Annotated in this window: 93 protein-coding genes (1 of these 93 only partly in view); 49 read left to right on the top strand and 44 right to left on the bottom strand. The window is 69.3% G+C overall.

Annotated elements, in window-relative coordinates:
- Positions 1-653 precede the first annotated feature (653 nt).
- Positions 654-1,802: a hypothetical protein gene (locus tag ACFVBH_RS40015; RefSeq protein WP_379012089.1), complete on the top strand. Its 1,149-nt coding sequence runs from the start codon at positions 654-656 to the stop codon at positions 1,800-1,802.
- Between the two features lie 15 nt (positions 1,803-1,817).
- On the opposite strand, the gene ACFVBH_RS40010 is transcribed toward ACFVBH_RS40015, so the two are convergent.
- Positions 1,818-2,099, bottom strand: coding sequence for a hypothetical protein (locus tag ACFVBH_RS40010; protein ID WP_379012085.1), 282 nt, complete (start codon positions 2,097-2,099; stop codon positions 1,818-1,820).
- Between the two features lie 134 nt (positions 2,100-2,233).
- Between ACFVBH_RS40010 and ACFVBH_RS40005 the strand changes: the two genes are divergently transcribed.
- Complete coding sequence (locus ACFVBH_RS40005; RefSeq protein ID WP_379012082.1) at positions 2,234-2,437, top strand: hypothetical protein; 204 nt, start codon at positions 2,234-2,236, stop codon at positions 2,435-2,437.
- Between the two features lie 514 nt (positions 2,438-2,951).
- Positions 2,952-4,247, top strand: a complete 1,296-nt coding sequence (locus ACFVBH_RS40000; RefSeq protein WP_379012080.1) for an acyltransferase family protein — start codon at positions 2,952-2,954, stop codon at positions 4,245-4,247.
- Positions 4,248-4,318: 71 nt separating this feature from the next.
- Here ACFVBH_RS40000 and ACFVBH_RS39995 read toward each other — a convergent pair whose 3' ends face one another.
- The 7 genes from ACFVBH_RS39995 to ACFVBH_RS39965 all read right to left on the bottom strand — a co-directional run bounded on the left by ACFVBH_RS39995 (position 4,319) and on the right by ACFVBH_RS39965 (position 13,870).
- A complete protein-coding gene (locus tag ACFVBH_RS39995) occupies positions 4,319-5,284 on the bottom strand; it encodes an LLM class flavin-dependent oxidoreductase (RefSeq protein WP_379012076.1) in 966 nt (321 codons plus the stop codon).
- A gap of 361 nt (positions 5,285-5,645) precedes the next feature.
- A complete protein-coding gene (locus ACFVBH_RS39990; RefSeq protein WP_379012073.1) occupies positions 5,646-6,446 on the bottom strand; it encodes an LLM class flavin-dependent oxidoreductase in 801 nt (266 codons plus the stop codon).
- Positions 6,447-6,707: 261 nt separating this feature from the next.
- Positions 6,708-9,512 (bottom strand): DUF5682 family protein, encoded by a 2,805-nt coding sequence (locus ACFVBH_RS39985; protein ID WP_379012070.1) that lies wholly within the window; start codon positions 9,510-9,512, stop codon positions 6,708-6,710.
- Positions 9,509-10,627 carry an AAA family ATPase gene (locus tag ACFVBH_RS39980; RefSeq protein WP_354987967.1) on the bottom strand — a complete coding sequence of 373 codons (1,119 nt, stop codon included), beginning with the start codon at positions 10,625-10,627 and terminating at the stop codon, positions 9,509-9,511. Before ACFVBH_RS39980 ends, ACFVBH_RS39985 begins: the two co-directional genes overlap by 4 nt.
- Positions 10,628-10,638: 11 nt before the next feature.
- On the bottom strand, positions 10,639-12,045 hold the full coding sequence (locus ACFVBH_RS39975; protein ID WP_379012064.1) for a VWA domain-containing protein: 1,407 nt from the start codon (positions 12,043-12,045) through the stop codon (positions 10,639-10,641).
- Entirely contained in the window at positions 12,042-13,418 is a 1,377-nt protein-coding gene (locus tag ACFVBH_RS39970; RefSeq protein ID WP_379012059.1) for a hypothetical protein, read from the bottom strand. Before ACFVBH_RS39970 ends, ACFVBH_RS39975 begins: the two co-directional genes overlap by 4 nt.
- Positions 13,418-13,870 (bottom strand): hypothetical protein, encoded by a 453-nt coding sequence (locus tag ACFVBH_RS39965; protein WP_354987964.1) that lies wholly within the window; start codon positions 13,868-13,870, stop codon positions 13,418-13,420. Before ACFVBH_RS39965 ends, ACFVBH_RS39970 begins: the two co-directional genes overlap by 1 nt.
- A gap of 730 nt (positions 13,871-14,600) precedes the next feature.
- Between ACFVBH_RS39965 and ACFVBH_RS39960 the strand changes: the two genes are divergently transcribed.
- On the top strand, positions 14,601-16,391 hold the full coding sequence (locus ACFVBH_RS39960) for a hypothetical protein (protein ID WP_354987963.1): 1,791 nt from the start codon (positions 14,601-14,603) through the stop codon (positions 16,389-16,391).
- Entirely contained in the window at positions 16,375-16,983 is a 609-nt protein-coding gene (locus ACFVBH_RS39955; RefSeq protein ID WP_379012046.1) for a class F sortase, read from the top strand. The genes ACFVBH_RS39960 and ACFVBH_RS39955 overlap by 17 nt, the downstream gene beginning before the upstream one ends.
- A gap of 102 nt (positions 16,984-17,085) precedes the next feature.
- Here ACFVBH_RS39955 and ACFVBH_RS39950 read toward each other — a convergent pair whose 3' ends face one another.
- Positions 17,086-17,913, bottom strand: a complete 828-nt coding sequence (locus ACFVBH_RS39950; RefSeq protein WP_379012040.1) for an NADPH-dependent oxidoreductase — start codon at positions 17,911-17,913, stop codon at positions 17,086-17,088.
- A 191-nt stretch (positions 17,914-18,104) separates the two neighbouring features.
- Positions 18,105-20,315: an RNA polymerase recycling motor ATPase HelR gene (gene helR / locus ACFVBH_RS39945; protein WP_379012034.1), complete on the bottom strand. Its 2,211-nt coding sequence runs from the start codon at positions 20,313-20,315 to the stop codon at positions 18,105-18,107.
- Between the two features lie 313 nt (positions 20,316-20,628).
- Here helR and dapA point away from each other — a divergent pair, with 313 nt between their 5' ends.
- Together dapA and ACFVBH_RS39935 are read left to right on the top strand one after the other, a co-directional pair.
- Positions 20,629-21,537, top strand: a complete 909-nt coding sequence (dapA, locus tag ACFVBH_RS39940; protein ID WP_354987959.1) for a 4-hydroxy-tetrahydrodipicolinate synthase — start codon at positions 20,629-20,631, stop codon at positions 21,535-21,537.
- Positions 21,538-21,678: 141 nt separating this feature from the next.
- The gene (locus ACFVBH_RS39935) at positions 21,679-22,059 is read left to right on the top strand and encodes a DUF1801 domain-containing protein (protein WP_354987958.1); all 381 of its coding nucleotides are present in this window, start codon (positions 21,679-21,681) and stop codon (positions 22,057-22,059) included.
- A gap of 24 nt (positions 22,060-22,083) precedes the next feature.
- On the opposite strand, the gene ACFVBH_RS39930 is transcribed toward ACFVBH_RS39935, so the two are convergent.
- Both ACFVBH_RS39930 and ACFVBH_RS39925 read right to left on the bottom strand, forming a co-directional pair.
- Positions 22,084-22,791: a respiratory nitrate reductase subunit gamma gene (locus ACFVBH_RS39930; RefSeq protein WP_379012021.1), complete on the bottom strand. Its 708-nt coding sequence runs from the start codon at positions 22,789-22,791 to the stop codon at positions 22,084-22,086.
- Positions 22,792-22,931: 140 nt separating this feature from the next.
- Complete coding sequence (locus tag ACFVBH_RS39925) at positions 22,932-23,639, bottom strand: hypothetical protein (RefSeq protein ID WP_354987956.1); 708 nt, start codon at positions 23,637-23,639, stop codon at positions 22,932-22,934.
- Positions 23,640-23,884: 245 nt separating this feature from the next.
- Here ACFVBH_RS39925 and ACFVBH_RS39920 point away from each other — a divergent pair, with 245 nt between their 5' ends.
- From ACFVBH_RS39920 to ACFVBH_RS39885, 8 genes are all read left to right on the top strand, one after another.
- Complete coding sequence (locus ACFVBH_RS39920; protein ID WP_379012008.1) at positions 23,885-24,898, top strand: FecCD family ABC transporter permease; 1,014 nt, start codon at positions 23,885-23,887, stop codon at positions 24,896-24,898.
- A complete protein-coding gene (locus tag ACFVBH_RS39915; protein WP_379012001.1) occupies positions 24,895-25,944 on the top strand; it encodes a FecCD family ABC transporter permease in 1,050 nt (349 codons plus the stop codon). Before ACFVBH_RS39920 ends, ACFVBH_RS39915 begins: the two co-directional genes overlap by 4 nt.
- A 12-nt stretch (positions 25,945-25,956) precedes the next feature.
- Positions 25,957-26,793, top strand: a complete 837-nt coding sequence (locus ACFVBH_RS39910; RefSeq protein ID WP_379011996.1) for an ABC transporter ATP-binding protein — start codon at positions 25,957-25,959, stop codon at positions 26,791-26,793.
- A 140-nt stretch (positions 26,794-26,933) separates the two neighbouring features.
- Positions 26,934-34,799: an amino acid adenylation domain-containing protein gene (locus ACFVBH_RS39905; RefSeq protein WP_379011986.1), complete on the top strand. Its 7,866-nt coding sequence runs from the start codon at positions 26,934-26,936 to the stop codon at positions 34,797-34,799.
- 48 nt (positions 34,800-34,847) lie between these two features.
- Positions 34,848-35,843, top strand: coding sequence for an ABC transporter substrate-binding protein (locus ACFVBH_RS39900; RefSeq protein ID WP_379011977.1), 996 nt, complete (start codon positions 34,848-34,850; stop codon positions 35,841-35,843).
- Positions 35,840-37,069, top strand: coding sequence for an enterobactin transporter EntS (gene entS, locus ACFVBH_RS39895; protein ID WP_379011968.1), 1,230 nt, complete (start codon positions 35,840-35,842; stop codon positions 37,067-37,069). The genes ACFVBH_RS39900 and entS overlap by 4 nt, the downstream gene beginning before the upstream one ends.
- Complete coding sequence (locus ACFVBH_RS39890) at positions 37,069-37,905, top strand: siderophore-interacting protein (protein WP_379011959.1); 837 nt, start codon at positions 37,069-37,071, stop codon at positions 37,903-37,905. The genes entS and ACFVBH_RS39890 overlap by 1 nt, the downstream gene beginning before the upstream one ends.
- 2 nt (positions 37,906-37,907) lie before the next feature.
- Positions 37,908-38,141: a phosphopantetheine-binding protein gene (locus ACFVBH_RS39885; protein ID WP_354987948.1), complete on the top strand. Its 234-nt coding sequence runs from the start codon at positions 37,908-37,910 to the stop codon at positions 38,139-38,141.
- A gap of 59 nt (positions 38,142-38,200) precedes the next feature.
- Here the strand turns inward: ACFVBH_RS39885 and ACFVBH_RS39880 are convergent, their stop codons facing one another.
- Positions 38,201-39,847, bottom strand: a complete 1,647-nt coding sequence (locus tag ACFVBH_RS39880) for a (2,3-dihydroxybenzoyl)adenylate synthase (RefSeq protein ID WP_379011951.1) — start codon at positions 39,845-39,847, stop codon at positions 38,201-38,203.
- Between the two features lie 101 nt (positions 39,848-39,948).
- Here ACFVBH_RS39880 and ACFVBH_RS39875 point away from each other — a divergent pair, with 101 nt between their 5' ends.
- From ACFVBH_RS39875 to ACFVBH_RS39860, 4 genes are all read left to right on the top strand, one after another.
- Positions 39,949-40,797 (top strand): SDR family oxidoreductase, encoded by an 849-nt coding sequence (locus ACFVBH_RS39875; protein ID WP_379011947.1) that lies wholly within the window; start codon positions 39,949-39,951, stop codon positions 40,795-40,797.
- A gap of 9 nt (positions 40,798-40,806) precedes the next feature.
- Positions 40,807-41,946 carry an isochorismate synthase MenF gene (locus tag ACFVBH_RS39870; protein ID WP_379011943.1) on the top strand — a complete coding sequence of 380 codons (1,140 nt, stop codon included), beginning with the start codon at positions 40,807-40,809 and terminating at the stop codon, positions 41,944-41,946.
- Positions 41,947-41,998: 52 nt separating this feature from the next.
- Positions 41,999-42,694 carry an isochorismatase family protein gene (locus ACFVBH_RS39865; protein WP_379011938.1) on the top strand — a complete coding sequence of 232 codons (696 nt, stop codon included), beginning with the start codon at positions 41,999-42,001 and terminating at the stop codon, positions 42,692-42,694.
- Between the two features lie 179 nt (positions 42,695-42,873).
- The gene (locus ACFVBH_RS39860) at positions 42,874-43,221 is read left to right on the top strand and encodes a hypothetical protein (protein WP_379011932.1); all 348 of its coding nucleotides are present in this window, start codon (positions 42,874-42,876) and stop codon (positions 43,219-43,221) included.
- Positions 43,222-43,254: 33 nt separating this feature from the next.
- On the opposite strand, the gene ACFVBH_RS39855 is transcribed toward ACFVBH_RS39860, so the two are convergent.
- Positions 43,255-43,884 (bottom strand): TetR/AcrR family transcriptional regulator, encoded by a 630-nt coding sequence (locus ACFVBH_RS39855; protein ID WP_379011926.1) that lies wholly within the window; start codon positions 43,882-43,884, stop codon positions 43,255-43,257.
- A gap of 67 nt (positions 43,885-43,951) precedes the next feature.
- Here ACFVBH_RS39855 and ACFVBH_RS39850 point away from each other — a divergent pair, with 67 nt between their 5' ends.
- Positions 43,952-44,809 carry an SDR family NAD(P)-dependent oxidoreductase gene (locus ACFVBH_RS39850; protein ID WP_379011922.1) on the top strand — a complete coding sequence of 286 codons (858 nt, stop codon included), beginning with the start codon at positions 43,952-43,954 and terminating at the stop codon, positions 44,807-44,809.
- A gap of 16 nt (positions 44,810-44,825) precedes the next feature.
- Here ACFVBH_RS39850 and ACFVBH_RS39845 read toward each other — a convergent pair whose 3' ends face one another.
- From ACFVBH_RS39845 to ACFVBH_RS39805, 9 genes are all read right to left on the bottom strand, one after another.
- Positions 44,826-46,511: a tetratricopeptide repeat protein gene (locus ACFVBH_RS39845; RefSeq protein WP_379011915.1), complete on the bottom strand. Its 1,686-nt coding sequence runs from the start codon at positions 46,509-46,511 to the stop codon at positions 44,826-44,828.
- Positions 46,512-46,864: 353 nt separating this feature from the next.
- Positions 46,865-48,085, bottom strand: coding sequence for a cytochrome P450 (locus ACFVBH_RS39840; RefSeq protein WP_354987939.1), 1,221 nt, complete (start codon positions 48,083-48,085; stop codon positions 46,865-46,867).
- Between the two features lie 12 nt (positions 48,086-48,097).
- Positions 48,098-49,324, bottom strand: coding sequence for a cytochrome P450 (locus ACFVBH_RS39835; RefSeq protein ID WP_379011906.1), 1,227 nt, complete (start codon positions 49,322-49,324; stop codon positions 48,098-48,100).
- Positions 49,321-49,875: an ATP/GTP-binding protein gene (locus ACFVBH_RS39830; protein ID WP_354987978.1), complete on the bottom strand. Its 555-nt coding sequence runs from the start codon at positions 49,873-49,875 to the stop codon at positions 49,321-49,323. Before ACFVBH_RS39830 ends, ACFVBH_RS39835 begins: the two co-directional genes overlap by 4 nt.
- A gap of 46 nt (positions 49,876-49,921) precedes the next feature.
- Positions 49,922-50,266, bottom strand: a complete 345-nt coding sequence (locus ACFVBH_RS39825; protein WP_354987937.1) for a DUF742 domain-containing protein — start codon at positions 50,264-50,266, stop codon at positions 49,922-49,924.
- Positions 50,263-50,712, bottom strand: a complete 450-nt coding sequence (locus ACFVBH_RS39820; RefSeq protein ID WP_354987936.1) for a roadblock/LC7 domain-containing protein — start codon at positions 50,710-50,712, stop codon at positions 50,263-50,265. The genes ACFVBH_RS39825 and ACFVBH_RS39820 overlap by 4 nt, the downstream gene beginning before the upstream one ends.
- Positions 50,709-52,082: a sensor histidine kinase gene (locus ACFVBH_RS39815; RefSeq protein WP_379011892.1), complete on the bottom strand. Its 1,374-nt coding sequence runs from the start codon at positions 52,080-52,082 to the stop codon at positions 50,709-50,711. Before ACFVBH_RS39815 ends, ACFVBH_RS39820 begins: the two co-directional genes overlap by 4 nt.
- Positions 52,083-53,009: 927 nt before the next feature.
- Positions 53,010-54,491 carry a DUF222 domain-containing protein gene (locus ACFVBH_RS39810; protein WP_379011886.1) on the bottom strand — a complete coding sequence of 494 codons (1,482 nt, stop codon included), beginning with the start codon at positions 54,489-54,491 and terminating at the stop codon, positions 53,010-53,012.
- A gap of 128 nt (positions 54,492-54,619) precedes the next feature.
- On the bottom strand, positions 54,620-55,042 hold the full coding sequence (locus tag ACFVBH_RS39805; protein ID WP_354987933.1) for a hypothetical protein: 423 nt from the start codon (positions 55,040-55,042) through the stop codon (positions 54,620-54,622).
- 146 nt (positions 55,043-55,188) lie between these two features.
- On the opposite strand from ACFVBH_RS39805, the gene ACFVBH_RS39800 reads away from it, so the two are divergent.
- A complete protein-coding gene (locus ACFVBH_RS39800; protein WP_379011879.1) occupies positions 55,189-57,237 on the top strand; it encodes a M3 family metallopeptidase in 2,049 nt (682 codons plus the stop codon).
- Positions 57,238-57,276: 39 nt separating this feature from the next.
- Here the strand turns inward: ACFVBH_RS39800 and ACFVBH_RS39795 are convergent, their stop codons facing one another.
- Positions 57,277-58,434, bottom strand: coding sequence for a hypothetical protein (locus ACFVBH_RS39795; RefSeq protein ID WP_379011873.1), 1,158 nt, complete (start codon positions 58,432-58,434; stop codon positions 57,277-57,279).
- Positions 58,434-59,375 (bottom strand): metal-dependent hydrolase, encoded by a 942-nt coding sequence (locus ACFVBH_RS39790; protein ID WP_354987930.1) that lies wholly within the window; start codon positions 59,373-59,375, stop codon positions 58,434-58,436. Before ACFVBH_RS39790 ends, ACFVBH_RS39795 begins: the two co-directional genes overlap by 1 nt.
- A gap of 169 nt (positions 59,376-59,544) precedes the next feature.
- On the opposite strand from ACFVBH_RS39790, the gene ACFVBH_RS39785 reads away from it, so the two are divergent.
- Positions 59,545-60,153 carry a TetR/AcrR family transcriptional regulator gene (locus ACFVBH_RS39785; RefSeq protein ID WP_379011866.1) on the top strand — a complete coding sequence of 203 codons (609 nt, stop codon included), beginning with the start codon at positions 59,545-59,547 and terminating at the stop codon, positions 60,151-60,153.
- Positions 60,154-60,277: 124 nt separating this feature from the next.
- Positions 60,278-61,225 carry an alpha/beta hydrolase gene (locus tag ACFVBH_RS39780; protein ID WP_379012155.1) on the top strand — a complete coding sequence of 316 codons (948 nt, stop codon included), beginning with the start codon at positions 60,278-60,280 and terminating at the stop codon, positions 61,223-61,225.
- A gap of 80 nt (positions 61,226-61,305) precedes the next feature.
- Here the strand turns inward: ACFVBH_RS39780 and ACFVBH_RS39775 are convergent, their stop codons facing one another.
- Positions 61,306-61,752 (bottom strand): VOC family protein, encoded by a 447-nt coding sequence (locus ACFVBH_RS39775; protein ID WP_379011861.1) that lies wholly within the window; start codon positions 61,750-61,752, stop codon positions 61,306-61,308.
- A 91-nt stretch (positions 61,753-61,843) separates the two neighbouring features.
- Here ACFVBH_RS39775 and ACFVBH_RS39770 point away from each other — a divergent pair, with 91 nt between their 5' ends.
- Positions 61,844-62,440 carry a TetR/AcrR family transcriptional regulator gene (locus ACFVBH_RS39770; RefSeq protein WP_379011854.1) on the top strand — a complete coding sequence of 199 codons (597 nt, stop codon included), beginning with the start codon at positions 61,844-61,846 and terminating at the stop codon, positions 62,438-62,440.
- A gap of 1 nt (position 62,441) precedes the next feature.
- On the opposite strand, the gene ACFVBH_RS39765 is transcribed toward ACFVBH_RS39770, so the two are convergent.
- On the bottom strand, positions 62,442-62,621 hold the full coding sequence (locus ACFVBH_RS39765; protein WP_354987925.1) for a hypothetical protein: 180 nt from the start codon (positions 62,619-62,621) through the stop codon (positions 62,442-62,444).
- 279 nt (positions 62,622-62,900) lie between these two features.
- Here ACFVBH_RS39765 and ACFVBH_RS39760 point away from each other — a divergent pair, with 279 nt between their 5' ends.
- Positions 62,901-63,257, top strand: a complete 357-nt coding sequence (locus ACFVBH_RS39760; protein ID WP_379011843.1) for a hypothetical protein — start codon at positions 62,901-62,903, stop codon at positions 63,255-63,257.
- A 163-nt stretch (positions 63,258-63,420) separates the two neighbouring features.
- Positions 63,421-64,581 carry an alpha/beta hydrolase gene (locus tag ACFVBH_RS39755; protein ID WP_379011836.1) on the top strand — a complete coding sequence of 387 codons (1,161 nt, stop codon included), beginning with the start codon at positions 63,421-63,423 and terminating at the stop codon, positions 64,579-64,581.
- A 214-nt stretch (positions 64,582-64,795) separates the two neighbouring features.
- Here the strand turns inward: ACFVBH_RS39755 and ACFVBH_RS39750 are convergent, their stop codons facing one another.
- The 3 genes from ACFVBH_RS39750 to ACFVBH_RS39740 form a co-directional block, all read right to left on the bottom strand.
- A complete protein-coding gene (locus tag ACFVBH_RS39750; RefSeq protein ID WP_379012150.1) occupies positions 64,796-68,416 on the bottom strand; it encodes an arabinosyltransferase domain-containing protein in 3,621 nt (1,206 codons plus the stop codon).
- A gap of 301 nt (positions 68,417-68,717) precedes the next feature.
- Positions 68,718-69,710 (bottom strand): hypothetical protein, encoded by a 993-nt coding sequence (locus tag ACFVBH_RS39745; RefSeq protein ID WP_354991715.1) that lies wholly within the window; start codon positions 69,708-69,710, stop codon positions 68,718-68,720.
- 118 nt (positions 69,711-69,828) lie between these two features.
- Complete coding sequence (locus tag ACFVBH_RS39740; RefSeq protein WP_379011821.1) at positions 69,829-70,632, bottom strand: transglutaminase family protein; 804 nt, start codon at positions 70,630-70,632, stop codon at positions 69,829-69,831.
- A 70-nt stretch (positions 70,633-70,702) separates the two neighbouring features.
- Between ACFVBH_RS39740 and ACFVBH_RS39735 the strand changes: the two genes are divergently transcribed.
- On the top strand, positions 70,703-71,245 hold the full coding sequence (locus tag ACFVBH_RS39735) for a YaeQ family protein (protein ID WP_354991713.1): 543 nt from the start codon (positions 70,703-70,705) through the stop codon (positions 71,243-71,245).
- Between the two features lie 9 nt (positions 71,246-71,254).
- On the opposite strand, the gene ACFVBH_RS39730 is transcribed toward ACFVBH_RS39735, so the two are convergent.
- The 3 genes from ACFVBH_RS39730 to ACFVBH_RS39720 form a co-directional block, all read right to left on the bottom strand.
- Complete coding sequence (locus tag ACFVBH_RS39730) at positions 71,255-71,713, bottom strand: hypothetical protein (RefSeq protein ID WP_379011808.1); 459 nt, start codon at positions 71,711-71,713, stop codon at positions 71,255-71,257.
- Between the two features lie 95 nt (positions 71,714-71,808).
- Positions 71,809-72,255, bottom strand: coding sequence for a MarR family winged helix-turn-helix transcriptional regulator (locus ACFVBH_RS39725; protein ID WP_379011803.1), 447 nt, complete (start codon positions 72,253-72,255; stop codon positions 71,809-71,811).
- A 294-nt stretch (positions 72,256-72,549) separates the two neighbouring features.
- Positions 72,550-74,172, bottom strand: a complete 1,623-nt coding sequence (locus ACFVBH_RS39720) for a DEAD/DEAH box helicase (protein WP_379011794.1) — start codon at positions 74,170-74,172, stop codon at positions 72,550-72,552.
- A gap of 720 nt (positions 74,173-74,892) precedes the next feature.
- Between ACFVBH_RS39720 and ACFVBH_RS39715 the strand changes: the two genes are divergently transcribed.
- Entirely contained in the window at positions 74,893-75,468 is a 576-nt protein-coding gene (locus tag ACFVBH_RS39715) for a TetR family transcriptional regulator (protein ID WP_354991839.1), read from the top strand.
- 55 nt (positions 75,469-75,523) lie between these two features.
- Here ACFVBH_RS39715 and ACFVBH_RS39710 read toward each other — a convergent pair whose 3' ends face one another.
- From ACFVBH_RS39710 to ACFVBH_RS39700, 3 genes are all read right to left on the bottom strand, one after another.
- On the bottom strand, positions 75,524-76,018 hold the full coding sequence (locus ACFVBH_RS39710) for a hypothetical protein (RefSeq protein WP_379011780.1): 495 nt from the start codon (positions 76,016-76,018) through the stop codon (positions 75,524-75,526).
- A gap of 73 nt (positions 76,019-76,091) precedes the next feature.
- Positions 76,092-77,138, bottom strand: a complete 1,047-nt coding sequence (locus ACFVBH_RS39705) for a DUF6745 domain-containing protein (RefSeq protein ID WP_379011772.1) — start codon at positions 77,136-77,138, stop codon at positions 76,092-76,094.
- Positions 77,139-77,179: 41 nt separating this feature from the next.
- Positions 77,180-77,497, bottom strand: a complete 318-nt coding sequence (locus ACFVBH_RS39700) for a hypothetical protein (protein WP_379011768.1) — start codon at positions 77,495-77,497, stop codon at positions 77,180-77,182.
- A gap of 198 nt (positions 77,498-77,695) precedes the next feature.
- Between ACFVBH_RS39700 and ACFVBH_RS39695 the strand changes: the two genes are divergently transcribed.
- From ACFVBH_RS39695 to ACFVBH_RS39670, 6 genes are read left to right on the top strand one after another with little or no spacing between them, the layout of a single operon-like run.
- Positions 77,696-78,646, top strand: coding sequence for an STM4015 family protein (locus ACFVBH_RS39695; RefSeq protein WP_379011762.1), 951 nt, complete (start codon positions 77,696-77,698; stop codon positions 78,644-78,646).
- Positions 78,643-79,764 (top strand): STM4014 family protein, encoded by a 1,122-nt coding sequence (locus ACFVBH_RS39690; RefSeq protein ID WP_379011757.1) that lies wholly within the window; start codon positions 78,643-78,645, stop codon positions 79,762-79,764. The genes ACFVBH_RS39695 and ACFVBH_RS39690 overlap by 4 nt, the downstream gene beginning before the upstream one ends.
- Positions 79,751-80,593 carry an STM4013/SEN3800 family hydrolase gene (locus ACFVBH_RS39685; RefSeq protein ID WP_379011752.1) on the top strand — a complete coding sequence of 281 codons (843 nt, stop codon included), beginning with the start codon at positions 79,751-79,753 and terminating at the stop codon, positions 80,591-80,593. Before ACFVBH_RS39690 ends, ACFVBH_RS39685 begins: the two co-directional genes overlap by 14 nt.
- On the top strand, positions 80,590-81,921 hold the full coding sequence (locus tag ACFVBH_RS39680) for an STM4012 family radical SAM protein (RefSeq protein ID WP_379011746.1): 1,332 nt from the start codon (positions 80,590-80,592) through the stop codon (positions 81,919-81,921). Before ACFVBH_RS39685 ends, ACFVBH_RS39680 begins: the two co-directional genes overlap by 4 nt.
- Before the next feature lie 4 nt (positions 81,922-81,925).
- Positions 81,926-82,777, top strand: a complete 852-nt coding sequence (locus ACFVBH_RS39675; protein ID WP_379011739.1) for an STM4011 family radical SAM protein — start codon at positions 81,926-81,928, stop codon at positions 82,775-82,777.
- 11 nt (positions 82,778-82,788) lie between these two features.
- Positions 82,789-84,204, top strand: coding sequence for a DUF6882 domain-containing protein (locus tag ACFVBH_RS39670; RefSeq protein ID WP_379011734.1), 1,416 nt, complete (start codon positions 82,789-82,791; stop codon positions 84,202-84,204).
- A 91-nt stretch (positions 84,205-84,295) separates the two neighbouring features.
- On the opposite strand, the gene ACFVBH_RS39665 is transcribed toward ACFVBH_RS39670, so the two are convergent.
- A complete protein-coding gene (locus ACFVBH_RS39665; RefSeq protein WP_379011729.1) occupies positions 84,296-85,081 on the bottom strand; it encodes a hypothetical protein in 786 nt (261 codons plus the stop codon).
- Positions 85,082-85,204: 123 nt separating this feature from the next.
- Positions 85,205-85,747, bottom strand: a complete 543-nt coding sequence (locus ACFVBH_RS39660) for a lipoprotein LpqH (protein ID WP_354985963.1) — start codon at positions 85,745-85,747, stop codon at positions 85,205-85,207.
- A 147-nt stretch (positions 85,748-85,894) separates the two neighbouring features.
- On the opposite strand from ACFVBH_RS39660, the gene ACFVBH_RS39655 reads away from it, so the two are divergent.
- From ACFVBH_RS39655 to ACFVBH_RS39635, 5 genes are all read left to right on the top strand, one after another.
- Positions 85,895-87,361, top strand: coding sequence for a hypothetical protein (locus ACFVBH_RS39655; RefSeq protein WP_379012145.1), 1,467 nt, complete (start codon positions 85,895-85,897; stop codon positions 87,359-87,361).
- Positions 87,358-88,392 carry a hypothetical protein gene (locus tag ACFVBH_RS39650; protein WP_379011716.1) on the top strand — a complete coding sequence of 345 codons (1,035 nt, stop codon included), beginning with the start codon at positions 87,358-87,360 and terminating at the stop codon, positions 88,390-88,392. The genes ACFVBH_RS39655 and ACFVBH_RS39650 overlap by 4 nt, the downstream gene beginning before the upstream one ends.
- Before the next feature lie 7 nt (positions 88,393-88,399).
- Positions 88,400-89,914 carry a tetratricopeptide repeat protein gene (locus ACFVBH_RS39645; RefSeq protein ID WP_379012142.1) on the top strand — a complete coding sequence of 505 codons (1,515 nt, stop codon included), beginning with the start codon at positions 88,400-88,402 and terminating at the stop codon, positions 89,912-89,914.
- Complete coding sequence (locus tag ACFVBH_RS39640; protein ID WP_379011711.1) at positions 89,911-91,182, top strand: CHAT domain-containing protein; 1,272 nt, start codon at positions 89,911-89,913, stop codon at positions 91,180-91,182. The genes ACFVBH_RS39645 and ACFVBH_RS39640 overlap by 4 nt, the downstream gene beginning before the upstream one ends.
- Positions 91,183-91,382: 200 nt before the next feature.
- The gene (locus tag ACFVBH_RS39635; protein WP_379011704.1) at positions 91,383-92,810 is read left to right on the top strand and encodes a DUF1254 domain-containing protein; all 1,428 of its coding nucleotides are present in this window, start codon (positions 91,383-91,385) and stop codon (positions 92,808-92,810) included.
- 121 nt (positions 92,811-92,931) lie between these two features.
- On the opposite strand, the gene ACFVBH_RS39630 is transcribed toward ACFVBH_RS39635, so the two are convergent.
- Complete coding sequence (locus tag ACFVBH_RS39630) at positions 92,932-95,967, bottom strand: LuxR C-terminal-related transcriptional regulator (RefSeq protein WP_379011699.1); 3,036 nt, start codon at positions 95,965-95,967, stop codon at positions 92,932-92,934.
- A gap of 518 nt (positions 95,968-96,485) precedes the next feature.
- On the opposite strand from ACFVBH_RS39630, the gene ACFVBH_RS39625 reads away from it, so the two are divergent.
- Positions 96,486-97,808, top strand: a complete 1,323-nt coding sequence (locus ACFVBH_RS39625; RefSeq protein WP_379011695.1) for a serine hydrolase domain-containing protein — start codon at positions 96,486-96,488, stop codon at positions 97,806-97,808.
- A 5-nt stretch (positions 97,809-97,813) separates the two neighbouring features.
- Here ACFVBH_RS39625 and ACFVBH_RS39620 read toward each other — a convergent pair whose 3' ends face one another.
- Entirely contained in the window at positions 97,814-99,241 is a 1,428-nt protein-coding gene (locus tag ACFVBH_RS39620) for a DUF1254 domain-containing protein (RefSeq protein ID WP_379011689.1), read from the bottom strand.
- Positions 99,242-99,471: 230 nt separating this feature from the next.
- Between ACFVBH_RS39620 and ACFVBH_RS39615 the strand changes: the two genes are divergently transcribed.
- Positions 99,472-100,146, top strand: a complete 675-nt coding sequence (locus ACFVBH_RS39615; RefSeq protein ID WP_379011684.1) for a DUF3159 domain-containing protein — start codon at positions 99,472-99,474, stop codon at positions 100,144-100,146.
- 24 nt (positions 100,147-100,170) lie between these two features.
- Here ACFVBH_RS39615 and ACFVBH_RS39610 read toward each other — a convergent pair whose 3' ends face one another.
- Both ACFVBH_RS39610 and ACFVBH_RS39605 read right to left on the bottom strand, forming a co-directional pair.
- A complete protein-coding gene (locus ACFVBH_RS39610; protein WP_354985970.1) occupies positions 100,171-100,755 on the bottom strand; it encodes a QsdR family transcriptional regulator in 585 nt (194 codons plus the stop codon).
- Complete coding sequence (locus ACFVBH_RS39605; protein WP_379011675.1) at positions 100,752-101,717, bottom strand: patatin family protein; 966 nt, start codon at positions 101,715-101,717, stop codon at positions 100,752-100,754. The genes ACFVBH_RS39610 and ACFVBH_RS39605 overlap by 4 nt, the downstream gene beginning before the upstream one ends.
- Before the next feature lie 125 nt (positions 101,718-101,842).
- Between ACFVBH_RS39605 and ACFVBH_RS39600 the strand changes: the two genes are divergently transcribed.
- The 3 genes from ACFVBH_RS39600 to ACFVBH_RS39590 all read left to right on the top strand — a co-directional run bounded on the left by ACFVBH_RS39600 (position 101,843) and on the right by ACFVBH_RS39590 (position 105,937).
- The gene (locus ACFVBH_RS39600; protein WP_379011671.1) at positions 101,843-103,006 is read left to right on the top strand and encodes an acyl-CoA dehydrogenase family protein; all 1,164 of its coding nucleotides are present in this window, start codon (positions 101,843-101,845) and stop codon (positions 103,004-103,006) included.
- A gap of 9 nt (positions 103,007-103,015) precedes the next feature.
- Positions 103,016-104,146, top strand: coding sequence for an acyl-CoA dehydrogenase family protein (locus ACFVBH_RS39595; protein WP_354985973.1), 1,131 nt, complete (start codon positions 103,016-103,018; stop codon positions 104,144-104,146).
- A 321-nt stretch (positions 104,147-104,467) separates the two neighbouring features.
- Positions 104,468-105,937, top strand: a complete 1,470-nt coding sequence (locus ACFVBH_RS39590; RefSeq protein WP_379011662.1) for an NAD-dependent succinate-semialdehyde dehydrogenase — start codon at positions 104,468-104,470, stop codon at positions 105,935-105,937.
- A gap of 51 nt (positions 105,938-105,988) precedes the next feature.
- On the opposite strand, the gene ACFVBH_RS39585 is transcribed toward ACFVBH_RS39590, so the two are convergent.
- Positions 105,989-106,594, bottom strand: coding sequence for a TetR/AcrR family transcriptional regulator (locus tag ACFVBH_RS39585; RefSeq protein ID WP_379011656.1), 606 nt, complete (start codon positions 106,592-106,594; stop codon positions 105,989-105,991).
- A 500-nt stretch (positions 106,595-107,094) separates the two neighbouring features.
- Here ACFVBH_RS39585 and ACFVBH_RS39580 point away from each other — a divergent pair, with 500 nt between their 5' ends.
- Both ACFVBH_RS39580 and ACFVBH_RS39575 read left to right on the top strand, forming a co-directional pair.
- Entirely contained in the window at positions 107,095-108,936 is a 1,842-nt protein-coding gene (locus tag ACFVBH_RS39580) for an alkyl/aryl-sulfatase (protein WP_379012137.1), read from the top strand.
- A 69-nt stretch (positions 108,937-109,005) separates the two neighbouring features.
- The gene (locus tag ACFVBH_RS39575) at positions 109,006-110,910 is read left to right on the top strand and encodes an alkyl/aryl-sulfatase (RefSeq protein ID WP_379011652.1); all 1,905 of its coding nucleotides are present in this window, start codon (positions 109,006-109,008) and stop codon (positions 110,908-110,910) included.
- A gap of 111 nt (positions 110,911-111,021) precedes the next feature.
- Here ACFVBH_RS39575 and ACFVBH_RS39570 read toward each other — a convergent pair whose 3' ends face one another.
- On the bottom strand, positions 111,022-111,399 hold the full coding sequence (locus tag ACFVBH_RS39570; RefSeq protein ID WP_354985978.1) for a hypothetical protein: 378 nt from the start codon (positions 111,397-111,399) through the stop codon (positions 111,022-111,024).
- Between the two features lie 239 nt (positions 111,400-111,638).
- Here ACFVBH_RS39570 and ACFVBH_RS39565 point away from each other — a divergent pair, with 239 nt between their 5' ends.
- The 3 genes from ACFVBH_RS39565 to ACFVBH_RS39555 form a co-directional block, all read left to right on the top strand.
- Entirely contained in the window at positions 111,639-112,778 is a 1,140-nt protein-coding gene (locus tag ACFVBH_RS39565) for an LLM class flavin-dependent oxidoreductase (protein ID WP_354985979.1), read from the top strand.
- On the top strand, positions 112,775-113,389 hold the full coding sequence (locus ACFVBH_RS39560) for an FMN reductase (RefSeq protein ID WP_379011638.1): 615 nt from the start codon (positions 112,775-112,777) through the stop codon (positions 113,387-113,389). The genes ACFVBH_RS39565 and ACFVBH_RS39560 overlap by 4 nt, the downstream gene beginning before the upstream one ends.
- An 85-nt stretch (positions 113,390-113,474) precedes the next feature.
- Positions 113,475-114,101: the 5' portion of a DUF5996 family protein gene (locus ACFVBH_RS39555; protein ID WP_354985981.1), read on the top strand. The gene runs 369 nt beyond the window's last position; the window shows 627 of its 996 coding nt (coding positions 1-627); the start codon lies at positions 113,475-113,477; its stop codon lies off the right edge, out of view.

Below are 114,101 nucleotides of genomic sequence, written 5' to 3'. Positions count from 1 at the left end.
CCGTACCCGACCTCGGCTCCCCGGTTGGGAGCCTGTTCATCCTTCCAGCCTGGCTGGATGGCCGTGGGAACCTTCTCGAGACCTACAGACAAAGATCCGCCATCGCTGAATGCTGGTACCGCCTCAGAGGGTGATTGTGGTGAGCGGTAATCCATTCGTCGGTTGCTCGTACCCCCGCCGGTAGTGGATCCCGTTTATCGGCCCGGTAGGGCTGGTACCGCCGTCGAGGCTCCGAACCGGTCCCCGCTGGTATTCCGTTGTCCAGGCTGCTTTGCCCCGGGAGGGCTGGAACCGCAGCCTCAATCCCGAACGTGACAACGCTGGTTCTCGTTATCCAGGCTGCTCTCCCCGAGGGCGCTGGAACCGCAGCTCGCCCCTCCCAACCCCACCCGCTGGTTCTCGTTATCCAGGCGTACATAAACCCAGCCGGCCACTCAACGCACCGATACCTCGAGAGCCCGCCCGACCGGAAGCAACGAAGAAGCGCGCCTTCGGTATCTCACCGAACGCCTGCCGTGACCTCGGCCAGAGTCGGTCCGCCGCACCCGCGCCGAAAACGTCCACCCTTCTGATTTGCTGGCTGTTCCCGGCGCCTGTTACAACCGGTGCCGAGAACCCCTCGGTCAGTGAAGGGTTCGAACCGGGGAGGGTTCATGAGCAAGTACTGGAAGCACGACCTGCGCGAGGCCCGAGCACAGGAAGCCTTCGACATCAGCGACTTCGATCCATCGCAATTCACCGTCACTCGTACGTCTTTCGAAGACGGGCGGACGGTTGTCGAGACCATGTCGATGGAGGACCTGTTCGCGTCCTACGGGGATAGCCCGATGGCGGAGACCGCGGAGGTGCGCAATGAGTTGTGGGAGTGGTTCGAGGAAGCCCTCGCCTACACCCTGTTCACCTTGCCCGCGAATGGCCGGTTGATGTTCGGGAATCTCGTTGGCGAGGAGACCGAACGATTCGTGCTGTTCACCAGGTTCGATCAGTTTCTGATGTGCGAGACCGCGTTGACCGATGACAGTGAGCAGCGGGAGCCGAGGCTGCGGCGGGGGACCGTCGACATGTGGGATTTCGGCGAGTGGCAGGAGCCGCAGCCGGAGCAGGGGATGGACAGCTGGTTCAGGATTGTCGAGTGGCCCGCCGAGTACTCGGAGTTCGAGGATGTCGCGGAAGCCGCGGTGGAAGCATTTCGATTCGTGAGTGCGGCGGAGTGGCCGCACGAAATCGTCTCCGTGGCAGTCGATGTGGAGTCGGACGCCGAGATCGAGAACACGCTGTTCAACTACGATCCGATCACCGCTGAGACGATGTCGCAATTGCCCGTGGATCAGTTGCGCAGCCTGCTCGGCGTCCACCGGGAGATGCTCGAGGTGATTCTGGCTGCCGACGCTGCCGGGCAAGAGGTCCGGATAGTCTTCGCGCGAACACATGCCGAGACCCGGAATGCGCAAGTGCTCGTGAGTGGTGAGAGCGGCCGCTGGCCCGCCGCGCGCGAGCGCACGCTGGATGTGATCGCGCAGACCGGGCCGACGAGCCTGCTGGCCATCGATGTTCTCCTGGATGTGCCCGCCGGCACGGATGTGACCGACTACCTGACACTGCGGGAGTTCGGCGACGACAGCGCCTATCAGGGCACGCGCGAGTACCTGCTCGGAATGCTCACTGCTGAACCGGCTTTCGCCGCGGCTGTCGAAGTGAGGCCCGAGCTGGCGGCGGCGGTGCGAGCCGGGACCGTGGGGCTCGAATACCACCTTCTCGCCGTCACCGGCGACGGCGATACGACGGTCTATCGCTACCTGTGATCCCGGCTCGGCGGCTCAGTTCATCTTCCCCTGCATAGGGATATAGATCTCCGCCGCCTCCACGAAACCACCACCAATTCGCGCGGCCAAAGCCAGCGCCTCATCGGTCTTGCGCATCGCGTTGCGCAGGTAGTCATCGTCATCGTCGCCCACCGCGAGCAGTTCATCGGTATTGCGCGCCAGCCAATGCCGGGTCAGCTTCACCGCGGCGGGGCTGACGTAGCCGCCGATCTCGTAGTTGGCCGGAATCGTGTAGTTGGCTTGCCATTCCAGCTGCGGGAATTCCGACTGCAGCATGCCGAGCAGTGCCGAGTTGTCGACCAGGCCCGAGTGGCCGTCCAATTCGGCGGTGCGCTCGAGCAGGGTCGGCCAGGCTTTTCCGCGCTGAATCCAGCCGGCAGGATGTAGGAGAGGAAGTCGACGAGCACGAATTGCAGGTTCCCGGTGAGGAGTTCGGCCGGGTCCGCACGCTCGCCGTCCGGCTTCACGAAGGGCTGACCCGCGCGCAGTGCTCGAACCACGTTGCGCAGCAACACGACATGGCCGGAGATCTCTTCGGCGAGATCCCGGTCTCCGGGCAGTGTGCCCTCCATGTCCGGCTGTACCCGACCGGGCAGTCGCCGATCCAGCAGTGACAGCTGATGCGTCGCGAGTCCATCCACCTGATCCGGCGTGCACCGGTTGTACTGCAGCACCGTCTCGGCGACATCCTCCGCCGACTGCGCGGTAATGAAATAGGGGCGACCCCACACGTACAGGTGCGGATCGAAATTGTCATCGTGCCCGAGCGCCTGCATCGCGCCCAGTCCCCACCCGTTCGCGCGGAATCTGACCTTGGCCTGCTCCACCCCGAATCTGATCAGATCATCGAGATCTCGTTCATCCCCGTACCCCGCGATGTACGGAAGTACTCGACTCTCGACCATCCGCATGTCAATCGCATGAAAACTAACGTCGTACCCCATAATTGCCAGACATTACCCGGCGCGGATTGGAACAGGTTCATCCAGTCGTGCGCCGGGCGCACCGGGGTCGCGGATCCGCGCTCCGGATTGGTGCAACAGCGTTCACCGTGCTACTAATCTCAGCTGTGCGCCGCCTTCTCTTCAGCTCGTCGAATTTGTCTGTGAATTCGGGCGGCTTTCCCTCATGACCGTCGACAGTCCTGCGGCGCCCCCGGCCGTCCCGGTGGAACAGGCACCGCGCGGTCGCGGTGGCCGATTCGAGTTTCTCGACGCGCTGCGCGGCCTGGCGGCCCTGGCGGTGGTGGTGCAGCACTGTTCGGAGCGGCTGTGGCCCGAGTATTTCCGCTTCTCGCAGGCGTACTTCGGTCTCGGTGAGTTCGGCGTCTTCGTCTTCTTCATCGTCAGTGGATTCATCATTCCGGCCTCGCTCGAGCGCGGGCGGTCGCTGGGCGCGTTCTGGGCCGGTCGGTTCTTCCGGCTGTTCCCGCTGTTCTGGGCCTGCCTGGTCGCGGCGATGCTGCTGCATTCGTTCGGCCGCTATGAGCTGCCCGAGCCCTTCTGGGATCAGCCGGTGCTGAACTTCCTGGCCAATCTGACGATGATGCAATTCTTCATCGGCGGCTGGGACATCCAGATCATCGGCGCTTCGTGGTCGCTGTCCTACGAGCTGGTGTTCTATCTGATTCTGTCGCTGCTGCTGATCGCCCGGCTCAATCGTCGTTCGGTGCCGCTGGCGGTGGGCGCGCTGGTGCTGATCGTTCCCGGGGCGATCCTGCCGCCCGCGCTGCTCAATGGCGGTGACGCGAATTCCGTCACGCGGTCGATCGTCGCGGTCGCGACCATTCTGGCGGCGACGGTCTTCGCCTGCGTCGCAGAGAATCGCCGCGCTGCCCTGGCCGCGATCCTGATCTCGGCGATCGCGGTGCCGCTGTTCCTGAATCAACCCGGCGCTTCGGTCCTGACCTTCGGCTACCTGGCCACCATGTTCCTGGGCACGGTGCTCTACCGGATGACCTCCGGCGAGATCGCCGCTCCGTGCGCCTGGCTGGTTTTCGCGTTCGCCATGTGCCTGATCTTCGGCGTGAGCACGTTCGTCGCGCCCGTCCTGGATCCGATCACCGGGGTCTGGGTCACCTGGATCAAGCAGCCCCTCACGATTCTGCCCGCGTACCTGCTGTTTGCCGGTTTCCTGCTGCTACGCCGCTACTCCTTCCCGCGTCCCCTGCTCTACCTGGGCCGAATCAGCTACTCCCTCTACCTGGTTCACGCCCTGCTCCTGGACGCGATTCCCCGCTGGTCCACGTCCGTCCTCGGCGTCCCCGCCCAGTGGCTGACCCTGCTGACCTGGGTCGGTTCCGCTCTCCTGATCTCCGCGGTCACCTACCGATTCATCGAGAAGCCCTGCCACAATCTCGGCCATCGCGTGATCGCCAGGATCGACTCCCGCAAGATCGAACCGCCCGCGACCGCGGTCGCGTAGCCGGATTCGCGGGGAGCTGTCGGCCCGATCCGGTGCCGCGCGGAGTATTGCCGATCACGCGGACTCGGTGGTCAGATTCGGCTCGGATCACCCCAGGGTGCGATGACCTCGTCGGCGAACATCCGCAGGCTCGTCCGTACCGCGGCGGGGGAGGGGCCGGCCGGCTGCACGTTGCACAGCAACTCCGTGGCCCCCGGCAGTCCCGGATCTCGCCGAATCGACGCCGCCACCGCCGTTCCCGTCCCCAGGTATCCGTGCCCGGTATCCACGTAGTCCAGTGCGCTGAATCCCACCGGAAACCGTCCGGCCGCAATGGAAGTGGACACCCATCGTTCGATGCCGGGCCGCATGTGCTCGAACGCCACCGCCGCACTCTCGGCGCACAGCACCGATCTGGACAGTCCCACCCTCGGCTCCCGGCCCGCGGCGGCCTGCGCGGCCCGGTACTTCGCCACCCGCTCGGCGGCGATCTCATCCCGCGGTCCCTGCGGCGATGACGTGCGTCCGGTCAACACCCCGAGATCCAGCTGTGCCGCCAGCTCGAATCCGGATTCGGATGCGGTCCCGAGCCACAGCCGATCGCGTAGTCCGTTCCCCGCCGGCACCAGGTCGCTGTCCGGCTCGATCAGTGCGCACAACTCACGCAGGTTCTCGGCGAACTGCTCGTGCCGCGCTTCGTGTTCCCGCCCGAATCGCTCGGCGCTGCCGATATCGGCTCCCGCTCCCAGCCCCAGCTCCAACCGCCCGCCGCTGAGGGCGTCCACCGTGGTCGCGTCCTCGGCCAGCCGTATCGGGTGCTCCAGCGACCCGACCACCACCGCCGTTCCCAGCCGAATCCGCTCTGTTCGTTGCGCGATGGCCGCGAGTACCACCAGCGGCGCGGGACAGTGCGCTCGTTGCGCGCCGAAGTGATGCTGCGCCACCCAGAACGAATCGAATCCGCATTCCTCGGCCACCACGGCGAGTTCGACCACCTCCCGCAGCGCCGCCGCGGAATCGCCATCGCTCACCACATGCGAGATGAACCCGAATCTCATACGCAACCCATCCCCTCGCCGCCGCCTCGGTCGCGTCCACCGTAGACCGCGCCGCGACCGGGCCTGACGGGGAGCGGCCCCGGCCCCGTCACCGCGGCGGATGGGGCAGGTGCACCGGATCGGATTTCGTCACCGCCGACGCGGCTACGCACCGGGATCGTGTGCCTGTGGGCCGGGCTCGAACGGCGCTGCGCCGGTACCCTGGTCGGCTGGTTCGACCGCGGAGGTCGGGGTGAGCCGGACCGCGTCGCAATCTCCCGGATCCTGGGCGGACAGCCGCGTCGCCTACCCGGCTGCGCGCCTCGAACATGCGGGTTCCCGCGCCGTGTTGAGCTCGCCAGGCTCGGATCGGACGGCATTCCTACTGTGCGGCGCGCAGGGCGGCGGCGTACGCGTAGTCGGTCCGCCCGTCTTCGGCGGTGGGGGACAGGATCACGCGGGTCACGCCTGCGGACTCGTAGGCGGCCAGGTGGTCGGCGGCCGCGCGCGGGTCGGCGGGAAGGGTGGGGGCCACGATGGTGATCGTGGGGGTGGGGCGGTTGTGCTGGGCCGCTCGAGTTTTCAGGTCGGTGAGCAGGGCGGGCAGGTCGGCCGGGGCCGGATCGATGGGCATCCAGGCGTCGCCGTGGGCGGCGGCCCGAGCCCGGGCGCGGGAGCTGTTTCCCGCGATGAGAATCGGGGGAACCGGGGACGGCGGGGACAGGACGGGGTGCAGATCGTCGGCAAGGGGTGCGGGATCGCCCGAGATGAGGGCCGGCAGGTGGGTGAGAGCACGGTCGGTGCGGAGGCCGCGTTCGGCGAAGGGCACTCCCGCCGCGCGCCAGCCGATATCGCCGTGGGCCGGATTGCCGGTGCCGATGCCCAACAGCACTCGATTGCCCGAAAGCTGTTGCAGGGTAGCGACCTGTTTCGCCGCCCAGGCGACGGGCCGCAGTGCCACCAGCATCGCGCCGAAGCCGATGTTGATCCGGTCGGTGACCGCGGCGGCCGTGGTGAGGGCGACGGTGCTGTCCAGCATCGGCTGGCTCGCGATCAGATGGTCGGTGGCCCATAGGGATTCGAGTCCGGCGTCCTCGGCGGCGCGGGCGGCGGCGCGAATCTCGGCGCCACCGATGTGGTGCGGTCCCGAGGTGGGCAGGAAAACGCCGATGGAAACAGGCACCGGATGACCTCCGAAGTCGTAGCTGCTGGTGTGCCACCCACGCTAGGGCGGGCGATCGAAGGTTCCAATGTGCGATCCACTCTGGCTCATGCCCGGAACGCGCACCGCGTCCTGCCGTGTTCGCAAGCTGGGTGGCGGGTGCGGTGCACGCGGGCCCGGACCGCGCTGCCCCAGAATTGGCACCCTCGAAACCTCAGCGCGGCAGGACGGCCGAGAGCCCGTGCCCGGCAAGACGCCGGGCACGGGCTGGTTCGAGCCTCGTCAGCGAGCGGCAGCGCCGAGCTGTTCGGCCAGCGCGGTCGCGGCGGCCGGGAACCGGTCCAGTAGCGCGGTCAGTTCGTGATCGCCGGGCGGCCCGAAATCCTGCCAGGTTCCTTCGATTCCGAGCAGCGACGCGAGTGCGTCGCAGCCGGCCCGATGCCGGGACAGCAGTTCCGAGCCGGGGCCCTGGGACGGGGCGGTCGGCGTCGGTGTCGCCGCCGTCGTGAACTCCGCCGACCACGGCGGTACGAAGGCGTCCACCGCCGGGAGGGCGCCCGGGAAGGTGCGGGCGGCCTCGCGGACCAGGCCGGGGATCAGGTCGGCTGTCTGCTCCTTCAGGGTTGTGATCAGTTTCGGGAGCCAGGGGAGCAGGACCCGGTCGGGGAGGGACCCGAACGCCTTCGACAGCAGTTCCACCACAAAGGGTTTCAGGGCGGGCGCCGGGTCGATCGCCTGGACGAAACCGCTGATGTACTGCGGAACCGTCGGCAGGACCAGGGGGTTGGCCAGCATCGCGTCGCTGCGCTCACGCAGGTCCGCCATGGTCAGCATGCCCAGTTGGAAGCGGGCCGCCCACAGCAGTGCGATCTTGGCGGGCGCTTCCGGATGTGATTGCAGGACGGCCAATTCCAGCTGCGTGTGATCGCAGCCCAGGGACAGGGCCAGGTTCTCCATCCCGAACAGGAAGCCGAGCATGGCCGCGACCTGTGGTGGGCCGGTCTCCTCCGCGGTGAACGCGGTCGGCAACAGGGTGCAGTAGTGCGAGTAGCCCGCGGTGACGAAGCGTTCGCACCAGGGCGGCAGCCCGTCCTCGGTCGATCGGAAATAGTTGAGCAGCAGCCGAATACGACGGAGCACGACCGGCGCGTCGTCCACCGTGCGCTCGGCGGCCAGCAACTCGACCGCGCGATTGCCGAGCTCGGCCGCCAGCCGCACCGAACCCAGATAGACCAGCGCGTCCTCGACCGCTCCCAGCGCCACGGCAGCGGTCGCGTCCGGTGCGGTGACCGCACGGCGCAGTCGCTGCTCGAGCACCTGCTCCACCGACACGCCCTCGTACCCGAGCTCCACGAGCGAACGCTGATACTTGCCCAGCCCGATGTCCCAGCTCTCCTGAATGGAGGTCTCGCCGAGCCCGCGCGAACCCATGATGGGCCGCAACGCATCCTGCGGCAGCAGCCGGCGCAACAGCCACAGCAGGTCCGAGCACGGCCGCAGTTCGGGCGTCGCCTTCACATCCAGCAGGGCGCGCTGGAGCGTGCGCTTGGACAGGTCCAGGCCCAGCGGGGCCAACCGGTCCAGCACGTCGCGGGCCAGCGGCGGCAGCGCCGCGTAGCCGACCTGGCCGATACGGTCACCGCCCAGCAGGATCTCGCACAGCCTGCGCACATCGCGCCTGCCCGGTACCCGATCCTTCTCGATGCAGGTGACCGCCGCGTCCTGGAAGTCGTACGGGGTCGGTCGCGCTCGATTACGCAGGCCCGCCAGCAGAATCGAGGTCTCGAAGATCGCGATGGCGTCGGCGGTGCTGGCCAGGTAGCCGTTGCGCCGGGCCAGCCGGACGATGTCCACCGACCACTCCAGCAGCTCGGCCTCATCGAGCGGATCCAGCACCGGCGGCCGTGACAGGAAGCCCGAAAGCTGATCCCGCACTTCGGCGTCGCTCTCTCCCGCGAGGACGGGCAGCTTGGCCGCCCGCGGCTTCGCACCCGGCTGCCCCGCCAGTTGGAACGGTTGCAACTTCCCGCGCCGCAACCCCTTCGACCACGTCGCCGCCGCGATCGACACCGCGCCGCCCGCCAGCCCGAACTGCGCCTCGATCGCCGAATGGCTCGAGGGGATCAGCCCGTAGTGCCAGGCGGTGGCCGAGCGCGGGGAGATCTCGAACGGCGCGTCCGAGTCCACGCCGAACTGCGCCACCGGACTCGCCGCGTGCGCCGCGCCGCAGATGTACAGCGCCCGCGCCGGGTCGATCGCGGTGGCGGACAGGTGTTCCCGCATCCGGGTCCACATGTACCGTTCGCGGTCCTCGTCCTCCACCGTGCTGCCGCGTCGCAGCCGCCGGAACAGACTGCCGATCATCACCATGACCTGGCGGTACGTGTCGTAGTCCGCGTCCGCGAGCGGCTGTTCCACGTACTGGTCCCACCACTCGGACCAGTGCCGGACCTTGCCGTGGTGCAGCAGATGCTCTTCCAGTTCGACGAAACGCGGTCGCAGATCGCCGATCTCGATGCCCACGGCCGCGCCGTGCAGGCCGTCCTCATCGGGCTGCTCGCTCTCGGCGGGCAGCCCGGGCTCCTCGGATTCCTTCGGCGCCCACTGGAAGACGTGATCGGTGGACCGATCCACCAGCACCAGTTCGACATTCGGCGTCTCGAGCGCATACGCGATGGCCTGGTACTCGGCGGACGCCTCGGTGATCGGCGCGACCACCGACAGCGGCGCCCACTCCGCCGGGAATCCCGACGTGTCGGTGGCGAACGCCTGCAGCGCCACCGGCAGGCGGCAGTTGCGGAGTTCGTCCAGCAGCGGCCGCATATCCTCGCACAGCTCCAGATAGATGACCGCGGGCTGCTTTTCGCGCAACCGCCGCACCATGGCGAGGCCGGACGCGGGGGAGTGGTGGCAGACCGGGAAGATCTCCAGCCGCTCGGACAGCGCCCGGTCCACATCGTCGACGATGCCCGCGAGGATGTCCCCCGCCGCGCCCGGCGCGCCGGCAAACGCGACCGCCGCGTCCGCCAGCTGATCCCGCAGCGCGGCGAAGGTGTTCGGCGCGCGCCGAGCCTCGGAGACGGTCACGAGAGCCTCGCGATCGCGGCCCGGCCGCCCTCGAGGAATTCGCCCCAGGGCGCCTTACCCTTCTTGTCCTTGGTGCGCGGCTCGACCACCCCGTGCAGGTACTTGTTCAGAATCGCCAGGTCCTCGGGGGCGCGCCGGGCCAGCGAGCCCACCAGCGAACCCGCGAGATCCTGGGCGTTCAGCTCTCGCGCACCGAAGAACTGACTGTGCAGGATGGCGTCCTCGAGCACGCCGATCTGCTCGGCGGTGGACAGCGCCGACTCGAGTTTGTCGTCGTCACTGGTGGCCGCGGCCGCGGCGGCCCGCAGATCGGCGAAGCTCTCCAGCAGGATGTCCAGCAGCGTGGGCGGCAGCTCCAGTTCGATGGAGTGCCTGCGCAGCAACTCCGCGGTGCGGAAGCGCACGATCTCCGCCTCGCTCTTCTTGTTGGACACCACCGGGATTCGCACGAAGTTGAAACGCCGCTTGAGCGCCGAGGACAGATCGTTCACGCCCCGGTCGCGGCTGTTGGCCGTGGCGATGATCGAGAAACCGGGCTGGGCGAAAACCACGTTGTCGTCGTCGAGTTCGGGAATCGAGACGTACTTCTCGGACAGGATGGAGATCAGCGCGTCCTGCACGTCGCTGGTGGAGCGGGTGAGCTCCTCGAAGCGCCCGATCACGCCCTGCTCCATGGCGGTCATGATCGGCGACGGAATCATCGACTCCCGCGACTGCCCCTTGGCGATGACCATGGAGATGTTCCACGAGTACTTGATGTGATCCTCGGTGGTGCCCGCGGTGCCCTGCACCACCAGCGTCGAGTTGCGGCTGATGGCCGCCGAGAGCAGCTCGGCCAGCCAGCTCTTGCCGGTGCCCGGATCGCCGATCAGCAGCAGGCCGCGATCCGAGGCCAGGGTGACGATGCTGCGCTCGACGAAACTGCGGTCGCCGAACCACTTCTGGTCGACCTCGCGATCGAGCCCGTCGGCACGCTCGGAGCCGAGTATGAACAGTCGCACCATCTTCGGGCTCAACCGCCACGCGAAGGGCTTGGGGCCGTCGTCGATCGACTCCAGCCAGTCCAGTTCCTCGGCGTACTTGACCTCGGCGGGGGCGCGCAAAACGTCGTTCATGGGAGTGTCTCCTAGTCGAGAAAGTTCTTGAGCTCGTGCACGAGCTTCTGGATGCGCCCGGAAAGCACCGGGGTGCCGAGCGCCTTGAAGCGCTCACGGAACCACGGATTGACGCTCTGGTGGCCGGAGCTGTTCACCGAGCCGACGGGGATGAGCTTGACCCCCGACCGGTGCACGGCCTCCATGGATTCGAACAGCGGTTGCGAGCGATCGAACTCGTAGAAGTCCGAAATCCACACCAGCACGGTGTTCTTCGGGTCGGTGATCTTGGGCTGCGCCATGGCCATGGCGATCGGCCCGTCGTTGCCGCCGCCGAGATTGGTGCGCAGCAGCACCTCGAACGGATCGTGCACCCACGGCGTCAGATCCAGCGCGCGGGTGTCGTAGGCGATCAGGTGCACGTCCACCTTCGGCAGCCCCGCGAAGATCGAGGCCAGGATGGTGCAGTTCACCATGGAATCGACCATGGAACCGGATTGGTCCACCACCACGATCATCCGCGCGGGCACGGTGCGCTTGGCGGTCTGCCGGTAGTAGAGCCGGTCCACGTACAGCCGCTCGTCGTTCGGATTCCAGTTCGGCAGGTTCTTCCAAATGGTGCGGTCCACATCGAGATTGCGCAGAATGCGCTTGGGCGGAACCGAGCGGTCGACGGTGCCGACGCTGGTCTGCTGCACCTGGGTGCGCAGCACCTCGGCCACCTCGTCGATGTAGCGGCGAATGAGGCGTTTGGCATTGGCCAGCGCCACCCCGGACAGATTGTGCTTGTCCCGCAACAGCTGTTCGATGAGCGACATGCTCGGGGTGAGCTGGGCGGCCAGGTGCGGATCGGCCAGCACTTCCCGCAATCGCATGCGGGAGACCAGTTCTCCTTCGAGTCCGGTCAGCACCCCGTGCACGCTGCCCGCCTCCTCGCCGAGGCAGCGTCGCAGCCAATTGGCGTCGGACTGCCAGCCGGACAGCTGCGTGGCGCTGACCTGTCCGGAACCGGTCGCGAACACATTGAGCAGCAGCTTGGAAACCAATGCGGCGGTGCGGACATCGGCCGCGCCGATGCCGTCGAGCACCGCGGGATTCTCGTCCGCGCCGGCGTCGGCGGCTACGACCGTGGCATCGGCATCGGCATCGGTCTGGACTTCCGTGTCCCCGGCCTTCGCCTCCGTGTCCCCGGCTTCCGCGGCCTCCGCGCTCTCGGTGAAGTCCAGCCCGTCGAACTCGGACCGCATGTCCGGATACCGCTGCACCACATTGTCGATCGAGATCCCCGGATCCAGCACCGCCAGCGGCAGTCCCAGATCGTCGACGATTCCCGCGCTCGCCTGCTCCAGCGTCGGCTGGTTGTCGCCGGCGAAGACACCGGCCAGCAGCCGCCAGTACAGCACCTGGCGGCGCGCCTCATGGTTGGGCTCAGTGGTCATTTGCGCAGCAACCGTCCCGCGCGCTCGCGCAATACCGCCACGGCGTCGCCCGACTTCGCCTGTGCCTTGGCGACTTTCGGATCGGTCGGCCCGAGCGCCCAGTCGCCGTTGTGCAGGGCGGTGAGCACGGTCTTGACCTTGCGCTGCACGGCCAGCGGGCGCACCGACCAGCCGTTCGCGTCCCAGCGCAGCAGACCGATCAGCAGGCTGGAGCCGTTGACCCCGGCCGCGGTGAGCGGTCCCGCGGCGGGCAGCGCGTCCAGGTCCAGCGCGATGCGCTGGTCGCCCGATTCCAGTGCGCCCTCGCGGATCCGGTAGCCCTCGAAGAACACCGGCACGGCGATGTGCACCGGATCGCGATCCAGCGGCGCCACCGCCGCTGCCCGCGCCTGCGGCAATTGCACGGTGGCGGTGACGAACGGGTCGGCCTCGGCGCTCGCCTTGGCTCGATCGTCGTCCCACAGCAGGTCGCCGGTGACGGTCACCGGCATGTCGGTCAGTTCCAGCGCGCGGTGCTCGGCCAGCGCGGTGAGCAACTGCCGATGCGCGCCGAGCAGCTGCCACACGGCCGGCCCCACGATGGTGTCCACCTTGGCGGCGGCCACCGAGACCCGCACCAGGCGGGCCGGTGCGTCCGTGGTTTCCAGGACGCCGTGCACCTGAACCTGCACCGCGGTCCCGTGCTCGTGCACGTCGACCCCCAGCGGCAGTAGACGCCCCGAAACGGATTCGGTGGCAGCGGATTCCGCACCGCGCCAGGACAGCAGCAGGGCGCGCGCCCACAGATCGGCCCAGCGCCGCGCGGGCACCCGGTCCATGGTCGCGACGGGGGCGCAGGCGCTCAGTTCCGCGGTGAAGCCGTCCAGCAGTACGGCCAGGCGGCGCAGCGCCGGCTCGCCCAGCAACGCCTCCACGGTGCGATCCGCGGCCGACACCAGATCGTGGTCCACGCCCCGCCAGCCCGCGATGGCGAGTTCGCCCAGCCAGGCGCGCGAACCCGCGGCCAGCGGATTGGGCGTTCCCGCAACGGCTTCGGCGGTCCACTCGAATCGACTGCGGCCCAGCGCCGCATCGGCCTGCTCGACCAGTGCGTCGTGCACCGCGCCCAGCAGTGCGGCCCGGGCGGCGGCCAGCGCCGACAGTTCGTCGGTACCGATCGCGCCGGCGCTCACCTTGGCGACAGCGCTCGAAACAGGCTCGGCCAGAGGCGATCCCGCGACGGCGCCCGCCAGCGCGGTGAGCGCCGCGTGCTGGGGTTCGGACACCCGGGCGAGTCCATTGACCAGCGCGGCGTCGAAACCGCGCACCGTGTCCAGCGCCGCGGCGACCCCGGCCGGCGCGTCCGCGAGGGTGGACAGTTGTACGGCCTGCATCAGCGACCCACCCCCGCCGGGAACCAGTGCAGCTCCGGAATCGGCGCCGCGCTACCCGGCAGTTCCAGGTAGGTCAGATGCCGCAGAAAGCGGCTGAACACCGCGGCGGCCGGCGCCGGATCACGAGTTCCCTTGATGCAGTTGGCAAGCCGCGCGCCCTCGGGTACCTCGACGCGCAGGAATCGGGCCACCCGATCCTGCCCGTACTGGAGTTCCGCCTCGCTGATGAGCGCATCCAGGTGCTTGCAGGCCCACCCCTGATTCAGCCCGCCGCAGGGTCGGTTGTTGTTGGTGCTGCAGCTGAGCCCGTGCGTCCCCGCGGTCACCGAGGCCACGTACACCCGGGCGATGTCCGAGCCGCTGGACACCACGCCCTGGAGCCTGCCCTCGGCCAGTTCCACGAACGGCACCTTGTTCAGTTTGCGCGGTGCGACAGCGGGCAGAACCCGCACTACAGAAGCATTTTCCCAAGCCGGTTCCTCCGGCGTGGCACTCGTATTCGAGGCCATCGTTCTCCCTCCCGGTCGATCACGATGCGCCCAAGGTATGTGACCCCACCGACAACCCGCGAAGCGGCCGGGAAGTGCGGCGAGACGGTCGATTCCGGGTTCGCGCACGGTCCCGCCCGGTGGGGTGTACAGCTCGGCCGGATGGGGTGCGCGGGCCCGCGCAACCGCGCTCCGCAACCGATGGGCCACTCCGGTTCTCTTTGCTCGCAGGACAATTGTGTGATGCCGGGCCGGTCGTCGCGTCGCGGTCCAACGAGTCCGTGGGATGGGTGTTATCGAGACGCCTATCGAGTTCGGCGATTAGGGGATGTTCGCGAGCGGAGGTTAGGGGCAATAGGGGGATTAGGGGTTCGCTGAACGCCGCGGAAATCATGGTCAACTGACCATCTGAAACGTTTGAAAGTCGGCATTTTCAATATCATATGCGCAGATCAGAGCAATATTATGGGCGCGGAACCCGGGTGATCCGACCGCGACTATCCCGCATTGCGGGAAATCTCCGACACCGTCCGTAACAATTCTTTGCGGAACGACGACACCCATTCAGGCACTTGACGAGTCGCCCGCACGGCGCCGTTGGAACCGTTGTCCACTGTCGATTCTTTGCGTCGGCATCGGGCGGCATTGCTTCCCGCGGTGGCGGAAGCTTATGAACGAGAAGGGTCGATATCTGATGTCGGAGTGTTCAATCGCCAACTCTCGGCGATCTCGACTAACCGCCGCCGGGGCCGTGCTGGCCCTGGCCCTCGCGGTGAGCGGTCCCATCGCGGTCACGGCTTCGGCCGACCCGGCGCCGACGACCTCGGCCGCGCCGGACGTGAATCTGAACGTACCGGTGCCGCCGATCACGGTGCCCTCCGTCGCCGTGCCCGCGGTACCCACCAAGGCCCCCGAGGTCGTGGTGCCGCCGGTCAAGGCGCCCGAGGTGACGGTGCAGGCGCAGGTCCCCGAGGTTTCGGCGCCGACGGTAGCGGCGCCGAACGTACAACTCCCCGTCGTCGACGCGCAGGTGCCCCCGGTTCAGGTCCCGCAGGTTCAGGTCCCCCAGGTGCAGGCGCCGCAGGTGCAGGTCCCGCAGGTGCAGGCGCCCGAAGTGCGTCTGGACGGCGCGGCGCAGGCCGCGGGCAATGCCGCCGCGGGTGTGCAGGCCGACGTGACCGCCTCGCTGTCCCAGGCCGATATCAACGCCCGGACCCAGGCCGAGGTCACCACCAAGGCGACCGCCGATGCCGTGGTGAGCGCCCAGCGCGATCACGACGCCGCCGTCGCGGCCGCCGCGCAGTCCTCCAATGACGCGGCCGCGCAGGCCACCGTCGCCGCGTCGCAGGCGAAAGTCGATGCGGCACAGGCCAGTGCGGCCTCCGCCCAGGCCGATCAGAACCTCGTCGTCGCCGCGCAGACGGTGACCAAACTCCAGGCCGACGCCACCGCGGCGCACGCGGCCGCCGCGGCCGCCAAGACCGCCGCCGCCGATGCCGCCGCGGCCGCCCGCGCCGCCGCCGACAAGGCCACGGCGCTGGAGGCGAAGGCAGCGGCCGCCACCGGCGCGGAGGCCTCGGTGCAGCTCCAGCTCGCCACCCAGGCCCGGCTGGACGCCCAGGCCCTCGCCGATGCCGCCGCCAAGGCGCAGCTGGCCGCGGATGCCGCTGCCCAGTTGGCCAGTGCCACACAGGTTTCCCTCGACGCCGCGCTGGCGCAGAAGCTGGCCTTGGAGAAGGGCGCGGCACAGGCCGCCGCGGCGGCGAACCTCGCGTTGACGACCAAACTGGCCGCCGACGTCACCGCCGCGCAGACCCTCACCTCCACGCTCACCGCGAAGTTGAACGATGCCAAGGCCGGCGCGCAGACGGCCCTGGACGCCGCGCTCGCGGCCCGGCTGGCGGCCGGGGTCCAGGCGGGCGTCGACCTGTCCACCGTGGTCGCCGCGGACGCCCGGATGCAGGCGCTGCTGGACGCGGCCCTGCAGGCCAAGCTCGCCGCCGACGCCGCCGCGGGCGTCGTGACCGGCCTGCAGCTGCAACTGGACACCGCCAATGCGGGCCTCGCCGCCGCATTGGGTGCTCAGGCGGCGTTGACGGCGGCGGCCGCGGCGGCGCTCGCCGCCGGTCTGGCCCTGGTCGTCGGGCTGAACCTGGGTGGCCAGCTGTTCGAGGCCGTCGGCATCACCAAGATCGACTCGACGACCGCGGTCGTCACCGACACCGGCGTCAAGCTGGTCGGAATCTTCGATGACGCGGGTACTTTCACGGTCGTCGACTACTACAGGACCGGCCCGGACGGCGTGGAGACGCTCGCCGGTGGCCTGCCGCCGGTGGAGCTGGCGCTGGGTGACGGTCCCGCGGATGACTCGGGTGTGCCGTTCGCACTGCTGGGCGCGGGGGCGCTCGGTGTGATCGCGGCGGCCGGCGCGGGCGCGCTGGTGATACGGCGCCGGCGCGGCGCGACCGATGACGTCGTTGCCTAGGGCACGGCACTGGCTGGTGGGCGCGGCCGCGATCGCGCTCATCGCCGGCTGCTCGAGTGAACCGGAGGCGCTGCCGCCGCCGGACCGGTCAGCGGTGCCGTCGCATATCGACGCCGTCGCCTCGGACCCGGCCGTCGCGCCCGCCGAGCCGACCGCCATCGAACTGCGCTCCCCGGCCGGGGAGACCTACCTGAGCAGTCCGCTGAACCCGGAGAAGCTCATGCGGGTGGGGCAGCGGCTGAATCCGGTCAACGAACTGCCCGTGTGGTGGGGGGAGAGCGGTCTGCCCGGCACCGACACCAAGGAGACGGTGCTGGTCGCGGGCCACAACTACAGTAGGCGGGTCGCGCCCTTCCGGGCGTTGCGTGTGGTCCAGCCGGGTGACGCGGTGCTGCTGCGCACCCCGAACGGGGTGCTGCGGTACACCGTCGAGCGCACGACCCCGCTGCCCAAGGGCTCGCTGTTGAGTCAGAACGAGTTGCGCGACCACGTGCCGGGCCGGCTGATCCTGGCCAATTGCGATGTCGTGGACGGTGAACCGACGGACAACAACTACCTGGTGATCGCCCAGCTGGATCGGCCCGCGAACTGATCCGGAGCGGCGCGACCACCGGCGCCGCGGGCACCCGGTTTCCTCGTTACGCCGGGTGCCCGCGGCGGTGTTGTGCCGCGGCGGTTTTCGGTGCCGCGGTGTTCAGCGCAGCGGGAAGCCCTGCGCCTCCAGCTGTTCGCGCAGCCGATGGCGGCCGTTGAGGGCGGCGGCGGACCGCAGGCGGCCCAGGACCCGCTCGGTCCAGGAGTGCGCGAGGTTCTGCTCGGCGTAGAACTCCGCGATGCGGGTCTCGTACTCGGCGATGTGGCCGAGTTGACCTGCGGCGTCGTAGGTTTCGGCGTGCAATACCGCGCCCCGGGGCAGGCGCGGCTTGACGCGGGCGTCCTCGGCCGGATCGGGCACGCCGACGACCAGGCCCACGACCGCGAAAACGCCCGGGGGCAGGCCCAATTCGACGGCGACCTGTTCCGGATTGTTGCGGATCGCGCCGATGTACACCGTGCCCAGCCCCAGCGACTCCGCCGCCACCAGCGCGTTCTGGGCGGCCAGCGCCGCGTCCAGGAAGGCGACGTAGCTGGTCTCGAGGTAGTCCGCGCCGGTCAGTTCGGCATCGCGGTCGGCGGCCAACCCGCGCAGGCGAGCCACGTCCGCGGTCCACACCAGCAGGACCGGGGCCTGGCGGATGTGTTCCTGATCCCCGGCCAGCGCGGCCAGCCGCGCCTTGCGCTCGGGATCGCGGACCGCGACCACGCTCCACACCTGCAGGTTCGAGGAGGTCGGTGCGGACTGCGCCGCCGAAATCAGCAGTGCGAGAACATCATCGGATACCGGATCGGGCAGGTACCGGCGCACGGATCGATGCTCGTGCAGGACCTGCAGGACGGGGTTCCACGCCGCCGGGGTGGACGGCGCGGGGTCGCGGTAGCGCTGAGCCACGACCTGATCGGGGGCGGAAACGGTCTGCGTCATGCTCGACATCGTCGCCGTCCCGCCCCGCCGCGTCAGGTATTGCCCGCAGCTCGAGCCGAATCCCGAGCTCCGTCACACTCGCTCTCGGCCCGTAACGGCGGTGTTCCCCGGCGGTGCCGAGGACCAGCCGGCCCATCCGCTCGGACCCGGGCCGCCCGGTAGCGGCGGGCAGCCGCGTCGATTCCGCCGGGTTACCGCACCGATTCCGCCGGGGCGGGTGCCGGCGCCGGGTGCGAAGCGACCGGGGTGAGCCCGGCCAGGACGCGCGGCAGCGGCGCGGTGTGCAGCACGCCGAGGCGCTGAGTGGCGCGGGTCAGCGCGACGTAGAGCTCGGCCGCGCCGCGCGGGCCGTCGGCCAGGATCCGCTCCGGGTTCACCACGAGCACCGCGTCGTATTCGAGGCCCTTGGTCTCCGAGGCCGGGACGGTCCCCGGCACCCCGGGCGGCCCGATCACGATGCTGGTGCCCGGCCTGCCGGCCTCGTCGGCCACGAATTCGGCTATGGCGCCCGGGATCTCGGCATCATCGAGCCGCCGGGACCAGGGCTCTACGCCGCACGAGCGCACCGATTCCGGGGCCCGCACCTCGGGGGCGAACTCGGCCAGCACCGCCGCCGCGACCGCCATGATCTCCGCCGGGGTGCGGTAGTTGACGGTGAGCGAGCGGTAGACCCAGCGGCCGGGCACGTACGGCTCCAGCATCTCACCCCACGCTCTCGCACCCGCCGCCGAACGGCGCTGGGCGAGATCGCCGACGATGGTGAAGGAACGACCGGGGCAGCGGCGCATGAGAACTCGCCAATCCATCGCCGAGAGTTCCTGCGCCTCATCGACCACGATGTGCCGGTACGTCCATTCCCGGTCCGCGGCCGCACGTTCGGCCAGCTCTCGGGTATCGCGTTCGAGGAAGCGATCCGCCAGATCCTCGCCGTAGAGCATGTCCGTGGCGAACAGATGGTCCTCGTCGTCCATCATGTCTTCGCGGCTGACCATGTTCTCCAGCACGGCGGCCGCGTATTCGGCCTCGGCCCGGCGTTCGCGTTCGGCGCTGTCGTCCTTGGGCTTGTCCGGGCCGAGCAGGTCGACCAGCTCGTCGAGCAGGGGGACGTCCGACACCGTCCAGGGCGCGTCCGCGGGCCGTGCCAACGCGGGATCCGCGTCCGCGGCCGCCAGGCGGTCCGGCGACGAATACAGCTGGGACAGCAGTGTTTCCGGCGTCAGCACCGGCCAGAGCTCGTCCACCGCGGCGAGGAACCGCTTGTGTTCGGCGAGTTCGGCGAGCAGATCGGTGCGCATCTGCTCCCAGGCTTCTCGATCGGATCGGGTCAGCCAGCCCTTGCCGATGCGCGCGATGGCCCGCTCGGTCAGTGCCCAGGTGAGGATCTCGAGGAAGACCGCCCGCGCCTCGTTGTGCGGGCGTCCGCTCTCGCGCGCCTCCTGCCGTGCCCACCCGGCGATCTCGGCGTCGATGCGCACGGTGACGTCGGACAGGTCGATGGGCATCGGATCCAGCGGAACCCGCTGCCGGTCCGCGATGGCCGCCGCGAGCACCTCGAGCATGCGCGGGGAACCCTTGTGCCGCGCCGCTTCCGGAGCGTCCTCGGCCGTGGCGCGCAGGCCCGGGAGCAGATCCGCGGTGGTGGTGAACACGACGTTGGTCTCGCCCAGCGACGGCAGCACGCGGCTGATGTGCTGCAGGAACGCCGGATTGGGACCGACCACCAGCACGCCGTGCCGTTCCATCTGCTCGCGCTTGGTGTACAGCAGGTACGCGACGCGGTGCAGCGCCACCACGGTCTTGCCCGTGCCCGGACCGCCCTCGATCACCAGGACGCCCGGGTGGTCCAGTCGAATGATCTCGTCCTGTTCGGACTGGATGGTCGCCACGATGTCGCCCATGCCCGCACCGCGCGGGGCGTTCACCGCCGCCAGCAACGCGGCGTCACCCCGTTCGGCCTCGCCCGGACGCCCCAGCACCTCGTCGGTGAAGTCCGTCACGATGCGCCCGCGCGTGTGGAATTGCCTACGCCGGCGCATGTTCTCGGGCGTCGCGGCGGTCGCGGTGTAGAACGCGCGCGCCGCGGGCGCGCGCCAATCCAGTAGCAGCGGCTCGAACTCGTCGGCCTCGTCCAGAATGCTGACGCGGCCGATGTACGAGCGCTCCCCGGTGATCGCATCCAGCCGCCCGAAGCACAGCCCGTTGTCGGCCACGTCCAGCCGCTTGGCCTGTTTGGCCAGCGCGCGCACCTCGAATTCCCGTTCCATGGGCGATCCGGCCTCGCCCCGCAGGACGGCGGCGTACTGCCCCTTCACCCGCGCGCGCTCGGCGTCGAGGCGCGCGTACAAGTCGGTCACGTACTCGCGTTCGGACCGCAGTTCCTCGTCATATCCCTGCACTGGCATCCATCCCTTGCTGTCCGGGCGGTGGCATCGCGGCCACCACCGTCCCGTCGGCGCGGACCGGACCGCCCATCGGTCTCGGCCCGCGCATCGTGCAACTCCCGTTTTCGCTGGTTCCAGGCTCAGGTCAGCGAGTATGCCCCCGCCCCCGGGCCTTGCCGCAAGCCCGGGGGTGCGCTATAGATTGGAAGGGGAAGAGATGACCGCCCGTTCGGCGCGGACCCACCCCCGGGGTAACGATCATTAAGTTCTGTTTCGCAATACTCGCAAGAAAGCATCGCTGGACCTGATCTATCGTGCCGCGCACCATAGAACCATGACCGCCCCCCAGCACCCCGCTGAGCTGCTGTTCGGCACCAATCTCGTCGCGATGGTGACCCCCATGCAGCCCGGCGGCGCGATCAGCCGACCCGGCCTCGACAACCTCGTCGATCACCTCCTGGCCACCGGATGCGACGGCCTCGTCGTCGGTGGCACCACCGGAGAATCACCCACCCTCACCGACCCCGAATCGGCCGAGCTCGTGCGCGCGGTCCGCGACCGCGCGCAGGGCCGCGCCCGTGTGATAGCGGGCGTCGGCACCTACGACACCGCCTCGAGCGTGCGTCGCGCCCGCGAGGCCGAAGCGGCGGGCGCGGACGCGCTGCTGCTGGTGTGCCCCTACTACTCCCGGCCGCCGCAGGCCGGTGTGGTCAAGCACTGCCTGGCCGTCGCCGACGCCACCGAACTGCCCGTCATGCTCTACGACGTGCCCGCGCGCACCGCCATGGAGATGACCGCGGCCACCATCGTCGAGCTCTCCGAGCACCCGCGGATTCGCGCGGTGAAGGACGCCAAAGGCGATCTGTACGAAGCGATGACGGTGATGAACCGCACCTCGCTGGCCTACTACTGCGGCATCGACGAACTCAATCTGCCGTACCTGGCCGCCGGCGCCGCCGGGGTGCTGAGCGTGGTGGGCAACGCCGTCGCCGACCGCAATGCCGAGCTCATCGCGGCCGTGCGCCGCGGGGATCTGGATTCCGCTCGCGCGCTGCATGTTTCGCTCATCCCCATGATCGACGCGATCATGCGCACCTCGCAGGGCGCGATCATGGCCAAGGCCGCGCTGGCCGAACTCGGCATCATCGAGCACCCGACCGTGCGGCTCCCGCTGGTCGAATCGCCCGAGGAGCACCTGCGCGTGCTCGGGGCGGCCCTGTCCACCATCGGCGTTCGCGTCTGATTCGCCCCGGGTGGACCGGCCTGCCGGTCCACCCGCCCGGCGTCGCTCCCCGGTGGCCGGCCTGCCCGCCGCTGTCGTCGCGACACGCAGTGTGCGCTGGCAATAGCCGATGAAGACCGAGCGGTCGGTGAGAATTCGGGGGTGGTTACCGATGATTCGAATTCGCCGTCACGACTGATCGACGCGCGAATCGAGGAATTGGGGGATTGGCGCGGCGAGACCCTGGCTCGGATTCGCGCCCTCGTGCGGCGCGCCGATCCGGAGATCGTGGAGGAGTGGAAATGGCGGGGCGTTCCGGTCTGGTCGCACGACGGGATGATCTGTACGGGTGAGACCTACAAGGACTATGTGAAGGTCACCTTCGCCAAGGGCGCGTTGCTGCCCGATCCGGCGGGCCTGTTCAATTCCAGCCTGGACGGCAATACCCGCCGCGCCATCGATATTCGCGAGGACGACGCCCTCGACGAGACGGCGTTCAAGGCGTTGATCGGTGCGGCGGTCGCGCTCAACACCGAGCGCTAGTCCCCGTCGCCACACCCGGGGCGATTACTGCCGCGCGGTGAGATCGCGATCGGGCCGCAACTCGCGGCGCGGCGGGACCTGCAGCCGCCGCGCGGCGCGCACGCCCCCGCGCGCCAGCCGCAGCAGCGGCACGGTGAAGATGCCCGCCAGCCGGGTGTACGGCCAGATCGCGATGAGCACCATGACTATCAGCCCGCGGATCTGATACAGCGCGGGCGCGTGCTGCATGACCTCGGGATTCGGCTGCAGGGTGACCAGCGAGCGAATCCAGGTGAAAAGCGTTTCGGCGGTGCGATACCGGTCATCGGTGGAGTTCGGGTCGAACGTGATCAGCACCGCGGTGACCATCGTGCCGACCAGCACCGGCAGCGTGATCCGGTCGACCGGCGTGACCCGGGGCCGGGATTCGGCGGCGATGAGCGGCGGCACCAGAATGAGCCCGGCGCCGACGATGGCCAGCGGGACGGCGATGAACTGCAGGATCATCAGCAGCACGTAGGCGGTGCCCTCGACCCGTGAATGCGGCCCGGAGACGGCCATTTCGATGACGCGCACCGCGGCCAGCAGCGGCACGCCGGTGCGAAAGGCCAAGCTGCCCAGCCATTGCGCCCGGTCGATCCGCGGCCCGTACAGGTAGGCCAGAAAACGATCGCGCCGATAGCGCCAGATATGGCCCGCGACGCAGGAAATCAAAGCGGCACAGGGCAGAAAGACCCATACCAGGTACATCATGGCGTGACTTCCTTGCCCGAGCAGCTACCGCGTTGTCGCATCACTCTCGCACGGACGAGGCTGCCGGGAAAGAGGGCAGCGGGAGTGTCCGCGATGAGCCGGGCCCGGCGGAAAAGCCGGGCCTGACCTTTATGTCTGAGTTACTTGGTCGCCGGGGGAGTGAACGGCTGGTTGATGGTGGTGAAGTACTGCACCGCGGCCAGAATGGCGACCGGTGCGGTGATGAGAATCTGGCCGGCCAGCGTGCCGAGGAAGCCGACCAGGCTCGCGCCGACGATGCAGCCGCCCAGCGGCCCGGCGCCGAACAGGGCCAGCAGCGGGGTGGTCGCGGCGAAGGCGACACCGGCGCCCAGGACGCACCCGACGGCCGCGCCGCCGATGCCGCCGACGACGGTGGCGATGCTGGCGCCGAGGCTGATGGTCGAGCCCAGCCGGCTCCAGGCGGCGACCTCGCGGTCGTACTCGGACTTCCAGGGCGCCTGATTCTCGTAGGGCAGGGCGACCGGCTGGTAGACCGCGTGCGCGAGGTCGAAGCGCGGGGTCAGGGTCGCGGTGCGATCACTGATGTCGGCGGCGATCGGGAAGACGAAATCGTCGACGCGGAACGCGAGTTCGGTGCCCGCCACGGTTGCGCCGTTGGCGGCCTTGACCTTGAAGACGCCGTCCTCGACGACCAGGGAACCCGCGTCGGTGGTGATGACGGTGTTGGTCTCGGTCGTGGTCTGGGTGTAGTTGATTGCCGTCGGATCGGCCGAATCTGCTTGCGGTGCAGCACTACTCACTCCGGTAGTAATCACGGAGGCGGTGCTCAGGGCAGCGGCGAGTAGGGCGACCTTGGTGAATCTCACTGCGGGTGAACCTCTTTCTGTTCCCTCATCAGGGCGTGCTCGGTCGAGCCCCTGCACGGACGCGTTCGATTGCGTTGCGGGGCTAGATATTTCGAGATTGTCCGACCGGATCTCAACACTCGCGCCTGCTGCGAATTTCCTGAGCAGTTGCTGTGAATCGGACGGTTCACACACTAGGGTAGGCAAGCCTTACCTTTCAAGACCTTCGTTACCGTCCCTCACGAACACCCGGAGAGAACGAATACATGGACGAAAGCCCGCGCGCACGGTCCCGGTACTGGCCGGGCTGGCTGCTGACGATGGCGATGCTGGCGGCCGCGTGCCTGCTCAGCCTGCTGATCGGCGCCAAATCGATTCCGGCCGGCGAGGTATGGCAGGCACTGTGGCAGGACGACGGATCGCCGGACCATCTGATCATCACCGGCTACCGGGTGCCGCGCACCCTGCTCGGCCTGCTGGCGGGCCTCGCGCTCGGGGTCGCGGGATGCCTCATGCAGGGTCTGACCCGCAATCCCCTGGCTGATCCGGGCCTGTTGGGCATCAATGCCGGAGCGGCTTTCGCCATCGCGCTCGCCGTCGCTTTTCTCGGTGCGACCGAGATCACCGCGTACGTCTGGTTCGGCTTCGCGGGGGCCGCGGTGGTATCTCTCATGGTTTACCGGCTCGGCACCGCGGGTAGACAGGGCGCGGATCCGATTCGGCTGACCCTGGCCGGGGTCGCGGTCACCGCGGTGCTGACCGGGTTGACCAAGGGTTTGATCCTGTTGAACGCCAGCGCCTTCGAGGAAATGCGGGACTGGGATTCGGGATCGCTCACCGGGCGCGGCTACGACGTCATCGCCGGGGCCGCGCCCTTCATCGGGATCGGGCTGGTGCTGGCGGTGTTCGCCGCCCGCTCGCTCAACGCCCTCGCCCTCGGTGAGGATCTGGCGCACGCGCTGGGCGTGCACGTGGGCAGCACCCGGCTGATCACCGCGACCGCGCTCACCCTGCTGTGCGGCACCGCGACCGCCGCGGTCGGTCCCATCACCTTCATCGGGCTGGCGGTGCCGCATATCGCGCGCTGGCTGGTCGGCCCGGATCAGCGCTGGATCATCGCCTACTCCATGCTGTTCGCGCCGATCCTGGTGCTGGGCTCGGATGTGCTGGGCCGCCTGCTCATCCGGCCCGACGAGGTGCCCGCCGGACTGGTCACCGCGTTCCTGGGCGCGCCCGTGCTGATCTGGCTGGCGCGCCGGGCCCGGGTGGGCGCCGCATGAGTTCGACCGTCGACTTCGGCCGATCGCTGTTGATCGTGCGCACCCGGCGGATCACCGTGCGGGTCGGTACGCGCACCACGGTCGTGTGTGCGGCCCTGGTGTGCGCGGCCCTGCTCATGGGCGTGGTGGCGCTGGGTACCGGCGACTACGCCATCGCGCCCGACCGGGTGGTGCGGGCGCTGTTCGTCGGTGATCACCGCTTCGACCGGCTCGTGGTGTGGGAGTGGCGTTTTCCGCGCGTCATCCTGGCGCTGGTCCTGGGCGCGGCGCTCGGGGTGAGCGGCGCGATCCTGCAATCGGTGACCCGGAATCCGCTGGGCAGTCCCGATATCGTCGGCTTCAACACCGGCGCGTACACCGGGGCGCTGATCGTCATGCTGACCCTGGGCGGCAGCGGATTCCAGACCGCCACCGGGGCTTTCGTCGGTGGTCTGGCCACCGCGCTCGCCATTCAGCTGCTGGCCTTCCGGCACAACGTGTCCGGCTTTCGGCTGATCATCGTCGGTATCGGGGTGAGCGCCATGCTCGCGGCGGTCAACACCTGGCTGATTCTGCGGGCCGACCTGCACGCAGCCATGTCGGCCGCGGCCTGGGGCGCGGGCTCGCTGAACGGGTTGTCCTGGCCGCAGGTTGCGCCCGCGCTGCTCATTCTCGCGGTGCTCGCGCTCGCGCTCGGTCCGGTGGTGCGGTGGCTGCCGGTGCTCGAACTCGGTGACGATCAGGCCAGTTCGTTCGGCGTCCGGGTGGGGCGGGCCCGCATGCTGCTCATCGTGCTGAGCGTGGCGCTCACCGCCGTGGCGACCGCCGTCGCCGGGCCCATCGCGTTCGTGGCGCTGGCCGCACCGCAATTGGGTCGCCGGCTCGCGCGCACCCCGTCGACCGCGCTCGCCCCGGCCGCCGCCATGGGGTCGCTGTTGCTGGTGACCTGCGACTGGATCGCACAGCGCTTGTTCGCGCCCACCCCGCTGCCGGTCGGCGTGGTCACCGTCTCGATCGGCGGGCTGTATCTGGTGTATCTGCTGCTGGCCGAGGCCCGGCGGACTTAGGAGGACGGGACGATGCTCGAAAAACAGGCCGCAGCGGCCGAATCCGGTGACGGCGCGCGATTGCGCGCGGACCGGGTGCGCCTGGGCTATCGGGGGCGCACGATCAGCGATCAACTCTCGGTGGACATTCCGGACGGGGCGTTCACGGTGATCATCGGGCCGAACGCCTGCGGCAAGTCGACCCTGCTGCGCGCGCTGGCCCGGCTGCTCGCGCCCGAGAGCGGCGCGGTGCTGCTGGACGGCAGGGCGATCACCTCGTACCCGGCCAAGGAGGTCGCGCGCCGGATCGGCTTGCTGCCGCAGACTTCCATCGCGCCCGAGGGTATTCGGGTGGCGGATCTGGTGGCGCGCGGGCGGTATCCGCACCAGTCGCTGCTGCGGCAGTGGTCGCGGGCCGATGAGGAGGCGGTGGCCGCCGCGATGGCCGCGACCGGGGTGAGCGAGCTGTCCGCGCGGGCCGTGGACGAGTTGTCCGGTGGGCAGCGGCAGCGGGTGTGGATCGCCATGGTGCTGGCTCAGGACACGCCCGTGGTACTGCTCGACGAGCCGACGACCTATCTCGATATCGCGCACCAGATTCAGTTGCTGGATCTGTGCCGAAAGCTCAATCGAGAGTCGGGGCGGACCGTGGTCGCCGTGCTGCACGACCTGAATCACGCGTTCCGATATGCCGATCACCTGATCGCCATGAAGGACGGGGCGGTGGTCGCCGCGGGATCGCCGCGGCGCATCGTGACCGCCGGCCTGGTGCGTGAGGTCTTCGCGCTCGGCTGCCGGATCATCGATGATCCGGAAACCGGTGCGCCACTGGTGATCCCGTTGGCGGAGAACGCCGCGCAGACCGGATGAGGCGCTGACCGGCGCAAATCGAAGGTTCCCCACGCTAAGTAAACTTAGGCTAACCTACGTTCTGCTGCGTCGGCGTCTCCGGTGGGACCGGATTCGCGCGCCACCGAATTCGAATCTCGTTGTAGGTGAGGGGAGTTGCCGTGTTGCCGTTGACCGGACCACAGCTGGGCATCTGGAACGCACAGCACTTCGATCCCGAGTCGGGCCGCTACCTGGTCGGTGAGGTGCTGGAGATATCCGGAACCGCGCCGATCGGGGTGGATGCGCTGGCAGAAGCCATTCGCCGAACGGTTGCCGAGGCCGAGAACATGCGGCTGCGATTCCGCGACACCCCCGACGGACCGCGGCAATTCGTCGCCGCGGCCGCGGCCGAGCTGCGGCCGATGATCGACCTGCGCGCCGCGGCGGATCCGCAGGCCCTGGCGCACGAGGCGGTGGCGCTGGAACGGCACCGGGCCGCCGAACACTGCCGGGGCATGGTGGACCGGCAGCTGTACAACTACACGATCATCCGGCTGAGCGAGACCGTCGTGTGGTGCGTGCAGCTGTACCACCACCTGATCGTGGACGGGTACAGCGCGGCGCTGCTCTCGCGCCGGGTCGCGGCGCACTACACGGCGCTGCGGCGTGGAACGGACGCGCCCGGAAACACTTTCGGAACGATCGACGCCCTCGTCGCCGAGGAGCGGGAGTATCGCGCCGGCGAACAGTTCGCGCGGGACCGCGAGTTCTGGCGCGCGCAGTTGACGCCCTGGCCCGATCTGGACGGGCGCGGCACGCACGTCGGCGGCGCGGTGGAGCGCACGGTGCGCGCGGAAGCCGTGCTCCCGGCCGAAACCCTTGCCGCACTGCGTGACTGCGCCGAGCGCTACGGAATCACCTGGGCCGACGTGTTCGTCGCCGCCTACGCCGCGTTCCTGAACCGGCACCTGGGCGCCGCCGACGTGGTGATCTCCATGCTGCTCATGGGGCGTGTCGGCCGCGCGGCCCTGACCACCCCGGCGATGGCGGTCAACGTGCTGCCGCTGCGGATTCGGGTCGGCGCGGGCGATCGACTCGACGACCTCGGCCCGCGGGTCGCGGCCACCATGCGCGAGGTACGCGTGCATCAGCGCTACAGCGGAGACGATCTGGCCCGCGATTTCCACGGTCACGGTGCGGGCGAACTGCTGCACGGGGTCGGGGTCAACCTCAAGGTCTTCGACTTCGCCCTGGACTTCGACGGTGCGCAGGGCGTGCTGCGCAACGTGGCCGGCGGCCCGCCCGAAGACCTCGGCCTGACCGTGACCCCGCTGCCCGGCGGCGCCCTGTTGCTCGGCTTCGAATCCGATGCGCGAACCAATGATCCGGCCGCCGTCCGCGCTCGCCTGGACGGTCTGCGCCGGGTGCTGGACGCTTTCACGGGTCCGGAGAAGCCGCCGGTCGGAGCTCTGGAACTGCTGACTCCCCGGCGGCGCGCCGACCTGCTGGCGGCGCGATCCACCCCGGGTCCCGCCACCTCGCCCGAATCGGTCCCCGCGGCCCTCACGCGCCTGGTCGCCACCCACCCCGGCGCGGTTGTTCTCGAAGACGACGAAGTGCGCTGGACCGCAGCGGAATTCGGCGATCGCGTCGCCCGACTCTCCAACCTCTTGCGCGCCCACGGCGCGGGCCCCGAAGTGGTAGTGGGCGTCGCCCTCCCGCGCACCGCTGATTTCGTGGTGGCCCTCTTCGCCATCTGGCGCTCGGGCGGCACCTACCTCCCCCTCGACCCGGAGTACCCGGCCGCTCGCCGCCGCGAGCTGATCGCCGACGCCGCACCACTGCTGGTGCTGGGCACGGCCGCGACAGCCGCCGAGTCAGCGCTCGGGGCGGACGGGCGAAGCGCTTCGGCCTCGACAACGCCGGAACGCGACGTGGTATCGGTCGATTCCGTGTCGTTCATCGTCTCCGTCGGTGCGGCGCGGGTAGTCGACGGCGCGGACGCGGCGGGCTCGGACTCCGCGGTGAGCGGAGCGTGCTCGGCGGATGCCGCGGTCGGGGACGGTGATTCGCCGGTGGATTCGAAGGTCGCTGTGCCGAGCGCACGCGGGACCGCGGGGTCGAGCCCGACGGTGCTCGTTCTCGACGATCCGACGTTCGCCGCCGAGTTGGCGCGCTATCCCGGCGCCGGCGATGACCAGGTGGTGATCGCGCCGAATCAGGGTGCGTATCTGATCTATACGTCCGGGTCCACCGGGCGGCCCAAGGGCGTGCTGGTCGAGCACGGGGCGCTGGCCAATCTACTCGCGGCGCATCGGGGCGGGATGTTCGCGGCCGCGCGGGGGTGTGACCGACCGCTGCGGGTCGCGCACACCACCTCGTTCGCGTTCGACGCCGCGCTGGATCCGCTGCTGTGGCTTGTGGACGGGCATCGGGTTCGGTTGTACGACAGCGTGATTCGGAAGGATCCTGTCGAGCTGGTCGCGGCATTCGAGCGGGACGGGATCGACGTCGTGGACGGGACCCCGGGGTTCGTCGGGGCGTTGCTCGAGCACGGGCTCGCGGATGTCGCGCCGCGGCTGGTGGCGCTCGGGGGCGAGGGGTGCCCGCCGGAGTTGTGGCGCGGGATCCAGGCGGATGGGTTGAACGCCGTCAACCTGTACGGGCCGACCGAGGGCGCGGTGGACGCCACGCGCGCGGCGGTGACCGAGGACGCGCCCGTCATCGGGCAACCGCTGACTGGCGCACGAATCTATCTGCTCGACAACGGTTTACAACTTGTCGACGATGCGCGGGCGGGGGAGTTGTACCTCGCGGGGGCGAACGTCGCGCGCGGCTACCTCGGGCGGCCGGGGGCCACGGCCGAACGGTTCGTGCCCGACCCGTTCGGGCCGCCGGGTGCGCGCATGTATCGCACCGGTGACCGGGCGCGCTGGGTCGCCGGGCGGGGTTACGAATACCTGGGCCGGGTCGACAATCAGGTCAAGATCCGTGGGCACCGGGTCGAGCTGGGCGAGGTCGAAGCCGCGCTCGGCGCGCTGCCGCAGGTGCGGGCGGCCGCCGCGGATATTCGAGAGATCGCGGGCCGGGCCATGCTCATCGGCTACGTGGTGCCGGTGCGGCCCGGCGAGCCGGACGTGCTCGAACTACGTTCGCGGCTGGCCGATTCGGTGCCGGATCACCTGGTGCCCGCGCGGGTCGTCGTGCTCAGCGAGCTGCCGTTCACCGTCAACGGCAAGGTGGATCGCGCCGCGTTGCCGGACCCGGATTCGCTCGCGGCCGGGCGCTCGGCCACCACCCCGGCGGAGATCGCGATATGCGAGATCGTCTCCGCCGCACTGGGCCACGACGCGGTCGGCGTGGACGACGACTTCTTCGGGGTCGGCGGCGACAGCATCACCGCGATCACCGTCAGTAGTCGCCTGCGTGATCGCGGACTACTGCTGACCCCGCAGGAACTGCTGACCCGGCGCGGTCTGGGCGAGCTGGCGCGGTCGGCGACGGCGGCTGACGCGGAAGTTTCGCCACGAGGCGCCGGCGCGTCGACTTCCATTTCGCCGCAGCCGAGTTCGGTGCGGCGGAAGTACATCGCGTCATTCGCGTCGTCGCGGCCATCGGAGCAGGGGAATGTCCACTTTCGGACGGGAATGGAATCGGTTGCGGGATCTGACGTGGATCCGGACCGTCGCGAAAGGGCCGTGCGCGACCTCGCCGCCGGGTGGGTGGGAGATGGCCCTTCCGCCTCGATTGCGCTGTCGCAGCGGCACATCGACGAGCTGACCGCCGAGTACGGGCCGATCGCCGACGTGCTGCCGCTGTCGCCGCTTCAGGAAGGGCTGCTCTATCACGCGCTGCGGGACGGGGAAGCGGACGTCTACACCATGACGGCGCGGTTCGATCTGACTGGACCGGCCGATCCGGAACGGCTGGCGGCGGCGTTCGCGCGGGTGGTCGAGCGGCATCCGAACCTGGGTGCGGCCTTCTGCTACGAACGGTTCGATCAGCCGGTGCAGGTGGTGCCCGTGCATCCGCAGCTACGTTGGCGTACAGCGGATCTGCGTAGCCTGACCCCCGATGCAGCCGAGGCTGAAGCCGCTCGACTCGCACACCGGGCCGGAGCCGAACCTTTCGATATCGCACGGCCGCCGCTGCTGCGGGTGCTGCTGATCCAGCTGACCGACTCCTCGCACCGGCTGATCCTCACCGCCCATCATCTGCTCGCGGACGGCTGGTCGGTTCCGATCATGCTGCGCGAGGCGCTCACGCTGTATCACTCGGGCGTCACCGCCTCGAGTGGTGAAAGACTCGCCACGCCGGGCTATTACGGCGACTACCTGGCTTGGCTCACCGCCCGCGACGCCGCCGGGGCGATCGAACGGTGGCGCGCCTATCTGGACGGCTTGGAAGAGCCGTCGCTGCTCGGTCGTGCGGGACAGCGCTCGGCGGCGGTGGCCCTGCGAGTTCCGCTGCCGGACAATCTGTCCTCGGCCCTGAACGTGCTCGGTCGCGAGCGCGGACTGACCATGAACACCCTGCTGCAAGCGGCGTGGGCCCTGACCCTGGCCGAGCAGCTGGGCCGCAACGACGTGGTGTTCGGCACCGTGGTGTCGGGCCGACCGGCGGAGCTGCCGCGTGTCGAGTCCACCGTCGGGCTGTTCAGCAACACGGTTCCGGTTCGGCTGCACTGGGATTCGGATCGGCCGCCCGTCGATCAGCTCGCGGAGTTCCAGCGGGACAGCTTCGATATGCAGGCCCTGGGCCATCTCGGCCTGGCCACCCTCGAGCGCGCCGCCGGGCTCGGGCAGCTCTTCGACAGCCTCGTGGTCTTCCAGAACTTCCCGAAAACCGGTCTGCGCCAGCCGGAATACCACGATCTGCGGGTCGCCGACGTCGCCGTGCACAGCCTCACGCACTACCCCGTGATCGTGACCGCGCTGCCCGGTGACGGCTTCGACCTGATGCTGCACCACGATCCCGCGGCGGTACCCGGATCCCTGGCAACCCATCTGGCGCGCAGGCTCGGCGATATGCTCGCCGCCCTGGTCGCGGATCCCGCCCCGACGGTCGCCTCGATCCTGGAAGCCGCCCCCGCCCGGGACACCCGCGGCTCGACCCTGGCCTGCTGGGAATCCACGACCCCGCTCGATCCGAACGCCCCGGCCGTGACGGCCGGGGAACTCACCCTGAACTACGGCGAGTTCCACGCCAGGGTCAATCGCGCGGCGCGCTGGCTCATCTCGCGTGGCATCGCCCCCGAGACGGTCGTCGTGGTCGCCATGGAACGCGGCATCGATTCGGTGATCGCCGCGCACGCCATCAGCCGCTCCGGCGGGGTCTACCTGCCGATCGACCACACACAACCGGCCGACCGACTGGATCGCGTGCTCGAAACCGCCGCTCCGGCACTGGTTCTCACCCGCGCCGCGGACGGCTTCACCACCGAGCGGGCCCCGGTCACCGACCTGGACACCGTCGACACCACCGGATTCTCCGCCACCCCGATCACCGATGCCGACCGGCTCGCCCCGCTGCACGCCGGCAATGCCGCCTACCTGCTGTTCACCTCGGGCTCCACCGGGGTGCCCAAGGGCGTCACCGTCAGCCATGCCGCCATCGTGAACACCTTCGAATGGTTGCAGCGCCAGCAGCGTTTCGGCGCGGGCGACACCGTCCTGTACCGGACCCCGCCCACGTTCGACGCCTCGCTCCTCGAGCTCTACCTCCCCCTGCTCGTGGGTGCGCGCATCGTGCTGACCCGCCCCGACGGGCACCGCGACCCGTACTACCAGGCCGGACTCATTCGCGATGAACGGGTGAACGCCATTCAGATGACGACCTCCATGCTCACGGTGCTGAGCGAGGAAGCCGACCTGTCCGGCGCGACAGCGCTGCGCAGCGTCTGGACCGGCGGCGAAGCGCTCCCGCCCGCCACCGCCCACCGCATGCGTGAGCTGACCGGCACCCGCGTGTTCAACCTGTACGGTCCCACCGAGGCCGCCGTCTGCATCACCCATCACGAAACCACCGACGCCGACACCGATTCCGTCCCCATCGGTCTCCCGGCGACCGGGGCCGGGGTCCGCGTCCTCGACGAGACGCTCCGTCCGGTCCCGCCGAACACCCTCGGCGATCTCTACCTCACCGGTGTGCAATTGGCCCGCGGCTACCTCGCCCGCCCCGGCCTGACCGCGACGACGTTCGTCGCCGATCCCGGCGGCGCCGGCGAACGCATGTACCGCACCGGCGATCTGGTGAAATGGGGCCCGCACGGCGAACTCGACTACCTCGGCCGGGTCGACACCCAGATCAAACTCCGCGGCCAGCGCATAGAACTCGGCGATATCGAGTCCGCCCTCCTGCGCTGCCCCGGGGTGGCCCAGGCCGTGGTCCTGCTCCGCGAGGACACCCCCGGCGACCAACGCCTGGTCGCCTACCTGATCCCCGCCGCGGCGACAACTCTCGACACCGGCGAGGTGACCGCCGGCCTGCGCGCCGCGATCCCCGCCTACATGGTCCCCGCGGCGTTCGTCGTCCTGGACAAGATCCCCCGGACCGCCAGCGAGAAGATCGACCGCAAGGCCCTGCCCGCACCGAACGTCTCGGCCGGCCCGCGCCCGGCCTCGGAACCGACGGACTCGACCCCGACCCGGCGGCCGGCCGATGCGACGCCGAATTCGATTGCACTGGAGCCCGATGCGGCCTCCGGCTCCTTTGCCGCCGCCATTTCCGGGCCGGACGATTCACGTTCGGGCCGACCGGCCATGCCCGGCGCGGCCGGTGTCGTCGCGCGGGCCGGCTTCCGGTCGGCGGGCGCGCGGTCCCGCCCAGCGGAGTCGAGTCTCACGCGGCCCGACAGCGCGCTTCCCGCCGGCCGGCCTGCCGACGGCCCTCCGGTCACCAGCACTCGGACGTTCTCAGCCGACTCGCCCGCCCGCGGGCCGGTCGCACCGGGATCGGCTGCCTCGCCGAGCCCCGCTGTCATCAGCGCCGCCATGGCGGCTGTGCTCTCGGTCCCCGACCTGGCGCCGGACGCGGACTTCTTCGCTGTCGGCGGACATTCGCTCACCGCCGTCCGGCTGACGGGCAGACTCCGGCGCTCGGGGCTGGACGTCGTTCTCGACGACATCTTCGCGGCCCCGACCGCCCGCGCACTGGCGGCGTTGCTCGCGGGCCGGAACGGGCCGGGTGAGAACGACCGGGAAATCGGTGATGCGCTGCATTCCGCGTCATTTACGCAGCCGCACAACGGATCTCACGGGGCTGCGCCCGACGACGAGCCACGTGGTGTCACACCGACATCCGCCGACGCCGGTCTCGCAATGCTCGGCAGCCGCCTCGACCACGTGCTCGAGCTGCGCCGGGACGGCGGGGCCGCGCCGCTGTTCTGCATACACCCCGTGGGCGGCACCGCCTGGCAGTTCGGGCCACTGGCCCGGCTGCTGCGGGGCGACCGCCCGATCATCGGTGTGCAGTCACCGGCGCTGCGGGACAACCGGTTCCAGGTGGGCACCCTCGACGATCTGGCCCGGCACTATCTCGCATCCATCCGCCGCATCCAGCCGCACGGGCCCTACCACCTGCTGGGCTACTCCCTCGGCGGCGTCATCGCGCACGCCGTCGCCGCGTTGCTCGAGCAGGCGGGGGAGACCATCGCCTACGTCGGTCTGATCGACTCCCATCCGCTGGCGAACCTGGTCGACCAGGCCACCCGCGCACTGGCGGATCCGGACGAGCTGGATCGGCTGCTTCCCGAACTGCCCGAGGACGCACCGGAACTCACACGGGCCATCCGCACCGCCGCCACCGGGCTGCTCGGCATGGTCACCCGATCCACCGCCCCGCACTACGGCGGCCCGATGGCCCTGTACGCGGCGGACACCGGGTCCGAGCCCGCCCGCACCGACGCCCAGATCGCCGGCTGGCGGGACAGCGGCGCGCACGTCACCGTGCGCCGCCTGCCCTATTCGCACTTCGACATCGTGTCCCCCGCCGGGTGGGCCGAGGTCGCCGCGCTGCTCGACGCCGCTCCGGCGCTTCGACGCTGAATCCATCCCCGAGTCCCCATCCCCCCAGAGCAGAAAGAACTTCCATCGATGACGCTGTACCGCATGACGGCCCGCTTCCGCGCCGCCGTCGCCCTGCTCGTCCTGGCGCTGGTCGCGCTGGTCGCGGGCTGTAGCTCCGGCTCCGACGGCGCGAGCGACGCCGGCACCCGGGAGGTGCAGACCGACAAGGGCACGATCACCGTGCCCGCCGACCCCCAGCGCATCGTGGTGGTCAACGGCTCGCTCGCCGGTTACCTCTACGACCTCGGCGCGAAGGTGAAGGCCGCCGACCCGCGCGTGCTCGGGGTGACCCTGAAAGCCGGTGAATTCCCGGCCGCGTGGTCCGCGGACGCGAAGCAGCAGGGCACCGAGGTGCTGCCCTCCGGCGACAACATCAACCTGGAATTCATTGCCGCACAACAGCCGGACCTCATCATCGGCGGCGGCCAGGGCTACCCGGGCCAGCAGTCCATCGACGCCTACGACAAGCTCGCGGCCATCGCGCCCACCGTGTTGATCCCCTCCAACAGCACCAACTGGCAGGACCACCTGAAGGCCGTCGCGAACGCCGTCAACCAGGCGGACAAGGTCGATGCCCTGATCACCTCGTACAACGACAAGGTCGCGCAGGTGAAGTCCACCATCAAGGTGCCCCGGGGCGCGGTCGCGGTGTTCCAGTCCCGCAAGGATCAGAAGCCGTCCGTCATCGCCCCCGGCACCCCGATCGCCTCGCTGCTCAGCGCCGTCGGTTTCACCATGGACGACAAGGTGGAAGCCAAGGCGGGCAACCCCTCCCGCCCCGCCGCCGCCGACTGGGTGTCCTTCAGCCCCGAGGTGACCACCACCGTCGTGGACGCGCCGGTGCTGTTCGTCGTGCAGCTCGAGGGCGGGCGCACCATCGCCCAGCTCGGGGATGACCCGATGCTCTCGAAGCTGCCGTCCTTCAAGGCCGGCAAGGTCTTCGATCTGCCCGCCACCGCCCAGCGGCCCGACTACCGCAACGCCATGAGCACCCTCGATCTGCTGGGAGCGACCTTCAAGTGACAGCCGTCGGCGGCCTGCTCATCGATCTCTCGCCGCTGCGGGCGAGCCGGGAATTCCGCTGCGCCTTCGCGGCCCGGCTGATATCGGTGCTCGGGATCGGACTGCTCATGGTGGCCCTGCCCGTGCAGGTCTATCAGCTCACCGGATCCTCGCTGCACGTCGCCGGCGTCACCACGGTCACCGCGGTCGCGCTGTTCGCCGGAAGCCTGGCGGGCGGGGTGATCGCGGACCGGTACGACCGGCGCGACACCATCGGCTGGGCCCGCACCGCGGCGGGCGTCGGCTTCGTGGCGCTCGGTGTGAACGCGCTGCTGCCCCACCCGCTGCTGGGCGTCATCTACGCCGCGGGCGTGCTGGACGGCCTGGCGGGCGGGGTGAGTGGATCCGCGCTCATGGCACTCGTTCCCGCGCTCGTCGGCCGGGAGAAGATGGCGGCCGCCGGCGCGCTCACCGCGCTCACGACCGATCTGGGCACCATGATCACCCCCGCGCTGGCCGGTGTGCTCATCGCCCAGGCCGGTGTCGGCCCGGCCTACTTCCTCACGGCCGCGGCGACCGTGGCCACCGTCACCCTGATCCGAGCCATCGGCCCGCAGCCGGTCCCGGCCCGGGCCACGAGCAATCCGCTGCGCGAACTCGGCGAGGGCATTCGTTTCGCGCTGCGGCACAGTGTTATTCGAGCCACGCTGCTCACCGGCGTGATCGCCATGCTGGTGAGCGGTCCGCTGGTTCTGCTGCCCGCACTGGTGCATGACGAACTCGGCGCGAGCACGACGACCCTGGGCATCCTGTATGCCGCTCCGGGTGCGGGCGCGGTGCTCGGCTCGCTGACCAGCGGCTGGATGGGCCGCACCCGCAGTCCCGGCCGCGGGTTGCTGATCACGCTGGCGCTCATGCCCCTCGGGGTCATCGCCGCCGGGTTGATCCCGCACGCCGCGGGCGTCTTCCTCGGACTCGCGGGCTTCGGCATGGCCCGCGCGATCGGCATCGTGCTGCGCTTCACCGTGCTGCAGCAGCACGCGCCGGACGAGCTGCGCGGGCGACTGTCCGGCCTGCTCATGGTGCAGGCCGTCACCGGCACCGCCGTCGGGTCCATGGTGGCCGGGGTGGCGGGCCAATTCTGGACGCCCGGAACCGCTCTCGTGGTCTACGGGCTCGTCGTACTGGTACTCGGCGCGGTCACGGCCCTGGCCGCCGCGCCCCTGTTGGGAAAGGAGACGCGCTGATGGATCGAGCCGCCTACGCCGAACGCATCGACGAGGTGCTCGCGGGCGCACACGGAGCCAAGGTCGGCTACCCGATCGGCCTGTGCGCGGTGCGGGTCCTGCGCACCGCGCCGCTGGGCGCGGGACTGGTCCGGATCACCTTCGGCGGCGAGGATCTCGCCGGCTTCCACAGCTACGTGCCCGATGAGCACGTGCGCCTGGTGTTTCCGGACGAGGAAGGCGTGCTGCGCCTGCCGAGCAGGGACGGGCTGTCCCTGGAATGGGGTAGTCCGCGCCCGGTGTCCCGCGAGTACACGGTGCGCCGCTTCAGCGCCGCGGACCGGGAACTGGACATCGACTTCGCCATCCACCGCGACGGTCTGGCCTCGGAGTGGGCGCTGACCGCCGCCCCGGGTACCCCGATGCACATCGCCGGCCCGCCCGGCGGCGTCGTGGTGCCCAAGACCTACGACGCCTACCTGTTCGCCGGTGACATCACCGCGCTGCCCGCCATCGCCCGCTGGCTCGAATGGCTGCCGGCCGCGGCGACCGGCTGGGCGTTCATCGAGGTGACCGGTCCCGACGAGGAGATTCCGCTGACCGCGCCGGCGGGCGTACGCGTGTGCTGGGTGCACCGCGGCGCGGCCGAACCGGGCACCGGTGACGCCCTGGAACAGGCGGTGCGCACCGTGGAAGTGCCCGCCGGACAGCGGGTGTACGTCTGGCTCGCGGGTGAGTCGGGCGTGCTGCGCCCGCTGCGCCGCTGGGTGCGCACCGAATTGAACGTGGGGCCGAAGGACTTTCTCATCGCCGGCTATTGGAAGCGCGGCGTCGCCGACTACGACCGGGACGAGTGAGCATGACCAACGAGACGACCGCCCTGCGCCTGCGCGTGATCGACGACGTGGCAACGGTATTGGGGATCGACCCCGCCGAACTGACCGCGGAGACCAATCTCCTGGACGCGGGCCTGGATTCGGTGCGCATCATGGCGCTGGTGGAGAAGTGGCGCGCGGCCGGGCACGCGCACATCGACTTCCCTACGCTCGCTTCGGATCCGGTGCTCGGCTCCTGGTTCGAAGCGCTGTCGTGACCGTGGGTGACGCGGTCGGCCCCGGCGATTGCCCGGGCCGGGCCGCGTCACCGCCCGGCTCACCGCCCCCGTGCCCCCTCTGCGACCAGCCGCCGCAACTCCTTGCGGCTGGTCTTGCCCACCCCGGTTTCGGGGAAGTCCTCGATCACCACCACGTCGTCGGGCATCTTCCACGCCGCGACACCCCGCAGGCGTACGAACGATCGCACCGAAAGCAGCGACGGCCTGCGCGCGGGGTCCGCGGGCTGCACGAACGCGCAGATCCGCTGTCCCAGTACGGGATCGGGTGTCCCGATGATCACGGCCTCGCGGATGTCGGGGTGCTCCAGCAGGTGCGCCTCCAGCTCTTCGGCCGAGACCTTCTCCCCGCCCCGGTTCACCCAGTCCCCGGCCCGGCCCTGCACGACGATGTTTCCGTCGGGCCGCAGCCGCACCACATCGCCGGTGCGGTACCAGCCGTCGGGGGTGAAGCCGCGGGCATTGGCCTCGGCGTTGTCGAAGTAGCCGCGAATCGTATAGGGGCCCCGGGTGATCAGGTTCCCGTCCGTGCCCGCGGGCACGTCGGCCCCGGACTCGTCCACCACCCGCAACTCGTCGAACTCCGACATCGGACGGCCCTGGGTGGCCACCACCACCTCGACCGGATCGTCCAGCCGGGTGTAGCAGACCAGGCCTTCGGCCATGCCGAAAACCTGCTGCAGCGTCGCGCCCAGCGCGGGCCCGATACGCCGGGCCAGTTCCTCCTGGCACCGCGCGCCGCCGACCTGCACCACCTTCAGCGTCGAAAGATTCGGCGTCGCACCGGCTTCGGCCCGCTCCACCCACAGCCGCGCCAGCGGCGGCACCAGTCCGGTGATGGTCACCCCGAATCGCTCGATGGCCGCGAACGCGGTCGCCGGGGTGGGGTCCGGGGTCATGGCCACCGTGCCGCCCGCCCACAGCGCGCCCAGGATGCCGGGCGAACTCATCGGGAAGTTGTGCGCCACCGGCAGCGTCGCGAGATAGACGGCGCCCGCGTCGAGTTCGCAGATCTGCGCGCTGCGCCGCACGCTGTACAGGTAGTCGTCGTGGGTGCGCGGGATGAGTTTGGGGATCCCGGTGCTGCCGCCGGAGAGTTGCAGGAAGGCGACCGCGCTCGCGTCGAGCACGGGCAGCGGTCCCGGCTCGTCCCGGAAGTCGGCGAGATCCAGGACGCCTTCGGGCAGGGCCCGCGCGTCATCGGTGATCGCGAGGACGTGGCGCAGCGCATGGACCTCCGCGCGAATCGAATTCGCCAGTGCCGCATGGTCGAAACGCTGATGAACGCCGACCGTGATCATGGCGGTCGCGCCGCTCGCGGTCGCGATGGGCGCCAGCTCCGCCCGGCGATGCGCGGGCAGGCAGAACACCGGCAGCGCGCCGAGCCGGAACAGCGCGAAGATCACCTCGACGAACTCGGCGCGATTGGGCAGTTGCACGAGAACCCGGTCGTCCCGGCCGATTCCGAGCCGCCCCAGACCCGTGGCCAGTGCGCGCGAGCGACGGTCGAGTTCGGCGTAGGTCCAGCGGTGGGCGTCGTCGATCACGGCCGTGGCCGCCGGGGTGGCCGCGGCGCGGGCGGAGAGCATGTCGCCGAAGGTCTCGCCGGTCCAGCAACCCTGTTCCCGGTGCCGTTCCGCGGCGGCTGCCGGCCACGGGGTGAAGCCGTTGAGCACGGTCGATGGCATTGTGGTGCACCTCTTTTCGGGAAGAACGGGCGGTGCGCCGGGCAGGCCCGAGCGCACCGGAAAACGAGCGCCCCACATTCTTATCAGGTTAGGCTAACCTTATGTTCATGATCGAATCGGGTGCACGATTGGTCGTGGTCACCGGCGCCGCGGCGGGTATCGGGGCGGCCGTGGCGACCGCGCTCGCGCCCGGGTCCCGGGCCGTCTCGCTGTGGGATCGCGACGCGCGCGTACACGAGATCGCCGAAGACCTCGCGGCCGCGCACGAGGTCCGGGTGCAATCCGCGCGGATCGACGTCACCGATCGCGCGGCGGTGACCGCGGCCTTCGATCGGCTCATCGCCGAATTCGGTGTGCCCGACGTGGTCGTGCACGCCGCGGGCGTCATGCACGCCGGATCCGCGCTGGAGATCTCCCCGCGGGACTGGGAGCGCTCGCTCGCGGTCAACGCCGGTGGCACCATGCACGTCACCCAGCGCGCGGCTCGCGAGATGGTCGCCGCCGGGCGCGGATCCATCGTGGTCGTGTCGTCCAACGCCGCGAGCACCCCGCGTTCGGGCATGGCCGCCTACTGCGCGTCCAAGGCCGCGGCCACCGCCTTCACCCGGGCGCTGGCCCTGCAGGTCGCTCCGCACGGGGTCCGGGTGAATCTGGTGTCGCCCGGTTCCACCGACACCGACATGCTGCGCGGGCTGTACCCGGGTGAATCACACGATCCGGCGGACCCCGGCGATCCGTCCCCCCTGAGTGGCCCGTCCCCCCTGAGCACTGCCGCCCGAGCGAGTCTGCTCGACGGCGATCCCGAGGTCTACCGCCTCGGAATTCCCCTGCGGCGCATCGCCGCACCCGCCGATATCGCCGCGGCGGTCCGCTTTCTGGTCTCCGACGACGCCCGTCACATCACCATGCACGACCTGCGGGTCGACGGCGGAGCCACGCTCGACATGTGATTCGAGAGGATGATTGCCATTTCTGCCATCTCAGCTTCGGAGCCCGCCTTTGTGCTGGCCAGACCGCATCGCACGGTGATCGCGCACGGCGTCGGCCGGGTGTTCTCCACGGCGACGGACGCGGCGGCTGCGCTGCGTGCGGGAGAGGTGAGCCACGTCGTGGGCGCACTGCCCTTCGCGCCCGGCGCGCCCGCGGCGCTGTTCGCCCCGGAATCGATCTCGATCACCGCGGCCCCGTATCCGGCGAGCGCCCCGAATGCCCTGCCGGACTTCGAGATCGACGCCGCCTTCCCCTCACCCGAAGCCCACATGCGCAACGTCGCCGCCGCGATCCGGCTGCTCGCCGATCCCGCGCATCCGCTGTCGAAGGTGGTGCTGGCCAGGGCGATTCGCGCCCGAGCGGACCGCGCGATCACGCCCGCCGAACTGCTGGATCTGCTGGTGTCGACCGACCCGGTGGGCAACGGCTTCCTGGTCGATCTCACCGCGGCGGGCGTCGCCTATCGCGGTAGACACCTGGTGGGGTCGAGCCCGGAGGTGCTCATCGAGCGCATCGGGGACACCGTTCTCAGTCATCCGCTGGCCGGATCCGCCCGGCGCGCGGGCGATCCGGACGCCGATCGGCTCGCGGCCGACACCCTGCTCGCCTCGTCGAAGGACCGGCACGAGCACCGGTACGTGGTCGATCAGGTCGGCGGCGTCCTGCGCGATCGCTGCACCGCCGTGCACACCCCCGAGACGCCGGAGCTGACCGGCACCCCCGAGATGTGGCACCTGGGCACCCCGATCACCGCCACCGTCCCCGCCGACGGTCCCTCCGCGCTGGAGCTGGCCGCCGCCCTGCATCCCACCCCCGCCATCTGCGGCACCCCCACCGAACCCGCCGCCCGCCTCATCGCCGAACTCGAAGGTGATCGCGGCTTCTACGCGGGCACGCTGGGCTGGTGCGACGCCGCCGGTGACGGCGAGTGGATGGTCAGCATCCGCTGCGCGGAACTGGCCGCGGACGGGCGCAGCCTGCTCGCGCACGCGGGCGGCGGCATCGTCGCCGAATCGGATCCGGCCGCCGAATTGGCCGAGACCACCGGCAAATTCGGTCGCATCCTGGGCCCGCTCGGCATCGCGGATCTGCCCCTGTCCGTCGCCTGATCGGCGCATCCCCGCACGAAGCACGCACGCACCCGACGACCCGGAGGCTGTCTTGCCCATCCCCCCGATCGCGTCCTATGCCATGCCCACCGCCGACGAGGTGGTCCCCAACCAGGTGGACTGGCTGCTCGATCCGGCTCGCTCCGCCCTGCTCATCCACGACATGCAGCAGTACTTCCTCTCGGCCTACGACGCCGAACAGGAACCGGCCAGCACCCTCGTGCGCAATATCGACACGCTGCGCAGGCGCTGTCACGAACTCGGCATTCCGGTGGTCTACACCATGCAACCGGGCGACCAACATCCCTCGCGGCGCGGCATTCTCGCCGACTTCTGGGGCAGCGGCATGACCGACGGTCCCGACACCGAGGTCGTGGCCGAACTGCCGCCGGACCCGCGCGACATCCAGGTCACCAAATGGCGGTACTCCGCGTTCCAGCGCACCGACCTGCGTGAACTGCTCGGCTACTACCACCGCGACCATCTCATGATCACCGGCGTCTACACCCACATGGGCTGCATGCTCAGTGCCGCCGAGGCTTTCATGACCGATGTGCGCCCTTTCCTGGCATTGGACGCGACCGCCGATTTCAGCCGTGACGAACACCTCATGGCACTGAACTACGTGGCCCGCCGCTGCGGCACCGTCGAGACCACCGCGGATCTGTTGCGGCAGTTGGGCGGCGCGCCGTTGCCGCAGGCAGAGGTGGATTCCGCGCTCGAATCCGGGGCCGGGCGCCGCGGGTGAACACGCCCGGGCGTCACCGCGTTATCCGCGGCCGATGACCATGATTCGGGCGTTCTGACGGTGGATTTGCCCGAATTCGCAGCGAACCTGAGAGAACTCCTAGGAAACGCTCAGGCTATGACAAGGACGGCACGGCAGTGTGGAGGGAGGTTGAAGACGTCGGCGAAAGAGGTTGCGACATGGTCGAGCTGGAACTCACCGGAACCACCGTGACTGTCCATGTAACCGGAGCCCACCGCGTACTCGCGCTCCGTGAAGAGGTCACCTTCGATCTCTCACAGATCACCTCGATAGCCCTGGCCGGCGTCGACATGCGGCCCCCGTGGTTCCGCGTCGGCGCCTTCTTCCCCGGCGTGATCGCCGCGGGCACCTTCCGCGGCAAGGGCCGCAAGGAGTTCTGGGACACCCTGTTCGGCGGTCATGCCCTGCGCATCGACCTGGCGGGCAACGAGTTCACCCGCCTGGTCATCGACATCGAGGATCCTGACGAGGCGCTGCGCGCCCTGAAATCCGCCGCGGCGGCATAACACCCCACGCACCACCTCACCCGCCCGCCGCACTCATCGAGCGCGGCGGGCCTTGGGGTCGGCCGAGGCCAGTGCGGTGAGATTCGTCAGCAGCTGTTCGCGGAGCACCGGCCAGGCCGGGGACAGTCCCTGGGTGCCCGCGATCGCGGACACCACCACCGTGCCGCGCATGGCCGCCACCGCCGTGAGAAGGAAGTCGCGGAAGCCGGGCAGGGCGCTGTAGGTCGGAAGATGCGCCGCCGCACTCACTTCGACGGCGGCCATGGCGTGCCCGAGCAGTTCCTTGACGCGGGCGGCGATATCCGGATCGGTCCGGGCGGCGTTGAAGACCTCGAAGACCGTTGGCGCGATGGGCAGTTGGTGGGTCGCCCAGAGCTGATCCAGCAGAATCCGCGCGCGAGCCAGCTCGGTGGGCGCGTCCGGCTCGACGCCGAACCCGGCCGCGAGCTGTTCGAGCAGCCGGCCGATCGCGGCGTCGACCAGATCGGCCTTGGTGGGGAAGTAGTGCTGCTGCGCGCCCTGACTGACCCCGGCCCGTTCGGCGACCCCGCGCGTGGTGGTGGCGTAGTAGCCGACCTCGCCCAGGCTCTCGATCGTCGCGTCCAGCAGCGCCGTGACGGTCGCCGCCCGGCGCTCGGCCTGGGTTCGCGCGGGAGTGCTCATCCGGCCGAGTGTAGCTTTTCCAGTCGCGGGACTTGTAAGTCACTCGACTGGTATTTAGGCTTCGGGTATGAAGTCACTCGAAGGCAAGGTCGCCGTCGTCACCGGTGCGGCGTCGGGAATCGGCCGGGCGCTCGCGCTCGAATTGACCCGGCGGGGCGCGCGGGTGGCGATCAGCGACGTCGACACAGCGGGGCTCGCCGAGACCGCGGAGCTGTGCCGGGCACGGGGGAGCGCCCCGCATTCGCAGCGCCTGGACGTGCGCGACCGCGAGGCCGTGCTGATCTACGCCGACGCGGTCGCCGAGCACTTCGGCACGGTGAACCTGGTGATCAACAATGCCGGGATCACGATCTTCGGCACGGTGCAGGAGAGCCCGTTCGTCGATATCGAGAAGGTCATGGACGTCGACTTCTGGGGCGTGGTGAACGGCACGAAAGCCTTTCTCCCGCACCTGATCTCCTCGGGTGACGGACACGTCGTCAATATCTCCAGCATCTTCGGGCTCTTCGGGGTGCCGTCCCAGAGTTCGTACAACGCCGCCAAATTCGCGGTGCGCGGCTTCACCGAGGCACTCCGGCAGGAGATGCTGATGGCCGGCGCGCCGGTCGGGGTCACCTGCGTGCACCCGGGCGGGATCAAGACCAACATCGTGAACAACGCCACGGCCAGCACCGGCGCGAAGATGGACGGCATGCAGGAGCTGTTCGACCGCTTCCTGACCCACACCACCGCCGAATCGGCCGCGCGGACCATCCTGCGCGGGGTCACCGGCGAGCAGGGGCGCGTACTCATCGGCCTGGACGCGCACGTGGTCGATCTCGCCGTGCGCGTGCTGGGGCCGAGCTATCAGCGAGTCTTCTCCGGTGCGGCGAAGCTGCTGCTGCGCCCGCTCACCACTGCCGAAGCGGCACTGAGCAAGCGGTAGCGGCGGTCCCGGCCGGCTAGGCCGGGCAGCAGGGTTCGGCCGGGCCCGCGGTCCGGCAGAAACAGGACGCCCCGATGGGGATGTCCGCCACCGCGGCGGCCAATTGCAACTGCCGGCCGATGATCCGCGCCTCGCCGGATTTGCCGAGCCGGGTGAGGCATTCGTGATAGCCGTGCAGACTCCAGACATTGCCGGGGTGCTGACAGGCGCGGGGCAGGGTGTCGTCCAGCCCGAGGTCGGCGCGGTAGACGGCCTCGGCCTCGGCTACCCGATCCTGTTCCAGCAGCAGCGCGCCGTAGGCGTGCCGGGTGGGCTGCATCCAGCCCCAGGGCTCGTCGTAGGGCAGGCCGTCGTCGAGCTCGACGGATCGGCGCAGCGCCCGGAAAGCGCTGTCGTAGTCGCCTTCCCGGTACCGGAGTTCGCCTTCGAGCATGGCGGCGGCGATGCCGAGCAGATCCAGGCAGGTGTTGTTGAACAGCGTGCGGGTGGCGGGGACGCGGGCGGTCGCCGCGCGCAGGTGCCGCTGCTGATCCAGGGCGGCGGGCAGATCGCCGGTGGCCGCGTACGCGATGCCCTTGCTGTAGTGCAGCATCGCGGTCGTCACGCAGTACAGGTCCGGATCGGTGGGCAGGGGCAGGTCGAGCAGGCGCTCCCAGCGGCCGAAACGAATCAGCACGTGCACGCGCATCGCCAGGAAGCCTTCGAGCCAGTCCGCCATGGGCGGTGACTGCACCAGCAGCAATTCCTCGGGAATCGCGTCCTCGAGACGGCCTACCGCCGCCAGCGCGGTCTCCGACTGCCCCAGGAACATCGCGCCGTAGATCTCGAAGTGCAGATTGTGCGCGCGGTAGAGGGTGTAGAAATTGATCGCCCCGGCCGCGCGCACGTATTTCTCGTCCGCGCGATAGGCGGACGCGTTCGCCGCGACCACGGCCCGGTAGTCGCCGCACAGCACGTACAGGTGCGAGGGCATGTGCTCGAGGTGCCCGGCATCGGGCACCAGCCCGCGCAGCCGATCCGCCACCGTGAGTGCGGCTTCGGGCGTCGGCGACATCTCCATCAGGTGCAGGTACAGGTGCAGTGCGCCGGGATGGGTGTGCCCGGCCGCGGTCGCGAGCACCGCGTCCAGGGCTGCCCCGGCCTCCTGCGTGTTCGCGCCGGCCACCAGGGCGTGCGAGTCCCCGCCGTCGTCCGGTACCCACAGTCCCCACGGCGTCAGATTCATCAGCGCGTCCGCGAACAGCGCCGCCACATCGAGATCGTCCGGGAATTCCCGGTATACGGCGCGCATGGCCTCGGTGTAGCCGAGATTCCACACCGCGGCATCGCCCTCGGGAGTGCTGCTCGGATAGCGTGCGGCCAGCGCGCCGATGAGCGCGCGTTCCACCGGCGCGGCCCCCGCGGCCAGCGCGACCGCGCGCTGGGCCGCGGCGTGCGTGCGCTCGACCGTATCGGCCAGCTCCTTCTCGTCGAAGAAATCCCACGGCTTGTTGTAGTTGGGGCCGGACGCGTAGGCGATACCCCAGTACGCCATCGCGCAGCCGGGATCGTGCTCGAGGGCGCGCTCGAAACAGCGCACGGCCTCTTCGTGATTGAAGGCGTAGGTCCACACCAGCCCGCGATCGAACCAGAGCTGCGCGCCCGGGGCGGCGGTGGTCACCGGTCGCGAATAGTTCCCGAGGTCGTAGTAGTCCGCGGTCATGGTCGAAATCGTGCCATCGGCGCGGCGACGCCACGCTGGTAATCCGAAACCTCGCTGACCAGCGGCGTCGGTTAGCACACCGGGCACGCGAACCGACCGACATCCTTCCTGCGTTCGGCAACGAATAGGAAACAGTCGGTCCGGTGATGTCGCCATCGCCGGGCCACGCCGTTCGTACCCGTACCCCTCGTCGTGAAGGAGCAGAACATGATTCCGAATTTCATCGGTGACCTCGTCTCGGCCGTGAACTCCCTCATCGGGAAGCTCTTCGTGGCCTGACGCGCCACCCGCGCGGACGACTCGGGCCCGGCAGGTTGCCGGGCCCGAGTTGCGTCAGCGACCGAACGTGCGCGTCAGTTCGCGGTCAGGCGCACGGGCAGTTCGCGGTGCCCGTTGGAGATGAACCCGATCACCGGGGCCAGTTCGGCCGGATCGGTGGCGAAGCGCAGCTCCGGAAAGCGCGCGAAGAGCGCGGGCAGCGCGATGGCCGCCTCCAGGCGAGCCAGCGGCGCGCCGATGCAGTGGTGCGCACCGTGTCCGAAGGCCAGGTGATCCTTGTTCACCCGGGTGATGTCGAACGTATCGGCGCTCTCGCCGTGCACCTTCGGATCGCGGCCCGCCGCGGCGTAGGAGGCGAGAATGGCCTCGCCCTTGGCGATCCGGACACCGTCGATCTCGATGTCCTCCACCGCATAGCGCAGCGGCAGGTGCGCGACCGGCGACTCGTAGCGCAGCGTCTCCTCGATCACCGCATCCCAGCTCACCGTGCCGTCCAGCACCGCGGCCAGCTGATCCGGATGCGTGAGCAGCGAGTAGATCGCCTGGTCCAGCAGATTCACCGTGGTCTCGTGCCCGGCATTGATGACGAGCATGAGCGTATCGACCATCTCCTTCTCGGTCAGCCGCTCGCCGTCCTCGTCGCGGGTGGCGATCAGCACGCTGATCATGTCGTCACCGGGATTCTCGCGCTTGTGCGCGACGAGATCCTCGATGAGCCCGAACATTTCGACGTAGTTCGCGCCCGCCGCCTCGGGCGTGATCTCGGTGTCGAAGAACCGCGCCACGCAGATCCGCAGCGCCGGCTCGCGATCCTCGGGCACGCCCATCAACTCGGTGAGCACCTGAATCGGCACCGGATACGCGAAACCCTCACGCAAATCCGCGATGTCACCCGCCGGCGTCTCGGCGAGCCGGTCCAGCAGCGTATTCACCAGCTCCTCGATGCGGGGGCGCAGCGCCAGCGTGCGGCGATTGGTGAACGCGGGGGAGACCAGCTTGCGCAGGCGGCGGTGATCGGCGCCGTACGCGGTGAACATATTGGTCGCCGCCACCCACGGGAACAGCGGCCACTCCGGGGTGACCTCGCCGTTGATGAACGCCGCCCAATGCTGCGCCGGATCCTTGGACACGCGTGGATCGGCCAGCAGGCGCCGGAGAACATCGGCATCGGTCACCGACCAGGCGGGCACGCCCATGAGCTCGACCAGGGTCACCGGTCCGCGCGCACGGATGCGAGCGTTCTCGCCTTGAATGTCGACACCGGTCAGATCCAGCGCCAGGGGTTCGATCGTCACTACGTTGTTCTCCTACTTGACGTTCAACGGCGGGCAGGCCGGAAAAGTGACCGGCAAACCCGCCAGCGCCCGGTGGAAAGGTCCGGGCCGCCAAGACAATTCATCAACCGGAACGGCCAAGCGCAACTCGGGGAGCGCATCGAGCAACTGATCGATGGCCTCCTGGGCGACCAGTGAGGCCACCGATTTCGCCGGGCAGGCGTGCGCGCCCAGGCTCCAGGCCAGATGAGAGCGATTTCCGATGCGCTCGCCGCCCGCGATGGCGGGATCGTTGTTGCATCCGGCGAGACTGATGACGACCGGCTGATGCGCGGGCAGCCACGTATCGCCGACCAGCATCGGCTGACGCGGATAGGAGATCGCGAAGTTCGCCATGGGCGGATCGTTGAACAGCACCTCGTCCAAAGCGTCACGCGTGGAGAGACTTCCGCCGAGCACGTCACCGGCGAAGCGATCATCGGTGAGGATCAGGCGCAGCGTGTTGATGATCAGGTTCTGCTGCGGCTCCAGGCCCGCGCCGTAGATGCTGATGATGTTCGCCAGCATCTCGGTATCGTCGAGACCGGCATCGTGCTGCAGCAGCCGGGTCACCATGTCGTTGCCGGGTTCGCGGCGCTTGAGATCGATCAGCTCGAGCAGCGCGCCGCTGAGCGTCTGCATGCCGAGTTCGGCGTTCTCGTCCACCGAGTCGAACAGCGCCGCCATACCCGCCGCCACTCGCTGCCCGATTTCCGGTGGGCAGCCGAGCATTTCGTTCAGGCCGGCGAACACGAGCGGGAAGGCGTACTGGCTGATCAACTCGGCTGTACCGGTGGCGCAGAAGGTATTGATCAGCGGGATCGCCTCGCGCTCGACGATGGCGTGCAGGCCGTGCAGATCCACCCCGTCCACCGCGCTGACATTGGCCTGGCGGTAACGCCAGTGCGCCGCACCGGCATTGCGCAGGACATTGGGGTACCACTCCATCATCGGCTTGACGGGGCAGTCGGCCGGAATGTCCTGCTGCCAGATACGTGGATCAGCGGGGAAGTGCTCGGGATCGTTGAGAATCCGCACCGCGTCGTGATAGCCGATCACCAGGGTCGCGGTGATTCCCGGTGCGAGCTCCACCGGCACCAGAGAGCCGAAGCTACCGCGCATTTCGCGATACCAGCGGTGCGGATCAGCGGCGAACTCCGGGTCGTACAGCGCGAAGCGGGTACCGTCGACGAGCGGCGCCGGGCCGGTCGAAGTGGTCAAATGCGTGACTCCTGACGCGAGTGGAACAGGTATTCGACGAGAGTGATGAGCGACTCCACACAGGTGCGGCGATCGCGAGCATCCAGGGCGGTCAGGGGAGTGTCCTCGGCGAGATCGAGCGCATCGCGCACCTCGGCGAGCGGAAAACGCTGTGCGCCTTCGAATTGATTGACCGCCACCGCGTAGGGCACCCCGCGCTGTTCCAGCACCGAGAGCACCTCGTCGGACTGTTCTATGCGCCGGGTATCCACCAGCACCAGCGCGCCGAGTGCGCCCAGTGCCAGTTCCTCCCACAGCGGGACGAAGCGCTGCTGGCCGGGAGTGCCGAAGAGGTACAGGGCCAATTGCGGATTGAGCGTGATGCGGCCGAAATCCATGGCGACCGTCGTGGTCGTCTTGTTCCGGAGGCCGGCCAGATCATCGACGCCGACACTGGCTTCGGTGATGGTTTCCTCGGTGCGCAACGGCTTGATCTCCGAAACACTGCCGACGAACGTTGTCTTGCCGACCCCGAAACTGCCGGCTACCAGTAGCTTCACCGATTTGACGATGGTATTGGGCAGATATTCGATGCCCGATGCGTGCGGTTGATCGGACTCAGACCGCAAGGGCGCGAAGCCCATTCAGTACCTCTTCTAGAAGGCTGACGTCCGGCAGGGTGTGTGCGGGCGTCCGGGTTATCAGGTGACCGCTGTCGATCAAATCGGCGACGACGATCTTCACCACCGAGGGCGGCAGGTCGAGATGGGCGGCGATCTCCGCCAGCGACAACGCACTTCGGCACAGCGCGAAAATGCGCCGGGCATCGGGTGAACCACCCTGCATGGGCGTATCGGCGGCGACGATCACCGTCACCAGGTCCAGAACCCGGGTGGGACGCGAACGCCCACCCGTGCGCACGTAAGCCCGGACCAGATCCGGATCACGCCGCGGTCCGGTCATGGGCGGGCGCCGCCTCGCGGTATCGCGCCGAGCTCGTGCCCGACCCGACCGGCGAGTTCGTTGAGCCGGTGCGCGACCAGCGCCACATCCACCTCCGCGGTGGTGGAGACGCCGATGACAGCGCCTTCACCGGCGGCGGTAATGAAGATCATGCCGTCGTCGTACTCGGTGACATTCTGGCGCACGTTGTCCTGCGGGCCACCGCAGAATTCGGAGAGCGCCTTGCCGAGCGAGCGCAGTCCCGAAGCGGCCGCGGCGAAGCGTTCGGCATTGTCCTTGCTGATATTGCCCGAGTGCGCGATGCGCAGGCCGTCCTCGGACAGCAGCACGCCGAAACGCACACCGGGGATATCCAATTCGGCCAATAGCCAGCCCAGCCGATTGGAGCCGTCCACGGGGTTCGCGGCCGCCGCGTTGTGCGCGTCGGTCACTGTCGGTGAATTCACGAGATCTTCCCTTCGGTCTGGTCGGCTTCGGCGGCGGCGACACGGCCGCTGACCGAACCGCTGTGCCATGCCACCGCGATATCGGGCCGGGCGAGTTGCAGAGTGGGAGCGGGCGCGGGAGCGGAATGCAGCACGGGCGCTTGCGAGCCCGTCTGCACCACCGTGCGCCGCCGCCGGCGAGCGAGACCGCTGGCGGTGAGAGCCGCGGCGACTTCGGCGTCCTCGACGAGCTGTTCATCCACCTGCACGGGAGCCTGCGGGATCACCACGGGCTGTTCCCTGACGTCTTGCGGTGCGACGAGCAGGGTTTCGGGGATGTAGACCATCGCCCGCACACCGCCGTACGCATTGGGTGCGTCCACGTAGACATTGAATCCATATCGTCGAGCCAGAGCCGCGATACTGGGGAATCCGATCTTGGGTGCGGGGCCCAATTCGAGAATGTCGACAGCGCGCTCACCGGCGAGTACGCGGCGCGCATCCTCGAGCTGCTCGGGATTCATCCGCACGCCCGCGTCATCGATCAGAATCGTGACGCCGTGGTGGCCCTCTTGAAAACTGATGTCCACGAACGACGTCGGGGGCGAATAGCGCAGAGCATTGTCCAGCAGCGTCGCCACCGTGTGCACCAGCGGCTCGACCACGCGACTCGACACCACGCGATCCGCCTGTGTGGTGCGAACCCGCAGGTAATCGCGCACGCGGCCGGTAGCGCCGCCCACGACATCGGTGACCGACTGCTGCGGCCAGCGGCGACCGGGGAGCCCGCCGCTGACGATCACGTAGGACTGCGCCTGCCGAATCATCTGCTGCACACTGTGGTCGATGCGAATGAGGGTTTCGTAGACGGCGTCATCGCGATGCTCGCGCAACGCCGCGCTCACCACCTTGCCGACGTCGGCGCCGAGACTCACGACGGACGTGCCGAACGAGCGCACGGCCGCGCCCGTCACATCCTGCGAAGCACGCTGCGCATCAGCGCGAACCGTGTGCTCCGCGTTGATGATTGCCTGCTGAGCTTGGCTTTCGATTTCGCGTCGTGCCTGATCAGCGGATTCAGCGCAGAGCATGCGCAAGTCATCGGCGTGATACTGAACAGCCTGGCGCAGCGTGCCGATGAAGGGCGAATTCTCCAGAGCGGGGCCCAGTTCGGGAGCGGTGATCGGCAGGCCCGGGCGGCGAATCGCCTCGGTCACGGAGGGGAGGGTCTTGCGGACAACTTGGTCGAGTAGGTTTTCCCACTCAGCGGTACGGGCTTCGAGCTCGTCGACGCGCTCGGTCTCTCTTCGCCATCGCACCGCCACGTAGGCCGCCGCCCCGACGGCGAGTACGAGCAAGGGCGCCAATATCCATAGAAACAACACGGCCATAGAGGTTTTCGTCAATCCTGTCGGCTATACCCGGGGGCGGACGCGCGGGCTTCGGCAGCGCGACCGTAGCTGACAACATACCTATTTCGTTATCCAAGCGACACTTTCAAATGCAACCCCCGCAAAGTGGGGCCTCGCGGTTGGGGGAGATTGGGTGGTGGGAGTGGGTGCCGGGGGTGAGTGAAGAAAGGCGAAGGCGTCTGGGCGGTCGGGGGTGGGGTGGTTGCCGGGTGCGGTCCCGGGTCTGCCGGGTCGATAGGGGATTGGGGGCTTGGGATGCGTGGCTGACTCCGGGGGCTATCGGAGCGTTGGGAGATTGGCTGAGTTGGGGGACGACTGGATAACGCGAACCAGCGGGGTGCGGTGGGGGAGGCCGGGCTGGGGTTCCAGCCCTCCCGCAGCAGAGCAGCCTGGATAACGAGAACCAGCGTTGTCACGTTCGGTTTTGACGCTGCGGTGGGGTGCCCTACCGCAGGAAGAGCAGCCTGGATAACGGAGTAGCAGCGTGGACCAGTTGGGAGCCTCGACGGCGGTACCAGCCCTCCCGGGCCGATAAACGGGATCCACCACCGGTGGGGGTACAAGCAAGCCTCGAATCGATTACCGCTCACCACAATCACTCTCTGAGGCAGTACCAGCGCGTTCAGTGTCGACGGATCTTGTGTCTGTGGGTCTCGAGAAGGGTCCCACAGCCATCCAGCCATGCTGGAAGGGTGAACCGGCTCCCAGCTGGGGAGCCGAGGTCGGGTACGGCAGACGAAGTGACCAGCACTGCCACGTTGTACTTGCTTGTCCTCCCGAACCCCGCTGGAACGCGAAGGGTGCGTGCGGGTCTGGGCTACGTCGGCCACTGGAGTGAACACCGATGCCGCTCTCAGCTCTTGGGGTGTGGCTTTGGGCTTGGGGTTTCGGCTGTAGGGCAGCGCTCTAGCAGAGTCGCCGCGCCGGAATACCCGGCACACCCGAAGGACTCGGCACACGCGGGTGATGACGGAAATTCACGCGCGGTCTGCGAGCGGGGTCGATATGTGGTGGTGGTATCCACCCGGTTTTGCCCGGATGCTCCGAATCGGGCGGCATGACGATCGTTTTCCAGCCGTTCGGGCCGGTGTTGATCTGTGCGTGGCAGGCATCGCACGCGAATGTCAGGTTCTCGATGTCCGTTTCGCCGCCATCAGCCCACTCTGTGATGTGGTGGACTGCTGAGCGGGTGGCGGGGGCGTCGCATCCGGGGCGGGTGCAGCCGCGTTCGACGGCGGTGAGTGCGAGGCGCTGTTCTGCCGATGCCAGGCGTTGGCCGCGTGAGAGGTGCAGGGGGCGGCCGTTGGCGTCCACGATCACCAGGTACGGGGTGGACCGCGCGGCCAGTGTGATCGCTTCGGTGATCGAGAGCGTGCCCCCGGTGTTCGTGGTAGCGAGCCCGGTGCGCTGCTCGAGATCGGTCAACCGCATGGTGACCACGGTCGAGACCGGCAGTCCTCGGTGGTACCCGAGTTTGGTGGGTCCCATATCGGGGTGCAGGAACCGCAGCAACGCATCATGATTGCGTTGAGCTTCGGTGCGGTGATCACGCTTGGCAGCGGCTCGCAACACGTTCCGCGCGGCGACGGTGGCAGCATCGGCGTCACTGTCATCGGCTTCGGACTCGGTGTCGATCCCGAGTTCGGCGGTGGTGTGCGGGCTCTCGGGGTCATCGGGGTTGCACATGCCGGGTCGCGCGAATTTGGCGAACATCGGCATGAACACCGCACCCAACTCCGGAGTCAGCAACCCCGAGATCGGGAACATCCCATCCGCGCGTTGACGCCCGATGCAGATCCCGCGCATCCGTTGCCGATCCCGATCAGCGATCAACGTCCCGTCCGGGTCGATGTGGGCCAGGGCCCGGACCCCGAGGGTCGTCACACCTTTGGGGTCACCGATGCGGGCGTAGTCGGTCAAAGATTGTTCGGTGAAGTCTTTGACTTCCGCGCTCACGCGTTCGGGAATCCGATCGAGGACCTTCACGATCGCCTGCACGTGCTCGGCGGAGATCTCTCCCGCGCGTTGAGCGGCGGCGATGTGCGCGAACACCGGTGGGCGTTGAACCGATCCTTCGGACACGGTGGAGAGCCGGTCGGCGTTGCGCACTCGGGCGGCCGCGTCGAAGTGGGAGATCCGCAGCGTTTGTTGCAGGAACACGATCAGACTCTTCACTCCGGCCTGTGTGTTCAACCCCCGCACACCGCATTCGAGGACGAAGCGTTGCTTCACCGCTTCGAGCATGCGGAAACTGGTCTCGAGTTCCTGCATCTTCTCGATGAACTCGGCATCGGCCAACGAGAACAGAGGAGATTCGAGCAGGTTTTCCACAATGGCAGCGTGTGCGGTGACACTCTGCGCGATGGTGGTTTCCCCTCCCGAATTCATACCCCCATTCTACTCCTCGATAGCAACCCGCAATAGCCCAATCTCATTGTGATACAACAATCTTCAGATTGCCTGCGCAATCGCATTGTGCCCGTTTCGTCGCTATCGAGCTGAATGCGGCCCTACCCTCACATATCGTGCCACCGGACGTCGGTTGCCAGCTCCAGCCAGGGCAGGTTGTACATCCTCGTGATGGCTTCTGGGCTGATCAAGCCGCTGGCACAGGGCTGTTGGAACCAGCCGACAGTCAGGTGCGTGTAGACCCAGTCCTCGGTGTTGTTCGAAGTGCAGGGGCCGTGGAACCTCCCGACGCATTGCACATGAGGCAAATACTCGCGCCCATTTTCAATAATTCGCTCGGGCGGCACAACGTGAATTCGCTGATCGCCGTTGCCGGTCATTCGGCCGAGCCTTTCGATCACGCGATCGTTGAAACGTTCGTCGGGCCTGCCCTCGATGACGCCACCGTAGGTCATTCCGATATCGAGGTGCCGCAGGCTCAGTGTGCCGACCGCGATGTCGATCGAGCACAGTTCGAAAGGTCGTTCCACGAAGCTCCTGAGTCCGGGGGTGGTACGGCGGCGATCCGGTGATCGATGCCTCGCAGGAGGTATTGGCCGAAGCGATCCACGCGTTAGCAGCACCGGCGTTTCGCCGGCCCCGACCCACCCCACCTCCGCCACCTAAGGTGGGATCCATGACGAGCAACCCGTTCTTCGAGCGCAGCACGCTCCCGTACGAGCTTCCGGATTTCGCGGTCATCGACGAGGAGCACTACCTGCCCGCGTTCGAGCGGGGGATGGCCGTGCAGCTGGTCGAGGTCGCGGCCATCACCCGGACCGGGGACGCGCCCACCTTCGGGAACACCATCGAGGCCCTGGAGCGGTCGGGCGCGGTGCTCACCCGTGTCGCGAACGTGTTCTTCAATCGCGCCTCCTCGGATTCGAGTAAGCGGATCGAGGAGATCGAGGCCGAGGTCTCGCCGTTGCTCGCGGCGCATCGGGACGCCGTCTACCTGGATCCGGAGCTCTTCGAACGGGTCGAAGCCCTGTACGCCGAACGGGACCGGCTCGGGCTCGATCCCGAAGAGGCGCGGCTGCTCGAGCAGTATCACCTGAGGTTCGTGCGGGCGGGGGCGCGGCTGGACGCGGCGCAGCAGGCCCGGCTGCGGGAGCTGAACGCCGAACTGGCAGCCGCCAGTACCGAATTCGGGCAGAACAACCTGGCGGCCACCAACGCCGCGACGCTCGTGCTCGACAGTGCGGCGGAACTCGCCGGGCTGGGGGCCGCGGCGGTCGCGGCCGCCGCCGAGAACGCGCGTTCGCTCGGGCACGCCGGAAAATGGGCGCTGAGCCTGCAGAACGTGTCGAACCAGCCGATCCTGGCCGAACTCGCCGATCCGAGCGTGCGGGAGCGGGTCATGTCCGCGTCCCTCGGGCGCGGGCTGGGGGACAACGGGAACAACGGCGTGCTCGCGGTGCGGATGGCTGCCATTCGGGCCGAACGGGCCGCGCTGCTGGGGTACGCCGATCACGCCTCGTACGCGGTCGCGGATCAGACCGCCAAGACCGCGCCCGCGGTGGAGGAGATGCTGGCGCGACTGGTGCCGCCCGCGGTCGCCAACGCCGAGCGGGAGGCGGGGGACCTCGCCGCGGCCATGCGGGCCGACGCGGGGGAGCAGGCCGAGCTGCGGTCGTGGGACTGGCAGTTCTGGTCGGAAAGGGTGCGGGCCGAACGGTTCTCGGTCGACGCCGAGGCACTGCGGCCCTACCTCGAACTCAAGCGGGTGCTGTGGGACGGGGTGTTCTTCGCGGCCGAGCTGGCGTACGGCATCACCGTGCGGGAGCGTCCGGACCTGCGCGGATACCACCCGGAAGTCCGGGTTTTCGAGGTGTTCGACGCGGACGGCACGGCGCTGGGACTGTTCCTCGGCGACTTCTTCAAGCGCCCCTCCAAGCGCGGCGGGGCGTGGATGAACGAGCTGGTCAGCCAGTCGCGGCTGCTCGGGCAGCTGCCGGTGGTGGTCAACAACCTCAACATCGGCAAGCCACCGGAAGGTGAACCGGCACTGCTGACCTGGGACAACGTCCGCACGCTGTTCCACGAGTTCGGGCACGCCCTGCACGGGCTGTTCTCCGACGTCCGCTTCCCGTTCTTCTCCGGCACCGAGGTGCCGCGCGACTTCGTCGAGTTCCCGTCGCAGGTCAACGAGATGTGGATGTCGCATCCGCGAGTACTGGTCAACTACGCCAAGCACTTCGAGACCGGCGAGCCGATTCCGGCCGACCTGCTCGAGCGCCTGGCCGCCGCCGAGCAGTTCGGGGAAGGATTCCGCACCGTCGAATACCTGGCCGCGACCCTGCTGGACTGGGCCTGGCACCGGCTGCCCGAGGCCGACGCCTCGGCGGGCATCGACGCGGAGACCTTCGAGGAGCAGGCGCTTCGCAAAGCGGGGCTCGCGCTTTCGGCGATTCCGCCGCGCTACCGCACCGGCTACTTCGCCCATATCTTCGCCGGCGGCTACGGCGCGGGCTACTACTCCTACATCTGGAGCGAGGTGCTCGACGCGGACACCGTCCAGTGGTTCGAGGACGGGACCGCTTCGCTGCGGGAGAAGGGTGAGACCTTCCGGCGCGAATTGCTCTCGCGCGGTGGCTCGGTCGACCCGCTGACCGCGTTCGCGGCGTTCCGGGGCCGGGCACCGGAGATCGAGCCGTTGCTGGTCCGGCGCGGGCTCACGGTCTGACCGATCGGGCCCGGCGCGACGCCGGGCCCGATCGCATCATCAAGCGACGCTGGAGCTTTCGGCGTCGGGCGCGGCGGGAACCGCCGCGGGGGACTGCTCGCGGGGAATCGTCCAGACCGCGGCGACGCAGCCGATGGCGACCACGAAGCAGGCCAGGGTGAACCACAGGTTGCCGATCGGATCGCCGTTGGCGGTCCGCCCGTCCACCGCGTCGAAGAAGTCCGGCAGCGCGGTGATCCAGAAGATCGCGAACACGACCAGGTACAGCGCGCTGTAGATCTGCACGAAGCGGTTCGTGTACGCGGGGATGCCCGAGGATCCGTCGCGCAGAATTCGCCACTGGCGGAACAGGATCGGGATGGCGACCGCCGCGATCAGCACCAGTTCCGCCGCGTAGATGACCCCGCGGGCCGTGGTGCTGCCCATGCCGATCACCGTCGCGGGCAGCGGCAGGATGAAGGTGCCCAGCGAGGCCAGCAGGCCGATGACCACCGTGCGCCACACCAATTGCAGACCCGTGAAGTGCTGACCCGCGTCCACCTGACGGCCGACGAACCAGCGGACGCAGAACGCCAGCGACATCGGCCACAGCGCGGCGAAGACCACGACGCTGGGCAGCGGCACCGAATCGAAGAACGGCGCGTTGATGGGATTGTCGAGAGACCATTCCCACCAGCGCAATTGCGGTCCGATGTGATCGAAGATCTCGTAGAACGCGTGGTGCACGAAGCCGACGCAGGCGGCGCCGAGCAGCGGGCCGTAGCGGTGGAACACCCCGAGCATGCGCACGATCTCGTACGCCACCGTCGCCATGAACGGATAGATCGCGATGATGTAGAGCGGTAGTCGGCCCCACATGAACTCCACCGTGAACACGTTGTGCGCGAACATGGTGTCCACGTGCTCTTCGATGCCGAAGGCCGCGGGGAAGTACAGCGGCGGCTCGATGATGAACAGGTAGGCGGTGGCGCCGAACCACAGCACGAGGTTGGTCGGATCGCCGTTGCGGCGCAGTCGAATCACGGCCCATACCAGCGCCAGGATCGAGCCGAGCACGATGGTCAGCTCGAGCACCGGGAGCGTCCAGTTCTCCAGGTGCAGCGGACTGCGGAGCTCGAAGAGCCCGCCGGCTTCCTCACACGTGAAGCCGAGTGCCTTCGACAGTTCGTCGAAGGTGGGGGTACAGCGATCGGACATCAGCGCACCTCGGTCTTGGTGCTGCCGGCCTCGGCCGTATACCACTGCGTCACATCGTATCCGGCCTCGTAGCGCTCGAACCACACGTCCGCGAGCGCGGGCAGGGCCTCGTGCTTGGGGTTGTGCTTGGGCAGCTGGCTGCGGATCACCCCGCGCAGCGCGATGAGCTGCTCACGCAGGTTCAGGTCGTCGAACGCGCGCGGCATCGGGCCGAAGTCCTGGGCCTCGAGCCACGGCGCGATCCGGCGCAGGCGCTGCATGTGGCGGTACGAGGCGAACATGGCCATGGCGTCGACGCCGCGATCCTCCAGCGGCACATGCTTGTTGAAGCCCTCGCACGCGATCCGGATGACGTCCATGACGTGCTTGAAGATCGACGGGGCCTTGCGCATGCGGTAGAGGTCGCTGCCCACCAGCGAGTCGAAGATGATGAGCGCGGAACTGCGGTGCTCGACCTCCTCGACGAAATGCCAGATGAACAGCGAGGACACGCGGTCGTCGCCGGGGGCGAACAGCGTCGAGTCGTTGTCGAGCATGAGTTTGAAGACCGAGGTGAAGGTGGCCTCGAGGTCCGCGGTGTACGCGAGCCGGTACTCCAGCGGGGTGTTCTTCACCAGCAGGTCGAACTCGCCGACCACCTGGTCCAGGGTTTCCTGCAGCCCGGGCCAGCGCTTGATCAGCCCGCGCACGTGGCCGCGGTGCGCGGTCGAGTGCTGGCCCTCCTGGCGCATGAACGCGTCGGCCTCCTCGGCCACTTCGGCGTCGGTGAACTTGGGCTTGGCCTGCAGGATCGTCTTCACGATCATCTTCTCGAAGCCGATGGCCAGGAACGAGACCGCGTTCGCCATGGCGGAGAAGGCCGGGTTCTCCTCGTTCCACAGGAACGGCACGTCGTGGTCTTCGAACGCGAAGGTCAGCTTGCGCACTATCAGATCGGTCATTGTCGGCGGTACCTCGTCTTTCCCGACGTGGGTTGGGCTGCTGGCTCGGCTCGGATAGTCCGAATCAACGCGACCATACACGGAACGTCTGATGTGTATGATAACAATCGGCGGGGCCGAGCAGAATCCCCGAAACCGCGAACCGCATTCGCCCTGGTAGCGTCGGGCAGTGGCGAGAAGGCGCGGGTGGGGCGGGAGCCCGCCGGAGAACGACGACGAGGCATCGCGCCGAATCGTCGCTGCGGCAGTGGAATTGATCGGCCGCACGGGGGCCGAGATCAGCATCGCCGACGTGGCGGAGTCGCTGGGGGTCATCCGGCAGACCGTGTACCGGTACTTCCCGAGCGCGGACGCCCTCATGCAGGCTTCGGCCATCGCCTCGGTCGACGGCTTCCTGGACCGGCTCACGGCTCAGGTGCGCGGCATCGAGGATCCCGCCGAGGCCATGACCGAGGCGATCGTGTTCACCCTCGCCGAAGTCCGCCGCACCCCGCATCTGGGCATCATGCTGTCGGCCACCTCGGTCAACGCCCATCCCGAGGGGATGACCTCCGAGGCGGCGCAGCAGTTCGGCATGGAGATGATCGGGCGGTTCGATGTGGACTGGGAACACTTCGGCTACGACGAATCCTCGCTGAACGGACTCGTCGAATACGCGCTGCGCACCATGCAATCCTTCTTCATATCCCCCGGAAATCCACCGCGCACCGAGGACGAACTCCGAATATATCTGCGCCGCTGGATGGGCACAGCGATCATGGCGCAACTGTCGGTATAGACAGATTGGGCTGAGCGACAGCGCAATTCGGCCGGATTCGGTATTTTTACCGGGATACGAGGTGGGAGGTATTCCGGTGGGAACGACAACTCGGAACGGGGCGTCACGCGGCGGCCGGGGGTGGATGTACCGCGCCGGAACCGTGCTCGCGGCGGGCGTTCTCGCCACCACCATCGGCGCCGGAACCGCGATCGCCGCACCCGCGCACGGCCCGGTTCTGCGCACGCCCAAGGGCGGCTACCAGGAGCTCTGGGTGCCCTCGAGCATGGGATCGATCAAGGTCCAGGTGCAGTGGGCGGCGCGCGGCGGCAGCTCGGCGCTCTATCTGCTCGACGGACTGCGCGCGCCCGGGGACCACAGCCAGTGGGTCAGCGACACCGACGCGCTGCGCCAATTCGCCGGCGACAATGTGACCCTGGTTTTCCCGGTCGGCGGGCACTCCAGCTTCTATACCGATTGGAAGCGCCCGAGCAGCACCAACAAGCAGGGCACCACCTATCGGTGGGAGACCTTCCTGACCAAGGAACTACCGAATTTCCTTGCAAAATACGGGGTTTCGCGCACCAATAACGCCATTGCCGGCGCGTCCATGGGCGGCAATGCCGCGTTGATCCTGGCGGCCAATCATCGCGATCAGTTCAAGTTCGCGGGGTCGTACTCCGGCTATGTGAATCCGACCTTCCCGGCCTGGAGCGAAGGCATGCGCGCGGCCATGTGGGACGAGGGCCGATTCAACGTCGACGACATGTGGGGCCCGGCCTCCGATCCCGCGTGGTCCCGCAACGACGCGACCGTGCAGGCCGAGCGGCTGCGCGGGCTCCCGACCTACGTCTGGTCCGGAAACGGGGTGCCCGGCCCCGCTGATCTGCGCTTCGGTTTCGGCAACACCATCAACGCCATGGGGCTCGAGACCATGACCATGGCCGCGGCCCAGATCTTCAAGGGCCGGGTGAACGCGCTCGGACTCGGCGCTCGGGTGGACATCGGGCAGGGCACGCACACCTGGCCGTACTGGGAGCAGGCCCTGCGGACCTCGCGGCCGATGATCCTGAACGCGCTCGGCGTGGGCTGAGCGGTACCCCGCACACCGGCTCTGCTCGACCGTGGCCCCGCCGAGTACGGGGTCGCGGTCCTCGATACGGCGGCCGGCGATTACCGCGCGCCGAAACGTTCGGCGGAGTACTCGGCGTCGAACTGCTCGACGAACTCGCCCGCAGGCGGGATCTCGGTGATGACGTCGATCAGCAGGCCGTTGGGGTCGGCCACGATGAAGTGCCGCTGGCCGAACTCCTCGCTGCGCAGGACCTGTTCGGCGGGCAGCCCGCCCCGCACGACCAGGCGCTCCCATTCGGCGTCCACGTCCTCGACCTCGAAGTTGAGGATCAGGCCGGCGGTGGGGGTGCGGTACTTCTCGGGAACGCTGGGGTGCGTCGGATCGAGCAGGGCCAGTTCGTAGGTCCTGTCGTCGGCCGTGCGGCGCAGGCTCACGTACCAGTCCGCTTCGAAGGTGATGTCGAAGCCGAACCACGCGGTGTAGAAGTCGCGGGATTCCGCAACGCGGGTGGTGCCGATTACCGGGTAGAAGCTGCTGAGTTTCACTGTTTCGCCTTTCGGGCCCCGTGTTCACATACCGTTGGTACGTGAGCTACGCTAGCTGACATTCCATCGGTATGTCAACGGAGGGTTCGGGATGGCGAGCGAGCTGCGCAACCGGCAGCGGGAGCAGACACGGCGCACGCTGCTGGACGAGAGCAGGCGCCTGTTCGCGGCGAAGGGCTATGCCGCGGTGGGACTTTCGGAGATCACGGCCGCGGCGGGGGTGACCAAGGGCGCGCTGTACCACAACTTCGCCAGCAAGACCGAGCTGTTCCGGGCGGTGCTGCAGGAGGTCCAGGACGAGGTGGGGGAGCGGGTCGCGGCGGTGGCCGACGCCCGGACCGAGCCGTGGGATCAGCTCGTCGCCGGGTGCGAGGCGTTCCTGACCACGTGCACCGATCCGGAGATTCAGCGCATCATGCTCATCGACGGGCCGGCCGTACTGGGCTGGCGGGAATGGCGAGCCATGGACGAGGGCGCGTCGGCGCGGCATCTGCACGAGGCGCTGAGCGGTTTGGTCGCGGCGGGCGTGATCGCGCCGCAGCCGATCCCGCCGCTCACCCATCTGCTGTCGGGCGCCATGAACGAGGCCGCCATGTGGCTGGCCGACACGACCGAGCCGAATGCGCTGGCGGACACCATATCCGCGTTGCGCAGGCTGCTCGACTCGGTGCGTTCGGGTTCGAAGTGAATCAGGCCGCGCGGCCGGTCGAGCTGTCGTGCTCGCCGTGATCGCGCCCCGCGAGCTCGTCGCGCAGGGCCTGATGCTTGCGGCACAGCCGCCACAGGCCGGTGCGGGCGAAAGCGGGGTCCAGGCGCTGGACGAAGGTGAGGTTTTCCTGCCGCCAGCAGTCGTGGCACTTGTCGTTCATCGCGGCCTCCTTCGTATCCTCGGCGTCGTTGCCTCGGGATCGAGTGCCTGATGAATTCCCCACGCGGGCGCGCTCACTCGTCCCCGCACGTACCGGTTCAGCCACAAGTGGGTTTCACCTCGCAGCGGCACTGCGGTCTGTTTTCGCGGCCCGTATAGCGTTCGCGCGTATCGACGTTGCCACGCGCAGGAGCGCGTGCCAGCCTGGTGGGAGCGGGATTGCCGGGGTCGGTGCGGGTTGTTCGGCCGGTCGCCGGCATAAGTGCGCGAGGAGGAAGTCGTGGGTCATCGGGCGGAGCTCGACGGGGTTGCCGGGTTGCTGGTCGCCATCGAATTCGCCGACGACGCGCACCGGGCGCTCGGGGTGCGCTGGTCGCCCGCCGCACCCGCGCACAAGAAGCTCGAATACGCGCGCGTCTTCCTGGTGCCGGTGACGCCCGAACCCGAACGCGTGTACCTCGAACTGGTGGACGGACTGCCCCGGGCCTCGGTGTCGCTGCCCGAATCCCTGCCCGCCGGTGAGTATGTCATCGAGGTCGACGCCTACGGCAGCGCGAGCTGGGGTGACGGCCGGCTGGACGCGCACGGGCGCAGTGCGTGTTTCACCGTCGGAACGCCGTTGCACCGGGCGGGCTGAGAGCGCGGGTCGCGGCGGGGTTCGCGCGGCCCGTATTCGTTGCGAACCCCGCGCGAGGGCGCGTTATGCTGCTCGGCGAGATCCGCCGCGGTGTCGAACACGCGCGGGTGGGTGTGGGGAGCGGCCGGAGTCTGGGCCGCACAACGGAAAGGCATAACAGGATATGGGTGGCGTAGCTGTGCGAGGGGCGCGCTCGCGCCGACACAGATTCCGGGGAGGGTGGGTCAAGCGCAGCGTCGTCGGCGTCGCGGTGGCCGCGTTGCTACCGTTCGGGGCGTCGGTGGCAGTGGTGGTTCCCGCTGCGGCGGAAGAGAATCCGGCGGCCTTCGACTTCCTGGTCGACTCCAGCATGGGACAGGTCAAGACGCGCATCGTGCGCGCGGCCGACGGCAACACCGATCGGGTGGTCTACCTGCTCGACGGCGAGCGCGCGCTGAGCACCATGAACGGCTGGGAGATTCACACCGACATCCCGGCCGAGCTGGCCAAGTTCAACATCAATGTGGTCATGCCGGTCGGCGGTCAGTCCAGCTTCTACGCGGACTGGCAGGAGCCGAGTCAGATTCTCGGGAACACCGACGCGGGCGGGCTGCTCGGCTCGGATTCCGGGTCTGCGGTCTCGGGCTGGGACGATCAGCAGGGCAAGTCGAACACGTACAAGTGGGAGACCTTCCTGACCAAGGACCTGAAGAGCGCGCTGCGGGATCGACTGGGGTTCAGCACGACTCGCAACGGAGTGTTCGGACTGTCCATGGGCGGCAGCGCCGCGCTGCTGCTGGCCGCGTACTACCCCGAGCAGTTCGTGTACGCGGGCTCGCTCTCGGGATACCTGTACATGTCGGCGCCGGGCATGCGCGAGGCGCTGCGCCTGGCCATGCTCGCCGCGGGCGGCTACAACATCGACAACCTGGCGGCCGCGGGCAGCCCGGAGTGGAAGCGCTTGGACCCGTACGGTTTCGCGGCGCAGCTGCAGGCCAACGGCACCCGCCTGTACATCGGTTCGGGCAGCGCCCAGCCGGCGTCGCAGGACCTGTCCTCGTTCGACGCGGTCACCCTGGGCATGCCGCTCGAGGCCATCGCCCTGGCCAACACCAAGGCATTCCAGACCAAGCTGGCCGATCTCGGCTACGACAACGTCAGCTACGACTTCCCCAGTCTGGGCCTGCACAACTGGGGCAACTGGGAGCAGATGGCCAAGCGGATGATTCCGGATATGGCCTCCCGGATCGGCAAGCCGCTGCCCGCGGGACAGAAGCCCCCGGGTGAGGGTCAGCCGCCGGGCGAGGGCCCGCCGCCCGGCGAGGGGCAGCAGCCGCCGAAATAGGCGCAGGCCGGCCGTAGCGGAACGAAAGAGCCGCCGCCGTTCGATATCGAACGGCGGCGGCTTTCTGCTGTGGTGAGTGCGGGCCACCCCGCGGCGTCCACGAGTGGGCCGGGATTCGATCGCCGCGGGCAGGCGAGGATCCGCGAATAGCACCCGCGCTACGCGCCGGGCGCGTGCGGGTGAGACGCGCCCGGCCGGAGGGGGTGCGGCGGGGTTAGCCGGTACGGATCGGCTCCTCTTCGGCCCAGCCCCAGCGGTTCTCGACCTCGACGGTCAGGTTCGCCAGCGGCGCTTTGGCATCGGCGACGAACTGGTACTGCTGGAGCTCGCCCCAGTCCCGCGTCCAGTCGTTCGCCAGGTAGGCGGGGACCGTGCGGGGCTGCAGGAGCAGGTCGATCCAGCCGAGGGGGCCGCCGCCGGTCAGGCCCTGCCAGGGGGTGGAGACCTGGGCGTTGAGCTTGTCGGGCTGGATGCGCCAGCTCGGGAGTTCGGCGACGCCGTCCCGGTGCTGGAACGGGCGCTGGCACGGGAAGGCCAGGCCCACTTGGAAGTCGGCCAGCACGGGGTCGTTCTTGCCGATCACCGAGTTGAGTGTGGACAGCTTGGGCAGGCGGGGCGGGGTCACCGCGAGCCAGCCCTTGTCCGACAGACCGTCAGTACGTGCGACCAGGCGAATCGCGTTGGTGTCGGCCGGAATTCGATCCAGCGCGATCGGCAGATTGCGCCACACCGGCGCGCCGCCGATGTTCGGGGGCGTGAGATCGCCCAGGGTTCGTACCGTGCCGTCGTCGGCGCGGTGCGCGAATTCGAGGCGCAGCTGTTGACCCTCGATGTCGCGGCCGTCGTCGGCCCGGGCGGCGATGCGCCCGGCCACGGTCAGCACCAGTACCCGGTAGGCCGAATCCTGTTGTACCGCAGCAAGATCCAGTTTGTACCACTGGGTGCTCAGGCTCGCGGGCCGCTGCTCGCCGGAGGCGTAGCTGCCCAGCACCGGGGTTCGCGCGGAGTCCAGGCCGAAGGGCAGGTCGACGGTGCTGCCGTTGATGCCCTTCTGGGTGCGCGCCTGCTCGCCGCCGGGGCCGCTCGGGCCGCCGGGACCGCGCGCACCGCCGGGACCGCCCGGCGGGGGACCCGGCTGCTTCTTGCCGCCCCCGGCGCCGCTGTCCGGTGCGCCGCCGCCGGGTGCGCCACCCGGTGCGCCGCTGTCGGGACCCGCGCCATCGGGTCCGTCGGGTACGAGGTCACCCACGCCGTCGGCGGTGAAACCGGTGTTCTCCGCGGCGAGTCCGTCGGCGGGTTTGCCGGTGTAGGGCAGCAGCAGCGATTCGGTCGTATTCGTCTCCACCAGTACGTCTTCGGCCAGACCGCAGGGCTTGCCGGTCAGGGCGCGCAGGTTGGACAGCGTCACCGAATAACCGGGGTACTGCGCGTAGGCGGCGTGCGCCATGGACGCCACCTCGAACAGCACCACGGCCGCCGCGGCGATGGTCAGCGGGCGAACGGCCATCCGGTCGGCACGGCCGGGTTCGGTCGCGGGTCGGTAGGGCTCGCGGTAGTACCTCCACCCGGCGATCGCCAGCGTCAGCACCGCCGCGGTGAGGAACAGGGTGGACACCGCCACCCCGCCCAGCTCCGGGGCCCGATTCGACCACGGCACACCGTAACCGGAGACGTACCACCAGCCGTTGGAACCGGTGGTGGTCACGGCCAGCAAAAACAGCACCCCCGCGGCGAACAGGGTCCGCTTGTATGCCGCTCGAATCACGGTGCCGCCCACCGCGACCGTGGTCACCGCCGCCAGCGCCGCGGCCAGGCCCGCGTACACCCCGAGGTGATGGGTCCACTTGGTCGGGGTGAACATCATGAGCAGCAGCGACATGAACACGATGCCCAGCACCCGGACCACCGGGCCGCGCGCGGTGTCGGGGATCCGCCCGCCGCGAGCGCGCAGCACCAGCACGCACACCACCAGGCAGCCCAGCATGGCCAGAATGCCGAAACGGCGCGCCAGCGAGCCGTCCGGGTTCAGCGACAGCAGTGTCTCCCAGCGCGAGAACTCCTCGTACCAGGACTTGTCGGGACCGATGAGCTGCCGCACGCGGGTGGCCTCGAGCACCGTGGCCAGGGTCTGATCGGCGAAGACCACCACCAGCACGAGGGTCCCGGCGGCGGTGATCGGCGCGAGCAGCGCGCCCAGGGCCAGTGGCCGCCCGGCGGGGGCGGTCACGGCGCGGACCCGGGTGACGATCGTGTGCAGAACCGGTCGCGAACCCGCGATCAGCGCTGCGAGACAGATCAATCCGCTCGGCCCGGCCGCCAGCGCGAACGCCGCGATCAGGACCGCGACGGCCGCCGGGAGCAGGCGGCGGGTGGCGATGGCGCGTTCCATCGAACACCAGGTGAGCAGGGCGGCCAGGGCGATCAGGGGTTCGGGGCGCAGGCCGTTGTTGAACGGCAGCCACACCGCCAGGAACACCAGTCCGGCCGTCCAGCGCGCGGCCGCACCGGTGCGGACCCGGGAACCCAGGCGCGGCAGCACTTCCCGGCTGATGACCCACCAGCACAGCAGGCCGGCCAGCAGGGCGGGCAGACGCAGGAAGACGCTCGCATCACTGATGCGGGTCAGATAGGCCAGCACCTCGTACGGCCAGCCGAAGGGAGCTTCGGCGACGCCGAACCAGCGGTAGTAGTTGGCCGTGTACCCGGCGTGCTCGGACACCCGGGCCATGGTCAGGATGTAGCCGTCATCGGAGGTGTTGGCCCCGATCACATGCCACAGCGCCAACGTGGCGCCGACCACGCCGTCGGCGGGGGTGACCCGCCACCGGCGCGCGGGCAGGAAGCGCCGCGCGCGCCTGCCGTCGGCGGAATCGATGCGGTGCAGGCAGATCAGGGCGATCAACGTGCACAGCAGCGCCCCGATCATGGCGGCGAGTTTGAGGCCGCCGGGAGCCGAGGAGAAGCGGGAATCGATGTCCGCGTGCAGTTTCGCGTCGCCGAGGGCGGCGCGTTCGAGGTCGGTGTAGACGCCGACGAGCTGCGGGCGGATGTCACCGTCGATGGTCTTCGTGAACGGGGAACCGTCGGCGCGGGTCACGCCCGTCACCTCGACCGTGGTTGCCGTGGAGGTCGAGCGCAGGATCAACGCGGCGCACTTCGGCGCGGGCGCGGGTTCCGGATTCGCGGCGGGCGCAACGGCATTGGCGGGCGGCTTGGCTCCGATCGGAGGGGTCGTGCCCGGCGGTGGTGTGGTGCCGGGTGGCGGGGTGCTCCCCGGAGGCGGGGTCGTGCCCGGCGGCGGAGTGCTTCCCGGCGGCGGTGTGCTGCCGGGCGGCGGCCCGCCGATCGGCGGCGGTCCACCGGGTCCGCTCGGTCCGCCCGTCGGCGGATTCCCGGGCGGCATACCGCCTTCGGGCCCGTTGCCGTTCGGCCCGCGCAGTCCCTCGGGCCCGGCCGGCTCTTTCGCGGTGACCGCTTTCGCGGCCTCGGCGCCGAGGATCTCCGACAGCGGCGCGCTCAGCAGTGGCACTCCCCGCACCACCACCGACAGCGTTCGCTGCGACTCCGGCTTCGCCTCGGATGCCGACTCCGTCTTCGCACCGGACGTCGTCTCGATCCGGGCGATCAGGCCCTGCTCGGCCGCGCCCGGCGCCTTCGCCGGGACCGTGGAGAGCACCGTTCCGGTGGCCAGGTCACGCAGGGCCGTACACGGCACGCTCGCGTTCAGCGACAGCGGAACATAATCCACCAGCGGCGCGGTCAGCTGGACCGACTGCGCCTGTGGCCATTCCACACTCGTTCGATCCTGCCGAACCGGCAGCAGCGGTGTCAGCACCGCCAGTAGAACTCCTAGAACCCCCGACACAAGGGCGATCAGTTGTACCCGGAGCAATCCGGGAGAATCTGCACGCACGAATGCCGATGCTAACCATAGGACCTGGGAAACACCCCGTGGGTTTTCGGCGGCCCTGGTCAGGGAATCGGGGCGTGATCGAGCGCGCGGACGGTCCGCGAAATCGGCGATGCGATGCGCGGGCCCGGCCGGGAGGTGCGGCGACCCGCCGCGGCCGGCCCAGCGAATCGCCGAGCCGAACGCGACGGGCACCGCGCGGGACGGCCGCGCCCCGTGCCGCCGGTCACTCGATGGTGAAACCGAACGTGGGCGCGGAGCCCTCGCCCTTGTTCGCGTCGTAGGTCACCACATAGGCGCCCTTGGCCGGGCTCGGCACCACGAAGACGACGTAATTCTTCGCGTTGTCGATGGTTTCGTTGCGATTGAGCAGTTCATTGATCGGGCCGCGAATATCGGCGGGCAGGGATTGCCCGTCCGGCGTCTTGATCGTGAAGTAGTCGTAGTAGACATTCGTGCCGCCGTCGGGAATTCCGGATCCGCCGCGCAGCGTGATGCGCAGCGCGAGATCCATTTTCCCGTTCTCGTTCTTGGTGTAACTGGGCGCGAGGGTGCCGCCGGTGACCTGGACCGTGGTCTGATCCTGGGTCAGGCTTCCCGAGACGTTCAGCGTCTTGGGCTCGACGCTGACCACCTTGCCCTTGGCCGCGAGCGGAATGATGGTCTGGTTGTCCGCGGCCTGGCCGTAGACCAGGGTCAGGGTGTCGATGAGATGCTCCGGGTCCGAGAGCTTCTGGATGGAGGTCGTGGCGCTGCCGGTCGCCGTGCCCTTGCCCGGCACCGTCGGATTGTCGAAGCCCGCGCCGCCGTCGATCTCGCTGCCGAATTGCAGCGACGGGTAGACGCTCAGGGTCTTGCTGTCGGTCGTGGTGTTCTTGTAGGTGATGTCGATGCGGATCTTCGCGCCGCCGTACTCGTCCGGCACCACCGTCGCCTTGTCCACGGTGATGTCGAAGCCCTCGTACCAGCCGGTCTTGCCGATGCTGCGCACGGTGGCCTGGCCCTGTCCACCGCCGCCGGACGAACTCGGCTGTCCCGGTTGCCCGGTGCCCATCGGCGCCGCGTTCTCCGAGGCGCCGGGTCCGCCGGCGGTGTCCTTGTCGGTGCACGCCGTGCCGAGCACGGCCGTCGCCCCGATGAGCAGGGCCGTCGCGATGACGGTGCCCCCGCGATGTCTGCGCCCGGCGCTTCCCGCCCGGGTCCGGTTGATCGATCGCACGCTGCCTCCCATAGATTCGTGATCCAGTGCGCGCCGCTGCCCCTGACGAGCGAGTGTTTCGCAATGAGATCCCCTGGTGCCGCGTCGTCGTTAACGCGGTGTCGCCCCGGCACTCCCATCAATTGATCGTGGTCGGGTGAATGTGGTCGTCGTAGGGCAGCGGGCCGTCCACGAACGAGCGCACCCACAATCCGTTGACGGTGATGTCGCCGCCGTGATTGCCCAGGAAGGCGATATCGGCGGCGTCGCGGCCGGTGGCGATGCGCACGAGACTCGAGCGCGGCGCCAGCCGGGTGGGATCGAAGACCTGCCAGCCACCGTCCACGTAGGCCTCGGCGACCGAGTGGAAGTCCATGGGCATGCAGCCCGGCGGATAGACCGAGGCGACGCGGGCGGGCACGCCCACCGCGCGCAACAGCGCGACCATCAGGTGGGAGAAGTCCCGGCACACGCCGTTGCTGGTCAGCAGGGTGTCCACCGCGCTGTCGCTGGGGGCGCTGCTGCCCGGCAGATAGCCGATGCGGTCGGCGACCCATGCCGCCACCCGGCCGGGCGTCTCCGGATCATCTATGCCGCAGCCGAATTCGGAGGCGGCGAAGCCGAGCATCTTGTCCGACTCCACGAATCGGCTGGGCCGCAGGTACAGTGCCAGGTCGTAGTCCGAGGGGGGTTCGGGGCGCGCCGCGCCGAGGACCCGTGCGCTGTATTCGGTGCGGAGATTGCCCGCGCCGCAGCGCAATACATGAATCCGGGAGCCGTGCGGACCGCTCACTTCCTTGGCCGTCCGGCGCACGCCACCGAGCTCGAAGCTCAGTGATTCGATCACCTCGACGCCGGGCTGGTGGGCCACCGCGATCTGGAATTCGAGCAGGGATTCGGCATGGACTTCGACGTCGAGTAGAACCGAGACGTCACGCTTCACGCTCCGATTCTCGCAGGCGAAGCCATGCCCCCGTGGGGTACCGGCACGATCCCGCTAAGCTTTGTTGCTCATGGCCCTAAGCGCGACATTGCACAACTTCTCCGTTCAGCTCGCGGACATCGATCGCGGTGTCTACGAGGACCTGGAGTTGCGGTTGGCGCGGCACCCCTCCGAGAACGACGAATTCATGCTGACCCGGCTGCTCGCCTACTGCCTCGAGTACGAGGAGGGCATCGCCTTCAGTGACGGCGGGGTCTCGGCGACCAAGGAACCCGCCGTGCTGGTCCGGGATCTGACCGGCCGGGTGACCGCGTGGATCGAGATCGGCTCGCCCGACGCGGACCGGGTGCACCGGGGCAGCAAGCTCGCCGACCGGACCGCGGTCTACACCCACCACGATCCGGCCAAGGTGCTGGCGCAGCTCAGCGGCAAGAAGATTCACCGGGCGCGGGACATCACGCTGGTCAACTTCGAACCGGACTTCATCGAGAAGGCGGTCGAGGCGATCCAGCGGCGCAACGCGGTATCGATCTCGATCACCGAGGGCGACCTGTACCTCGACCTCAACGGCTCGAGCTTCAAGACCGTCATCGAGAAGCGGACGCTGAGCTAGCGCCCGCGGTCAGGACCCCGGGCGGATGATCATCAGGACGACCACGATCGTCCACAGCAGGTTGTAGATTCCGGCCAGCATGCCCAGGGTGCGCAGGCGCTTGCCGTCGTCGGGGTCGCGCAGGGCCTCCTTCTGCATCGGGTGGATCTGCACGGCCAGCAGCACGCCCGCCAGGACGGTGATGACCATGGCCGCGGTGATCCAGATTTCGCCCATGCGGCCCTGGACCGAGGCCAGGATCATGCCGATGACGGGGACCGCGATCCCGGCCACGGCGTATTTGCCGGTGATGCGGTGCAGCAGCCGCGCGACCGCGACATTGCGCTCCGAGGGCTCGTCATCCGGGCCGGGCGCACCCGCGGTGACGAGGGCGTAGCGGGGGAAAAGACTGGTCGCGACGGCCGAACCGCCGATGAAGACGATGCTCGCCACCACGTGCACCGAAAGCAGAAAATGCTGCAAGGTCAACTCCAGTATCCTTCAGGTGCATTGAAGCTTAGCCGCAAGCTTCAATAAGGTTGAAGGATATGGCGTATTTCACTCGACGGCGCGGTATGCCCTGGTCAGGACGCCGTCCAACCGGCGAAGGCGGCCAGTAGCGCCGCGCCGACCTGTCGCAGGATGGGATCGGAGTCCGGACCGAACAGCCGCTCGTCCACCTCGGTCACCGCGGTGCGGGCCTCGCCGAGCAGGGCCGTGCCCGCCTCGGTCAGTTCGATGGTCGAGGCCGAACCCGCCCGGGCGTTCCGGTCCCGTACCAGCCCGGCCGCGACCAGACTCTTCACCGCGGTGTGCACGCTCTGCACGCTGGTGCCGGACATCCGAGCCAGGTCGCTGAACGACGCCCCGGGGACGCCGGAGATATGACCCAGCAGCCCGAGCCGGCTCACCGTCAGTTCGAGCGGCGCGAGTGCGGCGGCGAGTTCGGTCTCGACCCTGCGCGCCAGGGTCAGCACCAGAATCGACGCACTCGACACCGGCGGGCGCTGTGCCGAATCCTCGGAGGTCATCCGGTCATCTTCGCGCACCGCCGGGCACGTGGGCGAACCGCACGCGGCGCATCGGGACAACTCGACGTGTTCGCCGCCGGGTGGCCTGGCGGTGTTGCCCCGGCGTGGCCGGGCGGCCGGGGTCAGCGGAGGGCGGGGCTGCCCGAGCCGGAGCGGGCTGGTAGCCGGATAGCCGGAGTGGTTGGGCGGCCTGGCAATTCACTGTGCTGCTGCCGGAAACACGGATCGGGCCCGGCAATTGCCGGGCCCGATCCGTTGTCATTCGTGCCGCGCGCGTGAATTCACGCGCGCCGCTCAGTAATTGCGCGTGCCGCGACGCTGCTGCTCGCCGGTGGCGGCCGACTGCGGGCGCGAGGCCCGGCGGCGGGGCGCACCCGCGTGCGCGCGTGCGCCGTCGGTGCTGCGGGTCGCGGTGCCCGCGGCCGAGCGCTCGTCGGAGCGAGTCGCACCGGTGGCGCGACGCTCGCCCGACTGGGGGCTGCGCACGCCGCCGGTCGCGGGGCGACCACCGCCGGTGGCGGTGCGGGCGCCGCCGGTGCTCGCACCGCGGCCGCCGGTACCCGTGCCGCGGGCCGCGCCGTTGCCGCCGCGTCCGCCGGTGGCCGGGCGGGCCTTGGCCGGACGAGCCGACTGGCCGCCGCCGGGGCCGCGCCGCCGGCCGCGGTTACCGGCCACGTCGCGGTCATCGGAAGCGGCTGTGCCGGTGGTGGTTACCGGGGTGACCAGAGGAGCGATCGGCCCGACCAGCGCGGTCACCGCGGGCGACTGCGCGGTCACGCGCTCCGGGCTGACGTTCAGGCCAGCCTTGCGCAGCAGTACCGCGACGTCCTTGCGCTGCTCGGGCAGCACGACCGTGACCACGTCGCCGGAGGATCCGGCGCGGGCGGTCCGGCCCGAACGATGCAGGTACGCCTTGTGTTCGGCGGGCGGATCGACGTGCACGACCAGCTGCACGTCATCGACGTGCACGCCGCGGGCGGCGACGTCGGTGGCGACCAGCACGCGCGCGGTGCCCGCGGCGAACTGGGCCAGGTTGCGATCGCGGGCGGCCTGGGACAGGTTGCCGTGCAGATCGGTGGCCGGAATGCCGGCCGCGGTGAGCTGCTTGGCCAGGCGGCGCGCGTGATGCTTGGTGCGCATGAACAGGATTCGGCGGCCCTCGCCCGAGGCCAGGGCGTAGACCAGGTCGCGCTTGGCGTCGCCGCCGCCGCTGACCTCGAACACGTGGTGGGTCATGTCCGGCACGGGCGAGTGCGCCTCGTCGACCGAGTGCGAGAGCGGATTCCGCATGAAGCGCTTGACCAGCTTGTCCACGCCGTTGTCCAGGGTGGCCGAGAACAGCAGGCGCTGGCCGGTGGCGGGGGTGGCCGCCAGAATGCGGGTGACACCGGGCAGGAAGCCCAGGTCGGCCATGTGGTCGGCCTCGTCCAGGACGGTGACGCGCACCGCGTCCAGCGACACCAGACGCTGCTTCATCAGGTCCTCGAGCCGGCCGGGGCAGGCGACCACGATGTCCACGCCGGCCTTGAGTGCCTTGGCCTGGCGGTTCTGCGGCACACCGCCGAAGACGGTGGTGACCTTCAGTCCGACGGCGCGGGCCATGGGCTCGAGCGCCACCGCGATCTGGGTCGCCAGCTCGCGGGTCGGGGCCAGGATCAGGCCGACCGGATGGCTGGGAGCGGTCGCGCCCGCGCCGTCGGCGAGGCGTTCGACCAGCGGAATCGAGAAGGCGAGGGTCTTGCCGCTGCCGGTGCGGCCGCGGCCGAGCACGTCGCGCCCGGCGATGCTGTCGGTCAGGGTCGCGGCCTGGATCGGCAGCGGGGCGTTGATGTCGTTCTTCGCCAGGGCGGCGACGATGGCCTTGCGCACGCCCAGGGCGGCAAAGGACACGGCAGAACTCGCGGGGGTATTCGTCATAGGGGGTACGGGTGCCTTTCAGCATCGGAAGTAGCCGCAGCGGTCACAGGACTGTTCGTCCGTACCTTGCTGAGTGCGCTGCGTGGCCGACGCGAAGAGAAGACATCCACGACGGAAGGAGTATGCAAGATCAATACTCGGTAGTCACAACCATAGCCCACCTCGCCGGATTCCCCGCTATCGCTGTGACGTGTCCGGCGTCTCCATCCGCCGGTGCGCCCGCGCCCTGCCCGGCGCGGGCGTGTGGCCCCGGCGCCCGCACGGGTGTGCGGGCGCCGGGCCGGAACCGGTGGCGCTACATGCCGATTGCGTTCAGCAACCACCCGACGACGACCTCCTGGGGTGCGCCCATCAGGAATTGCGCTATCGCGTTGGAAACGCCGTTGATGAAGTTCATCGCGCTGATCCTCCGTCGTAGTCGATGTCACCCCCGACTGGCCCGTCTGCCCGGTCCATCGGGGTCCGCGAGATGCCCGTTACCGATCGGCAATCGTGGTGGGCGGCTCGGCCGTTCGAGCTGTCCGGCGCTAGCGCGAACCGTTCCTGCCCGGTCGCGGCATGACGTTTCGGGTGCTGCGCGGGGGCAGCGGGCGAACCTGCCGGCGCTGGTGTGCGAGCTGCGCGGGGAAGGTGCTGTGCTGCTTTCGCATGTTACCGCCTCAGATGTAGTACTCTGCGTGAACTGACTGAAACGTAGTACTACGAATGGAGTGGTGTCAAGTGGTTCGGACTAATCCCGAGCGACGGCAGGCCCTGCTGGACGCGTCGATCGAGGTGCTGGCCCGCGAAGGGGCCCGCGGGCTCACGTTCCGGGCCGTGGACAAGGAAGCCGATGTGCCCGCGGGGACGGCGTCCAATTACTTCCCGGGCCGGGACGCCCTGCTCGTGCAGGTCGGGAACCGCTATTACGAGCGGCTCGTCCCCAGCGAGGAGGCGATGGCGAAATCGCGTGGGCCGCAGACACGCGAGTCGATGACCGAACTCATGACGGAGGTGGTCGAGCGGGTGTTCCAGTTCCGCACCGGCTATCTCGCGATCCTGGAGCTGCGGCTCGAGGCCACCCGCCGCCCCGAACTCCAGGCGCTGCTGACCGAACGGGTGCGCGCGGACCTGGATTTCAATATCGCCAACTACCGCGATTCGGCTCTGCCCGGTGACGAGGAGGCGGTGGTGATGCTCTATCTCGGCTTGAACTGGCTCATCCTGGATCGCCTCACCCTGCCGGGCCTGTTCGATGAGAAGCGCGCCGCCGAACTGGTGAAAACCCTGGTGGACCGGGCTATTCCGGCGACGTGAGGTCCGGGCGCCGGCGGTGTGCTCGCCGAATCCGGCGCGCTGCCCGCCGGGTGGGCTAGGAGGGGAGCCCGCGCAGGATGCGCCACAGGCTCGACGATCCGCTCTCCGGTCCGGTGGTGTCGGTGGAGCCGGTGGCGAGATCGCAGGCGGACCCGGCGATGCCGCTGCCGCTGTTCGCCGCCGGGCACACCGTGAAGGTCTCGGTTCGGGTGGAGTCGCCCTGCGTTGCCACCAGGGTGTACCGGCCCGGATACCGCGGCGTCCAGGTGAACGTGGCCCGGAGGCCGTGCGCCGGGTCGACTTCGGGGGTCAGGTGACCCACGACCGTTCCCTCGGCGGTCAAGGTGACGGGTGCGGTGGCGTCGGCGCCGGAGGTGTTGACCCACACCGTGCAGGTCCCGTCGACGAAGCCGCATCCGCTCCAGTCGTATTCCTGGCCGACGACGACGGTGTCGATGTCGGCGATGGCCCGGGGTGCGAACAGCAGCGGCAGCGACAGGACCGCCGCTGCGGTGAGCCCGGTCCGGGCCACTCGCGAGAAGGTGCTCATGAATCGGATCGTATGTGGAATTGATTTGTTTCAAAGTGCTTCGGGTGCCCCAGGTTTCAGGGGTATCCGGGCGTCAGGTCTGGCGCAGCGGCTCGTATTCGTCGGCCTCGAGACCGAAGGTCCAGGCAACGCCCTGCTTGGCCGTCGTCGTGTCCGGGGGCACGCGGAGCCAGTAGGTGTTGAAGGAGCCGTCGGGTTCGGGGGTGGAGTTCACCACCTCGACCATGGCCACGTCCTCGTCGTCGGACAGCGGTATGCGCCAGAGGATTCCGGTCTCGTCGCGGTGTACGGGCTCGGCCTTGGACTCGGCCAGGTAGCGGTCGTAGCCGAAGTGCTCGAGCATGACGCGGCGGAGTTCGGCGTTCTCCTCGGCGCGAATGCGCGCGGGGGTCAGGGTCGCCAGCTCGTCGAAGAAGTCGTCGGGGACGGGCATGCCGTGCCAGGCGGCCAGGGCGAAGCCGTCGGCGTAGCGCAGGGCGGGGCCGTCCTCGCTGTGCAGGCGACCGGCCTCGTCGCGGTGCAGGCGGACCGGGCGTTCGCTGAAGACCACCACGTGTTCGAAGGGCCACCACCAGCCCGTGTTCCGGGCCAGATCGGCGAGCGGGGCCAGACGATCGCCGCGGTCGTGGAAGGCCACGAGCCACGGTGCGTCGTGCTGACCCAGGACGGCGTCGAGCAGGATGCCGCGAATCTCGCTCACCTGCGCGCCGCGGGTCGTCCGGGTCGCGGCGGTGTCGCGCGGGCCCTCGGGAGCCGGGCCGAGCAGGGCGTCGACCACCCCCGCGCGAATGCGGTCGGCCAGGGTGCGGGTGGTGTCCCACAGTTGCGCGCCGGTCGCGTTCCACAGTTCGGCCCAGCCGCCGGGGCCCAATTCCCGATGCGCGCTTTCGCGTTCGGCCGCCCACGGTGCGGTGCGCACCGCCTCGCGGACCGAGTCGCCGCGGTGTTCCAGCGCGCGAATGGCGTGCACGGCAGCGAGCGGTGAATCGACCCAGACGTAGCGGGTCGGCACGGCGAGCCCGGCGGCGCGATAGGCCCGCCGCGCGGCGGCCTCGGCGGCGGCACGGTCGGCCGGGCCGGTGGCGGCCGCGACCGCGCGCCACTCGTCGATGTGTTGCATGTGAAATCCCGTCTGTGACCGGTGAATCGAAGCAGGGTAGGTCAGTCGGCGACGATGCGCACGGCGCCGGGCAGATACTCGCGCTGGCGCACCACGCGGTACCAGCCCTTGGGCAGCACGATGGCCGCGTGCTCCTCGTGCACCAGGCGACCGCCCTCGGGCAGGTGCATGAAGGTCTGCGCACTGGCGCGAATCAGCCGGCCGGGCGCGGTCACCGCGTGTGCGTGGCCGGTGACCTCGCCCAGCGCCAGCACCAGGCGGCCGCGGGTGTCGCGCGGCAGGCCGGGATCGGCCTGGGCGTGCGCCGGGACGGACTCCTCGGCGATCGGCGCGATCAGCACGTCTCCCTGACGGAACATGAACTCTTCCCTTCCCCGGCCGTCGCCCCGCGCTTCGGCACGAATACGAAAGTAGCGGCGGGGTACGACAATTCGGGGTGCGCGCCGATCGCGATCGGCGGGGTGCCGGGACCGCACCCGCGGCCTGTCGGGCGGACTTGGTAGAACTGGCAGCGCACCTCGACCACATTCACCGACCAGGCGTACGGAGCCCGCGATATGGCCGTTTCCACTCATCTCCAGGAATTCCACGGTCTGCCCGTGTTCGATTTCCCCGATGCCACCACCGCGGTCGAACTGCCGGCCGCCGATCGCACGGCCTGGCGAATCGCCATCGAGGCATGGGATTCCAAGGAAACCTGGTCGGAGGCGTTCGCGCGGTTCCTCGCCGCCGTGGAGACCACCGCGGTGCGCGCGCTGATCGTCGGCGTCTGGGGCGAGGGCGATGAGGGCTCGGACACGGTGGTGGCCGAGCTGATCGCCGCGCGGGAGTCGTTCCCGGCCCTGCGCGCGATCTTCCTGGGCGACATCATCTACGAGGAGAACGAGATCTCCTGGATCCACCAGTGCGATGTGACGCCGCTGCTGGAGAACTACCCCAGGCTCGAGGAATTCGGGGTGCGCGGCGGTGAGGACCTGTCGTTCCCGCCGGTCACCCATCAGCGGCTCAAGTCGCTGACCGTCGAAACCGGTGGTCTCGGTGCGGATGTCGTGCGCGGCATCGGGGCGAGCGACTTCCCCGACCTCGAGACGCTCGACCTGTGGCTCGGCACCTCCTGGTACGGGGCCACGGCCACCGTTGCGGACCTGGAGCCGTTCCTGTCCGGTGCGCGCCTGCCCAAGCTCACCTCGCTCGGGCTGTGCAACAGCGAGATTCAGGATCAGATCGCGATCGCGGTCGCCGCCGCGCCGGTGGTCGCCCAGCTGCACACCCTGGACCTGTCCATGGGCACCCTCGGCGACGAGGGCGCGGAGGCGCTGCTCACCGGTCAACCGCTGACGCATCTGCGCAAACTCGATCTGCACCACCATTTCATCGGCCCGGCCATGCTCGCGCGCCTGACCGCTGCGCTGGAACCGGCCGGGGTGGTCGTGGATCTCACCGACGCCGAGACCGAGGAGGACGAGGAAGACTCTCGGTTCCGGCGCTATACCGCCGTGGCGGAGTGAGTTTCGAGCCGCGGCTGGCCGTGGTCGGCAATCCGGAGAACCGCCGCGTCACGCTGTTCCAGGACGCGGTGCGCCGGGCGGGGCTGCGGCCCGCGCGGACGGTGCCGTGGCTCGAGGTGCTCGCCGGGAAGGCCGAATTCGAGCCGGGGGAGCTGGTGCGGCTCGATTCGCCGGGGGAGAACCCGGAGGTCGAGCGGTTACTGCGCGGGGTCACCGATCCGACCCGGGTGGAGGGTACGGCCCGCTGGTACACCGGATTTCGCGCCGCGGCCGAGACGGTGCGCGAGTGCGCCGGGGCCGCCGGTGCGCGACTGCTCGACGACCCGGCGGAGCTGGCGGTGCTGTTCGACAAGCGCCGGTGCCACGCCGAGCTGGTGAATGCCGAGGTGCCGGTGCCGTTTTCGTTCACCTCCGGCCGCACCACCGTGCTCGGCTGGGACGAGATCCGCACCCTGATGGCCGATACCGGCCTGCGCCGGGTGTTCGTCAAGCTCGCGCACGGATCCTCCGCCTCGGGGGTGCTGGCGGTGGAGACCGCGGGCGGCGGCCGGGTGCAGGCCACGACCTCGGTGCAGCGCGACGAGCGCGGGCGGCTGTTCAACGCGTTGCGCGTGCGCCGCTACCACTCCGAGCCCGAGGTCGCCGCCATCGTCGACGCGCTCGCGCCGGACGGCCTGCACGTCGAACGCTGGGTGCCCAAGGCGTCGCAGGACGGTCGCAGTGCGGATTTGCGGGTGGTGGTGATCGATGGCCGGGCCACCCACGCCGTGCTGCGCACCAGCCCTTCGCCGATGACCAATCTGCATCTGGGTGGCGCGCGCGGCGATCTGGCCGCGGCGCGCGCGGCGATCGCGGCGGCGGGCGGGGACTGGTCCGAGGTGCTGCGCCTGTGCGAGCGGGCCGCCGCGTGTTTCCCGCGCTGTTCGCGGGTCGGGGTGGATGTCCTGCCCGGTATCGGCTGGCGGCGGTTCGTGATCGGCGAGGTCAACGCCTTCGGTGACCTGCTTCCCGGACTGACCGGTCTGGACGGTAGCGGAGCGGAAACCGCGACCACCTACGATGCGCAGGTCGCCGCGATCGTACGTAGAACGAGGAATGAATCAGGTGTCAGCGCCTAACCCGCACCCCGGTCAGCCGGATATGAACGAGGTCATCGGCCGCGACGATCTGTTGCTGCTCACCCTGGACACCCTGCGTTTCGACGTGGCCGCGGAATTGCTCGCGGCCGGGCGACTGCCGAATCTGGCCCGGCACCTGCCGAACGGGGAGTGGGAACGACGGCACGCGCCGGGCAGTTTCACCTACGCCTCGCATCAGGCCATCTTCGCGGGATTCCTGCCCACCCCGGCCACTCCCGGCCCGCATCCCCGGCTGTTCGCCTCGCGGTTCGCGGGCAGCGAGACCACCGCGGGCCGCACCTTCGTCTACGACACCCCGGATCTGGTGTCCGCGCTCGCGGCCGAGGGCTACCGCACCGTGTGCGTGGGCGGTGTCGGATTCTTCAACAAGCAGGGTGCGCTCGGCTCGGTGCTGCCGGGCCTGTTCCAGGACAGCCACTGGGAACCGGAGTTCTCGGTCGCCGCGCCCGCCGCCTTCGAGGCGCAGATCGATCGTGCCGAACAGGTCATCGCCGAGCTGCCCGCCGAGCGCAGGCTCTTCCTGTTCGTCAATGTGTCCGCGCTGCACCAGCCCAACTGGTTCCATCTGCCGGGCGCCACGCGCGCGGCGGGCGATTCCCGGGAAACCCACGCGGCCGCACTGGAATACGTGGACCGGCACATCGGCAGGCTGTTCGCCGCGGTCAGCGCGCGCCGGCGCTGTTTCGCCATCGTCTGCTCCGACCACGGAACCGCCTACGGCGACGACGGTTTCACCGGCCACCGGCTCGGCCACGAATCGGTGTGGACGGTTCCCTACGCACAGTTCTTTCTCGAGGCAGCCACATGAGGACGATCGCCCGACCGCGCCCCTACCAGAACTATGTCTACGGGTACCCGCACAAGACGGCGTACCGGCCACTGGCGGACCGGCCGGCGCTGGACGAGCTGTGGGCCGGCGAGCCCAAGGACGCGCTCTCGCTCTACGCGCACATCCCCTTCTGCGAGTACCGATGTGGGTTCTGCAACCTCTTCACCCGGGTCGGCGCGCCCGAGGATCTGACCGGCCGCTACCTCGACGCGCTCGAGCGGCAGGCCCGCGCGGTGCGGGCCGCACTGGGCCCGGGACCGGTGCGATTCGCCGCCGCGGCCTTCGGCGGCGGCACCCCGACCTTCCTGAACGCCGGTGAGCTGGAACGGCTCTGCGACATCGCCGAACTGCGCATGGGTGCGGACCTGCGGGAGATCGCACTGTCGGTGGAGACCTCGCCGTCCACCGCCACCGCCGACCGGCTCGCGGTACTGGCCGAGCGCGGGGCGACCCGCATGAGCATCGGCGTGCAGAGTTTCGTCGACGCCGAGGCGCGGGCGGCGGTGCGCCCGCAGCGCCGGGCCGAGGTCGAGGCCGCGCTGGAAAGAATTCGGGCGGTGGACATTCCGATCCTGAACATCGACCTGATCTACGGCATCGACGGGCAGACCGAGCGGAGCTGGCTGACCTCGCTGGACGCCGCACTGGCGTGGCGGCCCGAGGAGCTGTACCTGTATCCGCTGTACGTCCGGCCGCTGACCGGACTGGGACGCACGCAGCCCGGCAGCGAGGCCGACTGGGACGAGCAACGGCTGCGCCTGTACGCGATCGGCCGGGATCACCTGCTGGACAACGGCTACGAACAAACCTCCATGCGCATGTTCCGGCGGGTCGGCGCGGCGGCGAGCGGTCCGGACGACTACGCGTGCCAGACCGACGGCATGATCGGGCTCGGCTGTGGCGCACGCTCCTACACCGCCGGGCTGCACTACTCGTTCGACTACGCGGTGGAGACCCGCGAGGTGCGCGGCATCATCGACGCCTACACCGAGACGGTGGATTTCACGCGGGCCGAGGTCGGCCGGCGGATGGACGAGCACGAGGCCCGGCGCAGACATCTGCTGCAATCGCTGCTGCAGGCCCGGGGCATGGAAATCGCCGAGTATCACGCGCGCTTCGGCGGGACCCCGCACGAGCACTTCCCGGCCGAGCTCGCCGAGTTCGAGGAATTGGGCTGGCTCGCAACGGGAACCGGACCCGATCTGCTGCGGCTGAGCCCCGAGGGCCTGGCCTACTCCGACGCCCTGGGACCGCGGCTGTTCTCCCCGGAGGTACACGCGGCCATGGCGGCCTACGAAGCGAAGTGAGCCCGTGGATCTGACCATTCTCTATCGCGGTCCGCTGGCCTCCTGCGATTACGACTGCCCGTACTGCCCCTTCGCCAAGCGCCGGGACTCCCGCGAGCAATTGCGCGCGGATCGCGCGGCGCTGGAGCGGTTCGCCGCCTGGGTCGGCGAGCAGCGCGGGGACCGGCTCTCGATCCTGTTCACCCCGTGGGGCGAGGGCCTGGTCAGATCCTGGTATCGCCGCACGCTCGTGGAACTCTCGCGGCTGCCCCAGGTCGCGCGGGTGGCGATCCAGACCAATCTGAGCTGCCGCACCGACTGGCTGGCCGACGCGGATCCGGACACGCTCGCGCTGTGGTGCACCTACCACCCGGATCAGACGCCCTACGAACGCTTCACCGGCAAGTGCGCCGAGCTGGCCCGGCTCGGAATCCGGTACAGCGTCGGCGTCGTCGGCTTCCCGGACCATCTGCCCGCCGCCCGGCGGCTGCGCGCGGACTTGCCCGGGCACGTCTACCTGTGGGTCAACGCGCCCGAGGGACATCCGCTGACCGACGCGCAGGCCGCGGCCTGGACCGAACTCGATCCGCTGTTCGGTTACAGCCGCCACCCGCACGCCTCGGCCGGAATGCCTTGCCGGACCGGTGAATCGGTGATCTCGGTGGACGGGGACGGCACCGTGCGCCGCTGCCATTTCATCCCCGCCGAACTCGGCAATCTCTACGACGGCAGCTATCGGGAGGCACTGCGCCCCCGGACCTGCCCACTGGCGCAGTGCGATTGCCACATCGGCTACGTCCATCTCGAAACCCTGCCGCTCTACGACGTTTTCGCAGGTGGCGTCCTCGAACGCATTCCCGTCGGACTGTCCGGCTAGTCTGCGTCCACGTGGACACATTCAGCGAATCGCTAATGTCCTTCGCGCGGGGGGTACTCGGCGGGGCGATAGAACAGCACATGTGGTTCTCCGGGCAGATTCCGCCGGGGCGCACCGGGTGCAGCGTGATCACCGGGATCGCGCGGATAGGAGAGCGCGAATTCACGCGCTCGGGGCAGCTCGGCAGTTTCGCCGAGGACCTGACCTTCATGTGGACCTGGGCCAAGCCCGACACCGAGGGCAGGCCGGGTGCCGAGCATTCGGCGCGGTTGCGGGAGATCGGGCTGCGGCACGACATTCCGGAGTTCACCACCGAACTGGTGGATCTGGGCGGCTTCCACGATCCGAAACTGGCGGCCGATCACCTCGCCCTCATCTGCATGGGTGCTCTGGGTGCGCGGGGCATGACGAAGTTCAATCACGGCGGCCGGGCCTACACCTACCTGGTGACCGACGACGAGAGCGTGAGCAGCGCCGAACCGGATCCGGCACAGACGGGTTCGATCCTGCGCATCGCGGCGGAGCTGCTGCCCGGGGGCGGTGCGCGCGCGGTGATCAGCGGCTACGCGCACGGTCGCGGGCTGCCGGTGCGCATCGCGCCCGCGCCCGAGATCGCCGAACTCACCCTGCCCGGCGACTATCGGGTCGCCTTCGAGATCGACGAGTGGGACACCATCACCGACGTCGCGGTCTTCGGCCCGGACGGCCGGGTGTTCGCGCCTGCTCCCGCGCCGAGCCAACCGGACAGGCGCGGAACGCCTTTCGTGCCGGACGCGCTGCTCGCCGCGCTCGCGCCCGCGGTGCCGATCGTGGCGGGCCATCTGGGGGACACCCCGGGCTACGGCTATCCCGCGCTGTTCGACGCGGAGCCGGAGGGCGCGGAGATCGGTCACTTCGATCCCGAGGCCGAGACGTGGACCTGGGCGCCGGCCGACTGGGCGGGCAGCGCCGCGGTCCGCGTGCTCGCCGCCGAACACGGTGCGCCGCAATTGAGCGCGGACCGGGTGGATCTGTCGCACGCGCCGGTCGCCCGCAATCTCGCGACGCTGCTGGCGACGGCCGCGGTCCGGCTGGGAGACGGGCGGGGACTGCAGTACTACCGCCGCCCCGGCCGCGCGGGCTACGCCTGCTACGCGGTGACAGACCCGAATGCCGAAGTCGCCCCGAGTGATCCGGATATCGCCTGCCTGGTGATCGAGCACGCTGCGGACGTGCTGAATCCCCTGACCGATCCCGGCAACCGGTACCGGGTCATGCGCGAGATGGTCGTCGGCTACTTCCGGCACCACGGCCTGCCCGTGCTGTACGTCGGTGAGCCGGAGCTGCTGATGGCCCACTTCGGCCTGTACGAGGTGCGCGCCGAGTTCGGCATCGACGGTTCCCTCATCCGCGTCGGATACGGCCTCGTGGGCGGCATGCCCCTCTGAGGAGGTCGACACCGCTGTCGCACAGCGTGATCCGCGCACGGAAAAGCGCCGCGGGCGGGGCCTGCGGCGCTCGGGGTTGGTGGTGCGGCGGTTACGCGGCGTTCAGGGGCAGGGAGATGACCAGCTCCCGTTCGTTCTCGGGCAGGTAGTGCACCCGCACCACCCGGCCGATCTGGACCTGGCCTACCTGGCTGGTCGGCAGGAACTTCTCGGTGCGGGCCTCGAACATGCTGCCGTCGGGGCGGGTCACCAGCAGGGTGAGATCGAGGCGGGGGTGGCCGTCGCGGATCTCGCCGGGCACCGACAGCGACCGGACCACCGCCTGGGCGGGGACACCGCGACGGGCGATGTCGAGCTTGGCCGGGGTGGTGATGCCCTTGCGGACCATGGCCGCGTTCATGGCGTCCTGGGCGGCGACCGCGTCGCCGGAGTGGTCGATCTCGACCCGGTCGGTGCGACCCGGCAGATACCGCACCGGCAGCACCACGCCGGGGCGCAGCAGCGCCAGTTCGGTGAGCGGCACGATCATCTTGGCGTGCGAGGGGAAGACCTTGCCGTCCACGGCCTCCACCCGCAGATCGATCCGCACCTGCGGCTGATCGTTGAGGGTGACGCCGGTGTGGCCGATGCCCTGCACGGTGCCGAGGCCGATCAGGCCGTTGCGGAATTCCGCGCTGTTGTTGCCGGTCAGGGCGGACATGATGCCGTCGCCGGTGAAGGCGAAAGCCATGGGTACCACGGTGAATCCGATGATCGGCAGGGCCATCTGCCAGCCGACCCAGCCGAAGACGTCGTCGGAGGTGATGCCGTGGAACAGGTAGTAGGCGATGGACAGGCCCAGGAAAACGAGGGCTCCGACGCGGATCTGGTTCTTCATGATGTCCTCGGGATCGGTGCTGATGTTCGGGTTGGGGGAGCCCGCTCGTGCCCGGCCGGGCACGAGCGGGGTGGAGCCGTCGGAGCGGTGACCGCGTCGGGCGGCCGGTGGAAGGTGTCTGCCTCAGGAGCCGACGATGTCGGAGCAGGCGAAGGTGATCTCGAACGTGGAGTTCTTGACCCCGGCGGTCGGGTTGGTCATGTCCGGGGTGCCGACGCCCTCGCCGGTGACCTTGTAGGTCTTGCCGTCCTTGACGACCTTGGCCGAGCCGCCGGGCATCCCGTTGCCGTAGCCGATGGCGTAGGGCAGGCCGTTGTCGCCGCCCTTGCTGCCCGCGATGCCGACCGCCTGCACGGTGCTGTCGTCGGTCAGGGTGGCGCTCACGGTGAGCTGGCCGTAGGTGGCGTTGGCGGTGTCGGTCAGCGCCAGGGCCAGGGTTCCGCCCTGCTTGACGCAGGTGGTGTCGAACTTGCCGTCCAGGGCCTTGCCGTCCACGGTGGCCGAGGACTTTCCGGCCGGTGCGGTGTTGCCCGGGGTGGAGGCGCCGGTGGCGGCCGAGGTGCTGGTGGTGGAGGTGCCCGAGTCGTCGCTGCAACCGGTGACCAGGAGGGCGGCGGTGGCGGCGGCGGTGAGGGCGGCGGCGATGCGAACGGACTTGGTGTTCATGGTGTTTCCTCGATCTTCCGGTGTGGCTCCCCGGTGGAGCCGATGAGAGAACCGTAGAAACCGACCGCTGCCCTACCGATACCAACTTTCGGTGCGTGATCGGGGTGCGAACTCCGCTAACCTGGGCGAATGCGACGACCGAGGGCGATGGTGCTGGACGAGGTCTGGCGCCGCCTCGACGGTGTCCAGGCACTGAGCGGACCGCACGGCGGGCCGTTGCGCCGCACCGTGAACCTGATTCTGGATCCGCTGGTGATCCGGCCGGTGCAGAATCCGCTGTGCGCGGGCTCGATCCTGAGCGCGGACGGCGCGGTGCTGCTCACCACGCGCCTGCTCGCGGCCGCGGATGTGCTGTGCGCGACCGCCGCCTGGTTCACCCTGCTCAAGCAGGTGCGCCGGGCGCTGCGCATCACCGAGGGGAACGCGCAGGACCTGTATTTCCAGCGCTGCTTCGAATTGGCGACGGTCTCGGGTCTGCCGGATCCGGTGCGCGACAGGGCCGCGGCCGAGGCGGCGCTGCGCGAGATCCACGACATGACCGCCGGGCGGACCACCCAGGCGCTCAAGGAGTATCTGGCGGATCCGGAGCAGGCCCGCGAGCTCGGCGAACTCATCGCGACGGCGTGGCGGCGGCGGCCCCTGAGCCCCGATCCGGATCCCACGGCCGCGCTGGCCGAACTGCTGGAGGCGTGCGCGGCCGGTCGGCTCGGCGAGCCCGAGCCCGAGGTGGACATCGACGATCTGGCCGCGGCCTACGTCGGCACGCACAGCGGAATCCGGCTGTGGCGCGCGGAGAACGGCGACGCGGCCCGGGAGCTCGGGCTCACCGCGCACGAGTTGCCGCGGCCGCCGGGGGTGGGCGGTTCGGCGTCCAAGGCCAGCCTGGGGCTGCCCTTCGACCGGACCATTCACGAGCGCGTGTTCACGGTGTTGCAGGCGTCGAGCGAGCGCGCGGAGCTGCCGCCCATCCCGGAGCTGGTGACCGCGGAGGTGGCGCGGGCGTGCTCGCCCTGGTCGTTGCTGGACGAGTCGCTGCGCGTGGCCGCCGCGGCCGGGTCGGTGCTGGCGGCACAGCTGCGGCCGATCGACTCCGACCGTGCGGGCGAGCGCGACCGGTGGCTCGCCGGTGCCGAGATGTGCGTGCCCCTCGCGACGACTTCGGTGGTGGGCGGCGATCTCGGCGTGGCCCCCGCGCCGCTGGACGGTATGCGCGCGACCGATGGCGAAGTGATTGCGGTCCACGGTGATCGGGCTCTCGGCAGCGGGACTCGGCGAGCGGAGTCGGCGGCCGCGCGGGTGATCAACGCGCGGTGGCAGCGGGAAGCGTACGTGCTGCAGGCGCGGCGGCTGGTGGTTCGGGCGGAGGGCGCGAGCGGGCCGCTGGAAACGATCGCGGCCGAACTGCGCGTGCCGTGGCGGGTCTACTCGCGGCGGTTGTGGGTGCGGTTGCACGGGCGCGACGTGCGGGAATTCCCGGTGGACGCGCCCGATGAGCTGTGGGACGTGCTCGACGGGGTGGCGAGATCGGTGATCCTGGACCACCGGACCCGCGTCAAACGAGCCCTGGCGACAACCGAGATCGCGGCGGAACCGATGGAATCGAGGGCGGGATGAGCGAGGTGATGATTCGGCGGCTCGCGGACGGGCTGACGGGCATCCTGCCGCCCGGCGCGCCGACCGTGCTCGACGCGGCGGCCGACGTGGACGTCATGGTGCTGGAGGTCGCGGGCGGCCACCTGTCCTGGAACGTGCTTGCCCCGCAACAACTTCCGTCTGCGGTGATCGACGATGCCGAGCTCGCGCAGCAGTGGGTGTGGGCACTGTACGGCGAAGCGCTCGCGCTCGCGCTCGACGCGTCGGCGCGGACGCCCGAGCGTGAAACGCCGGTGCACGGCGCGGAGCCGGGGCAGCCCGCGCTCGCGGCGAGCGCGCGGCGGCTGGCCTACGCGCACTGGGCCTCGCGCTGGTGGCCCGCCTCGACCATCGACGCGATTCCGCCCCTGGATCCGGAAGTGCTCGACCGGGATATCGCCGCGCTCACCGAGGAATGCGAGTTCCTGGTGGACGGCGCCGACGCCGTCGCGCCCGCGGTGCGGGCACCGATCGACGCACTGCCGCGCGCGGCGGACTACGCACTCGCCGCGGGTGCTGAAGGCGACGGTCCCGGCGCGCTCGTGCTGGCGCGGGGTCGCGGCGGCTGGGATTGGCGGTACTGCCCGCCCGGGCTGGTGGACGCCTCCGAGCGGGCGGTGTCCTGGCGCGTGGTGCGCGAGGACGGGGCGACGACGGTGGCGGTCAGCGCGGCCGCGGCGCCGGAGGCCCCCGCCGATGTCGCGGCGTACCTGCGGCCCTGGGCGCGCATCGATTCCGGCGGCACGCTGGTCGAAGCCGCCCTGACGCCCAGCGGCGGGGCGTGGGTCGGCGCTGCGGCGGTGTCGTCCGCCGGTGCGCCGGTGCACGTCGATATCCACGTGCCGGGCTTCGGCATTCGCACCGGGGACGCCTCGGTGGACCTGCGGTCGCGGATCCGTGACTTCGCGGCGGCGCGGCTGCGGCGGGCGGTCGGCGTCAGTGCCGACGGGCAGGGGTCGGATGCGCCGCTGCTGGCCGAAATCGCCGCCGCCGCCGAAGATTCGGACTTCTGACGTGCCCATGGCCAGCGGTGCGGGACCCGAGGAGTCGCCGGCGCTGCGGGCCGGGGCCGAGGCGATGGTGCGCGGTGATCTGCGCGAGGCGCTGCGCATCTTCGACGCCGCGGTGCTGACCGAGAGGGGTGATTACGCGCTGTGCGCGCTGGTCGACGCCGCGTGTGTCACCGATCAGTTGGGCGAGCACGCCGAGGCGGTAGCCCGGTTCCGGGAAGCGCTGGCGCGCATGCCCGACCACGCGCCGCGCATGCGGCCGGTCGCGCTCATCAACCTGTCGCAGGCCCTGCAACACCTCGGGGATCTGGACGGTGCGCAGGACGCCATGGAGCGGGCGCGGGCGGAGCTGGCGGCCCCGGACGCGCCCGTTGATCTGCGCTTCGCCGGGCTGGTCTCGGCCACCGCATTGGCGCTGCACCGGCAGCAGTGGTCGCGTGCGATCGAACTGGCCAATGAATCACTGTCCGCCGCGGAGCATTACGCGCCGGCGCAGGCCGGGCACCCGCTGATGAACCTGGCGGCAGCGCATTTCGAGACCGGGCGCTGGGAACTGGCCGAGGATTTCGCCGGGCAGGCGCTGGCCGCGTTCTCCGCGGCCGGGGACAGTTCCGGGGTGGCCGAGACGACGCAGAATCTGGCCATCATGCATTCGCGGTCCGGTCGTTTCGACGAAGCGGAACGGCTGCTGCTGGCCGCGCAGAAGTACTTCGACGAGACCGGGGTCGCCTATCGGGCCGGGATCGGCTGGAAGATAATGGGTTTCATCGCCGAGCAGCGCACCGACCTGAACCTGGCCGAGACCCGGTATCGGCAGGCGCTCGCGCATTTCGAGGAGTCGGGCGCGGTCATCGATGCCGCCGATGTCCGAACTCGTTCGGCCATGGTCGCTTTCGCCGCGCACCGCTACGCCGACGGGGAGCGAGCCTTGGCGGACGCCCGCGCCACCTACGCCGGGCACGGTCTGGGGCTGCATTGCGCCCAGCTGGACCACTGGCACGCCGGGCTGCTGGAGCCGCTGCTCGAGGCCGATCCCGCCCTGCTGCCCCGCGCGGTCGATCTGGCCGTTCCCGCCGCCCTGGCCCTGGACGCGGTGCGCTACGAACTCCCCGACGGCCCGCAGCGCGAAACCTGGAGCCGCCGCATCGCCGACCCCGCGCTCCGCGTCGCCTTCCGCTACGCCTATCTCGCGGGCGACGCCCACCTGATCGCCGACCTCATCGAAACCAGCTGTGTCGGAACAACCCTCGACATCGGTCGCCTCGCCGCCACCCCCGTGCAGGCCCCCCATATGAACCTCCTCGAACCCATGGCCGCCCCGCCGCCGCCCACCGCGGCCATCGCCGACGCCCTGCACCTGGGCAGCGCGCTGGCGGCCGTGGCGGCCGGCGCGGGGCTGCCGGTGGCGCCGCCCCCGTACGTGGCCGTCGCCCCCGACGGCCATCTGGCCCTGGCCGCCTGGATCGCCGCCGCCGAGCAACGCTACGGCCGCCGCCTGCGCGACGAGCGCGTGGTCCGGTCGTGAACGGCGCTGCGGCACAGCCGACGGCGTACGTGCGGATGGCCGATGCGGGGGAGCTGTTCATCACCTGGCGGTGGGTGGATCATCCGGCCGGTGCGGGGATCGGGGTCGTGCCCCGGGAGCAGGTGGAGGCGGCGGTGGAGCGGTTCGCGGCGGCACTGCCCGCGCCGGGGGAGACCGGTGGGCTCGAAAACGTCTTGGGTACGGGGGAACTGGCGGAGTTCGCAACGGAAGACGCGCTGGCTCAGTTTCTTTCGGCGACGTTTCTGCCCTATCAGCTGGCGGTGCAGCTGTACGAGTTGTATACCGCCGGGGTGCGGCCGCGACTGCGGATCCAGCCTTCGCCGCGCGTCGCGCAGATCCCGTGGGAGCTGATCGCCCCGGACGCGGGTCTGCGGCTGGTGGAGATCGCCGACGTGAGTCTGCTGGCCCCGGCGGGGATCACGCAGGCTCCCGCCCGGGTCGCGCGGAGCTGGGAGAGCGAGCGCGAGTTGCCGGTGGTCGCGGTGCTCGATCCGCGCGTGCCCGGGTTCCGCGCCGACTCGGTTCTGGGCTCGGTGCTGGGGCGGATGGACGTGGCCGCCCCGCTGGCCGCACTGGTCGCGGGCCACGCCGCCGTGGATCGGCTGGTGCCCGCGGTGCGCGATCCGCTCGAGGCGTTCCGCCGCACCGATCTGGACCGGAACTGGCTGGGCGAGGCGCTGCGCACCGGAGCCTCCCGCCTGTTGTACGTCGGCCATGTCACCGCGGCGGCCCCGGAATCCGGGCGCAGCGAATCGGCCACCCTGCATCTGGCGTGCACCGCCGACACCCTCGGCTTCGCGCCCGTCGAACGTGATCACCGTCCGCTCTCGGCCCGGGACCTGCTGCTGGGCACCCACACCCTGTCCGACGACCCGCGCAGCGGCCCGCAGCTGTGGCCCATTCCCAGCCGCGTCGCCCTCATCGCCTGCGAGAGCGGCGGCGACCTGCGCTTCGGCGAAGCGCTGGGCCTGGTGGCCGCGATGCTCACCGGCGGAGCCGAACTCGTGACCGCCGGCCGCTGGCCCCTGCCCACCGATCTCGCCTTCCAGCGTCTGGGCGGTGCGCCGGCGACCAGCCGCCCGTTGCAGGACGCCGTCTGCGCCATCGACGCGGCCCACGAGGAGCCCGACCCGGTCGCCGAAATCAACGACTGGCAGCGGTCTCGCCTGGCCGCCTGGCGCGACACCGGCGAGATCGAGTGCTCGCCGTTGATCTGGGCGGCCTTCGCCACCATCGACGCGCGCTGAGCGGGCCGGTAGTGGCCGGGGTGCGCTGCGCCGTGCCCGCGAAACGAAAGATCACCCTTGACGTGTGAGGTCCCACGGGCCCGGATCGGGCAGCGTGGGGAGTCCGTGCCCGGCGATCGCCGGGGGCGGGCGAGTCAGCTACGCACTGTGCCCGATCCGATGCCGCACCGGCTGCGGTTGAGACAGGGGAGTACATGGTTATGAACAGGTTTGGAGCCTTTGCGGGCCGTCCGCTGGTACGGGCCGCCGCCGTCGGCCTGTCGCTCGCGATGGCGGGTCTGACGCTGGCCGCCTGCGGCGGTGATTCCTCGGACTCGGATGCGGGCACCTCGAGCAGCGCCGCCGCCGACGACCAAGCCGCCATCGCAGCCGACGCCTACGTCTTCGGGTATCCGCTGGTGCTCATGGACGCCACCCGGGCCGCAGCGGGCGAGTCCAACCGGTTCAACCACGCCGATGCCCTGCCGACCCCCGCTGATCGCCAGGTGGTTCGCCTCAACCTGGACACCCTGTACTCGCAGGCGTGGTTCGACCTGAAGGCCGAGCCCATGATCCTGCAGATACCGGAGATGGACAGCGATCGCTACTGGCTCATGCAGATCCTGGACGCGTGGACCAACACCGCGCACGATCCGGGCAACCTCGATCCGCAGGTGGGCTCGGGCGCGAAGACCGGCCCGTTCACCTACGCGGTCACCGGTCCCGGGTTCGAGGGCACGCTGCCCGACGGGGTCACGCAACTGAAGATGCCCACCGATATGGCCTGGCTGCTTGGCCGGGTGCAGGTGAACGGCGAGTCCGATGTGGCCGCGGTGCAGGCAATTCAGGACCAGATGAAGCTGGTTCCCCTGAGCCGGTGGGTGGCCGGCGATCAGGAGAATCTGCCCGCAGGGCAGCCCGCAGACAAGACGAAGAACCCCTCCCAGCAGGTCTCCCAGATGTTCGCTCCGCAGTTCTTCGCCACCCTGAACGACCTCATGACCGCCAACCCGCCCGCGGCCGCGGACGCCGACGCCATGAAGCGGTTCGCCGAGATCGGCGTTGCCCCCGGGGGCAATACCGACAAGACAACACCCGACGTGCTCAACCAGGGTGCACAGGCGGGGACCAAAGCGATTGCCGCGTACACCGATCCGGGCCGGAAGAACGAGAACGGCTGGATCTTCGGCACCGATATCGGCACGTACGGGACCAACTACGCGTTGCGCGCCAACACCGCCATGCTGGGCCTGGGCGCGAACCTGCCCAAGGACGCGGTCTACCCGACGCTGTTCGTCGAGCCCGCGGGCGGCGGCGCAAACGGCAAATACACCCTGCATTTCGAGGCCGGAAAACTGCCGCCCGCCAAGGCATTCTGGTCGATCACCGCGTACGACGCCGACAGCTTCCTGGTCGCGAATCCGGCGAACATCTACGCGGTCGGTCATCAGGTCCCGGTGACCGCCAATCCCGACGGCTCGGTGGACATCACGGTCCAGGCCGCCGATCCGGGTTCGCGCGTGCCCGCCGGAAACTGGTTGCCGATACCGGAATCGGGCAAGTTCTCGCTCACCATGCGGCTGTACGCGCCGGAGAACAGCGTGATCGACGGCAGTTGGCAGCCGCCGGCGTTGAAGGCCGCTTCCTAATTTCGGTGCGCTCGCGTCCCCGGGTGGCTTCGGTTGCCCGGGGACGTGCCGTGTTCCGGGCCGGACGGCCGGATGAGTGCCGCCGCGGTCCGGGCGGGGAGCACCGAATACGACCGCCGCGCTACAGAATTCCGTGCTGCCGGGCGCGATCCAGCGTGTCGCCCCGGGTGTTGGTGCCCAGCTTGGCGTAGATGCCCCGCAGGTGCGTCTTCACGGTGTTGACCGACACTCCGAGATCCTCGGAGATCTGCTGCGCCGTGCGCCCGGAGGGCAGCAGCCGCAGTACCGACAACTCGGTCCTGGTCAATACCGGCCCCAGCCCGGCCCGCCCGGCCCCCGGATGCGCCCGTACGCGATCGGCGAAAGCGTCGAAATGGCCGAACCTTCCGGTGTATTCGTCCAGCAGTGCCAGGGCGCCGGGCACGTCCAGGAACGGCCGGACGAGCCCCTCTCCGACCCCGCGGCGCAACGCCTGCTCCAGGCTGTGCCGGACCCGCCGCGCGTGCCCGAGTCTCTCGGCCGCGCAGGCTTCGAGCAGCCACGCTGTCACCGCCGTGACCGGATGCACCTCGGGTCCGGCGTCGAGGACCGGAACGAGCAGTGCCCGAGTGGATTTCGACCGATTGCCGATCTCGGCGATGGCGGCGCGCGCGACCGCGACCTCCGCCGTGTCGCCCACCGCCCGCTCGGCCCGCTCCACCAGTTCCTGGGCCAGCCGGGGTTCATTGACCCCCAGCAGCACCCACATCGCCGACGGCAGCAGTTGCCCGCCGGTCACCGCCGCCGCCCCGCTCTCGAGCAGCCGGAACATGCTGTCGCGCACCGCTTCTGCCGCGGCGTGCCGGTCCGCTCCCGGATCGTGAAAAGCCACCAGGCAGGCGACGGCCCGCACGTGCCGGTCGATCCACGACCCGCTCTCGTCCTCCGAGTGTTCGCCGTGCCGGCGGGAATCGCAGGGCGGAGAGAGGGTCTCGCACTGCCGATATCGGCGCTGCACGGCGACTCCGCTCACCCGGACATCGCCGTGCGACGGTATGCCCGAGCCCGGATCTGCGCTGTCGAGCAGAGGCGCGCCGCGCGAAGGGACGGTGTGCACGGGGTGCTCGGAATGGCCCGAGCACCGGTGGACCGGTGTTGCGCCGGGCCAATGTGGGTCGTCCTGGCAACGAGCGACGAGGCTGCCCACACCGGCGATGCCTTTTCCGCCGAAGTGCGATCGTGCCGCGGGTCGGGAAGTGTCGCCGTCCGGCAACTCGGCGTGTGACAGGTCCCCGGCGGGACACGGGGTGGTGCGGTCGCGTGCCGGTGTCGTGCCCTGCCAATGGTGGGCGAGGGCGGCGAGGGCGGCCGCGTGCGCCGCATCCGGGGTGCACGTGAGTTCGTGGTCGGCGGCGCGAAGCCGCGCGCGTTCGGCGCGGGTGCGCACGGTGGTGATCTCGCCGGCGAGACCGGCCGTCAGGGACAGGCGGGTCATGGCCTGCAGCGCGAGCCGGTGATGGTCGCGGCGGTCGGCCAGGGCGAGGCAATGGCGCAGTGCGCGTTCGCTTTCCGGGAGCCGGCCGTGCAGGGCGAGCGCGGTCGCGAGTTGCAGGGTGAGGTAGCAGTCGATGTCGGGCTGTCCGGTCGGCGCGAGGTCTTCGGCGAGGTCGGCCGCGGCGTCCGAGCCCGCGCAGGACCCCTGCCGCGCGGGTGGCCGTTCCGTTCGGGCCGATGCCGGAACAGCCCCGGATCGCCGGAGGCCGTTCGCGATGTCGGCTTCGAGAGCGGCGGCCCGGGTCAGCGACCGCAACCAGGAGAGCGGGGCGACCGACGGTGCGTCCGTGCGGGCGTGGACCAGGGCCGAATAGGCCGCGCCCGCGGCGATTTCGCCTCGGGACAGGGCATGGACGGCGCGCAGGAGCCAGACGTAGCTGTCGTCGGTGACCGCCGGTCCCGCGGATTCGAGGGCGCACAGGAGGGCGTCGCCGTGGCCGTCGAGCACCAGGGCGAAGGCGTGATCGCGCAGCAGGTTCCGCAGCCCGTCCGTGTCCTGCGCGGCCATCAGGTGCGGCAGCGCGGGCAGTGGTTCCCCGGCGGCGAGCAGCCGGACCGCGCTGCGGCGGTGCAGGTCCGGCAGCAGCTCGGGATGGATGCGACGGGCCTGGGTCCGCAGGTGATTCCGGAGCACGGGGTGGAACTCGAACCAGACTCGATTCCCGCGCGCCTGCCGGGTGATCGGGAAGCCGGCGCTTTCCAGTTCGGCCAGCTGCTGTGCGGCCTCTGGGCCCGCGAGCTCGGTGGCGAGTTCGTCGTCGCAGGCGTCGGGTATGGCGGCGCGGGTCAGGAAAGCCAGTGCGCCGGCGCTCATATCGGCTAGCAGTTCGGACTGCAGGAAATCCGATATCGCGCGGACGGGGTGGGCCGGGGTGGTGAGCGCGGCGGCTCCGCGCCCGTCGTGCGCGGCCAGATGCTGGGCGGTCATGCGCACCAGCGCGGCCCAGCCCCGGGTCAGCGACGTGATGGCACGCAGGTCACCGTCGTCCGGGACGTACCCGTGCTGTGCGCAGATCGCGCGCACCTGCACCGCGTTCAGGGCCAGCTCATCGGGACCGACGCGCACGAGGCGGCCGCGCAGCTCGAGCGGGTGCCAGCGCAGGGCGGGCACGCGCCGGGCGGCGACCACCACCGTCAGGTGCGGGGGAGCCTGTGCCAATAGCTCTTCCAGCGCGGCGAGCGCCCCCGGCGCGGTGATGCGATGGGCGTCGTCGAACACCAGCACCGTCGGCCGGACACCATGCGCGAGTGCCGCGTGGATGTCGTGCGGGGCAGCCGCTTCGGTCCGGACGGGTAGGTCCGCGCCGAGCGCGTCGTGAACGGCCGCGTACAGCGCCGCCGCGGAGTCCAGACCCTCGTGCGCGGTGATCCACGCGGTCGCGAGGTCGCCGCCGCGAGTCCGGCTTTCGTGGTCGAGCCAATCCGCCAGGATTACGCTCTTTCCGGTGCCGGCCGGTGAGCAAATGATCAGCACGGTGGGACCGAATTCGGTGACGCTCGCGCTGAGTCGCTGAAACACCGCGGTATGTGCCACGGGATGAAAGGCGAGCGTCTGCTTTTCCAGTTCGTGCCGCGACAGATGAACCGTTGCCGGGTGTGGATCGACCCGTTCGGAAATGGTCACCGAGCCTCCCGGGGCTGCCGTAAATGCATATAAGCAATTCACTAGCAAACACAACGTACCGGACTTCGGCTCGATCTGGACGTATGCCCGACCGGGTATTCGGGCTCGCCCGTGCACGAAACCATCCCTGGCGGGTGAAGCGCACACCCTCGCCGATACGGCACAGTCGAACCGCGACACCGTGCCGACCCGCCCGGAGAATGGGACGCATCCGACGTTCCTCGGCGGATTTGCTGCGCGGGAGCGGTATTGCCGACACCATGGGAGCGAACGGCATCGTCGTAGCCGAGCCGGAGCCGGCGACCGTGCTCGCGAGCGCGGTCCAGCTTCCCCCAGGCCCCCCGGGCCCGGTGTGACCCACCGGGTTCGGGGTGAATTCCCCGTTCGGAATGCCGCCGCGTTCCCCCGGAATCACCGCCCCGAGAATCAGCGCCCCGACAATTCGGGGGTTACGAAAAGATAACGGCGAGTTGCCGTTTCCGATCTGACCGAAGGGAACTTCGGGCAGAGGAGACGGTGTGCGGCGAACGATGACGGCTCTCGCGGTGGCGGTGATGACGGTGGGAACGCTGTTCGCCGGCGTCCCCGCCGCGCAGGGCGAACCCGGGCAACTACGGCAGTGTTCGGTCACCTCGGGCCGCCAGCCCGAGTCCGCCGCCCCGGAAGCGGTCGGCCTGGATTCCGCGGCGCTGGACCGCGCCCTGGAATTCGTGGCCGATCCCACCCGGTTCACGGTGTCGATCTACCGGAACAACTGCCTCGTGGGCAGTGGCCCCACCAACGCGCAAGCCGGGGGCGTGGCCTGGAATCTGTGGAGCAGCACCAAGAGCGTGGTGTCCATGGTGGCCGGTATCGCCGTGGACGCCGGGCTCCTGCGGGTCACGGACCCCATCGACCGGTATCTGCCCGCCGGGCTCGGCGACGCGGAGCATCGCGCGATCACCGTGCGCAGTCTGCTGACCGAATCCTCCGGGATGGAGGTCGCCGTCGCCTCCGAGGGCGTCACCGGCCTGATCCAATTGGATCCGAACGTGGTGGCGCAGGCCCTCGCGATGCCGATCATCGCGCCGCAGGGCACGAAGTGGCAGTACAGCCAGCGTGCGGTGGATCTGCTCGCCTTCGTGGTGCAGCAGGCGGTGGGGGAGGATTTCCAGACCTTCGCCCAGCGGGAACTGTTCGACCCCTTGGGCATCGAACGCGGCGACTACTACTGGGCGCGTGATCGCAGCGGCCACACCTACGGGTACGCGCATCTGGTCATGCCGCCGGACGATTTCGTCAAACTCGGGCTGCTGATCGCCAATCGCGGCGACTGGGCGGGCACGCGGGTGATTTCCCGCGCCTACCTGGACGAGGCGACCACCCCGGCGGGCACCAACGACTGCTACGGCTACCTGTTCGTGGTGAACGGCCCGGGCTGTGACTCGATCTTCCCCGGCCTCCCGTCCGACGCCGTGCAGATGTCGGGAATGATGCGGCAGGACAACAACATCGTGCCCAGCCTGGGGCTGCTGGTGAGCTGGACCGGCATCACCGTTCCCGGCGGCGCGGTCAGCTTCCCGCACGATGCCATGCGGGCGCTGGGTGCCGCGTTCCGCGACCCGGTGCTGGCCGATCCGGGCCCGTACCGCCCGGTGCCCGATGTCAGCCTCGCCGACCCGTACATATCCAATCCCGAAGCCACCCTGGCCGCGCTGGGCCTGGGCCGCATGGCCTATCCGGGGTGCGGGTTCCTCACCTGCCTGGACAAGCCGCTGGCCCCGCCGGTGTCGGGGTGGCCGCCGGGCTGCTACATCGTGGGCTGCTTCGGCACGGATCCGGCCACCCCGGGCATCCGGTAGCTCGGTCAGCTCTCCCTGGTGAGCGCGGGCGGCTGCCAGTTGTCGTCGAGCGCGCGTGACTGCGGGGCGTACAGGCGCATGCTCAGCGAGAACTTCCCGGTGGCCGGAATGGGCAGCCAATTGCCCTGCGGCACCGCCGAACCCGGGTCCTCACTCTGGACGGCGAGCTCCACCGTGCCGTCCGGGCCGGCGACGACCGGGATATCGTGGCCGATCGAATAGATCTGCGCGGCGTTCGGCACCAGGTAGCTGTCCGCGTCGTAGGCGGTGATCGACCAGAAGGCGTCCACGGGCGGGAGCTGACCCGGCGCGAATCGCAGCCGGTAGCGCAGCGGTACGCCGTTGTCGTCGGCCTCGCCGCCGATGCTGGGGTACAGGGCGTCCTCGGCGAGATTCGCGCCCAGCGCCTGCACCGCCGTGCGGGCGCGCAGTGCGTAATCGGTGCCATAGGTGCCGAGATCGGTGCTGTAGGTCCAGCCGTTCACCGATTCGGCCTTCGGGTCGCGATAGGCCGGAATCGCCGTCTTGCCCTGTGCCGCACCCTCGTTCAGCACATCGGCGGAGAGCGAATCGACCGTCGCGCCGGGCTTCACGCCGATCTTGGCGAAGCGTTCCATGGCGGGTGCGTCCGCGGGGGCGGGCGGATTGGCCGCCATGAGCGCGCAGAGCCTGTCGAAGAAAGCGGGGCCGTCCATGGCCGCCACCTGCGCGGGCGGCGGGGTGGCGGCGGGGTCGATCGACAGTGGCCGCCCGGGGGAATCGGTCTGCCCGGCCAGCCAGGCGCCGAGGGGCACCAGCTTCAATCCGGCCTGCAGGGCAACGACATTCGGCACGTCCTCGGGACCGTTCACCTGAATCCGGCCGATCACCCAGGTCATGTCGGTGGTCATGGCCAGCCGGGTCATGCCTTCGGGCGTCTGTCCGCTCCACTGCGGGCCGGTCAGCAGATAGGTGTACGGGGGAGCCTGCACCCCGGCGTCGGTCTGCGGGCGCACACTGCTGGGATTGTGCGCGGTGTTGCTCCAGGCGTCGAGCACCTGCATGAGCCAGTACCGCTCGGATTCCATTGCGGGCACCTGCAATACGAGCGGCTCCGCCCGCAGATCCAGCCACGCCTGGGAGTACAGGGTGTCGAGATTGAGTCGCACCACGAAGCGGTCGGCGGGCGTCGGCAGCGCGGTGGCGTTCATGAATTGGTTCGGCGCGCCCGAGGCCGCGCGGGTGGCGTCCATGAGCACCAGGGGATAGCCGAAGGTGTAGGCGTCGGACGCGACATCCTTGGGGTCGTCCGAGGTGGTGGTGCCGGGGGTGCCGGAGCTCGAGCCGGAGTCCTCGCCGGATCCGCAGGCGGCGAGTCCGAGACCGGCGAGCGCCACCGCGCCCATGCCCAGGATTCGGCGGCGGGAGAGCGGTGGCGTGGTTGGAACCTGCACGTCGTACTCCTTCGATCCGCGTGACCCCCGACTCCCGGAGCTTAACTAGACATTTGCTGAATCGGTCTCATCCGGTCGTCGTGCGTCGCGCTGTGCCCCGGGTCACGGGATTGAGAATCAGCGAGACCGGTCATATCGGCTTGGCCGACAACCTCCGGCTTATTACAGTGAGACTGCAATAGTGATCTGGCCGACGACAACCTCCGGCGACCGGCGAACAGGAGAGGACCATGCGAATCGAGACCAGTGAACGCTCGGGAGCTGCCGAGATGTGGGGAAAGTTCCGGGCGCTGGGCGGTCCCGGGCATCTGCTCGACGGGGCCGCTCCCGCGATCGGCTTCCTCATCGGCTACTCCGCCGCCGACGCGAAGAGCGGTGTGCTGATCGCGCTCGCGGTGGCCGCCTTCGTCGGGCTGTACCGCCTGTTGCGCGGCGATTCGGTCAAGACGGTGACGATCTCGCTGCTGGTCGTGGTCGTGTTCTCGATGTTCGTGGGCATCACCGGCGAGGGTCGCGGCTTCTATCTGCCGGATCTGCTGATCTGCCTGTTCTTTTCGGTCGCCTTCGGTCTCACGCTGCTCACCGGCCGGCCGCTGAGCCGCTGGGCCTGCCGCCGGATCGGCCTGGAACCGGCCGAGCACGCCGACCCGCGCGCTCGACTTCTCCTGCACCGCAGGGTGACCGGGGCATGGTTCGCCTTCTGGGCGGTACACCTGGTGATCATGGTCCCGCTGTACGCGGCGAACAAGGTGGTGCTGCTCGGCTCGGTCGCGCTGGTGCTGGGAAAGCCGGCGCTGGTGCTCATGCTGGCGGTCACCTGGCTGTGGGTGCGGCGCTCACTGCGGGACGGCAGAGAACCGGCGGAAAGCCTTGCACCCGAGCGGGTTTCGGCTCGCAGCGCCTGAGAGTCGCGACGGCGGCGGGCGTGATCAGGTGCGCAGCAGCGCCGCCTGCACCTGGCGCAGACGCTCCACGTCGCCCCGGAATCCCGCCACGGCGTCGTTGTACAGGAACGCCTCCCACAGCCGGACCAGCGCGTAGGCCAGCGTCTCGCGATCGAGGGGCGGGCGGTAGCCCTGCTCCTGCGCTCGCGCGATGAGCTGGGACACGATGGCCACCACCGGTTCGTGCACCGGACCGTCACTGCGGGTAATGAGTCGCAGCGCCGCGGTCGACTCGTTGTCGAAGTAGGTGCGCAGCGAATCGTGATCGACCAGCCACTGCACGGTGCGGTCCAGGATCTCGCTCAGCCGCGTCAACCCCGTACTGCTGGTTCGGCGTTCCACGTGCGCGACCATGCGATCGAGCTGGTGCACGATGACCGCGCCGAGCAGCCCGTCCCGGGATCCGAACCAGCGGTAGATGCTCGCCCGGCTCACCCCGAGCTGGGCGGCGACGGCGTTGACGTCGACCCGCTTGCCCGCCACGAACATGTCCGCGGCCGCGCGCAGCACGTCGTCGCGGCTGGCCGAGGCCGGTCGGCCCGGCGACCTGGTTCTCTCCGGGCGCGTCACGTGGAAATCATAGGGGTGAGGTAGTCGGCCAGGGTGCGCGCGGTGACCTCGCGGCCCAGGCTCAGCGCCCGGGTGAGCAGTTCCGCGCCGCGGTCGGTGCGGCTGATGTCCGGGGCATTGCGCGGGGGCCGGATCTGCAGCACCGCCGGGTGATCGGTGAATTCCCGCTCGTCCGCCAGCTGTCGCTGACCGTGCCCCAGCCACGGGCCCACCGCGCCCGGCGCGCGCCGGGACAGGTAGCGGGCCACCACCTGGTTCTCCAATGCCGAAGGCGGGCGCGCGATCTCGTTGTCGCGCCGAGTGCGCAGCACCAGCACCCGGGTCGCGCCCTGGGCCAGTGCGGTGCGAATCGGCACCGCCTCGGACAATCCCGCGTCGACGTAGCGCCGCGCGCCGATGCGCACCGGCTTGCCCGCCAGGATCGGCATACAGGTGGAGGCGCGCAGCGCGATCTGGATGGAACGTGAATCGGTCAGTCCGGCATGCAGATCCACGGCCGCGCCGGTGTCGGCGTCGGTGGCGATGGGATGGAAGGTGATCGGATTGGCCAGGATGGCGGGGAAGTCCATGGGCACCAGCCGTTCGTACACGGTGTGCACCAGATACCGGGTGTCCACGACCGGGCCGCCGCGCAGCGCCCGGATCGGTGAGATGACGCGATCGATGACCTCGGGCGCCCAGGCGCGCTCGGAGTCCCGTGCGCGCCCGCACAGCAGCCACGCTCCGTTCAGCGCACCCGCCGATGCCCCGTACACCGCGTCGAAACTCGGCAGCACGCCCAGTTCCTCGAGCGCCATCGCCATGCCGTGCGAGAACGCGCCGCGGGAGGCGCCGCCCTCGATGACCAGGGCCAGCCGATGCGGGTCGCGGCGCTGGCCGGGCAGGCTGCCGGTGCGATGGCGATGGCCGATCAGTTCGCCGACGCCGAGGGCGTCGTGCGCGGTCCGGTCGTCGTCCGGCATGGTTCTCCTCCTCGAGGCTATTTGAGACATTGCGCTATCTGTGTATCGTATCCGTCGATGACGGGGTCCACCCGGGTAGCCGCATTCGACGCGGCCGGGATGGCCACGAAACTGGAGGTCAAGGCATGAAATTGGCGCTCACCGAGGACGAGCTCGCGTTTCGTGACGAGCTGCGCGCGTTCTTCCGGAGCGAAATCCCGGCCGATATCCGGAACCGGAATCGGCACGGGCAGGAGCTGAGCAAGGACGACATCGTCACCACCCAGCGCATCCTGAACCAGCACGGATTGGCCGTGCCGAACTGGCCGGTGGCCTGGGGCGGCCGCGACTGGTCGCCCGTGCAGCGCCACATCTGGCACGACGAGTTGCAGCTCGCCTCGGTCCCCGAGCCACTGACCTTCAACGCCAACATGATCGGCCCGGTCATCGCGCACTTCGGCTCGGAGGAACTCAAGCAGCGTTTCCTGCCCGCCACCGCCAATCTCGACATCTGGTGGTGCCAGGGCTTTTCCGAGCCCGAGGCCGGTTCCGACCTGGCCTCGCTGCGCACCACCGCCGTGCGCGACGGCGACCACTATGTGGTCAACGGCCAGAAGACCTGGACCACGGCCGCCCAGTCCGCGGACTGGATCTTCTGCCTGGTGCGCACCGATCCGGGCGCGCCCAAGAAGCAGGCCGGCATCTCCATGCTGCTGTTCCCGCTCGACACCCCGGGCGTCACCGTGCGGCCGATCGAGCTCATCGACGGCTGCCACGAGGTCAACGAGGTCTTCCTCGAAGACGTGCGCGTCCCGGTGGAAAACCTGGTGGGCGCGGAGAATCAGGGCTGGACCTACGCCAAGTTCCTGCTCGGCAACGAGCGCACCGGCATCGCGGCCGTCGGCCAGAACAAGGTCCGGCTGTGGCTGGCCAAGGAGCACGCGCGCCAAACCCGGCTCGGCGCCGGCACCATGCTGGACGATCCGATCTTCGCGACCCGCATCGCCGAACTCGAGAACGAGCTGCTGGCACTGGAATTGGTGCAGCTGCGAGTGGCCTCGGGCTCGGCCGACGGCAAGCCGAACCCGGTCTCCTCGATCCTCAAACTGCGCGGCACCGAACTCCAGCAGGCCGTCACCGAACTGCTGGTCGACATCGCCGGTCCCGATTCCCTGCCCCGTGAGGGCGACACCCCGGACTGGGCGCGCCGCAGCACCGCCACCTACCTGAACTACCGCAAGACATCGATCTACGGAGGCTCGAACGAGGTGCAGCGCACCATCATCGCCTCGACCATTCTCGGATTGTGAGGCAGCGCCATGGATTTCGATCTCACCACTGAACAGGAAATGCTGCGCGACACCGTGCGCGACGTGCTGGCCCGCGGGTACACCCCCGAACGGCGCACCGAGGTCATCGGCACCGAACTCGGCTGGGACCCGCAGCTGTGGCGCACCTTCGCCGAGATCGGCCTGCTGGGGCTGACTTTCGCGGAGGAGGACGGCGGCATGGGCGCGGGCCCGCTGGAGGCGATGCTGGTCTTCACCGAGATCGGCCGTCGCCTGGCCCCCGAACCCCTGCTCGACTGTGCCCTGTTGCCCGGCGGGCTCATCGCGCACGTGGGCGCGGACGCCCAGCGCAAGGAATTGCTGCCCAAGATCGCCGACGGCGCTGTGCGCGCGGCGTTCGCGCACAACGAGCCGGGCGTGCGCTGGCCGTCGCACGAGATCGCCACCCGGGTGGTCGCCGACGGGGAGAACTGGGTTCTCACCGGGCGCAAGAGCACCGTGCCGCACGGTGATTGCGCCGAACTGCTGATCGTGAGCGCGGCCCTGCCCGAGGGCGGCGGCACCGCCCTGTTCCTGGTCGACCCGGCCGGCACGGGCGTGCGGCGCGCCCCGTACCGCACCCACGACGGGCAGCGCGGCGCGGACATCGAGTTCGACGGTGTGCGCGCCGAATCGCTCGGCGCGGCCGCCGATGTCACCGATGTCATCGATTCCGCCCTCGCGCACGCGCAGGCCGCGCTGTGCGCCGAGGCGATCGGGGCGATGGAGGAGTCGCTGCGGCTCACCGCGGAATACCTGAAGACCCGCAAGCAGTTCGGGGTCCCGCTGCGCTCGTTCCAGACCCTGACCCAGCGGGCCGCGGACATGTACGTCTCGCTGGAACTGGCGCGCGGCATGAGCATGTACGCCTCCATGTCGCTGGCGGACGGCGTCGCCGATCCGGTGGTGGCCTCGCGCGCCAAGCTCCGGGTGGGCCGTTCGGCCCGGCACATCGGCCAGGAATCGATTCAGCTGCACGGCGGCATCGGCATGACCGCGGAGTATCCGGTCGGGCACTACACGGCCCGGCTCACCGCCATCGAGCATTCGCTCGGTGACTCCAGCGATCATCTGCGCCGCCTGGGCGGCCTCGTCGGCGACCACCAGATGGTCGAAATCTGACACGAAACCGCCCACGCGGCAACGGCTCCCGGCGGCGCCACCGGCACCGTCGGATCGCCGGCGCCCGGTGCCTCGAGCACACTGCCTACGCCCGGCCGGACTGCGCGGGCCGCACCGTCGTGGGCAGCTGTCTCGGTTCGGCGGTGCCATCCCGGGACGTCGCGCGCTACGAACACATCTCGCGGGCGGGGCTGCTGCCGGGCGAGAAGCCGATCCCCGCGCGCATCGCTCCGACCCAGATCAACGAGGCCATGAACCTGCTCGCCGACGGCGCGGCCGTGCGAGGGTTATTGTCTTCGACCACGGCGACAAGGAGATTCGATGACGACCGCGACCGTCCCGCGGGGCATCGGCGATGCCCTCACCGACCTGCCCGTCGGTCACTTCATCGGTGGTCACTGGACCGATGACCCGACGCTGCAGCCGGTGGAGAATCCGGCCACCGGCGAGATGATCGCCGCGGTGGCCGATGCCGACGCCGGCACCGGCATGGCCGCCCTCAACGCGGCGGTGGCCGCCCAGGAATCCTGGGCGGCAACGCATCCGCGCGCCCGCGCCGATCTGCTCATGCGAGCCTTCGACCTGCTGCACGAGCGTGCCGATCGCATCGCCACCCTCATCACCCTGGAGATGGGCAAGCCGTACGCCGAGGCGCGCGGTGAAGTGGCGTACGGCGCGGAATTCCTGCGCTGGTTCGCCGAGGAGGGCGTGCGCGGGGGCGGCGACTACTTCCGCGCCCCGGCCGGTGATCAGCGCATCGTGGTGACCCGCCAGCCGGTCGGCCCGGTGTACGCCATCACCCCGTGGAACTTCCCGCTGGCCATGGCGACCCGCAAGATCGCGCCGGCGCTGGCGGCCGGGTGCACCGTCGTACTCAAGCCCGCGCCCCAGACCCCGCTCACCGCACTGGAATTCATGCGCGTGCTCGCGGACGCCGGACTCCCGGCCGGGGTGGTCAACTGCGTGACGACCTCCAATGCCGCCGAGGTCTCCACCCCCATCATCACCGACCCGCGCCTGCGCAAGCTGACCTTCACCGGATCCACCGTGGTCGGGCGGCTGCTGCTCGCCCAGGCGTCGCGGCGGGTGCTGCGCACCTCCATGGAGCTCGGCGGCAACGCGCCCTTCGTGGTCCTGGAATCCGCTGATCTGGACAAGGCGGTCGCGGGTGCGGTGCTGGCGAAGATGCGGAACACCGGCCAGGCGTGCGTGTCGGCGAATCGTTTTCTGGTGCACGAATCCCTGGCCGCCGACTTCGGCGATCGCCTCGCCGCGGAGCTGTCCCGGCTGCCGGTCGGCGACGGTCTCGCGCCGAGCACCCGGGTCGGGCCACTGATCGACAGCGCCGCCGTGGACCGGGTCGAAGGGCTGGTGCGCGATGCGGCCGAACGCGGCGCGCAGGTGCGGACCTGCGCCGAGATCGGCTCGGGCCCCGGCTACTTCGTGGCCCCGGCGGTGCTGACCGGCGTCGATCCGGAATCGCGGGTGTGGCGCGAGGAGATCTTCGGGCCGGTCGCGCCGATCCGCACCTTCGCCGACACCGAGCAGGCGCTGGCCGCGGCCAACGACTCCGAGGCCGGTCTGGTCGGGTACGTCTACGGCGAGAACCTGGGCGAGACCATGCGATTCGCCGAAGGATTGCAGACGGGTATGTGCGGGGTGAACACCGGAATCATCTCCGAGGTGGCCGCGCCGTTCGGCGGGGTGAAGGCTTCGGGTCTGGGCCGTGAGGGCGGCAGCGCGGGTCTCGACGAGTATCTCGAAGTCAAGTACATCGGGGTCGCGCTCTGAGTGCTTGCGGCTAGCTCATCGTGCGGGCCCGGGCACGCACGATCAGCGCCGTCATCCCCGCTGGGAACCGTTGGCGGAGAACAGTGCTCGCAGCGCCCGATCGACGGCCCGGGACGCGCTGCGCTGCGTCAGCCCGCGCCGCTCGATCAATTGATGCCGGTATGCCCAGCCCACCGTCGCCTCGACCAGGTCCAGCAGTTCCTCGTCGCGTGCGCCGTCACAGGTCAGTTCGGGCTCGAACACGAGTCCCAGCGCGTCACGGATGCGACTGTCGGTCAGTCGCATTCGCGCGTCCAGCTCCGGGATCGTCTGTGACTCCAGCAATCCCAGCAGGCGCGGATTGCGCTGGGCGGCGAAGATCAGTTCGGCGCGCTCGAGGACCGCCTCGATCCGCCGCTCCAGCGGCAGGCTCGGATCCGGGGTCGCGATGAGCGACTCGACGTATTCGGACTGGGTCTCGACCGCGGCCAGGCGCAGGTCGTTGCGGCCGGGGAAGTGCACGAAGATGCTGCGCTCGGAGACGCCCGCGCGCTCGGCGATGTCCTTGGAGGTCGGGGCGAAGGTGCCGTCCTTGACCGCGGCGAGCAGGGCCTCCACGATCGCCGCGCGGGTCTGTTCGGGATTGCGCCGCCGCCGCGCGGCCGTGCCTTCGCTCATGCCTGCATCCGATCACAGAGCCACCCGATATCGATGACGGGGGCGGTGGTGGATTCCGTCACCACTATTGCAGTCTAACTGCAATAGTAGATAGAGTGGCGATTGCGGCTAACTTCTGGACTGTTCTATCTGGATGGTTGAAGATCCGATATCGCCCGCTCTATGCGGCATTCGGTGCCGCGCGTCAATCGTTATCGATATATGAGCGAATACTCCGCAACTAGCTGCTTGGCTGGGCGTGTGACCGTGTGCGGGTGTTCGTGCGAGCCGAAGAGGAGACCGAAGTGGTCGACGGTGGACAGGTCAATCGTGGTCCGGAACAGGGGCGGGGCCGAGTCTCGCGGCGCGGCATGCTCGGCGTCGGCGCGGCGGCACTGGCCGCGGTGGGTGCCGGCGGCGCGCTGACCGGCTGCGGCTCCGACGACGAGGTGAACCCGTCCACCACCCGGACCGACCCGACCGACGCCATCGCCGCGGCCAACCGCAGGGTCACCGAGACCATGCCCTTCTCGGACACCACCGACTTCGCCGACGCCGATCGCGGCTTCGTGCAGGCCCTGCAACCCGGCGTGATCAAGGACGCGCAGGGCAGGGTCATCTGGGACACCGATTCCTACGGATTCCTGCGGGGCACCTGCCCGTCCTCGGCCAATCCGAGCCTGTGGCGGCAGTCCCAGCTCACCGTGAAACAGGGCCTGTACGAGGTCGCGCCCGGCTTCTTCCAGATCCGCGGGCTGGACCTGTCGAACATGACGATCATCGAGGGCGACACCGGAATCGTCGTCATCGATCCGCTCATCTCCACCGAGACCGCCGCCGCCGGGCTCGCGCTCTATCGGCAGCACCGCGGCGACAAGCCGGTCACCGGGCTCATCTACACCCATTCGCACGTCGATCACTTCGGCGGGTCGCTCGGGGTCACCACCCGCGAGGACGTCGAGGCCGGACGCTGCCCGGTCATCGCTCCGGCCGGCCTGCTGGAACACGCTGTGGCGGAAAACATCTACGCGGGCACCGCGATGTCCCGGCGCGCGGCCTACATGTACGGCGCCGCCCTGCCGCGCGGGGAGAAGGGTCAGATCGGCGCGGGTCTGGGGCAGACCACCTCGGTCGGCACCGTCAGCCTCATCGATCCGACCATCGATATCACCGCCACCGGGCAGGAACAGGTGATCGACGGGGTGCGCATGGTGTTCCAGCTGACCCCGGGCACCGAAGCGCCCTCGGAGATGAACCTCTACTTCCCCGACCGCCGCTACCTCTGCATGGCGGAGAACGCGACCCATACCCTGCACAACATCCTGACCCTGCGGGGTGCGCTGGTGCGCGATCCGCACGTGTGGTCCAAGTACCTCACCGAATCCATCAATCTCTATGCGCGGCAGTCCGATATCGTCTTCTCCTCGCATCACTGGCCGATCTGGGGCACCGACAGGATCGTGGAATATATGTCGCTGCAACGGGATCTGTACGGCTACCTCAACGATCAGACCCTGCGCATGCTCAATCAGGGCTATGTCGGCAGCGAGATCGCCGAGATCATGCGCGTACCGCCGAACATCGAGAAGGTCTGGTACACCCACGGGTACTACGGTTCGGTCAGCCACAACGTGAAGGCCATCTATCAGCGCTACATGGGCTGGTTCGACGGCAATCCGGCGCACCTGTGGGAGCACCCGCCGGCCGAGGGCGCGCAGCGGCACGTCGATGCCATGGGCGGGGCGAACGAGACCCTGAAGAAGGCTCAGAAAGCTTATGACGCAGCCGATTTCCGGTGGGCCGCGACGCTGGCGAACTACGTGATCTTCGCCGACCCGGACAACCGGAAGGCCAAGGACCTCCAGGCGAGCGTGTACGAGCAGCTCGGCTACGGCGCGGAGAACGCCCCGTGGCGCAACTTCTACCTCTCCGGCGCGTACGAGCTGCGCAACGGCTCCTTCGGCACGCCCACCGCCGCGAACTCCAAGGGCCTGCTGGCCGCGCTCACCGTGGAGCAGGCGTTCGACGCCATCTCGCTGTTCATCAACGGGCCGAAGGCGTGGGACGCGCGCATCGTGACCGACTGGAAGTTCAGCGATCAACGGGACGCGGTGCGCCGCGCCGAACTGCGCAACGGCGTACTCGTGCACTACGAACGCCGGCCGGACGACGGTCTACCCGCGCCGGACGCGACCGTGACCCTCACCCGCGGCGGCTTCATCCAGAACATGATGGCGGGCGGGGACATGAAGGCCGCCGTCGCGGCGGGGGACGTCACGATCGACGGCAATGCCGCGGTCCTGGTCGAATTCAAGAGCTTCATCGAGAAACCGGATCCCGATTTCGCCATCGTCACGCCCTGACCCATCCGCCCGAGCAACCGCACCGGTCAGCACAGCACGCCGTACGTGTCACCCCACAGGAGGCAAGCAGTGAGCAGCGCGATTTCCGATCCCAGCCCGTTCATCGTCGACCAGAACACGCGGGCGGCCCAGGAACCCGGACTGGCCGATCCCCAGGACCAGCAGGACGCGGACCGCGGTTTCATCGCGGCGCTGGAACCGGGCATCGTGCACGATGCCGATGGAAAAGTGGTGTGGGACAACGACTCCTACGGCTTTCTGACCGGCACCTGCCCGTCCTCGGTGCATCCGAGCCTGTGGCGGCAGTCCGGGCTCAATATCCGGCAGGGCCTGTACGAGGTGACCCCGGGCATCTATCAGGTTCGCGGCCTGGACCTTTCGCAGATGACGATCGTCGAGGGCGACACCGGCGTGATCGTGATCGATCCGCTGGTCTCCGCCGAGACGGCGGCGGCCGGGCTCGCGCTCTATCGGCAGCATCGCGGCGACAAGCCGGTGACCGGGCTGATCTTCACGCATTCGCACGTCGATCACTTCGGCGGCGCGCTCGGCGTCATCGGCGTCGACGAGGTCACCGAACGCAAGGTGCCGGTGATCGCCCCGTCGGGATTCCTCGAGCACGCGGTCGCCGAGAACGTGTACGCGGGAACGGCGATGGCACGGCGCGCGGCCTACATGTACGGCGCGGTGCTGCCGCGCGGGCCGAAGGGGCAGGTGGGATCCGGACTGGGGCAGACCGCCTCGATCGGCACCGTCACCCTGATCGACCCGAATCTCGATGTGACGCATACGGGTCAGGAGGAGACGGTCGACGGGGTGCGGATCACCTTCCAGATCACCCCGGGCACCGAGGCCCCCTCGGAGATGAACTTCTACTTCCCGGATCATCGGGCACTGTGCATGGCCGAGAACGCCACCCACACTTTGCACAACCTGCTTACCCTGCGCGGTGCGCTGGTCCGCGATCCGCACGTGTGGTCGCAGTATCTGACCGAGTCGATCAACATGTTCGGCCGCGACTCCGATGTCGTGTTCGCCTCGCACCACTGGCCGACCTGGGGCACCGATCGGCTGGTGGAGTACATGTCGATCCAGCGAGATCTGTACGCCTACCTGCACGATCAGACTCTGCGGCGGCTGAACCAGGGGTATGTCGGCAGCGAGATCGCCGAAATGATCGAGCTGCCGCCGGCTGTCGCGGGCAACTACAGCACCCACGGCTACTACGGCTCGGTGAGCCACAACGTCAAGGCCATCTACCAGCGCTACATGGGCTGGTACGACGGCAATCCGGCGCACCTGTGGGAGCACCCGCCGGTCGAGCAGGCGGTGCGCATGGTCGATTTCATGGGCGGCCCCGAAGCCGTGGTGGCCAAGGCGGAGGCCGCCTACGACCAGAACGACTACCGCTGGGTCGCGCAGGTGCTCAACTACGTCATCTTCGCCGATCCCTCGAACGAGGCCGCGAAAGCGTTGCAGGCCAGTACATTCGAGCAGCTCGGCTTCGGCTCGGAGAATGCCACCTGGCGCAACGTGTACCTGATGGCGGCCTATGAGCTGCGCAACGGCAATGTCGGCACGCCGACAGCGACCAGCTCGCCGACCATGCTCGCCGCGCTCAGCGTCGAGCAGGTCTTCGACGCCCTGTCGCTGCGCCTCGACGGGGTCAAGGCGTGGAACGAAAAGGCGATCAGCGACTGGCATTTCACCGATCTCGAGCGCACCCACCGGCTCGAGCTGCGCAACGGCGTCCTGATCCACTACGACCTGCCCGAGGCCGGCGGGCTGCCGGACCCCGAGGTGACCTTCACCCTGACCCGGGCGACCCTGATCGGTGTGCTGCTGGCCGGCCAGGACATCCAGGAGGCGCTGAAATCCGGTGCGCTGCAGGTAGAGGGCGACGCGCAGAGCTTCCTGAAGCTCACCGCGCTGTTCGATGAGCCGGATCCCAATTTCGCCATCGTGACCCCCTGAAACCCCGCCCTCGCGCTCCCGCCTGTCCCGTACCTACCGGGGATCCCCCGGAGCAGCCTCGCCGCTCCGGGGGATTCGTGTTGTCCGGCGCGTCCACCCCGCGCCGTCACGTCACCGCCGGGGGAACAGTCTCAGGGGTCGTGAATCATCCTCCGCTCGGGCGGTGTCGGCCGCCTGCGAGGGCCGAATGCGTACGGCGGCACTGAACAACTGATATTCGGCGGGTGGTACGCACACCTCGCGATAGGGATGGCGGGGCTCCACCCGGCGCTGCGGCCCCGGGATCACCACCCCGCGGCGCGTCTCGTCACCCTTGGCCGCTGCGGCCCCCTCGGCTTCCTGCGCGCGAACCCAGCTCTGCATGGCAGAGGAGTCCAGGCTCGGCAATAACTCCACGGCCCGCTCCCACTCCAGGCCCTCCACCTGGTGCGGGTCGGTGACCGCGGTCACGACAACGGCGTACGCCGTGCCGACGGTGTTGTCCGCCATGCGGATCTACCCCCTGTCCATGCTCTGCGGTTAATCTCCGGCGTTGCGCGGGGAATGTTCAGGATACTTTGAAAGATCTTGCACTACTGCGACTTTCATTGTTGTCGCAGGTAGGTTGCGTGTGACTACCACCACCATCAGTGTGTTTCGGGTCACAGCGGTGGAATAGTGCGGTATAAGCTCGTGTTCAGCTGGTTGACATATCCACCAAAAGTGGAAGCGAGCCCGAGGAGGCCCCCGTGCAGTTCGGAATCTTCACCGTCGGCGATGTGACCATGGACCCGACCACCGGCCGGACGCCCAGCGAGGCCGAGCGCATCAAGGCCATGGTCGCCATCGCGCGCAAGGCCGAGGAAGTCGGCCTCGACGTCTTCGCCACCGGTGAGCACCACAACCCGCCCTTCGTGCCGTCCTCGCCGACCACCATGCTCGGCTACATCGCGGCGCAGACCGAGCGCATCATCCTGTCCACCTCCACGACGCTGATCACCACCAACGACCCGGTGAAGATCGCCGAGGACTTCGCCATGCTGCAGCACCTGGCCGACGGCCGGGTGGACCTGATGCTCGGGCGCGGCAACACCGGACCGGTCTACCCCTGGTTCGGCAAGGACATCCGCGACGGCATCGCGCTGGCCATCGAGAACTACCACCTGCTGCATCGGCTGTGGCGGGAGGACGTGGTCGACTGGGAAGGCAAGTTCCGCACCCCGCTGCAGGGCTTCACCTCCACCCCGCGCCCGCTGGACGACGTCGCGCCGTTCGTGTGGCACGGTTCGATCCGCAGCCCGGAGATCGCCGAACAGGCCGCGTACTACGGCGACGGCTTCTTCGCCAACAACATCTTCTGGCCCAAGGAGCACTTCAAGCGCCTCATCGAGCTGTACCGCCGCCGCTACGAGCACTACGGTCACGGCGCCGCCGATCAGGCCGTGGTGGGTCTGGGCGGACAGGTGTTCATGCGCAAGAACTCCCAGGATGCGGTGAACGAGTTCCGGCCCTACTTCGACAACGCGCCGGTGTACGGGCACGGGCCCTCGCTCGAGGACTTCACCGAGCAGACCCCGCTCACCGTGGGCAGCCCGCAGCAGGTCATCGAGAAGACCCTGAGCTTCCGCGAGAGCTTCGGCGACTACCAGCGCCAGCTGTTCCTGATGGATCACGCGGGCCTGCCCCTGAAGACCGTGCTCGAGCAGCTCGATCTGCTGGGCGAAGAGGTGGTTCCGGTGCTGCGCAAGGAATTCGCGGCCCTGCGCCCGGCCCACGTGCCGGAGGGTCCGACCCACGCCGCGCTGGTCGCCGCCCGCGACGCCGCGGCCCAGGCCGCCGAGCGGACCGAGGACGCCACCGTGCCACAGGACAGTGAGGTGACCGCATGACCCGCATAGCCGTCGTATCGGCCGGACTGTCGCAGCCGTCGTCGACCAGATTGCTGGCCGATCGCCTGATGGCCGCGACCAAGGCTGGGCTGGCGCCGGAACCCGTCGAGTTCGATGTGATCGAGCTGCGCGATGTCGCACACGGACTCGCCGACAACCTGCTCACCGGGTTCGCGGCCGGCCCGCTGCGCGAGGCCATCGACAAGGTCGTGAGCGCGGACGGCCTGATCGCTGTCACGCCCATCTTCACCGCCTCCTACAGCGGCCTGTTCAAAACCTTCTTCGATGTGCTGGAACCGGATTCGCTGGTGGGCAAGCCGACGCTGATCGCCGCCACCGGCGGCACCGCCCGGCATTCGCTCGCGCTCGACCACGCGGTGCGGCCTCTGTTCGCCTACCTGCGGGCGGTTGTGGTGCCGACCTCGGTCTACGCCGCGTCCGAGGATTGGGGCACGGGCGGAGTCGATTCCGGCGCGAGTGCCGGACTGGGTGATCGAATTCTCCGGGCGGCAGGTGAATTCACCGATCTGGTCGCGCGGCGCCCGCACGGGGCCAGGCCCGACCCGTACGCCGATCCCGTGCCGTTCGAGCAATTGCTTCGAAATAGCTGATTACTATGCAGTGCGAACGGTAACTCGTTCCGTACGGCGGCACCTCCTCCGAACACCGACGTCTCGAACGAAAGTGGGTAGGGCAATGTCTGAATCCTCCTCGGGAAATGGCACGGGTACCGCCCGGGAGGTGCTGCCCGCGCTGCCCCTGGACGCGTGGCGGCCGACCAAGGAGACACTGCACCGGTTCACCCAGATCGTCGGGAAGGTGGCGCTGGCCAAGGGAATCCGCCGCAATCACTGGTGGCATATGACCTTCCGGCTCACCGCCCGCGGCTGGACCACCGTGCCGCTGGGCACCGCCACCGACGGCCCGGTCTTCACCTGCGAGTTCGACTTCTTCGACCACGTGCTGCGGATCTCCACCGATCGCGGCATCCAGGAGGAGGTCGAACTGCGCGAACAATCGGTGGCCAGCTTCTACACCGAGACCATGCGCGCGCTGGACAATCTCGGCGTCGAGGTGACCATCGTGCACCCCACGCCGTACGACCTGCCCGATCACGGCAGGCCGTTCGACGAGGACGAGGAGCATCACCACTACGACCCGATCGCCGCCCAGCGCGCCTTCCGCGTGCTGAGCCAGGTCGGGCGGGTGCTCGAGGAGTTCAGCGCCGGCTACTCGGGCAAGATCAGCCCGGTCCAGCTCTTCTGGCACACCTTCGATCTCGCGGTGCAGCGTTTCTCCGAGACCAAGGTCGCGATGGGGGAG

Source organism: Nocardia sp. NPDC057668 (assembly GCF_042799795.1).
Classification (GTDB): domain Bacteria; phylum Actinomycetota; class Actinomycetes; order Mycobacteriales; family Mycobacteriaceae; genus Nocardia.
Note: the sequence above shows the minus strand (reverse complement) of the source record. Positions and strands in the feature narration are given on the sequence as shown.

Excerpts from the sequence above, each read along its gene's own strand:
- ACFVBH_RS39875 (WP_379011947.1), top strand. The coding sequence starts at position 39,949 with ATGTTCATGATCGAATCGGGTGCACGATTGGTCGTGGTCACCGGCGCC.
- ACFVBH_RS39955 (WP_379012046.1), top strand. The coding sequence starts at position 16,375 with ATGACGTCGTTGCCTAGGGCACGGCACTGGCTGGTGGGCGCGGCCGCG.
- ACFVBH_RS39645 (WP_379012142.1), top strand. The coding sequence starts at position 88,400 with ATGGCCAGCGGTGCGGGACCCGAGGAGTCGCCGGCGCTGCGGGCCGGG.
- ACFVBH_RS39975 (WP_379012064.1), bottom strand. The coding sequence starts at position 12,045 with ATGACCACTGAGCCCAACCATGAGGCGCGCCGCCAGGTGCTGTACTGG.
- ACFVBH_RS39720 (WP_379011794.1), bottom strand. The coding sequence starts at position 74,172 with ATGACGAATACCCCCGCGAGTTCTGCCGTGTCCTTTGCCGCCCTGGGC.
- ACFVBH_RS39590 (WP_379011662.1), top strand. The coding sequence starts at position 104,468 with ATGACGACCGCGACCGTCCCGCGGGGCATCGGCGATGCCCTCACCGAC.
- ACFVBH_RS39765 (WP_354987925.1), bottom strand. The coding sequence starts at position 62,621 with ATGAACGACAAGTGCCACGACTGCTGGCGGCAGGAAAACCTCACCTTC.
- ACFVBH_RS39735 (WP_354991713.1), top strand. The coding sequence starts at position 70,703 with ATGGCCCTAAGCGCGACATTGCACAACTTCTCCGTTCAGCTCGCGGAC.
- ACFVBH_RS39810 (WP_379011886.1), bottom strand. The coding sequence starts at position 54,491 with ATGAATTCGGGAGGGGAAACCACCATCGCGCAGAGTGTCACCGCACAC.
- ACFVBH_RS39855 (WP_379011926.1), bottom strand. The coding sequence starts at position 43,884 with ATGAGCACTCCCGCGCGAACCCAGGCCGAGCGCCGGGCGGCGACCGTC.
- ACFVBH_RS39900 (WP_379011977.1), top strand. The coding sequence starts at position 34,848 with ATGACGCTGTACCGCATGACGGCCCGCTTCCGCGCCGCCGTCGCCCTG.
- dapA (WP_354987959.1), top strand. The coding sequence starts at position 20,629 with ATGACCGCCCCCCAGCACCCCGCTGAGCTGCTGTTCGGCACCAATCTC.
- ACFVBH_RS39660 (WP_354985963.1), bottom strand. The coding sequence starts at position 85,747 with ATGAACACCAAGTCCGTTCGCATCGCCGCCGCCCTCACCGCCGCCGCC.
- ACFVBH_RS39705 (WP_379011772.1), bottom strand. The coding sequence starts at position 77,138 with ATGCAACACATCGACGAGTGGCGCGCGGTCGCGGCCGCCACCGGCCCG.
- ACFVBH_RS39585 (WP_379011656.1), bottom strand. The coding sequence starts at position 106,594 with ATGAGCGAAGGCACGGCCGCGCGGCGGCGGCGCAATCCCGAACAGACC.
- ACFVBH_RS39825 (WP_354987937.1), bottom strand. The coding sequence starts at position 50,266 with ATGACCGGACCGCGGCGTGATCCGGATCTGGTCCGGGCTTACGTGCGC.
- ACFVBH_RS39890 (WP_379011959.1), top strand. The coding sequence starts at position 37,069 with ATGGATCGAGCCGCCTACGCCGAACGCATCGACGAGGTGCTCGCGGGC.
- ACFVBH_RS39980 (WP_354987967.1), bottom strand. The coding sequence starts at position 10,627 with ATGAACGACGTTTTGCGCGCCCCCGCCGAGGTCAAGTACGCCGAGGAA.
- ACFVBH_RS39570 (WP_354985978.1), bottom strand. The coding sequence starts at position 111,399 with ATGGCGGACAACACCGTCGGCACGGCGTACGCCGTTGTCGTGACCGCG.
- ACFVBH_RS39800 (WP_379011879.1), top strand. The coding sequence starts at position 55,189 with ATGACGAGCAACCCGTTCTTCGAGCGCAGCACGCTCCCGTACGAGCTT.
- ACFVBH_RS39850 (WP_379011922.1), top strand. The coding sequence starts at position 43,952 with ATGAAGTCACTCGAAGGCAAGGTCGCCGTCGTCACCGGTGCGGCGTCG.
- ACFVBH_RS39695 (WP_379011762.1), top strand. The coding sequence starts at position 77,696 with ATGGCCGTTTCCACTCATCTCCAGGAATTCCACGGTCTGCCCGTGTTC.
- ACFVBH_RS39605 (WP_379011675.1), bottom strand. The coding sequence starts at position 101,717 with ATGCCGGACGACGACCGGACCGCGCACGACGCCCTCGGCGTCGGCGAA.
- ACFVBH_RS39680 (WP_379011746.1), top strand. The coding sequence starts at position 80,590 with ATGAGGACGATCGCCCGACCGCGCCCCTACCAGAACTATGTCTACGGG.
- ACFVBH_RS39560 (WP_379011638.1), top strand. The coding sequence starts at position 112,775 with ATGACCCGCATAGCCGTCGTATCGGCCGGACTGTCGCAGCCGTCGTCG.
- ACFVBH_RS39815 (WP_379011892.1), bottom strand. The coding sequence starts at position 52,082 with ATGGCCGTGTTGTTTCTATGGATATTGGCGCCCTTGCTCGTACTCGCC.
- ACFVBH_RS39970 (WP_379012059.1), bottom strand. The coding sequence starts at position 13,418 with ATGCAGGCCGTACAACTGTCCACCCTCGCGGACGCGCCGGCCGGGGTC.
- ACFVBH_RS39725 (WP_379011803.1), bottom strand. The coding sequence starts at position 72,255 with ATGACCTCCGAGGATTCGGCACAGCGCCCGCCGGTGTCGAGTGCGTCG.
- ACFVBH_RS39710 (WP_379011780.1), bottom strand. The coding sequence starts at position 76,018 with ATGAGCACCTTCTCGCGAGTGGCCCGGACCGGGCTCACCGCAGCGGCG.
- ACFVBH_RS39795 (WP_379011873.1), bottom strand. The coding sequence starts at position 58,434 with ATGTCCGATCGCTGTACCCCCACCTTCGACGAACTGTCGAAGGCACTC.
- ACFVBH_RS39780 (WP_379012155.1), top strand. The coding sequence starts at position 60,278 with ATGTACCGCGCCGGAACCGTGCTCGCGGCGGGCGTTCTCGCCACCACC.
- ACFVBH_RS39595 (WP_354985973.1), top strand. The coding sequence starts at position 103,016 with ATGGATTTCGATCTCACCACTGAACAGGAAATGCTGCGCGACACCGTG.
- ACFVBH_RS39700 (WP_379011768.1), bottom strand. The coding sequence starts at position 77,497 with ATGTTCCGTCAGGGAGACGTGCTGATCGCGCCGATCGCCGAGGAGTCC.
- ACFVBH_RS39930 (WP_379012021.1), bottom strand. The coding sequence starts at position 22,791 with ATGATGTACCTGGTATGGGTCTTTCTGCCCTGTGCCGCTTTGATTTCC.
- ACFVBH_RS39600 (WP_379011671.1), top strand. The coding sequence starts at position 101,843 with ATGAAATTGGCGCTCACCGAGGACGAGCTCGCGTTTCGTGACGAGCTG.
- ACFVBH_RS39910 (WP_379011996.1), top strand. The coding sequence starts at position 25,957 with ATGCTCGAAAAACAGGCCGCAGCGGCCGAATCCGGTGACGGCGCGCGA.
- ACFVBH_RS39880 (WP_379011951.1), bottom strand. The coding sequence starts at position 39,847 with ATGCCATCGACCGTGCTCAACGGCTTCACCCCGTGGCCGGCAGCCGCC.
- ACFVBH_RS39770 (WP_379011854.1), top strand. The coding sequence starts at position 61,844 with ATGGCGAGCGAGCTGCGCAACCGGCAGCGGGAGCAGACACGGCGCACG.
- ACFVBH_RS39960 (WP_354987963.1), top strand. The coding sequence starts at position 14,601 with ATGTCGGAGTGTTCAATCGCCAACTCTCGGCGATCTCGACTAACCGCC.
- ACFVBH_RS39580 (WP_379012137.1), top strand. The coding sequence starts at position 107,095 with ATGCCCTTCTCGGACACCACCGACTTCGCCGACGCCGATCGCGGCTTC.
- ACFVBH_RS39920 (WP_379012008.1), top strand. The coding sequence starts at position 23,885 with ATGGACGAAAGCCCGCGCGCACGGTCCCGGTACTGGCCGGGCTGGCTG.
- ACFVBH_RS39650 (WP_379011716.1), top strand. The coding sequence starts at position 87,358 with ATGAGCGAGGTGATGATTCGGCGGCTCGCGGACGGGCTGACGGGCATC.
- ACFVBH_RS39615 (WP_379011684.1), top strand. The coding sequence starts at position 99,472 with ATGCGAATCGAGACCAGTGAACGCTCGGGAGCTGCCGAGATGTGGGGA.
- ACFVBH_RS39790 (WP_354987930.1), bottom strand. The coding sequence starts at position 59,375 with ATGACCGATCTGATAGTGCGCAAGCTGACCTTCGCGTTCGAAGACCAC.
- ACFVBH_RS40000 (WP_379012080.1), top strand. The coding sequence starts at position 2,952 with ATGACCGTCGACAGTCCTGCGGCGCCCCCGGCCGTCCCGGTGGAACAG.
- ACFVBH_RS39665 (WP_379011729.1), bottom strand. The coding sequence starts at position 85,081 with ATGAAGAACCAGATCCGCGTCGGAGCCCTCGTTTTCCTGGGCCTGTCC.
- ACFVBH_RS40015 (WP_379012089.1), top strand. The coding sequence starts at position 654 with ATGAGCAAGTACTGGAAGCACGACCTGCGCGAGGCCCGAGCACAGGAA.
- ACFVBH_RS39950 (WP_379012040.1), bottom strand. The coding sequence starts at position 17,913 with ATGACGCAGACCGTTTCCGCCCCCGATCAGGTCGTGGCTCAGCGCTAC.
- ACFVBH_RS39870 (WP_379011943.1), top strand. The coding sequence starts at position 40,807 with ATGATTGCCATTTCTGCCATCTCAGCTTCGGAGCCCGCCTTTGTGCTG.
- ACFVBH_RS39635 (WP_379011704.1), top strand. The coding sequence starts at position 91,383 with ATGAACAGGTTTGGAGCCTTTGCGGGCCGTCCGCTGGTACGGGCCGCC.
- ACFVBH_RS39845 (WP_379011915.1), bottom strand. The coding sequence starts at position 46,511 with ATGACCGCGGACTACTACGACCTCGGGAACTATTCGCGACCGGTGACC.
- ACFVBH_RS39915 (WP_379012001.1), top strand. The coding sequence starts at position 24,895 with ATGAGTTCGACCGTCGACTTCGGCCGATCGCTGTTGATCGTGCGCACC.
- helR (WP_379012034.1), bottom strand. The coding sequence starts at position 20,315 with ATGCCAGTGCAGGGATATGACGAGGAACTGCGGTCCGAACGCGAGTAC.
- ACFVBH_RS39755 (WP_379011836.1), top strand. The coding sequence starts at position 63,421 with ATGGGTGGCGTAGCTGTGCGAGGGGCGCGCTCGCGCCGACACAGATTC.
- ACFVBH_RS39995 (WP_379012076.1), bottom strand. The coding sequence starts at position 5,284 with ATGAGATTCGGGTTCATCTCGCATGTGGTGAGCGATGGCGATTCCGCG.
- ACFVBH_RS39860 (WP_379011932.1), top strand. The coding sequence starts at position 42,874 with ATGGTCGAGCTGGAACTCACCGGAACCACCGTGACTGTCCATGTAACC.
- ACFVBH_RS40010 (WP_379012085.1), bottom strand. The coding sequence starts at position 2,099 with ATGCTGCAGTCGGAATTCCCGCAGCTGGAATGGCAAGCCAACTACACG.
- ACFVBH_RS39655 (WP_379012145.1), top strand. The coding sequence starts at position 85,895 with ATGGTGCTGGACGAGGTCTGGCGCCGCCTCGACGGTGTCCAGGCACTG.
- ACFVBH_RS39885 (WP_354987948.1), top strand. The coding sequence starts at position 37,908 with ATGACCAACGAGACGACCGCCCTGCGCCTGCGCGTGATCGACGACGTG.